Origin of the sequence: Thiothrix eikelboomii (genome assembly GCF_900167255.1) — a bacterium.
Lineage (GTDB): Bacteria > Pseudomonadota > Gammaproteobacteria > Thiotrichales > Thiotrichaceae > Thiolinea > Thiolinea eikelboomii.
The window spans coordinates 1-115343 of record NZ_FUYB01000009.1 but is presented as its reverse complement, the minus strand read 5'-3'; the positions used below and the strand labels follow the sequence as shown (position 1 = coordinate 115343).

At 46.3% G+C, this 115343-nt stretch carries 112 protein-coding genes, 3 tRNA genes, 1 pseudogene and 1 riboswitch (1 of these 117 running past the window's edge); of the genes and pseudogenes, 35 read left to right on the top strand and 81 right to left on the bottom strand.

What is annotated here, in order from left to right:
- The 22 genes from B5D50_RS10925 to B5D50_RS10830 all read right to left on the bottom strand — a co-directional run.
- Positions 1-4856, bottom strand: partial view of a phage tail tape measure C-terminal domain-containing protein gene (locus tag B5D50_RS10925; protein WP_078922683.1) — the 5' portion only. 427 nt of this gene lie to the left of the window's left edge; only the first 4856 of its 5283 coding nucleotides appear in the window; it begins with the start codon at positions 4854-4856; the stop codon falls past the left edge of the window.
- A 26-nt stretch (positions 4857-4882) separates the two neighbouring features.
- Positions 4883-5032 (bottom strand): hypothetical protein, encoded by a 150-nt coding sequence (locus B5D50_RS20350; RefSeq protein WP_159448620.1) that lies wholly within the window; start codon positions 5030-5032, stop codon positions 4883-4885.
- The gene (locus tag B5D50_RS10920) at positions 5001-5570 is read right to left on the bottom strand and encodes a phage tail assembly protein (RefSeq protein WP_078922682.1); all 570 of its coding nucleotides are present in this window, start codon (positions 5568-5570) and stop codon (positions 5001-5003) included. Before B5D50_RS10920 ends, B5D50_RS20350 begins: the two co-directional genes overlap by 32 nt.
- Positions 5571-5694: 124 nt before the next feature.
- Positions 5695-6186 carry a phage major tail tube protein gene (locus tag B5D50_RS10915; RefSeq protein WP_078922681.1) on the bottom strand — a complete coding sequence of 164 codons (492 nt, stop codon included), beginning with the start codon at positions 6184-6186 and terminating at the stop codon, positions 5695-5697.
- An 11-nt stretch (positions 6187-6197) separates the two neighbouring features.
- Complete coding sequence (locus B5D50_RS10910) at positions 6198-7340, bottom strand: phage tail sheath protein (RefSeq protein WP_078922680.1); 1143 nt, start codon at positions 7338-7340, stop codon at positions 6198-6200.
- A gap of 49 nt (positions 7341-7389) precedes the next feature.
- Positions 7390-7887, bottom strand: coding sequence for a hypothetical protein (locus B5D50_RS10905; RefSeq protein WP_078922679.1), 498 nt, complete (start codon positions 7885-7887; stop codon positions 7390-7392).
- Positions 7888-7900: 13 nt separating this feature from the next.
- Positions 7901-8767 (bottom strand): hypothetical protein, encoded by an 867-nt coding sequence (locus tag B5D50_RS10900; RefSeq protein WP_078922678.1) that lies wholly within the window; start codon positions 8765-8767, stop codon positions 7901-7903.
- On the bottom strand, positions 8764-9339 hold the full coding sequence (locus B5D50_RS10895) for a hypothetical protein (protein WP_078922677.1): 576 nt from the start codon (positions 9337-9339) through the stop codon (positions 8764-8766). The genes B5D50_RS10900 and B5D50_RS10895 overlap by 4 nt, the downstream gene beginning before the upstream one ends.
- Positions 9332-10093: a phage tail protein I gene (locus tag B5D50_RS10890; RefSeq protein WP_078922675.1), complete on the bottom strand. Its 762-nt coding sequence runs from the start codon at positions 10091-10093 to the stop codon at positions 9332-9334. The genes B5D50_RS10895 and B5D50_RS10890 overlap by 8 nt, the downstream gene beginning before the upstream one ends.
- Positions 10090-11076, bottom strand: coding sequence for a baseplate assembly protein (locus tag B5D50_RS10885; protein WP_078922673.1), 987 nt, complete (start codon positions 11074-11076; stop codon positions 10090-10092). The genes B5D50_RS10890 and B5D50_RS10885 overlap by 4 nt, the downstream gene beginning before the upstream one ends.
- Positions 11073-11651, bottom strand: coding sequence for a GPW/gp25 family protein (locus B5D50_RS20610; RefSeq protein WP_234975855.1), 579 nt, complete (start codon positions 11649-11651; stop codon positions 11073-11075). The genes B5D50_RS10885 and B5D50_RS20610 overlap by 4 nt, the downstream gene beginning before the upstream one ends.
- 11 nt (positions 11652-11662) lie before the next feature.
- Positions 11663-12124, bottom strand: coding sequence for a hypothetical protein (locus tag B5D50_RS10875; protein WP_078922672.1), 462 nt, complete (start codon positions 12122-12124; stop codon positions 11663-11665).
- Between the two features lie 2 nt (positions 12125-12126).
- Positions 12127-12327, bottom strand: a complete 201-nt coding sequence (locus tag B5D50_RS10870; RefSeq protein ID WP_078922670.1) for a hypothetical protein — start codon at positions 12325-12327, stop codon at positions 12127-12129.
- A complete protein-coding gene (locus tag B5D50_RS10865) occupies positions 12327-12641 on the bottom strand; it encodes a hypothetical protein (RefSeq protein WP_078922668.1) in 315 nt (104 codons plus the stop codon). Before B5D50_RS10865 ends, B5D50_RS10870 begins: the two co-directional genes overlap by 1 nt.
- Complete coding sequence (locus B5D50_RS10860) at positions 12638-13216, bottom strand: WYL domain-containing transcriptional regulator (protein ID WP_078922666.1); 579 nt, start codon at positions 13214-13216, stop codon at positions 12638-12640. The genes B5D50_RS10865 and B5D50_RS10860 overlap by 4 nt, the downstream gene beginning before the upstream one ends.
- A complete protein-coding gene (locus B5D50_RS10855; RefSeq protein ID WP_078922663.1) occupies positions 13210-13614 on the bottom strand; it encodes a phage tail protein in 405 nt (134 codons plus the stop codon). The genes B5D50_RS10860 and B5D50_RS10855 overlap by 7 nt, the downstream gene beginning before the upstream one ends.
- Positions 13614-14090, bottom strand: a complete 477-nt coding sequence (locus tag B5D50_RS10850; RefSeq protein WP_078922660.1) for a head completion/stabilization protein — start codon at positions 14088-14090, stop codon at positions 13614-13616. Before B5D50_RS10850 ends, B5D50_RS10855 begins: the two co-directional genes overlap by 1 nt.
- Positions 14087-14254 (bottom strand): hypothetical protein, encoded by a 168-nt coding sequence (locus B5D50_RS20345; protein WP_159448619.1) that lies wholly within the window; start codon positions 14252-14254, stop codon positions 14087-14089. The genes B5D50_RS10850 and B5D50_RS20345 overlap by 4 nt, the downstream gene beginning before the upstream one ends.
- A gap of 2 nt (positions 14255-14256) precedes the next feature.
- Positions 14257-14523, bottom strand: a complete 267-nt coding sequence (locus B5D50_RS10845; protein ID WP_078922658.1) for a hypothetical protein — start codon at positions 14521-14523, stop codon at positions 14257-14259.
- Between the two features lie 2 nt (positions 14524-14525).
- A complete protein-coding gene (gene gpM / locus B5D50_RS10840) occupies positions 14526-15287 on the bottom strand; it encodes a phage terminase small subunit (protein WP_078922656.1) in 762 nt (253 codons plus the stop codon).
- A 1-nt stretch (position 15288) separates the two neighbouring features.
- Complete coding sequence (locus tag B5D50_RS10835; RefSeq protein ID WP_078922654.1) at positions 15289-16299, bottom strand: phage major capsid protein, P2 family; 1011 nt, start codon at positions 16297-16299, stop codon at positions 15289-15291.
- A 35-nt stretch (positions 16300-16334) separates the two neighbouring features.
- Entirely contained in the window at positions 16335-17198 is an 864-nt protein-coding gene (locus B5D50_RS10830; protein ID WP_078922652.1) for a GPO family capsid scaffolding protein, read from the bottom strand.
- A gap of 375 nt (positions 17199-17573) precedes the next feature.
- On the opposite strand from B5D50_RS10830, the gene B5D50_RS10825 reads away from it, so the two are divergent.
- The 5 genes from B5D50_RS10825 to B5D50_RS10805 all read left to right on the top strand — a co-directional run bounded on the left by B5D50_RS10825 (position 17574) and on the right by B5D50_RS10805 (position 22394).
- A complete protein-coding gene (locus tag B5D50_RS10825; RefSeq protein WP_078922650.1) occupies positions 17574-19373 on the top strand; it encodes a terminase large subunit domain-containing protein in 1800 nt (599 codons plus the stop codon).
- Positions 19374-19391: 18 nt separating this feature from the next.
- A complete protein-coding gene (locus B5D50_RS10820; protein ID WP_143594338.1) occupies positions 19392-20384 on the top strand; it encodes a phage portal protein in 993 nt (330 codons plus the stop codon).
- Between the two features lie 312 nt (positions 20385-20696).
- On the top strand, positions 20697-21074 hold the full coding sequence (locus tag B5D50_RS10815; RefSeq protein WP_078922647.1) for a DUF1353 domain-containing protein: 378 nt from the start codon (positions 20697-20699) through the stop codon (positions 21072-21074).
- A complete protein-coding gene (locus B5D50_RS10810; RefSeq protein WP_078922645.1) occupies positions 21071-21715 on the top strand; it encodes a glycoside hydrolase family 19 protein in 645 nt (214 codons plus the stop codon). The genes B5D50_RS10815 and B5D50_RS10810 overlap by 4 nt, the downstream gene beginning before the upstream one ends.
- Complete coding sequence (locus tag B5D50_RS10805) at positions 21708-22394, top strand: hypothetical protein (RefSeq protein ID WP_078922643.1); 687 nt, start codon at positions 21708-21710, stop codon at positions 22392-22394. Before B5D50_RS10810 ends, B5D50_RS10805 begins: the two co-directional genes overlap by 8 nt.
- Here B5D50_RS10805 and B5D50_RS10800 read toward each other — a convergent pair.
- From B5D50_RS10800 to B5D50_RS10775, 7 genes are all read right to left on the bottom strand, one after another.
- Positions 22382-22756 (bottom strand): PH domain-containing protein, encoded by a 375-nt coding sequence (locus B5D50_RS10800; protein ID WP_078922640.1) that lies wholly within the window; start codon positions 22754-22756, stop codon positions 22382-22384. The two genes, B5D50_RS10805 and B5D50_RS10800, sit on opposite strands and share 13 nt — an antisense overlap.
- Before the next feature lie 17 nt (positions 22757-22773).
- On the bottom strand, positions 22774-22983 hold the full coding sequence (locus B5D50_RS10795; RefSeq protein WP_078922638.1) for a hypothetical protein: 210 nt from the start codon (positions 22981-22983) through the stop codon (positions 22774-22776).
- A gap of 15 nt (positions 22984-22998) precedes the next feature.
- Positions 22999-23484 carry a hypothetical protein gene (locus B5D50_RS20110; RefSeq protein WP_143594336.1) on the bottom strand — a complete coding sequence of 162 codons (486 nt, stop codon included), beginning with the start codon at positions 23482-23484 and terminating at the stop codon, positions 22999-23001.
- A 97-nt stretch (positions 23485-23581) separates the two neighbouring features.
- On the bottom strand, positions 23582-23914 hold the full coding sequence (locus tag B5D50_RS10790; RefSeq protein ID WP_078922636.1) for a hypothetical protein: 333 nt from the start codon (positions 23912-23914) through the stop codon (positions 23582-23584).
- A gap of 26 nt (positions 23915-23940) precedes the next feature.
- On the bottom strand, positions 23941-24486 hold the full coding sequence (locus B5D50_RS10785) for a GNAT family N-acetyltransferase (protein WP_078922634.1): 546 nt from the start codon (positions 24484-24486) through the stop codon (positions 23941-23943).
- Between the two features lie 9 nt (positions 24487-24495).
- Complete coding sequence (locus B5D50_RS10780; protein WP_078922632.1) at positions 24496-25170, bottom strand: hypothetical protein; 675 nt, start codon at positions 25168-25170, stop codon at positions 24496-24498.
- Between the two features lie 360 nt (positions 25171-25530).
- Positions 25531-26103, bottom strand: a complete 573-nt coding sequence (locus tag B5D50_RS10775) for a helix-turn-helix domain-containing protein (RefSeq protein ID WP_143594335.1) — start codon at positions 26101-26103, stop codon at positions 25531-25533.
- A 36-nt stretch (positions 26104-26139) separates the two neighbouring features.
- Between B5D50_RS10775 and B5D50_RS20340 the strand changes: the two genes are divergently transcribed.
- The 11 genes from B5D50_RS20340 to B5D50_RS10725 all read left to right on the top strand — a co-directional run bounded on the left by B5D50_RS20340 (position 26140) and on the right by B5D50_RS10725 (position 33903).
- The gene (locus tag B5D50_RS20340; RefSeq protein ID WP_159448618.1) at positions 26140-26313 is read left to right on the top strand and encodes a hypothetical protein; all 174 of its coding nucleotides are present in this window, start codon (positions 26140-26142) and stop codon (positions 26311-26313) included.
- 179 nt (positions 26314-26492) lie between these two features.
- Positions 26493-26729, top strand: a complete 237-nt coding sequence (locus tag B5D50_RS20105; RefSeq protein ID WP_143594334.1) for a hypothetical protein — start codon at positions 26493-26495, stop codon at positions 26727-26729.
- A 21-nt stretch (positions 26730-26750) separates the two neighbouring features.
- Positions 26751-26960: a hypothetical protein gene (locus B5D50_RS10770; protein WP_078922628.1), complete on the top strand. Its 210-nt coding sequence runs from the start codon at positions 26751-26753 to the stop codon at positions 26958-26960.
- A gap of 127 nt (positions 26961-27087) precedes the next feature.
- Positions 27088-27333 (top strand): hypothetical protein, encoded by a 246-nt coding sequence (locus tag B5D50_RS10765; protein ID WP_078922627.1) that lies wholly within the window; start codon positions 27088-27090, stop codon positions 27331-27333.
- Positions 27330-28043 (top strand): replication protein, encoded by a 714-nt coding sequence (locus B5D50_RS10760; protein ID WP_078922625.1) that lies wholly within the window; start codon positions 27330-27332, stop codon positions 28041-28043. The genes B5D50_RS10765 and B5D50_RS10760 overlap by 4 nt, the downstream gene beginning before the upstream one ends.
- A gap of 20 nt (positions 28044-28063) precedes the next feature.
- On the top strand, positions 28064-28393 hold the full coding sequence (locus B5D50_RS10755; RefSeq protein ID WP_078922623.1) for a hypothetical protein: 330 nt from the start codon (positions 28064-28066) through the stop codon (positions 28391-28393).
- Positions 28390-29997 carry a hypothetical protein gene (locus B5D50_RS10750; protein WP_078922621.1) on the top strand — a complete coding sequence of 536 codons (1608 nt, stop codon included), beginning with the start codon at positions 28390-28392 and terminating at the stop codon, positions 29995-29997. Before B5D50_RS10755 ends, B5D50_RS10750 begins: the two co-directional genes overlap by 4 nt.
- Positions 29998-30279: 282 nt before the next feature.
- Positions 30280-30468, top strand: a complete 189-nt coding sequence (locus B5D50_RS20335; protein ID WP_078922617.1) for a hypothetical protein — start codon at positions 30280-30282, stop codon at positions 30466-30468.
- Between the two features lie 5 nt (positions 30469-30473).
- Complete coding sequence (locus tag B5D50_RS10735) at positions 30474-30866, top strand: hypothetical protein (protein WP_143594333.1); 393 nt, start codon at positions 30474-30476, stop codon at positions 30864-30866.
- 129 nt (positions 30867-30995) lie between these two features.
- The gene (locus B5D50_RS10730) at positions 30996-33668 is read left to right on the top strand and encodes a toprim domain-containing protein (RefSeq protein ID WP_159448617.1); all 2673 of its coding nucleotides are present in this window, start codon (positions 30996-30998) and stop codon (positions 33666-33668) included.
- Positions 33669-33705: 37 nt separating this feature from the next.
- On the top strand, positions 33706-33903 hold the full coding sequence (locus B5D50_RS10725) for a hypothetical protein (protein ID WP_078922612.1): 198 nt from the start codon (positions 33706-33708) through the stop codon (positions 33901-33903).
- 608 nt (positions 33904-34511) lie between these two features.
- Here B5D50_RS10725 and B5D50_RS10720 read toward each other — a convergent pair.
- The 15 genes from B5D50_RS10720 to dnaG all read right to left on the bottom strand — a co-directional run bounded on the left by B5D50_RS10720 (position 34512) and on the right by dnaG (position 48327).
- A tRNA-Pro gene (locus tag B5D50_RS10720) sits at positions 34512-34588 on the bottom strand.
- Between the two features lie 53 nt (positions 34589-34641).
- Entirely contained in the window at positions 34642-35010 is a 369-nt protein-coding gene (locus tag B5D50_RS10715; RefSeq protein ID WP_078922611.1) for a MerR family transcriptional regulator, read from the bottom strand.
- Complete coding sequence (locus B5D50_RS10710; protein ID WP_078922610.1) at positions 34982-35296, bottom strand: integration host factor subunit alpha; 315 nt, start codon at positions 35294-35296, stop codon at positions 34982-34984. Before B5D50_RS10710 ends, B5D50_RS10715 begins: the two co-directional genes overlap by 29 nt.
- A 15-nt stretch (positions 35297-35311) precedes the next feature.
- The gene (gene pheT / locus B5D50_RS10705; RefSeq protein ID WP_078922609.1) at positions 35312-37696 is read right to left on the bottom strand and encodes a phenylalanine--tRNA ligase subunit beta; all 2385 of its coding nucleotides are present in this window, start codon (positions 37694-37696) and stop codon (positions 35312-35314) included.
- 19 nt (positions 37697-37715) lie between these two features.
- The gene (gene pheS, locus B5D50_RS10700; protein ID WP_078922608.1) at positions 37716-38750 is read right to left on the bottom strand and encodes a phenylalanine--tRNA ligase subunit alpha; all 1035 of its coding nucleotides are present in this window, start codon (positions 38748-38750) and stop codon (positions 37716-37718) included.
- A 105-nt stretch (positions 38751-38855) separates the two neighbouring features.
- A complete protein-coding gene (gene rplT, locus B5D50_RS10695) occupies positions 38856-39215 on the bottom strand; it encodes a 50S ribosomal protein L20 (protein ID WP_078922607.1) in 360 nt (119 codons plus the stop codon).
- A gap of 14 nt (positions 39216-39229) precedes the next feature.
- A complete protein-coding gene (rpmI, locus tag B5D50_RS10690; protein WP_078922606.1) occupies positions 39230-39430 on the bottom strand; it encodes a 50S ribosomal protein L35 in 201 nt (66 codons plus the stop codon).
- A gap of 94 nt (positions 39431-39524) precedes the next feature.
- Positions 39525-40016: a translation initiation factor IF-3 gene (gene infC, locus B5D50_RS10685; RefSeq protein ID WP_078922605.1), complete on the bottom strand. Its 492-nt coding sequence runs from the start codon at positions 40014-40016 to the stop codon at positions 39525-39527.
- Positions 40016-40555 carry a translation initiation factor IF-3 gene (gene infC / locus B5D50_RS10680; RefSeq protein ID WP_234975856.1) on the bottom strand — a complete coding sequence of 180 codons (540 nt, stop codon included), beginning with the start codon at positions 40553-40555 and terminating at the stop codon, positions 40016-40018. The genes infC (B5D50_RS10685) and infC (B5D50_RS10680) overlap by 1 nt, the downstream gene beginning before the upstream one ends.
- Positions 40542-42467: a threonine--tRNA ligase gene (gene thrS / locus B5D50_RS10675; protein WP_078922603.1), complete on the bottom strand. Its 1926-nt coding sequence runs from the start codon at positions 42465-42467 to the stop codon at positions 40542-40544. Before thrS ends, infC (B5D50_RS10680) begins: the two co-directional genes overlap by 14 nt.
- A gap of 138 nt (positions 42468-42605) precedes the next feature.
- Positions 42606-43394 (bottom strand): phytanoyl-CoA dioxygenase family protein, encoded by a 789-nt coding sequence (locus B5D50_RS10670; protein WP_078922602.1) that lies wholly within the window; start codon positions 43392-43394, stop codon positions 42606-42608.
- A 287-nt stretch (positions 43395-43681) separates the two neighbouring features.
- Positions 43682-43819, bottom strand: coding sequence for a hypothetical protein (locus tag B5D50_RS20330; RefSeq protein ID WP_159448616.1), 138 nt, complete (start codon positions 43817-43819; stop codon positions 43682-43684).
- Between the two features lie 328 nt (positions 43820-44147).
- Positions 44148-44224: transfer RNA gene (locus B5D50_RS10665), tRNA-Ile, on the bottom strand.
- A gap of 34 nt (positions 44225-44258) precedes the next feature.
- Positions 44259-46139, bottom strand: coding sequence for an RNA polymerase sigma factor RpoD (rpoD, locus tag B5D50_RS10660; protein ID WP_078922601.1), 1881 nt, complete (start codon positions 46137-46139; stop codon positions 44259-44261).
- A gap of 358 nt (positions 46140-46497) precedes the next feature.
- Positions 46498-48327, bottom strand: coding sequence for a DNA primase (gene dnaG, locus B5D50_RS10655; protein WP_078922600.1), 1830 nt, complete (start codon positions 48325-48327; stop codon positions 46498-46500).
- A gap of 171 nt (positions 48328-48498) precedes the next feature.
- On the opposite strand from dnaG, the gene gltB reads away from it, so the two are divergent.
- Both gltB and B5D50_RS10645 read left to right on the top strand, forming a co-directional pair.
- Entirely contained in the window at positions 48499-53091 is a 4593-nt protein-coding gene (gltB, locus tag B5D50_RS10650) for a glutamate synthase large subunit (RefSeq protein ID WP_078922599.1), read from the top strand.
- A 20-nt stretch (positions 53092-53111) separates the two neighbouring features.
- A complete protein-coding gene (locus B5D50_RS10645) occupies positions 53112-54602 on the top strand; it encodes a glutamate synthase subunit beta (RefSeq protein ID WP_078922598.1) in 1491 nt (496 codons plus the stop codon).
- A gap of 68 nt (positions 54603-54670) precedes the next feature.
- Here B5D50_RS10645 and B5D50_RS10640 read toward each other — a convergent pair whose 3' ends face one another.
- Positions 54671-57013 carry a GumC family protein gene (locus B5D50_RS10640; protein ID WP_078922597.1) on the bottom strand — a complete coding sequence of 781 codons (2343 nt, stop codon included), beginning with the start codon at positions 57011-57013 and terminating at the stop codon, positions 54671-54673.
- 220 nt (positions 57014-57233) lie between these two features.
- Between B5D50_RS10640 and B5D50_RS10635 the strand changes: the two genes are divergently transcribed.
- Genes B5D50_RS10635 through asnB form a run of 4 tightly spaced genes read left to right on the top strand, consistent with a single transcriptional unit; the run spans position 57234 to position 62220 of the window.
- Positions 57234-58265, top strand: coding sequence for a GNAT family N-acetyltransferase (locus B5D50_RS10635; protein ID WP_078922596.1), 1032 nt, complete (start codon positions 57234-57236; stop codon positions 58263-58265).
- Positions 58266-58267: 2 nt separating this feature from the next.
- Complete coding sequence (locus tag B5D50_RS10630) at positions 58268-59422, top strand: glycosyltransferase family 4 protein (protein WP_078922595.1); 1155 nt, start codon at positions 58268-58270, stop codon at positions 59420-59422.
- Positions 59419-60222, top strand: coding sequence for a polysaccharide deacetylase family protein (locus B5D50_RS10625; RefSeq protein ID WP_078922594.1), 804 nt, complete (start codon positions 59419-59421; stop codon positions 60220-60222). Before B5D50_RS10630 ends, B5D50_RS10625 begins: the two co-directional genes overlap by 4 nt.
- A 42-nt stretch (positions 60223-60264) precedes the next feature.
- Positions 60265-62220, top strand: a complete 1956-nt coding sequence (gene asnB, locus B5D50_RS10620; RefSeq protein ID WP_078922593.1) for an asparagine synthase (glutamine-hydrolyzing) — start codon at positions 60265-60267, stop codon at positions 62218-62220.
- On the opposite strand, the gene B5D50_RS10615 is transcribed toward asnB, so the two are convergent.
- The 11 genes from B5D50_RS10615 to B5D50_RS10565 all read right to left on the bottom strand — a co-directional run bounded on the left by B5D50_RS10615 (position 62136) and on the right by B5D50_RS10565 (position 77057).
- Positions 62136-63353: a glycosyltransferase gene (locus tag B5D50_RS10615; protein ID WP_078922592.1), complete on the bottom strand. Its 1218-nt coding sequence runs from the start codon at positions 63351-63353 to the stop codon at positions 62136-62138. The genes asnB and B5D50_RS10615 overlap by 85 nt on opposite strands.
- The gene (locus B5D50_RS10610; RefSeq protein ID WP_078922591.1) at positions 63350-64108 is read right to left on the bottom strand and encodes a hypothetical protein; all 759 of its coding nucleotides are present in this window, start codon (positions 64106-64108) and stop codon (positions 63350-63352) included. The genes B5D50_RS10615 and B5D50_RS10610 overlap by 4 nt, the downstream gene beginning before the upstream one ends.
- A complete protein-coding gene (locus B5D50_RS10605) occupies positions 64083-65531 on the bottom strand; it encodes a lipopolysaccharide biosynthesis protein (RefSeq protein WP_159448615.1) in 1449 nt (482 codons plus the stop codon). The genes B5D50_RS10610 and B5D50_RS10605 overlap by 26 nt, the downstream gene beginning before the upstream one ends.
- A 1-nt stretch (position 65532) precedes the next feature.
- The gene (locus tag B5D50_RS10600) at positions 65533-66594 is read right to left on the bottom strand and encodes a glycosyltransferase (RefSeq protein WP_159448614.1); all 1062 of its coding nucleotides are present in this window, start codon (positions 66592-66594) and stop codon (positions 65533-65535) included.
- Positions 66591-67793: an O-antigen ligase family protein gene (locus B5D50_RS10595; protein ID WP_078922588.1), complete on the bottom strand. Its 1203-nt coding sequence runs from the start codon at positions 67791-67793 to the stop codon at positions 66591-66593. The genes B5D50_RS10600 and B5D50_RS10595 overlap by 4 nt, the downstream gene beginning before the upstream one ends.
- Positions 67781-68863: a glycosyltransferase gene (locus tag B5D50_RS10590; protein ID WP_078922587.1), complete on the bottom strand. Its 1083-nt coding sequence runs from the start codon at positions 68861-68863 to the stop codon at positions 67781-67783. The genes B5D50_RS10595 and B5D50_RS10590 overlap by 13 nt, the downstream gene beginning before the upstream one ends.
- Positions 68860-70419, bottom strand: coding sequence for a glucosamine inositolphosphorylceramide transferase family protein (locus B5D50_RS10585; RefSeq protein ID WP_159448613.1), 1560 nt, complete (start codon positions 70417-70419; stop codon positions 68860-68862). The genes B5D50_RS10590 and B5D50_RS10585 overlap by 4 nt, the downstream gene beginning before the upstream one ends.
- 77 nt (positions 70420-70496) lie before the next feature.
- Positions 70497-72041, bottom strand: a complete 1545-nt coding sequence (locus tag B5D50_RS10580) for an EAL domain-containing protein (RefSeq protein WP_078922585.1) — start codon at positions 72039-72041, stop codon at positions 70497-70499.
- A gap of 104 nt (positions 72042-72145) precedes the next feature.
- The gene (locus tag B5D50_RS10575) at positions 72146-73807 is read right to left on the bottom strand and encodes a hypothetical protein (protein WP_078922584.1); all 1662 of its coding nucleotides are present in this window, start codon (positions 73805-73807) and stop codon (positions 72146-72148) included.
- Positions 73808-73899: 92 nt separating this feature from the next.
- Positions 73900-76350: an ABC transporter permease gene (locus B5D50_RS10570; protein ID WP_078922583.1), complete on the bottom strand. Its 2451-nt coding sequence runs from the start codon at positions 76348-76350 to the stop codon at positions 73900-73902.
- Positions 76350-77057, bottom strand: a complete 708-nt coding sequence (locus tag B5D50_RS10565) for an ABC transporter ATP-binding protein (RefSeq protein ID WP_078922582.1) — start codon at positions 77055-77057, stop codon at positions 76350-76352. The genes B5D50_RS10570 and B5D50_RS10565 overlap by 1 nt, the downstream gene beginning before the upstream one ends.
- Positions 77058-77268: 211 nt before the next feature.
- Between B5D50_RS10565 and B5D50_RS10560 the strand changes: the two genes are divergently transcribed.
- On the top strand, positions 77269-77973 hold the full coding sequence (locus B5D50_RS10560; RefSeq protein ID WP_078922581.1) for a GntR family transcriptional regulator: 705 nt from the start codon (positions 77269-77271) through the stop codon (positions 77971-77973).
- A 6-nt stretch (positions 77974-77979) separates the two neighbouring features.
- Here the strand turns inward: B5D50_RS10560 and B5D50_RS10555 are convergent, their stop codons facing one another.
- From B5D50_RS10555 to B5D50_RS10535, 5 genes are all read right to left on the bottom strand, one after another.
- Positions 77980-78555, bottom strand: a complete 576-nt coding sequence (locus B5D50_RS10555; RefSeq protein WP_078922580.1) for a PqiC family protein — start codon at positions 78553-78555, stop codon at positions 77980-77982.
- Positions 78540-80444 carry a PqiB family protein gene (locus B5D50_RS10550; RefSeq protein ID WP_159448612.1) on the bottom strand — a complete coding sequence of 635 codons (1905 nt, stop codon included), beginning with the start codon at positions 80442-80444 and terminating at the stop codon, positions 78540-78542. Before B5D50_RS10550 ends, B5D50_RS10555 begins: the two co-directional genes overlap by 16 nt.
- Positions 80445-80465: 21 nt before the next feature.
- On the bottom strand, positions 80466-81086 hold the full coding sequence (locus B5D50_RS10545; protein WP_078922578.1) for a paraquat-inducible protein A: 621 nt from the start codon (positions 81084-81086) through the stop codon (positions 80466-80468).
- Positions 81086-81718, bottom strand: coding sequence for a paraquat-inducible protein A (locus B5D50_RS10540; RefSeq protein WP_078922577.1), 633 nt, complete (start codon positions 81716-81718; stop codon positions 81086-81088). The genes B5D50_RS10545 and B5D50_RS10540 overlap by 1 nt, the downstream gene beginning before the upstream one ends.
- A 110-nt stretch (positions 81719-81828) precedes the next feature.
- Complete coding sequence (locus tag B5D50_RS10535) at positions 81829-83025, bottom strand: DUF481 domain-containing protein (RefSeq protein WP_143594331.1); 1197 nt, start codon at positions 83023-83025, stop codon at positions 81829-81831.
- 473 nt (positions 83026-83498) lie between these two features.
- Here B5D50_RS10535 and B5D50_RS10530 point away from each other — a divergent pair, with 473 nt between their 5' ends.
- From B5D50_RS10530 to B5D50_RS10520, 3 genes are all read left to right on the top strand, one after another.
- Positions 83499-85865 carry a mechanosensitive ion channel family protein gene (locus B5D50_RS10530; protein WP_078922575.1) on the top strand — a complete coding sequence of 789 codons (2367 nt, stop codon included), beginning with the start codon at positions 83499-83501 and terminating at the stop codon, positions 85863-85865.
- A 22-nt stretch (positions 85866-85887) separates the two neighbouring features.
- Positions 85888-85962: transfer RNA gene (locus B5D50_RS10525), tRNA-Arg, on the top strand.
- Between the two features lie 34 nt (positions 85963-85996).
- On the top strand, positions 85997-87040 hold the full coding sequence (locus B5D50_RS10520) for an aldo/keto reductase (protein WP_200807081.1): 1044 nt from the start codon (positions 85997-85999) through the stop codon (positions 87038-87040).
- Here the strand turns inward: B5D50_RS10520 and B5D50_RS10515 are convergent.
- The 7 genes from B5D50_RS10515 to holA all read right to left on the bottom strand — a co-directional run bounded on the left by B5D50_RS10515 (position 87023) and on the right by holA (position 95407).
- Positions 87023-89470, bottom strand: a complete 2448-nt coding sequence (locus B5D50_RS10515) for a sugar-binding protein (protein ID WP_078922573.1) — start codon at positions 89468-89470, stop codon at positions 87023-87025. The genes B5D50_RS10520 and B5D50_RS10515 overlap by 18 nt on opposite strands.
- Positions 89471-89545: 75 nt before the next feature.
- On the bottom strand, positions 89546-90175 hold the full coding sequence (locus tag B5D50_RS10510) for a lysophospholipid acyltransferase family protein (protein WP_078922572.1): 630 nt from the start codon (positions 90173-90175) through the stop codon (positions 89546-89548).
- Positions 90176-90184: 9 nt separating this feature from the next.
- Entirely contained in the window at positions 90185-91117 is a 933-nt protein-coding gene (locus B5D50_RS10505; RefSeq protein WP_078922571.1) for a phosphatidate cytidylyltransferase, read from the bottom strand.
- A complete protein-coding gene (locus tag B5D50_RS10500) occupies positions 91118-91759 on the bottom strand; it encodes a CDP-alcohol phosphatidyltransferase family protein (RefSeq protein WP_078922570.1) in 642 nt (213 codons plus the stop codon).
- 60 nt (positions 91760-91819) lie between these two features.
- The gene (locus B5D50_RS10495) at positions 91820-92308 is read right to left on the bottom strand and encodes an asparaginase domain-containing protein (protein WP_078922569.1); all 489 of its coding nucleotides are present in this window, start codon (positions 92306-92308) and stop codon (positions 91820-91822) included.
- Between the two features lie 149 nt (positions 92309-92457).
- Positions 92458-94242, bottom strand: coding sequence for a sulfate permease (gene sulP / locus B5D50_RS10490; protein WP_078922568.1), 1785 nt, complete (start codon positions 94240-94242; stop codon positions 92458-92460).
- Positions 94243-94375: 133 nt separating this feature from the next.
- Positions 94376-95407 (bottom strand): DNA polymerase III subunit delta, encoded by a 1032-nt coding sequence (gene holA, locus B5D50_RS10485; RefSeq protein ID WP_078922567.1) that lies wholly within the window; start codon positions 95405-95407, stop codon positions 94376-94378.
- Positions 95408-95484: 77 nt separating this feature from the next.
- On the opposite strand from holA, the gene B5D50_RS10480 reads away from it, so the two are divergent.
- A complete protein-coding gene (locus B5D50_RS10480) occupies positions 95485-96459 on the top strand; it encodes a hydrolase (RefSeq protein ID WP_078922566.1) in 975 nt (324 codons plus the stop codon).
- Positions 96456-97703 (top strand): TIGR03862 family flavoprotein, encoded by a 1248-nt coding sequence (locus B5D50_RS10475; protein ID WP_078922565.1) that lies wholly within the window; start codon positions 96456-96458, stop codon positions 97701-97703. The genes B5D50_RS10480 and B5D50_RS10475 overlap by 4 nt, the downstream gene beginning before the upstream one ends.
- Here B5D50_RS10475 and B5D50_RS10470 read toward each other — a convergent pair.
- The 11 genes from B5D50_RS10470 to B5D50_RS10420 form a co-directional block, all read right to left on the bottom strand.
- The gene (locus B5D50_RS10470) at positions 97690-98298 is read right to left on the bottom strand and encodes an ATP-binding cassette domain-containing protein (RefSeq protein ID WP_078922564.1); all 609 of its coding nucleotides are present in this window, start codon (positions 98296-98298) and stop codon (positions 97690-97692) included. The genes B5D50_RS10475 and B5D50_RS10470 overlap by 14 nt on opposite strands.
- Positions 98299-98301: 3 nt before the next feature.
- Positions 98302-100272, bottom strand: a complete 1971-nt coding sequence (locus B5D50_RS10465) for a beta-propeller domain-containing protein (protein WP_078922563.1) — start codon at positions 100270-100272, stop codon at positions 98302-98304.
- 74 nt (positions 100273-100346) lie between these two features.
- Positions 100347-101906, bottom strand: a complete 1560-nt coding sequence (locus B5D50_RS10460; protein WP_078922562.1) for an ABC transporter permease subunit — start codon at positions 101904-101906, stop codon at positions 100347-100349.
- Positions 101882-102871, bottom strand: coding sequence for a thiamine ABC transporter substrate binding subunit (gene thiB, locus B5D50_RS10455; RefSeq protein ID WP_078922561.1), 990 nt, complete (start codon positions 102869-102871; stop codon positions 101882-101884). Before thiB ends, B5D50_RS10460 begins: the two co-directional genes overlap by 25 nt.
- A 52-nt stretch (positions 102872-102923) precedes the next feature.
- Positions 102924-103024: riboswitch (TPP riboswitch) on the bottom strand.
- Between the two features lie 77 nt (positions 103025-103101).
- Positions 103102-104484, bottom strand: a complete 1383-nt coding sequence (locus B5D50_RS10450) for a hypothetical protein (protein WP_078922560.1) — start codon at positions 104482-104484, stop codon at positions 103102-103104.
- Positions 104484-105056, bottom strand: a complete 573-nt coding sequence (locus tag B5D50_RS10445; protein WP_078922559.1) for a choice-of-anchor X domain-containing protein — start codon at positions 105054-105056, stop codon at positions 104484-104486. Before B5D50_RS10445 ends, B5D50_RS10450 begins: the two co-directional genes overlap by 1 nt.
- A 270-nt stretch (positions 105057-105326) precedes the next feature.
- Positions 105327-106259 (bottom strand): cytochrome-c oxidase, cbb3-type subunit III, encoded by a 933-nt coding sequence (gene ccoP / locus B5D50_RS10440; protein WP_078922558.1) that lies wholly within the window; start codon positions 106257-106259, stop codon positions 105327-105329.
- A 3-nt stretch (positions 106260-106262) separates the two neighbouring features.
- On the bottom strand, positions 106263-106475 hold the full coding sequence (locus B5D50_RS10435) for a cbb3-type cytochrome oxidase subunit 3 (RefSeq protein ID WP_200807080.1): 213 nt from the start codon (positions 106473-106475) through the stop codon (positions 106263-106265).
- A gap of 52 nt (positions 106476-106527) precedes the next feature.
- The gene (gene ccoO, locus B5D50_RS10430; RefSeq protein WP_078922557.1) at positions 106528-107319 is read right to left on the bottom strand and encodes a cytochrome-c oxidase, cbb3-type subunit II; all 792 of its coding nucleotides are present in this window, start codon (positions 107317-107319) and stop codon (positions 106528-106530) included.
- Between the two features lie 12 nt (positions 107320-107331).
- Positions 107332-108777, bottom strand: a complete 1446-nt coding sequence (gene ccoN / locus B5D50_RS10425; protein ID WP_078922556.1) for a cytochrome-c oxidase, cbb3-type subunit I — start codon at positions 108775-108777, stop codon at positions 107332-107334.
- Between the two features lie 158 nt (positions 108778-108935).
- On the bottom strand, positions 108936-109295 hold the full coding sequence (locus B5D50_RS10420; protein ID WP_078922555.1) for a diacylglycerol kinase: 360 nt from the start codon (positions 109293-109295) through the stop codon (positions 108936-108938).
- Positions 109296-109440: 145 nt separating this feature from the next.
- Here B5D50_RS10420 and B5D50_RS10415 point away from each other — a divergent pair, with 145 nt between their 5' ends.
- The 6 genes from B5D50_RS10415 to B5D50_RS10390 all read left to right on the top strand — a co-directional run bounded on the left by B5D50_RS10415 (position 109441) and on the right by B5D50_RS10390 (position 114266).
- Positions 109441-110142 carry a Crp/Fnr family transcriptional regulator gene (locus B5D50_RS10415; RefSeq protein WP_078922554.1) on the top strand — a complete coding sequence of 234 codons (702 nt, stop codon included), beginning with the start codon at positions 109441-109443 and terminating at the stop codon, positions 110140-110142.
- A gap of 15 nt (positions 110143-110157) precedes the next feature.
- On the top strand, positions 110158-110511 hold the full coding sequence (locus tag B5D50_RS10410) for an MGMT family protein (RefSeq protein ID WP_078922553.1): 354 nt from the start codon (positions 110158-110160) through the stop codon (positions 110509-110511).
- Between the two features lie 85 nt (positions 110512-110596).
- Positions 110597-111376, top strand: coding sequence for a DODA-type extradiol aromatic ring-opening family dioxygenase (locus B5D50_RS10405; protein WP_078922552.1), 780 nt, complete (start codon positions 110597-110599; stop codon positions 111374-111376).
- A 131-nt stretch (positions 111377-111507) separates the two neighbouring features.
- Positions 111508-111909, top strand: a complete 402-nt coding sequence (locus tag B5D50_RS10400) for a TerB family tellurite resistance protein (protein ID WP_078922551.1) — start codon at positions 111508-111510, stop codon at positions 111907-111909.
- A 147-nt stretch (positions 111910-112056) separates the two neighbouring features.
- Positions 112057-113067 (top strand): endonuclease, encoded by a 1011-nt coding sequence (locus B5D50_RS10395; RefSeq protein WP_078922550.1) that lies wholly within the window; start codon positions 112057-112059, stop codon positions 113065-113067.
- Between the two features lie 35 nt (positions 113068-113102).
- A complete protein-coding gene (locus tag B5D50_RS10390) occupies positions 113103-114266 on the top strand; it encodes a winged helix-turn-helix domain-containing protein (protein WP_078922549.1) in 1164 nt (387 codons plus the stop codon).
- A 2-nt stretch (positions 114267-114268) separates the two neighbouring features.
- Here B5D50_RS10390 and B5D50_RS10385 read toward each other — a convergent pair whose 3' ends face one another.
- Entirely contained in the window at positions 114269-114715 is a 447-nt protein-coding gene (locus tag B5D50_RS10385) for a YiiD C-terminal domain-containing protein (protein ID WP_078922548.1), read from the bottom strand.
- An 8-nt stretch (positions 114716-114723) separates the two neighbouring features.
- Entirely contained in the window at positions 114724-115020 is a 297-nt protein-coding gene (locus B5D50_RS10380) for a rhomboid family intramembrane serine protease (RefSeq protein ID WP_234975854.1), read from the bottom strand.
- 97 nt (positions 115021-115117) lie between these two features.
- Between B5D50_RS10380 and B5D50_RS10375 the strand changes: the two are divergent.
- Positions 115118-115343 (top strand): annotated as a pseudogene (locus B5D50_RS10375) (hypothetical protein); the annotation flags it as partial.

Sequence of the window (115343 nt, the reverse complement as noted above, 5' to 3'; positions counted from 1 at the left end):
CTAGTAGTACTGGTAGAGGTGGTGCTAGTAGTTGTAGTGGTTGTTGTTTTAGCCGCTGCCGCAGAAATTTCCCCTGCTTTCTTGACCAATACATCAGCCAAGGCTACCACTGCCGTTTTCATGGTACCTAATTGAGTGTTTGCAATTGTCACATTATCACTGACCAGTTTCGACTTAGTGCTCAAGCCCTCCATTGCGGCAGCCGCCAATTTCGAGTTTTTATCAACCGCCGTACCTGCATCATCCAAGGGTTTTTTCACCCCTTGGAACATTTTGATCATGTCTTTGGGCAACTCGCCCATTAACTTATTGACCGTTTTCCCAGAGTCCGCCACCGCATCCATTGATCTAGCCACATTCATCGCGGCGGCATAAGCTTTGCGGCCTTCTTCCGTTTGCAGATCAAGGCTATCCACATATTTTCTAAACTCTGACACAGTATCAATCGACGCTGACCCTGATAAATTCAAACTTTGATTGAACTTGCGCACATCAACAGCTGCTTGTGATAACGCCAGCTGTTCTTTTTCCTTGTCCGAATAAAATTGATCATAATAAAAATTTGCAGACTGGGTGAGCTTGTCCATCCCGCCCATGAGCGAGACCAACGCGGACGAGGCTGCCTGCGCTTTCGGCCCCATGCCTCCAAAGTCAATCCCCAGTTTACGGGTTAAATCCACTACTTCTGCGTGCTGTGCGGCGGCAGCTTTGCCCGCATCCGCGACCGCATCCAACGAGCCAGCAACCGCCATCGCAGAGGCATAGGCTTTGCGCCCCGCTTCGGTGGTCAAGTCGAGTCCCAGGACATACTTTTTAAACTCAGCATGCGTATTAATCGCCGCTGTGCCGCTCAGACCCAGCTCTTTATTAAAATCACGGACAGCACTGGATGACTGCTTCAACGCCGCCGCTTTACGCTCTTCCTCACTAAAAAATTCAGTATAGAAAAAGTCATTCGCGGCTTTAACCTTATCAATCCCACCCATGAGATTCGTCAAGCCCATTGCAGCCGCTAAAGCTGAATCCTGTGTTTTGCCCAGATTCAGCCCCAAGCTCTGAAGGCTCGCAGCCAGTCCTGATTTTGCAACTTCAGACAGCTTAGCAAACTCAGCAATGATCTCCTCCGCCGTGAGCTTGGTCATGTCCCGACCGCTCGCCATTGCCTTTTGTAGCTCTTCGGGTAGAGCAGTAAATACCGTTTGATAGCGCTGTTTGAGCATGTCGGCAGTGGAGAAACCGGAGGTTTCCATCCCCTTCAGCGCAGCTGTAAATTTACCCACATGCTGAGGCAAGGTGTCGGCGATCATCTGATCCAGCGTTTGCATCTGCTGCATCATCGCGTGGAATTTCGGGACAAAATCTTTTTCCCGACCGATTTTATCCGACGCAGCAGTTGCGCCAACTGTACCGAAGGCCGTTTTGTAGTTATGTGCGTTACCCGCATGCCCACCTTGCGCTAGCATAGCTTGCCCATCGGTCGAACCTTGCGTAAACCGCAGTTTAGGATCACTGGGACCACCGAATAGTTTTGCCAGCCCAGCAACTCCCGCTAACGCCCAGCCCCAACCGGGGATTGCACTCACAAATGAACCTATACTGCCCATAATGCCTGATAGACCACTGCTTAGCGTGGAACTTAACCCACCCAATCCAGACAACAGCCCACCACCCGCTTTGCCTCCTCCTAAAATGTTTCCCAAACCTAAACTGCTGGTAATTGAGTTGCCCACACTCCCCATGATATTGCCCAGCATATTCCCGACCGGACTCATCACCGCTTGGATGACGGGTCGTAAAATCATATTGGCGAATTCGGCCTTGATGGAATCTGCAAGACTTTTGAAAGAGAACTTCCCACTCTCTACCGCGCTCATAATGCTATCGGTTAAATGCGTGCCAAGGTTTTTATTCAACGCCCCTTGGCGCTGCACCAACTCGGTGTTTTTCTGGTGCTCCAGCGCGGTCAGTGCCAAGGCTTTGGTATAGCCTTCGGTTTGTAGCTTATATAGCTCAGCCGCTGCAGCGCCTTGAGTCAGCTTAGTTTGCTCATAAGCCAGTTCTTCCGACAGCTTTTTAATCGACTTGGTAGCCTCTTCGCGGGCTTTGATTTCGTTTTCAATCTTAGTTTTACTTTGTTCTAAGGAAACACGCTCAGCCGCTTGTACTTTGTTCAAGCCTTCTAGCTCATATTTTTCCCTGAGCATCGCGGCTTTACCTAGATCACGTTCAACGGTGGCTAAGCGCAATTCATCACGAGCCGTTTTTAAGGTTTCAGTGGCTTTTTCACGCGCTTTGACCTCATCATCAATTTTGGATTTGCTTTGCTCCAAGGAGGCACGCTCAGCCGCTTGTGCTTTAGTGAGGCCTTCCAGCTCATACTTTTCCCTGAGCATGGCGGCTTTGCCTTGGTCACGTTCAATCGTGGCCAGGCGCAATTCATTACGAGCTGTTTTTAAGGTTTCAGTGGCTTTTTCACGCGCTTTAACCTCATCTTCAATTTTGGATTTGCTGTGCTCCAACGAGACGCGCTCAGCTGCTTGTGCTTTAGTAAGGCCTTCCAGCTCATACTTTTCCCTGAGCATCGCCTCCTTACCATGATCACGCTCAACAGTCGCTAAGCGCAGCTCATCTTTGGCTGTTTGTATTGCTTTAGTAGCTTGCTCGCGCTTTTGAATGAGATCAGTGAGCGTTTCTTTGGTTTGTTCTAAAGCAACCCGCTCAGCCACCTCAGAGGCTGTTAAGCCGGTGACCGCAAATTTCTTCTGCAGCATGGCTTCTTGGCCCTGCTGATGGTGGATAGTTAAAAGAGCAACCTCTTCGCGGGCTTTCTGCAGTTCTTCCTTGTTTTTGTTGATTTCACTGGCTAAATCTTTGGCCGCTTTGGCATGTTCATCTGCAGCACCTTTGGCTTTTTTATCAGCCCCTTCTTTTTCTTTAGCAGTGGAGGTGTATTTCTGATTGCTATCTTTGGCTTGATCTAATACAGATTTAAGCGCACTGGTTTTCTCGACTTCACTTTCGATTTCTTTATTGACAGCCCGCTGGGTTTCTTTGCGATCAATATAAGCTTTAGCGTTATCAATAGCCGCTGCCGCTGCCATTTTCGCACCGGAGGCCGCTGCCATGTGTGCCTGTGCGGTTGCCGCACTTTCAGCAGCCGTCGCCCGAAAACTAGCCGATTGTGCTGCAAATGACTGCCCAACGACATCGCCAGAGGCGCGAGCCGTGTTAGCCATAGCCTTAATATTACCCTCGGCGCTACCGATTGCAGCGCCAAAGCTTTCTAAGCCTGGGATTTTAGAGAAAAACCCACCCAAGCTAGACAAGCCACTAACCATATTGGCGAAACGGTCAAGCACGAATCCAACAGCTTTTCCAGCCATCGAAGCGATACCACCGAAGACGCCGCCAGCAATATCCAGTACAGCAGCAAAAGCAGAGGCAGCGGCGCTTTTGACCAAATAAAAAAGCGCCGCTGCACCATGCCCAAACATTTCTCCGTAAGCCTGCGCTGCTGTAAATGCTGCATTGGCACCGACCGGCAAATACGTAAACAGCACCCGCCCCTCGTTCACGATGCCGCCCAAAACGGTACCGACCCCTGTCAATCGAGTCGACTCGGCTAATATACCGCCTGTGCTATCAGACCACACATCGACCAGCAGTCGCATGTCTCCGCGTGCCTCTCTCAACCACGCGGTTACATTGTCTATACCTGACGTCACCAATGGGCCAAACGCAGAAAACATCTCTGCGCCCATCAAACCTGCCTCTTGTGACAGACCGCTAATGGCGGATTTCATATCAACTAATTTCGCATTAGCCTCGCCTAAGATGCGTTCTTCTTCTGGCGTGATGATGATTCCGCGTTTTTGTGCAACCACCTCCAGTTCGCGCAATAATTTGCCGTTATCTTCAAGAAGGGGTAACAACGCGGAGGCGTCATCAGCAATGGATTCGAGCAAGAAGATTTTATCATGCTGACTGACATTACTAACCTCTGTCATCGCTTTGCCAATTCGGAGTAGCGCCTGATCGGGCTGCATATTGATCAGCTCGTTGACATTCAGTCCGAGGCGCTCAACAATATCCACGGCTTCACCACCGCCTGTCGTTGCTAAATCCCCCAATTTGTCCGATACGTCTTTGAATATGTCGCGCATTTTTTCAGCGTCGATCCCCACACGGGCGGCGCCTTCACCCCAGACTTGCAGAGTCTGTGATGACATTCCTAGCTGCCGCTCTGCTGACTCCAACTCTTTGTGCATGGACATCAGCTCCGATGTAGCTCCCGCTATCGCCCCACCTGCACCGACAACGACTGCCGCCGCCGCCGCCATCCCTGTTTTTAAACCCTCATAGAGTGAGCCTGCTCGCTGTGCAATCGCACTGCCCAACTCCATGCGCCGATTTTGCGCTTCAATAGCGTGCTCAGTGCGCTCTGCTTGCCGAGCTAAATCTTCTAATTGCTCGGTCGTATTGCTAGTGCTGAGTCCAACAGCCTCCATTTGCGTGCGCGTATCGGCTAGCCTTTCTTCGGTGCGCTGGAATGCCTGCGTCAATCGTTCGGCGCTGCGCTCAGCCGCCGCCAATCGACTAGCAGCGCCTGACGTAGGGTCATTGGCAAACGCTTGGCGCAACTGGTCGACTTTTGCACGAGCCTCCTCCAATTTTTGGCGTGCTGTGTCAACCTGCTGCGTCCGCATCTCAAAATTTTCAACCAGCTTCTGCTTGCGCTTCAGCTCCGCCAACTCCTGCCCCAGCGCTGTGATTTTTGTTTGAGCGGAGGTAAACGCTGACGTAAACGCCGAATCAAGGCGTGCGCCTATTTCGATAATGAGGCTATTTCCAGACATTTGCTGTCTCCCGACAGTACCACTGCTTATTGCGTGGCATCCACCCACTCCAACAGTTCGGGGATTTCCATGTCACCAATTTCGGCTAGACTCCAACCTGTAAACGAGGCCAATACCACGCAGAGCCGCCGTAAATCAGCAGTATCAACGTTGCTTACGTTTGCGAAAAGAGCCATAGATAGCATCTAACCCTAGCCAATCCGTTTGTAGATCCATCTCCCACAAATCCTCCAATCGATAGCCTGCCAAGCGTGCGATTTTTTCGCCTAACTTTTCTTCTTTGAAATTTAGAGAGTCTTTAGTTTTTGGGCGACGCAGCGTGATTTTCTCCACGATTTTGCCGTTGATAGTGAGTGGAAATTTGAGTGTTAACGTTTCGCCCTCGATTTTTGGCTTATCTTTGAAGCTCTTAAAGACCTTCAATAACTCCATCAAGTCAAGTTCTTCGTCCAACTCTTCGATGACGGCAAGCGGTTGTTCGAGCACACTAGCGAACATGCGGGTCGTCATTTCGTATTGATTACTGTCCTCTGACTGCCACTCTGCCACCTGTTTATCTTTCAGCAGAGGACGCCGCATCCACAACTCAGTGATTTCGCCGTTTTCGCTGGCAATCGGAAACTCTAAACGATAGCGCTTCTTATCCTGCTTAGCCTTCGCATCAGCAAAATCAACAACAACGTCAGGGAATAAAGATGCATCAGTAGCTGGCATAAACGCCTCCATTTATAAAGATTGAACCGTCCTCACGACGGGAATAAATTCGGAAAAAGCGGCTCACCTTTAGATGAGCCGAACTTCAAAGTGGGCGGCATACGCTGTGCCGCCGGTTGCAAACTTAGCCTAAGAATTGGCGGTCACTGTCGTCTTGCACATCCATCACATTGTGCTCAAACACCACCACGCCATTGATCTCATAGCGGAATTTGTGGCAAGTGAAGGTATATTTGCGCTGTGTATCCTCACCCATTTTCACTGAGCCTAAATCGACTTGCTCAAAGAAGCCCACGGCGACAATGTTGTGCTTGCCGCTTGCGCAGTTCGCCATGTTTTTATAAATCTGGCGCAGATTAAGCGTGCGAAAACCGTCGCACTGCTTGGTAAAACCCGCGAGCACCGAAGTGCGTAGTTCGGCGGCGCTAATGGTGATGTCGAGCGGCGCATCTAAACTGCCGGTGGGGAATTTGGCCGGTGCGCCCATACCCGCATACTGCTTCGTTTCGGTTTTGCGCTTGAGCTGCGGTAAGCCAATATCGACCAATCCAATAAATTCTGTACCGTTTTCGTACAGCTTCATGTTTTGTAAAATTTCTGGGATTTGTACTGCCATTTTGATCTCCCTTAGCCCAATACGTTGAGCAAGTAGTCATGGGTGATGCGTAGGACAATGCCCGGCTGCTCATTCGGCGGCGGCACCGTAAAGTCGGCATACAGCCACGTCGCCCCTTCGCGGATTTCATCCACACTGTTTTTGGTCGGATGCTTGATCACACGTGCGCCTTTCAGTAGCCAGCCTTGGCGAACTAGTGTGTCCAGCTCGAATTGGATCATCTCAATCCGATGATCAAGTAATTGCTGACTGATTAGGCCGTCAGTGGCAGCAAATTCATGGCGTTGAATGATTTTTGCGATGTGGTCGGTCATGCGTACCGCCGATTCGTACTGCCACATCAGCTCGTTGGAACAAGTGCGGTTGCCGAAAAAGCGTAGGCCATTTTCGCGCCGCAACGTAGTCACATGCATGGCATTGAGATAATTACCATCGCTATCAGCGCCGAAATAATCCACAGCTTGACTGATGGTCAGCGGCGGCACGGTGGCTACAAAGTCATCGGCGAGCGGCACATTGGAGAGCGTTTTCGCCCGACCGCCGATGGACGCATTGGCATCAATTTTTGAGCGCAAGCCCAAAGCGACCGCGACCGCCTGCACGGTGTTTTCACCGCGTTCAAACTCCGGCCAAATCAACATCATGCGCCGATGATTGTAGAGCTGGCGCACGGCAACGACTTCCGCGCGTGTTGAGCCTTTTGCCCCAACATACGCAAAGCCACCGACCCGATCCGCCAGATTTTGTAGTGCCGTTACTGCGACTGATTCCGCATCCAAGCCAGGAGCACCCAATATTTCGGGCGTGACTTCAAATAGGCTTTGGCTGGCCGTCATCGCCAGCGTACCCGCTGCCACATGTGCCGCCTGCTCAGCAGCATCCGATGAGCTTGGGACACGAACTACGACGATTTGCGGGTTAATGCCTTGATCATAAATCGCGGCCAGTGCACCGCTTAACGTGCCGTTTGTGCCTGCTTTATCCATGCTACTACGGTCACTGAGCAGCACCGGGGTATTTAATGGGTAAAACTGAGCATCAGCATCCTCCGCCGTGGCAATCAATCCAATGGGCGTGGATGCGGGAGTAATCGCGGTTGGCGCGGCATCTTGCGACTGCAAAATACTCGGCCCGTGGTAAAAATTGCTTGGCATAATGCCTCCTTAGTTTGGATAATACCGACTCACGTCGGGTGGTTTTGTATTACTGAGTAAACTGCCGCATAGCAGCCATCGCCTCTTCTTTGGCTAATGCCAATGCCGTATCAATGGCGGTGCTATCCGCTGCGACCTCAATCGCTTTTTCGGCACGACGTTTGATACCTTGCGCAACGCCTATCAATTGCTGCCTCGCCGCGTTTTTCGCCAGTACTTTGGCCGCCCAAATAGGAGGCGTTTCGTCCTTTACCAACATCGCTGCAATCATGGCGTGCTGGCTATCGCTGGCTGTGCCTGCTGTATACGCCAGTGCCGCCTGCAGCTGCACCGGCCACGTGTCGCGCTCCTCCCCTGTCGCATCACCGGATAACTGTTGCAACGCTTGTGCATGTTGCTGTCTGATGCGCTCCAACGCCGCTTGCCGAGCCTGCGTTAACGCCTGCTCCGCAATCTGCTGGACTGGCACCCCCCTCTCTGCCAAATAGGCCGCCGTCCCGCTGACCTCAAACCCGGCATGCACTACTGTTAAAATTTGATTATCCATCGTTGTGTCCTCGTTATGCGACAACCCGAGCTAGCTGAGCACCGGTGTAGTTGGTCAATAAGTGGCTCGCGTTACTCCATTTTTGGCTCAGGATGTACGTATCTGTCGCTAATGATCCGGCATAGTTAAAAATCGTGATCAATGGCTGGTAATGGGTATAAACGATGTTGCCGCCGCCCAACAACTCGAGGCCGTAAAACATCAAGCTGATAGACATCGCTAGCACATAGGGCGATATAAGCGCCATGTTAGATGGGATGATCAATTTTCCATGAGAAAATGCACAAGACAATGAGCTACCCCACCACGGGTATAGAAAACACGAGTGATAACCGACACTAGGTTTATTGTTCAGGGACGGTTTTAACTCCAGCGTAACGGCATAAAAATGGATGTATGCCAATCCCGACGAATGTATGCATAACGTAGGGTAAGCATACCCATCTGACGATTCAAAATGGGGCACAACGATGATCGGTTTTGCAGTGCCGCCCCGGTGTTCGATTCGTACGTTTGGGCTTTTCCAATACAGCCATTTTGTTTGTTGTGCACCGGGGTTAAGCGTATAGGTGTTGTCCCCTCTTAGATAGATGACAGTGGGGCGAGCCGCCGGTACTTTATCAAGTGCCTCATCCAATGATGAGTACGGTGATTGACTCGAGCCATTGCCACCTGCCGCCGCTTTGCCATCCACATAGATCAGCACCTCGCCCAAAGTGGGAGCTACTTTGTCTAACAGTTGCTGGCCTGCCGCCGCCACATCTGTCGCCAATTTTGCTCTGTCAGATTGGATCAATGCTCCTTGTTCTTGGAAGAATGCAGCAGCATCAAGGTGTGTTTGTATACCTTGTTGCAACTGCTGTTGTAGTGTCATCGTCATACACTAACTCCTGTTTTGATCGGTTGTGTTAGCTGCCGAAATTCGTGGATTAGGCGGGTTTGTGTAAGTGAAAATTGCCCGATTGCGTTATGTACATGAGCCACGAGTTGATAATTGAACAACTCCAGTGGCTGATTATGATGCTCAATAGTGATCGAATTCGCCGGAAATGCCGCCAGCAACAAATTAACCGACAGCAACGCATCCGTCACATAAGGAGTTACCGGATAAATCGCTTGGGTCGCACTGCCGTAAATGGCAATGACGTTATGATCGGCATCACACAGCGCAAATTCGGACAAGCGCCATTCATTAGCATTCAAGCCCGCCAAATTGACGGTCATTTGCCACTGATACGGAGTCACTTTATTCGCAGCGGCGACTTCCACATAGCCGATTAAATTTTTGAGTGTGTCGGTCATGGCACGACCGCCGTCGTCAAATTGCAGCGCCTGCAAACCAGACCCCACGGCAATGTACTTGACCTGCAAGGCCATGCCTGCATTGAGGCTCAGTGCGCGTTGCATCCCCGATACGGTCGGGTAAGCAACAATGGACAGTGGATTAGGCAATGGATACCTCCAATTGACAATGCGTAGTGAGTTGCCCACTGGCGGCGAGTGCCAAGCCAGCGGGCACAGAATTTTTGGCAGCGAGTCGCACTGGAGCAGTTTCTAACTGTTGATGAGTTGTCAGCTGACAGCTACTGACTAAGGCAAAGCCCAGCGGCCTTGACGCATGAGCCACGAGTCGCACTGGTGCGGCTTCTAGTTGCTGATGCGTAGTGAGTTGGCCGCTACTCGCCAGCGCCAGGCCCGTCGGCGCAGTGGTTTCCACCAGCAATCTAAAATCAAAATGGATGCTGGCACGCTTGGTATGATTCATCTGGTCGATAATGTCGGCAAGTACCGTTTCGCTAATCAAGATATCAGCGCTTGGATCGAGCACCGTTTGCACGCTCAGCGTCAGGCGCATCGTGCCACGTTCGCCCTGGGGCACTTGCTGCCACCACTCGTCAATAGTGACTTCAACGCCCAAAGCAGCAAGTGCATCTTCGACCCCACCGCGTGTGCCCTTGTGGGTATGTACCGCAATACTATTCGCGACGACCGACCGCTTGGTCGCTTCCGGCCAGCCATCATTCCACGTATCAACAGAGTAGGCATAAGCCAACCAAGGCAGAAATTCCAGTGGACAGGCCCACGGGTCATGCAAGGCTTTAATGATATCGGGCGAAAGGCGGCAATACTTTTGCGCCATTTCCTCTTCAAGTGCTAATTCAACTGTCGTTGGCTGTGGCAGCAGAGTCTTAAATTCGCAGCTCATACTTTGGCCTCTGTCAAAACAAAAGAGTCACAGTAAGGTGCTTGCATGGCACCAACTGCTAAAGGCAGCTCAGCCGGTGATTGAATCGTAGCACGATAAACCCCCGGTTGATGTAAAGCGGCATCAATCGCGGACCGATGCACACCGTGGCCAATCCGTTCGGACTGGCTGCGGTACTTGAGCCATGCGGTTTCGATAGCGATTTTCACTGAAGCGGACGACGGCCCCGGGTAATAAACGACATCAGCAGCGAGGCTGTAATGCAGCACCTCCGCCGATTGAACCGTGACTAAATCCCCTAATACGCGGGTATAGCGGCTGTGGAGGTAGGCTTCAACGGTCGCCAATAGCTCTGGCGTGGCCGTGCCATCGCCCTCTTGGGAGAGGACACTGATCACAATTTCACAGGGATTCGGCGAGATTACCGCCGCATCCTTGACTAGGCCGGAGGCTGACAGGGTATTAAACAAATACCAACCCATGCTGCCACCACGGGCGTAATTTTCAATCGCTAACAGTGTGCGCTTGCGCAAGGCCGCATCAGACTCTAAAACGGCCTTGGTTGTGCTAGTCGCTGGGCTAATCACCAAGCGCGATACGCCATAATTGGCGGCCAAGTGATCTAAATTTGCTCCGGTCGCATAGGCAATCAGCAAGTCTTTGGCAACTTGATTCACGCGATGATGCAGCAATAATTCACGATACGCATCCGCTTCCACCAGTCGGGTCGCGGGGTCGGATGGCAGGTCGAGATAATACAGCCCTGCTTCTTGGTCAAACGGGATTTTCCAATAACTTTCTGTATCGGTTTGGATGAGCGTGGCTTGCTTTAAAACCGGCTGCCCATCGACAAACACCAGCGGATGCAGGCCATTTAGCGTCTGTTTACGCTCATTCAACAGCACATCATAGTTCAATGCTGCCAACACTTCTGGCGGTGGGAGCTGACTTAAATCTTTGTCGTGATACGGTTGGTCGATCATAGTGCGACCCCCACCGCGACATTATAGCCAAGGTAATCGCCCTGCAACTCCAGCACCCACTTACCCTGCAAGCCTTCGGCTTTGCTACGAATAGTGGGTTTGACTTGTTGTAGTTTAAAGCGTGGTTCCCAGCGCCCCAAAGCGTCGGCAACAGCGGCTGTCCATTGCAAAATGGTGCTTGGGTTTAATGGTTTGTCGAGCAACTCAAACAAGCGACTGCCATAGTCTCGGCGCATGACTCTTGAGCCGATGAGGGTACAGAGAATGTCAGCAATCGACTGTTTGAGATGTTCAATCCCGCTCAAAAGACGGCCTGTTTGTGCGTGCATACCATAGCGCTGCGTGCGTAAAATTTGCAACTGTTGAGGCGCATTAGATCCAGTACTCGACTGCACGAGCCGAGTACTGGTGTTTTTTGCGGCCGGTTGGCTACTGATCAATACGTCGAGTTTGTTATTGATCAGCGTGAGCGCTTTGGAGTCACCGCCAGTCACTTGCACGGCATACTCTGACAGATTAGCGGCCATCGCTGCGTATGCCTGTGCCATTGCGGTCACGTCCATCGTTGCGCTCATGCCGTTAGCCCTTAAACGCTACTAGTGCCGTCAGCGTTCGGCAAGCCTGCCGGACGTGTGCGACCTACCCATAAGCGATTAATAAACGCCTGAGCACTTTGCTCATGAGACGCTTTCAATTCGTCACGAGTCGGAAACTCTTGGATCGCCGCTTCAATGTTCGTGACACGCACGCCCAAGGCATCTAAATCGCTGCGCAGGCCGCCGATCAGCAAAGCGTGTTCAGAGCTGGAGGTTTCTAGTGCTAAAACGCGAGCCACTAAAGATTGAAACGCTTGAAAGCCTTCGGTTGTTTCGTCGCCGTCAAGCAACTCATTGACTGCGGAAATTTTAGCAGCCAAGGCGGTCATATCAACGTTGACGACATTCAATCGCCCATCAACGACTGATTCCATCAACGCGATTAAATTTGCGGCTTCGGCTTGTTGTTGGGAGATTAAATTGTCACGCAATTGGGCAGTAGTTAATGCCATTATTATTCACCTTTTTTTAGTTTTTGCAGATTGATCAACTCGCTGTTGAAGCGAGAAAAATCACTGTTTGCGTAGGCTGTCCGCCACTCCTGACCTGTCGTATCGCTCTCAAAGGTCACGGTGTGTGCCGTTGAGCCAACGATTTGTCCGCCATGCAGCTTGATGTAGGCTGCAAGACCTAAATTTTTCACGATGACACGCATTACGCTTGCTTCAGCGCGTCGATACGGCGCTCTAAATGTTCTATGACCAAACGAAATTTCGGATCACGTCCCAAACACACCAACACACCCTGCTCCGGCTTGCCTTGCGGTGCAATCAATAGGCATTTTTCCTCAATCGTGGCTCCCAAAGGCCGATTAATCACTGGCAAGTTAGGTGTCTCAAATGTGCCAGATGCGGCTTGGACTAGTGCAGTGGCACTAGTAGCTGCTACGGTTTTGATCGAGCCAAACCGGTGTGTGGCGTTGACCATGCGGCTGAGATCGGCGAGTGTGTAAAGGCTTTTGGTGTTCATCGGCGCCTTCCTGTGTTTTCGGTGAGTGCGTCCAGCAAAATGCGCTTGATTGATTCAACATCCGCTGCACTGATGCCCAATAATTCACGCGGCACATAACCTGCCCCGTTTTGATATTCACGGGCACGGGTGGCTTTATGCTCGTAAAAGCCCACTTCCTCATTGCCCGCTGACCGCCGCTCCACAAATTTCCAAAATTGCGGAAACATGCGTAGGCTTTTTTTGGTGGGCTTCGCTTCACGCATCCGATCTAAGCGAAAACGGCGAATGCTTTTAGTTTTTTGATCAAAACCTTCAAAATAACGGCCATTTTCACGACCATTGATCACCGTGCGAATGCTGCGCTGCTTCTGTCCATTGGTATAGGCAAAGCGGCGAACGCCTTGCTTCGTAAACGGCAAACGTGCTGCCATCGGCGACCCATCTGGCTCGACGTTGGCTTTAATTCGTTTTTTATTTTCGGCTTGTAAAAACACAGAGGCTTTTTTCAGAGCGCGGCGGCGAGTCACTGGCCCTGCATTGCGGTATAAAAGCGCAAGTGCTTCAGGGAGTTGATTATTGCCTGCCATTAGCATGTGACAATCTCCCCGCCGTTGTTTTTGTTAATTTCAATAATTTCTAGGTCGATCATCAAATCGACGGTTTCGTTATTATTGAGTTCAGCCATGAAGCGCAGTCTTTTTCGCTGCCCTTCGCTGTGTAGCCACCAACCGACTTTGCGGAGTAAATCCGCAACTTCGCCCGCATAACCAGCGACATAAATACTCAACTGATAACTGAGTGTCATATAAAACTGCAGGTCAGGTTCTGCCAATGTGTAGGTGATCGGCTGGGTGCTGTTGTCCTGCACAGACGCCTCGATTTCGTCAAAAGAGCAATCAGCATCCCCGCCCTCAATATCCAAACGAAACTGTTCTGCAGCCAGACCAGTTTCGATTAAAAATTGTTTGAGTCGCTGTAGGCGTACTTGCATCAAATCAACTCCACGGACGAGAAACTACCTTGGGGATAAGCCAACATCAAAATCGCTTCGCGGTATTCGATGAGGTATTGATCCGCCACTTTTTCCTGAGCTTCCGCACGCGGTAGAGCGTGCATCGTGGTATCGGTAGCACGATAGCGATTGCTCATCAGCTCCATCGCCTTGGCAAAGACTGCCGTTTTATAGCTTTCAATTAAAACTTTCTTATCGCCCTGTTCTTCTTGCGGCACATCCTCCAGCGTCGCATAGCCCATGCGTGACCATGCGCAAAACTGCTGGTGCAACTCAGCATTGGTGAGTCGCAGTGCTTGCTCTAAACGTGCCAACCGCTTAGTAGCGTCAAAACTCTCGTCAATGCGATAGGCTTTTTCAAACTCTTGCACGCTTACATCTGGCCAAAAACCGTTATTTATAATCGGGTGCTGTATGATTGCTGGAGTGTTGGCAATAAACGAAGGAAGGCTCATTCGATGTCCTTACCCTGCACAGCGCGAAGCAGCGTTTTCTGGCAAGCCATCCACGCTTTCCATTGTTTCAAAATGATCAGCGCTTCAACAATGCAAATCCCCGCCAAAATACCGACAATCCCTAAGCGTTCGATGCCGTCTGCGGCGGCTACAATGTCTTGCATAATTAGTACACATCAATTTGAGTCAGCACCCGCTGCTCAAAATACTCAATGCAGAAGCGAGCAACGATCTGGCACGCAACCATGACGGCCATCCCCAATCCGCCAAGCACTTGCATTTGCATCATGCCTAAAATACTGCCAATCCCAATCACTGCGAGCACGAAACCATGCCCTAGATAAAACCAGCGGTGGTAGTCGGTGCCACTGGCAAACAGCCACAACGACAACAACATCAATACAAAACAAAGTAAAAAAATGATTGCGGTCATCGTTAGTGCTCCATTAAAACAGCGAGGCTGGGGTCAAACTGCAATGGACGAGGAGGAGTTGTTGTCACATTCACAGTTGCCCCAGCGGCTGCTTGTCCCTGCGAGGTGGGGGACTCGGTGGTTGCCAATTGCTCACGCAAGGCAGTCATACGTTTTTTGATGCGGATATGCGGATCAAGGCGAATGGCCTCTTCAAAATAGTCTAAAGCGGCAGCAGGATGGCTATTAGCTAGCAAGTCCCCGCAAACTCGCTTGAGTTTGGCGCGAACCTCGTCGTGCATATCCATGTGTGCGGTTTGCTCATCGAGCCATAACGCAAAAGGATTCAAAGCCACAGCGTTGGGCGAGGCGGTTGGCGCCTCGATTTGGCGCAGTGTCCACTTCGCTACAGACTCAGCCAGCCAGCTCCCTAAGGGTCGTGCAAACTCGGTCGGCATGGCAATGCCATTGTCCAATGCATAGCGAGCTAGCCGATCAAACACATCCATTTGCTCAGCGTCAAATGCCCAAATCATCACTTGAGTCAATACCTCATCGCCTCGCCCGACGGCCATCATTCCCTCTAAATAAGGCAAGTAGTCGGGCAGTAGTTCTGCTTTGACTTCTGCTTTACGCTGCATGGAGGCAATTTTTTTCAGGCGAGCACGATCAGCGCCGAGCTTATAGCGCATGGCGCGGTCGAGCGGTTGCAAAGCAGGGGCAATAGCCTGTCCCTGCTCTCGCTCAGCTTGCTTGCGTAAGGTATCGCGCTGTATCGGTGTCATGTTAGTTCGCCAACGTGATAGCGCCAGCAGCCACTTGAGCTAGGCAGGTGTAGTCTTCGATGACGTAATCCATGTTCTGGCTCATAAAGTCCTCCACCCGATTTTTCTCAGGGCGCTCACGCATCAGACGACGCACACTGCCCTCTTGAGTATAGATACTCAGGTTATCGAGGCGAGTGACCAAAATGGCATCGGCGGGGAAAAATGGCACAACAACGGCAGGCATACCTGCAACTTGGCGCGTGCTGAATAACATATCCAAGGCCACACGTTCAGTAGCTGCATTGTTGTCATTCATTAGTCCAAGGTATTTATCATGCAACAGCTTGCGCCCTACGATGCACACTAAGTCAGTGTCCTCGCGGTGATGCTCAGCCATTTTCGCTTCGATCAGATCGTAGACTAGTGCATCCAGATTTTTGTAATCGCCTGCAACACCCAATGTCAGCGGGTCGGTTTGGATACGATCAGGAGCAAATTCGGCAATTTTGGCTAACCATCCTTTGGCGATGTCTTGCAACTGAGGATTAGCCACACGATCTGATTTCAGCGCCGCTCGGCCTTCGCCATGCCAGCCGATCATGATCCGATCTCGTCCGATTTGACGTGCTAATTGGCGAGCATAACGCTCCGCAAAGTCAGGATAGACCCGCCATTGATCTAAGGTTGAGTAGCGGATAGCGGTGTCAAAATCGACCTGCTCCACCGCATATTCGTTGGTTTTTTCGAGCGAAACAACTTCGACCGGTTCGCGCTGTTCGGTTGTTCCACTGGTTTTGGTAACACTGGCAACTGTGCTGCCGATGTCCAAACCAATGGTTTCGCCTTTCTGGTTAATGACGGACTGTGAGCCGATTCGGTCTAAAAAGCCTGCCTCTTCGCGGATGATGTCTTCCATTGATTGGGCAATCGGCGGTGCGACCGAAAACATTTCGCGAGCATCTTCGACGCCATTTGACTGGGCGACGGTGCGCCGGTAGTCGCTGTATAAAACTCGTGTTTCATTACGCATTGCAGTACGTCTCCCGACGTTCTAATTATTGTTTTTTAAAACCGGAAGCCGCCGGTCGCAGCTTTCGCATCTTCGTTGCCCGTAAATTTGGGACGAAATTGATAGCCATCAGCCGGAATTTGCTGTTTCAAGCTTTCGATTTCCGCATCTTTGGCAGCGAGCACTCCGGTGTATTCGCTTGTTTTGGCAGACAAAGCATTCGCATATTCACTGTCCTTAGCGGCTAGCTTTGCAGTGAACTCATCTGTTAAACGCTTACATTCTGCTTGCGCTGCATTTCGTTCATCTCGTACTGCGGCTAGCTCTGTCGTAAAGTGCTGCAAGTGAGCCGCAAATTGATCAGGCACATTCGATGCTGGCGTTGTTGGTTCGGTTTTTGGCGGGGTCGCTGGATTGCCAGCAGGGGTATCTATTGACATAGACAAATGCTCCACAGTGTAGTCGGCGTGATCATCCACACGACGCTCAATAAATTGATAACGGATGACGTTGGGCGAGGTTGCGCTGAAATGTGTCCCGAGGCTGGCAGGCGTACTGGTAATTGCCAGACCCGTTAAATACGGTTTGCCTGAGCCTACTAAGTTGCGGTCTAGCTCAATACTGAAAGCGCGTTTCTGCTTTTTGTTTTCCCAAAAGTCGATGACTTCATCCAGCACTTCCATATCAGCCACCAGATAAACTTCGTTGGCCGGGGCTTCTTCCGTGCGTAATGCAGTGACTGTGCCGTACTCCTTAAAAGTGGAGTCAGGCCACATAGCAACGATATGTTCCATATTGATACGCGCAGCATAGGTTTGCTGATCGTAGCTTGCAGCCATTGCAAGCAGCGTTGGCTTAGGGAGTTCGCGGCCATCTATCGTTAGGCCAGATTTGGCGATGCGTTTGGTTACAGTAGCCATAAAAATCCATCAAGTTGGCTCGTCAGCCTGTTGGGATAAAACGTCATCACGACGTGAATGGCTCATAGTGTGCGCATTACTGATTTTTATGAAAGTATGAATATTTTGTTTAGAAATGTTAAAATAAGCGCAACTTTTATATAAAAAACAGGTACTTAATGAACAAAAAACAACAAATTAAGCGCCCATTCAGACGTAAAAAAACAGGGGCGGATTGCCCACAATGCGGAGCGGAAATGCTGATAATAGCCACGAAAGCGGAGCGGCATGTCGACCCGGTCGCGGGCGAAACATTGGTAACACGCTATGTGCGCTGCCCGAATTGTCAGTCCAAGGCCGTTAATACGAGCCACACCAAGATGATTAGATAACAAAATGACAAGTACTCACCGTCGTGAGACGGCGAAACAAAAGTTCCTCGCAGGCGAGCGAATTAGCGACATTGCACGCGCACTGGACGTATCCGCGAATACCATAGCGGCGTGGAAGCGGCGATATGGTTGGGAAGCCTTAGATGCAGCCGGGCGGGTTAAAAACGCGATTGCGGACAAACTGCAATCGTTGCTGGCGAATGATGACAACTCACCGGCACATCAGGCTAAAATCGACCGCTACTTGGGCTATTTGGAGCGGGCTGAACGAATACGCTCTCAACCATTAGAAACCAGCTCGTTACCCGATGCACCCCACTCGACACGCGACGAATCGACTCCCAAGAAGAAGCGCGGACGACCCAAAGCCTCAGAAAAAAACCTTATTGATGCCGATCAAACCCAAGCTTTATTGGATGCGTTTGAAGAGGCGATTTTTGATTACCAGCGCGAATGGTTTGATGTGCGTTTTAAAGACGGGCGGATCATACTCAAATCGCGTCAAATTGGTGCGACGTATTATTTCGCCCTTGAAGCATTAATCATTGCAATTACCACCGGACGCAATCAGATTTTCGTCTCTGCATCAAAAAAGCAAGCCGCACAATTTCGGCGCAATATCATCCGTTTCGTCAAAAAAGCTTTAGACATTGACCTTCAGGGCGACCCGATGCGCCTGATCTTGCCTGACCACGAGGCGGGTGAGGTCTATTTGCATTTTCTGGGTACTCAGGTATCCAGCGTGCAAGGGTATTCGGGGGATTTATATTTGGACGAGTGCGCGTGGGTTAGGAAGTTTGAAGACATCCAAGAAGTGGCGAGCGCAATGGCATTGCAAGCGGTGTATCGGGAAACCTACTTCACCACGCCGTCCACAATGGATCACGATTTTTATAAATTCTGGACAGGCGCTACTTACAATCAAGACCGGGCAAAAGATGAGCAGATCACGATCAATATCAGCCATGCTGCGCTTAAAGAGGGGCAGGATTGCCCTGATGGGTATTGGCGGCAAATCGTGACCATTGAAGATGCCATACGAAAAGGCTGCACTCTGTTTAATTTGGACAAGGTGAAACGTAAGTACTCCCCTGCCCGCTATGCAATGCTGTGCTTGTGCCAGTTTATTGACTACGCAGCTAGTGTATTTAACTTTAAGTTACTCCATGCAGCGCTCGTAGAAATCGCGGAAAAGTGGAAGGATGTCAAGCCTTTAGAGGCTCGACCATTAGCTGAGACCGAATGCTGGCTAGGCTATGACCCTAGCGGTGAGGGGGATGATGCGGCAGCGTTAGTAGTGATCGCTCCACCCAATAGTCAATATAAAAAATACCGAGTGGTGGAAGTGATTCGGATGGATGATGCGGACTACCAGCAGCAGTTTGAGCAAGTCGAATTGCTGCTGAAAAGATACAACATCACGTACATGGGGATTGATCATCAGGGCGAGGGATCAGGGGTTTACCAACAAGTGGTTAGTAAATTATTCCCGACTGCTGAAGGTATACGCTATGACCCTGAAATAAAAACGCAGATGATTATCAAGCTACAAACACTGCTCAAACGCGGACTAATCGAAATTGATAATGTGTATTTGGATGATGTATTGCCTGCACTGCTAGCGATCCAGCGCAGTGGGACAAGGGGGGGACTGCCGACTTACACAGCCAAACGCTCAGCGGATACGGGTCATGCCGATGTGGCGTGGGCGCTACTTCATGCGCTCCAAAATGCCGAGTTTGAAACACTGATTGAATTGGAAACTGAAAGTGGCAGCGATGAAGAATCGCTGTTGTTTTTTTAACTGTCGGGAGACAGCAACGTGAATTTACGATCCCTATTAAGTTTTGGCCGCACTGAATTGAAACCACTGCCGTGGGAAGCTTTTACGTTTGGTGATCCTGCTCCGGTACTAAGTAATCTGGATTTAATCCGGAACTATTTAAAGTCCAGACATAATGGACGCTACTATGAAACACCTTTAGATTTTAGGCATTTATACAATACGCAGTATGCAAACCCGCACCATCTCAGTGCGATGCAGCTTAAGGTTAATTTATTGTGCGCGTTGTTTACCCCCTCCGATTATTTGCCGCTGCCCGAATTTAGAAAATTTGCGCTCAATGCTTTGGTACTGGGTAATGCTTATCTGGAGGAGATACCCAGCAAAAGCCAATTGACACCGAAGGGTTTCATATCTGCGCCAGCAATGTATGTGCGTCGAATGGATGATGCAAAGTACGGAATTATGAGACTGGACTCCTTTGAGTTAAAAGAATTCAACAGTCGCATATATCACTGGCAAGAGGATGATTTAGAGCAGGAGTATTACGGCAAGCCTTACTACTTGGCTGGGCTCCAAGCTGCGTGGCTGAATGAGGAGGCCACACTATTTCGGCGTAAGTATTATCGCAACGGGAATCACGCGGGGTTTATCTTGTATCTATCTGACCCTGCCTACTCACTAGACGATGTTAAAAACCTGAAGCTGGCACTCAAGGAATCTAAAGGCCCTGGGGCGTTTCGCAACCTATTTTTGTATGCGCCCAAGGGAAAGAAGGATGGGATTCAAGTTATACCTGTTGAGTCGGCACAGGCACAGGATAAGTTTTTTGACATCAAGGGCGTGAGCATGGCTGATGTGTGTGCGACTCATCGAGTACCGCCGAACATGATGGCGGTGCAGTCTAGTAATGCGGGAGGGTTTGGCAACATCACTGAGGCACGTGATGCGCTGATACAGAATGAGATCGTGCCGCTGGCCAAGCTGTTCGCGGCGGTGCATCCTGTGCTGCAGTTTGATCTGCCAAAATAAAAAAGTGGACTGGGTTTTGTATTGAGCGGCGACTATCGCCGCTTTTTTTTGCCTGCAGTATTCTTTTGACGCATTACTCTATCACGACTGTTTAAAAACGTGTGCGGGGCGGGGGGCACGCGTTAAAATCCGTTGCACGAAATTCCCCGCACGAATCCCCCTCCAACCCCCACACCACCTAGACTTCACAACTTTCCCCTCTGCACGAATTTGTGCATTTTCGTGCACTACCCGTGCACTTTACTTATTCACGCCAAATTCATCCCACATTAATATAATACCCCAAACAACCTACTGTCGTGAGGACAGCACATGAGCACATTTACCAGCCCAGCTAGCGTCGAGCTACTGGACAACTACCATTTTCGCCTGATTGAACCTTTTTTATTCTACGTCGGCGAAAAAGAAGCCCCTGAAACCATCTACAGCATCCCCGCAGGCTTTGAAACCGACCTTGCCAGCGTCCCACGCCTCCTTTGGTCACTCCTCCCCCCTCACGGGCGCTATGCAAAAGCAGCGATATTGCACGACTGGCTACTCACCCAAGCCCCTGAAATCTCACGACCGCAAGCTGACGAACTCTTCTTGGAAGCCATGCTCATCTTTGGCGTACCGGCTTGGCAGGCAAAACTCATGTACTACGCTGTCCGTACCTACTCAAAATGGACTAACTGGAGGGCGCAACCATGAACCGCAACGCTTTTTTCACAGCTCTACGCGGCAAACTGTTTAAGGGATTCACCCAAGAACAAACCCGCCGCATTGAAGCCATCCTCGACGAAGTCAAAGCTGCCGACTACCACCATCCCTACGGTGTTGCCTACCTCCTCGCCACCGCCCACCACGAAAGCGACAAATTCCGAAGCTACCGCGAATATGGCGACGCAGACTACTTCAAAAAAATGTACGACATCGAAGGCAGCCGTCCAAAAAAAGCCCGTGAACTGGGCAACCTTACACCCGGTGATGGAGCCAAATTTGCAGGCGGTGGCCCAAGCCAACTCACCGGACGCAAAAACTACCAAAAACAAGGCAACAAACTCGGCCTCGACCTTCTCAACAACCCCGAACTCGCCGCCCGTGACGACATCGCCGCCCGCATCTTAGTGCGCGGTATGATCGACGGCGACTTCACCGGCAAAAAACTCAGCCACTACTTCACCGCTGAAACCTACGACTTTTGGGGCGCTCGCCGCATGATTAACGGCACCGACAAAGCAGCCCTGATTGCAGGCTACGCCGAGCACTATTTGCAAGCCCTAATCGCCGCCAGCGAACCCATCAAAACCTTAGCTGCTGCTATCAAGCCCGACGACACGAGCTATGCATAAGCTCCACGCTCGAGCTTATAGTGACTTCACCGAAGACGCTGTGCGGATTGAAGAATCCGCGAGCGTCATCGGCTGCAGCATCACCGACACCCGCGCCACCGATTTAGCCCACCGCGACGCCATCCAACTCATACCCCCCAGCCAAGGCAAACGCATGCAATTTGCCGGTGCGGAACTCTGCAACGTAAAAATTTATGGCAACCGCATTACCTCCAAAGGCAAGCTCCAATGTATTTTTATGAGCGACGGCATCGCCCGTAACCTGCGAATCATTGGCAATACGCTCAGCACCCAAGGCCAGCACTACATTAGTATCGCGGGAATGATCGACGGTTGGATTGAGGGCAACATCAAACCCGACGGCAGCTATGCGCCGATCCTGCTCGATCCGGTGCGGTTAGCAGGGGAGCAAAACGTCTATATCCTGAGCTTTAAAGACCGGAGTTATGCCTACCCTCCCCTATCTGACTTGATTGATGCCGACACACTGGCCGCTGGAGTCGTGCGCGACCGCAGAACCAAAATATTTGACCCTGCTGCCACGTATCTAGGGGATTTTGATTTAAAAAGCTTTAATAAAGCGTTGCTGCGCTTAGAAGTACCGCGCGATAACAGCACACATACCGCAGAGCTTAAACAACTGGCGCTGCAGTTTGGACAACGAGTCTATAGGGTATGATTTCCCAAGATGCTATTCACTTTCGCAACGTCTGTGCCTTTAACGAATTTGAATTCCATCATTCCTAAACCCGATGCCCACACCTTGAATTCTGCATCAAGGTCGAACGTTCCTGCGGTTTCCACCGAATAGGCGCTGATCTTGGAGTAAGGCAAGCTGAAAATCTCCACCTTTTTACCGATTAGACCTTGCACATCAATGTGCATAATCCTTTTACTGGTTAGAACAAGGCAATCCCTGACAGTTTTATATTCAGCAAGAACCGTCTCCCCCTGCAACAAAGCCGCTTCGTAGCGTTTAGCATTAGTGCCGACCACTTGCTCACCCAGAGCGACCAAAACCCTACTTACCGCTGCCGTCATGATTTCACCCTATTGCCTCATTTAAAAAGCTTAAATAAATTTCTGATAAAGACAACAATTCCCGAATTCAAACCCATTTTACGTTTAAATCTTCGCTCTGCATTTTTGGGTGCATTAAGCACCTTCGTAACTTCATAAACACCCAAGCTTTTTTTAATTTGCCTTTTAGCTTTAGTAACGCCCAGCACTGTCTTAAGGCTTGGTTTACGTTTGCGCATCAGCTTCATATGAGGGTGTCCCTATTAACGCCGACGGGGTGATCGGCGGGTATGTGAACGTACATAAGTGCCATTTTTTCTGAAGTACCCACGCACTGAAACAGAACCACCTGTAGAACCTGTGTAAGCACTGGCTGGACTCGCTGTAGTCAGCACAGAATCGCAATAGTAAAAATTATCCGCTTGCGGTTGGCAATTATTAGAACTGACTACGACAGCCGGATCACTGGGTGGGCAACGATAGACTATGAGACTCGGATCAAACAGACACTTCGAGCTTACACCCCCAATATCTGTAGCAGGGTTTTCTAGACTACTAATCGAAGCCTGAGCGGGAACATTATTTCTTTTATCCACACTGGGAGGTAATACAACACCTTGCCCCCCCCGAGAGATGACAGCCTCATTAGGTTTATTGGCTGATGATATTTGGCTGGTGGTATGTGAGGATGGAGTAGCACTGCATCCTACTAATAACGAAATAACAATTGATAGAAATATAGCTTTCATTTCGACCTCTATTCAAAGTAATAAACCTGAATACAAATTAAACAACAAATAACTATAAAAATCAGCCTAAACTAATAACTATTGACCTGCTTATAATTTATTCCGAAATATCCCACAAATCACCCACTCTGGCCACCGCCAAGCGAATAACCTCACCACCCACCAACCGCGCCACTGTCCCCTGCTCCAACCCAACCTGATGCAACGGCTCAATCAGCCTCGGCCAAGTCGGTGACTTCTCTCGCCACCCCAGCAAAAACCACTGATCTTTCTCATAACAGAGCAAATTCACGGCACGAAACATTACAGCCCGAAAATGCGTATCCGCAGGTTGCTCAATCAACCATTCTAGGCTGGTATTGGGTTCAGCATCCGGCTGATCGTGCAAAAGCCAGGCGGCAAACTCGCGCAAGCGGTTATCTGTATCCATACATTAACTCCGCCCCTGTTTTATGATTAAACTGAAACATCACTACGTTTTTTAGTCTGGGCTACAATGGCTAAGACTTCTTTTTTAGGCATGAATAGTTCTAAGTGATTTTTTGACAAACTCGAAAAGCCATGAGCTGAATAAAAACTAGCAGCATTATCATGCTTAGCATGGACGAGTAGCCCTACTGAATTTACTAACTTCCAACTAGCTTCGACAGCCTTTAGTGACTCGATCAATAATAAAATGCCTAACTTTTTTCCATGGTACTTTTTATCCAGAGCCAATCTAGCAAGCAAGGTGGCAGTAAGATTTGCTTTGGCATACGCAGGTAACCTTTTGATAGTTCTTTGATCTAAGTGGTTAATATCTAGAGGAGTAGTTGAAAGACTGAAATAACCTAAAATGACAGATTCGCTATCAACTACTTCACAAAATAAATGCGTCGTACAAACACCACGAGACTCATTTTCTAAAGCATTTTGCAGCAAAAAACGATTCAGCGCTGGCTCATTACAATCAAAGTCATGAGGTAGCGTAAGCTCAGTCAAGCTCTTACAAACATAGGGCATAGTTATACCTCAAGAACACTGATGATAATGTTCTAAGGCACGCTGCATGGCTGGAGTGGGGGGCTTAGGTGGCTTATCAATAGAATCAAGAATAAACCTCAAATCATCGGCATCTAGCTGAATAGGCTGCGTAGTTAAAGCAGCTACCTTTAAAAGCTGATTATGCTGATAAGCCTGATACTCTTTAACAGAGTAATGGCGCAATTGATTAAAACGCAGGAGTGCACGATCAATAGACTTCAACGACTGGTCTAACGACTTATAAGCTTTATCGAACTGGCGACTAATCGACCAAGACCATAAGGATAATTCTTTTACCTGTTTCAACTGATCCTGAATACGTTTATAGGTGTCTCTTATAAAAATCAGGTCAGACTGCGCATTATTCATTAATAGGATTATCTTTAGCTCGGTATCTATATCATCATTAATAGATTTAGCCTTTTTAAGTTGAGTAGCCGTATTTTTATAACTGTTTTCAAGCTTTTTAAGCTTAGAGTGCAACTCAATAAAATAGGATTTAAGAATATCACGAGCTTCAGTAGAAGCTTGCGTAGTTGTTATATAGTCTTGAACTACAGTTTGCGTTTCCAATAGCGTGCGCTGTACAGCACTAGCTAAGACTGCTGCACCTTTAATCACGGAATCAAGAGGGTTTAGCTCCATCGGAATCGCTAATGTCATCAATAAATACCTTCAGTATAGATGATAATACTGGAAAAAAACTTAACAACTGACCACTGGACACCCCAAGTCTCGGTCAACGCAATTCCCAACTCTCGGTAAAAACCCACCCAACTCTCGGTAAACCCACTTACCGAAACTTGGTAACATACATATACAACCGTATTACAGTAATAAACCTACACACAGTCGTGTTGTGTACTTTGTGCAAACATCATGCAAGATGATCAACGTATCGAACTTATCTATCCGCTCAACGTCCAACCCATAACAAAAAAAACCTTGGGCGATATGTGGAGAGACATTTTCAAACAGGGATTAAACGCATTGAATACCGCACAATTGACGTTGAAACAGCGCCTACGGGTTTTTCTTACCCTGCTGCGCCGCTGCCTCCACCATCTCCGCAATTTCGCTGCGAGCCGCTGGAGACAAGGCTTTGAACAACGGACTCATTAAAAAACGATCAAACCAATCTGGCTTTGCCAATGGCTCATGCCCTTGCTCGATCAGCCACGCATTGAACTCAGGATACTGGCGAGCGATCTCCACTTCCAACCAGTTTAGTTCGGCTTTCGTTCGGGTAGATGCGTAATGCTCAATCCACTGGCAAAGCAGCAAACTAGTCTGCGCTCGCGCTTGGGGAGAGTGCTCGCCATCACGAAACATCGAACCTTCACCTGTAACAAACCAACTGAGATTTATTCCCAGATGGTAGTGAAGCCCCAAAAACACCTCAGCACTAGGAACGCTATTTGCTGATGTGTAACGCTGAAAAGTAGACGGTTTCACACCAATAGCGAGAGCCAAATCTTTTGAAGTCAATTTTTTGGTTTTACAAATCTCACTTAATCGTTCAGAAAAAAAAACTTCTGCGTTTGTAATCATTTTTTGTTTTACAAAACCAAAATATTGGTTTATGCTTTGTTCCAATGTACTTTTGTAGACATTAGCACAAGGTTTAATCAGATGAAAGACGAGAAAATCACTTTCAGATGTACTCGTGAGCAACTGCAATACCTGAATGCTGAAGCCATCAAGCGCAGCACACCGGAAAAGCTGTTTAAGCCCATCGACGTACTGAGAGATTTGATAGTAGAGAAGATGCAAGAAAGCCAATCAGAAAATAAGTTGGCTGCATAAAAACGAAGGGGTTAGGACGCTGGAAACGACCTAACCCCCTCTTCCGAGTCAGTGCCAAAACACTGACAAGGCACAGGCAGAGTCGGAAAACACGCCTCACTCTGCCCGAAAAGCATTATAGCTTAACGGGCTTACTTTGCCTGTGTTTCCACACAACTTTATAAAATGGGAACACAACAATGGGAACATCAATCAAACATGACGGCACTCTGTGCAAATCAGAACTCCAGCGCAGCGCACTGCTAACGCCCCGTCACCGCCAATTTTTTGATACTGAAGGGCGCTCGCGCTATATGCCCTCCCCAAAATCAGCCCGCACTCGCACACTGTCAAAACTCCTAGCGTGGGCTACACCCGCCATGCTAGCCGCTAGCCTGAGCGCTAACGCCGAAACCTGCGCACCGATTCAAAACTGATCGTAAACATGGGGAATTAAGATGAAAACCGTTGTTAGAATCAAAAACACACCGCAATACACCACAGTTGTTGGCTGCACAATCACTGTTCAACAGGGCAGCCTAGACCAAATCAATATCACCATTGAAACGGATACGCACACTTACACCTTACCTCTAGAGCCTGCTAATGCTCTCGAACTCGCGGATGCTTTAGAGCATTACGTTCAAATGAACGGAGGTGTACTGTGATTTTACTAGACGGTTACTGCGATTGCTGCGGCGCATGGCTGGGCGTGTTCGACTGGTCAGATAAAATACCTAAAGTCTGCCTAGACTGCCTAGACGGCCAAGAAGAACAAGACGAGGAGGCGGCAGAATGCATCTATACGCAGCACTAGAATCAACAGACCATCGGCTGTTAACAGACAGCATCACTTATGAATGGAGCGAAGCCAGCGACCACTCAGTATTAGCATACTGGATTAAAATTGCACACAGACTGACAGGGAGTGCACGTGCAATCCTGTATTACGAAATCGACACAGTCCTAAACGACCAACTCTATGACGAACTGTATTTTCTAGCAGAAATCGCTAGCATCCGCAGCGAGGCAGCAGCATGAGCCTAGTTCCTCTCCTCGACAAAGCATTAGCCGCCGATCTAAGCAAAAGCGAATGGAGAGCCTTCGCGGCTCTCCTCCGACAAACCGTGGGCTTCAACAAAATCAGCGACGCCCTCACCTTCGGGCGACTCGCCCAACTCACTGGCCTGCGCAAAGACCATCTTAAACCCGCAGTCCAAGGCGTGCTCAAAGCCGGCTTATTCAGCCAAAGCGCGCATCCTGATTATGAATTCATGTACACCGTGGCTCATGCAGAAAGCATCAAACCTAAAGATGTTACCCACACCAATGAAGGTAACAACACAAAGACCGAAATCAACTACCCCAAGGAGATTGACCATGAAACCCAACAAGCCCTCAGCCCTGCCCTTGCCAAATTGCGCAGCTCAGCCGCACAAGATGTCTGCGACCTGCTGGCACTCGCCATCCGCAACCGCAGCATCCAAACCACACCCGTCCGCTTTGGCTTCGCACTTATCAGTGCAGCCAAAAATGGCACGCTGGACAAAACAGCGCTGCGATCCAACCCGCAGCAACCAGCACAAGCGCCAAACCCGCAGCCGAAAGCCGTCAACAAACAAATCGACGACGACTTCTTCTATCGGAACTTAGCCAAAATTCAAGGAAAAACACTGGAAACCATCAAAGCAGAATTTGCGAACGCACATAAAAAAGCCACTGTGCCACCAGTGGCCTTGTCAAACTACTAATGTACGTGGAGTACACGAAAATGTTAAAGGAAAAAGGGTTACCAACACAAGTTTTAATCCCCTCTGAATCGGGGAATAAAAATAATAGCATCGACTGGCACACTGTCTATGTCGTGGTTTCAGCCGTCGTGGTCAGCATTGCCAGCCTCTATGCCAGCTATTCAACCTTTGAAATCGCTCAAAGCTATGGCTTAGCCATCGCCTATACCGCGACATGGCTACACCTACCCCTCACCTACTTCTCTAGTCTCTATGTCATCTGGATGGCGAAACAACATCCAATCATGGCATGGCTGGGTACGGTATCCGCTGTTCTCAATGCTTTATTAGTCGTGGGAGGTGCGGTATGAACTACATGACCCCTGCCCTCGCTCAAAAGCAACGCGAACTCTTAGATCAGCAACTTCAAGACCACCGCGCCAACGACACCCGCGCCAGCAAACTACTCTGGCTGGCGATGCTCATCACATTTTTACTGTACTTGGCGTTCAATCTGCACCTCTACCTAGGCGACCCCCTCACATGGGCAGCCTACTTTGTCGAATGGACAGCCACCATCGGCTTCCTATTTATGCTCGGCCTAGTGGTTTTAATGGCCGCCTTCCTCTCATGGGTCAAACACCATGCCTACCTGCACTTTGGTTTTTATGGCTCTGTGACCTTGGTCGTCGTCACCGTGATTGGCTTCGCACTCTTCGCCGAGTTCTTTTCTAGTTCAGCCAGCCAAGATGCCAAATCAAACGCCATGCTCGAACGCAACTCAGCTTACAAGGCCACCTTGCAAGCACCAACAGCCCCCCCCGTGGACACAGGTCTTGCCCTACAACTCGCCAGCGCTCAACAAAAGCTAGCCCAATGTCAAACCCGCTTGGCGAGCGGTAAAGAAAAGCATTGCAACGGTGATGCCGCCAAAGTGCAAGCCTTAGAGAATGCACAAAGCACGGCCCTTAGCGCTCAAGTACAGATTGCAGCCAATACCACCAAGCTCAACCACGACCGCCAAGACAAACTCAAGGCCGACTCCTACAACCCCGTCATTGTCTTTATGGCGCAACTGCTCGCAGGCAATGGCGATTATACCGACTACATCAAAGCCGCCGTCGTCATCATCATGCTGATCGTCGCCGTCGCCTTTGAAATCCTCCACCACTTCCTCAGCCGCTCCAAAGAGCGCAGCTATGCCGCCATCAAACACCTAGAACTAGAGCTGGCTAAACTGACCGATAGCAGCACTACCCTACCCCAACCAAGCACCAAACAGCCGATAGGTTTCACCCAGAACCCGCGCTCGAACGCGGTTCTAAGCCCAGAACCCCCCGTTCTCAACACCGTTCCAGACGCTCGTTTCAAATACCAAGACGACGAGAAAGCCAAGTTCCCAATGGGCTTTGCCATCCCTAGCCCAACTAAATCCACCGACGCACGCCTAGGCACAGCCGAACATCAACTGAGCATCCCACAAATCAGCAGCTTTGCCAGCGAATTAACTAAGGCAGGTATCCCCTTCCCCCGTGATCCCGTACTCAATAAAACAGCGGATTTAGCGTCTATCAATCGCATCATAGGCAAAGCCCAGAACCCGCGTTCGAACGCCGTTCTAAGCCAAGAACCCCCCGTTCCAGCCCCCGTTCCAGAACGCCAAACAGCAGAAGAAAAGATCAGCAACCCGAGCAACTTTGCACTCTTGCAAAAATACGTCATGCACGAACGTTTTGATGCCGCTTTCATCGCCATTGCCACTGGCAACACCAAATGCAGCCAAAAACAAGCCATGAAAATCCATGCGATTGGCGGCGATATGGCAGGCTGGCTCATGATCATTCTGGAAGCATGGGGCATCATTACCGAACCAAATACGAACCTAGGCAATACCCGCACACTGATTCAAGCCTTGAGCCGTGAACAAGCCCAAGCCGAACTCAACGACGTTAAAACCGAAATATTGGGGAACTAACATGCTAAGTCAAATCATTCGTGACCTAAATCTCACCCTGAAACCCTACGGCCTCAAAGTTGTAGAACTCCTCAAGGAAGAACCCCAGAACCCGCGTTCGAGCGCGGTTCTAAGCTCAGAACCCCCCGTTCCCGAACCCGATCCAGAACCCCAGACAGCAGCGAACCTCAGCAAACGCGAACGACTCATGCGACTGATGAGCAACCGCGCATAATCATCGGCAGCTAAAAACCAAAGGAGGGCGGTTAAACACGCTCTCCAGCTTAAAAACGGGAGATATAGATGTTGGCAAATCCTAAACTAGGACAAAAAGTACAGATCAACTACAAAAATAAAACAATGCCATTGCAAGGCAAAAGAGGTGAGGTACAGATCGTCGGAAAGGGCAAGCCGAGGAATCACGGCATAAAGATAGACGGGACGCTGTATGTAATCCCGTGCGGAAATTTAATCAAACAAACAGAAGGTTAATGGACATGACAACAACCAATCATTTCGCAGAATGGGCTGTAATCGAGCTAATGGGTCATCAAAAAATAGCGGGTTTTGCTAGCTCTCAAAGCATCGGTGATCAATCATTTGTCCGTGTCGATGTACCTGCCACCGCACGTTCCAAGTCATTCACAAAACTGCTAGGAGGAAGCGCTATTTATGCACTGACACTCGTTGACGAAGCACTAGCACGGGAATACTGCGCAGAGTACGCATTTACGCCGATATCACATTATGACTTAGCCAGCGTGTTAAATGAGCGTGCTGAATATAGAGCACGGGAACTGATTAGAGAGCGGGATCAAGAGCGCAGAAGGATAGAACGCGAAGCCATGCGTGATGAATCATCTGAAGATTTTGACGACGACATCCTATAGAAAAAACAAAGCCCACTGATCAGGTGGGCTTTGCCGGACGGTGCACCGTCCTCCGCAGTTTCAGTTTTAATGTGTGACAAAAATTATACCGAAGGTGGCTCATAGATGGAATCTACAAACAGGGGAAGTATGCCAATCGAAGAAATCGCGCCGGAAATCATCCAGCGTTTGATTGCCGATTTTGGCGGGAAGATAGAAGCAGGCGGCAAATATTGGCAGGGGGGACGCTGCCCAGCCTGCAACAAAAAATCATTGTGGACCTTGGTTGAAAAGCCACTCCTACCAGCCTGCAACCACCAAGCCAAGTGCAGCTACGAATTCAAAACCCGAGACCGTTACGCTGATTTATTCGTCAACATTTCTGAGCGCTACCAACCAACCCCCGAAAATCCACAAGCCACCGCCGACGCTTACCTACGAATCATGCGTGGCTTTGATTTGCTCAGCCTGCGCACTTGGTACGAACAAGCGAACTACTGGAACCCTAATGGGGATCGTGGCACGGCCACGGTGCGTTTTTGGATGAATCCCGAAAAAACGATTGGCTGGGAAAAGTTCATCGACAAAGTGAATGTGCGTGATGAAGACGGCACTATTGAAGCACGTGACAGCCGGTTTATTGGTGATTTTAAAGGTTGGTGCTGGACACCACCGCACATGCAGATTGAGGCCGACAAGCCGATTTACTTAGTCGAAGGCATTTTCGATGCCATCGCCCTATACCTCAACGGCTATCACAATGTTGTCGCCCTCATGACCTGCGGAAACTTCCCCGAGCACATCGTCAAAGCCTACCAGCAATCAGGGGCAATCTGGACGCTAGCACTCGACAACGATGATGCTGGACGGAAAAGCACCTTAAAGCACATCAAACGCTGCACAGCGATGGGCTTAAAATGGGATTGCATTCAACCCTCAGAATTCACATCTAAAACCGACTGGAACGACCTGCACATCAAAGGCAAGCTCAGTCGTGAGGATATGAAGCGTTATGCTTACTACGGCCAACTCTTAGTAGCTGATACCGCAGAAAACAAAGCCCTAGCCATGTGGCGCTATAACAACAAATCCTTCTTTGTGCTCGACTTTGAAAGCCAAATGTACATATTCCGCCTAGACATTAACAAATACCAAAAAACGCTCGATGAGTTGCGCAGAAAAGCAGGGCTAGCCGACGATGAAACCACACCGGAAGAACTACGCGATCAAGCCATGCTCGACAGCAAAGCGCTCGAAAAACTAGCTAATTGCCTCGTCGACTTCGTCTACACCGAAAACAACCCCATCGACAACCAACGCTTTTACACCTTCTGCATCCGCTTCGCCGATGGGCGCACCAACGTAGACACCATCACCGGCACCCAAGTCGCAGCGGTCGGCGACTTCCGCAAAAAACTCCTAGACGTGGCTAGCTGGGCCAAATTCAAAGCCGACGCGGACGCATTTGAATGGCTCACTGAGAAATGGGCCAGCCAAGTCCGCCATATTCACACCGTCGCCTATGGCGGCTGGTGTCCAGAGAAGGGCGTGTATATTTACCCCGGCTTTGGCGTGCGTGGTTCACATATTGAGCGCGTCAACACCGAAAACTATGTGCAACTGGGCGACGAGTCGATCAAATCCGCTTACCACGACCTACAAATCACCCCAAACTTTGACCCCTCGGCCTACCGAGACGACTGGATAACCGACCTAGAAACCGCATGGGGGCACAACGGCATCATATTGCTAGCCTATTTCACCGCCAGCTTATTAACCGCCCAGATACGTCAGAAACAAAAGGATTTCATGTTTTTGGAATTGGTCGGCGAACCCGGCACAGGCAAATCCACCTTACTCGAATTCATGTGGAAATTAATGGGGAGGCGAGATGGCAGCTCCAACTATGAAGGCTTTGATCCGTCTGCTTCTAGCGCCTCGTTTATTGGTCGCTCAATGGGATCGGTATCCAACTTGCCCACCGTGTTTATTGAGGCAGATAGAGACGAAGGGAAGAGAGGTCGATTTAAAGCCTTTGATTGGGAAGAACTCAAAAAACTCTACGGGGGCAAATCGCCCTACAACCGAGGGGTAGCCACCAGCGGCAATGAAACCTATGCGCCACCATACCTAGGCAGCCTAGTGGTAGCACAAAACGCGCCGGTGGATGGTAGCGAGGCCGTCTTGACCCGACTCATTAGCATTTACACCCGCCGCGACCAAACCAACCAACAAACCTACGAAGCCGCCCGCCGCATTGAATCGCTACCTTTTGACGCGGTATCGGGCTATATCCTCAAATGCTTGACCCAAGCCGAGCAGCTTTTGGCAGTTTTCCTAGAAAAAACGGGCGAATTTGAGCGTTTGATTAGATCTCGACCCTATGCCCGTACCACCCGAATAAGTTTCAACCACGCCCAGCTCTGCGCCGCCATTGAACTGCTAAAGTTCACGACACCGATAGAATCCGAATCGGTGGACAGTGCGCAACAACATATCATCAATCAGCTAGTCCCTGAACGTGAGCAAGCCATCAAACGCGACCATCCGTATGTTGAGCAACTATTGCGCGTCCTCAATTATCTTGAAGACAATGGGGACCCGATCAATCACTACAAAAATAGGGCAGACAGCCATGTAATAGCCATTCGACTGGGAGACATCTACGAACTAGCCCGCAAACACGGACAAGAGCTAGCGCCTGAGATTGAGCTAGTCAAAATACTCAAAGCCAGCCGCCGCTACATTAAGCACAACTATATGACATGCAGTGCCATTAGCGGGAAATCGGTGCGCTGCTGGTATTTACACGAAAGCCTGTAAGCGGCTACCCGTTACTAATAACGGTGAAGGAATAGCGATGAACCACCCCAAAGATACCCCCGCTGCGGTACGAGTTCGCCAGCAGCGCTACCGAGACCGGCAGGCCAAAGATGGGCTAGTGCAAGTACAAGTGTTCGTACCCACTGCCCAAGTAGAAAAAATCCGAGAGATTGCGGTTCAAATGCAAGACAATCCTCACCTACAATTCGCACCAATACAAAAGATCGGAGACTGATATGGACTGGAGTAAAGGGGAGTATGACCCGTGGATCGCAGCACGCATGACAGTGCCTATGCACTTGCTAGCTTACGCCCGACCCTAATTACTTAGCCACTATCAGCCCACTACTGTGGGCTTTTTTATGCCTACTAAACACCAAACTATGAAAAGTTAGGGTATACCGTGCAAAACTAGTAATTTTAGTAATTTAAGTAATAAGCCTATTTTTATCTTTAAAAATCAATAACATATTAATTACCTTATATAGTAATAAAGTAGTAATAAATTACCTTTTTATAGATGTAATTTCCCTGCCTGATAACTAGCTGATAAATATGGAATTTTTGGAATGGTAGTAATTTAATTACTAACTAATTACCTTTTTTAGTAATCGAAATTAGCTAATTAAAACATGCACTTAGATATGCTTTTTAGGGTCTATTACTAAAATTACTAGTTTTGCAAACCCGAACCCTCAAAACTAACTAATCCCTTACTTTGCCGGTTATCAGCGACCCTTGCTTGTCGTTTGGATGGGCAGCGGAAGAGGGGAGTGAACCGCCAATTTACCGCCACTTTTAGAAAGATAGTTTTTGAAAATTGTTTAAAATCATATACTTAATTGGTCGGAGTGAGAGGATTTGAACCTCCGACCCCCACAACCCCATTGTGGTGCGCTACCAAGCTGCGCCACACTCCGACCGGAAAGGAATGCAAAGATACCCTATACTGGGCTTGATCTCAACTAGAAGTTTAAGATTTAAGGGTAGCTAGCACCTTCTCTAAGCCTTCAATCACCTGAGCGAGCACATCCTCTGCTGGCTTATCAACAACCACAGCTGGCTCATCGTTGTTACCCAATAATTTCTGGCGAGCGCCACTGATCGTATACCCTTCTTCATACAGCAGACCTCGAATCTGCCGAATCATTAAGACATCTTCACGCTGATAATAACGGCGGTTACCCCGACGCTTCATGGGCTTAAGCGAAGGAAACTCTTGTTCCCAATAACGTAAAATATATGCTTTTACACAGCATAAATCGCTAACTTCACCAATGGTGAAGTAGCGTTTAGAAGGAATAACAGGCAACTCACTGTTCGGTATCTGCGTTTCCTGCATACACTTCGACTCGTTGTTTTAGTTTTTGGCCGGGTCTGAAAGTCACTACACGACGCGCATCCACTGGAATATCTTCACCTGTTTTGGGGTTACGCCCTGGGCGCTGAGTTTTATCACGCAACATAAAATTACCAAAACCGGATAATTTTACGTTCTGTCCTTGTCCTAAAGCTAAACGGACTTCCTCAAAAAACATTTCCACCAAGTCCTTGGCCTCACGTTTATTTAGTCCAAGTTTTTCATATAAATGCTCAACCATGTCTGCTTTGGTTAACGTCGTCACCATTGTTATTTCTCCTGATTACCTGAGGCTTGCACCCGTATTTTCCTGTAATGACGCCATAATCTCCCCTATGATCTTCGTAACCTCACTATCTTCAAGGGTGCGTGAAGGTTCTTGTAAAATCAAGCTCAAGGCCACACTTTTTTGATGCTCTGCAATACCTTTGCCCCGATACACATCAAAAATCTCCCAACTGATTAAGCTCGGAGGGGCTACCTTGGCAATCGCCTGATCCAAAGCAATGGCTAACACTGAGCGATCCATTACCAAAGCAAGATCACGGCGAATCATCGGGAACTTACTAATTGCTTGATAAACCGGCAACCGGCGGCCTTGTAAGGCCTTTAAATCAAGCTCAAATAAGAAGATATCTTGCCCAAAACCTAATTTCGCCTCTAAAGCAGGATGCAAAGCCCCCACCCAACCCACCACTGCTTGATCAGTTGCAATCTGGGCGGATTGCCCCGGATGTAAAGCCGGATGAGCTACTGGTACAAAATAAAAGGTCTCTGCACTTGCTTGAGCTAAGATAGCTTCGACATCACCCTTCATATCATAGAAGTCTACCGCACGATTTGCTTGCCCCCATTGCTCAGGAAAAGCCGCCCCGGTCATAATACCCGCAATTTTATCTTGCTGTTGAAGGCCAGTTTCCGTTTTGCTAAACACCGGGCCGACCTCAAATAAGCGTACTCGCGTTTGCTGACGATTTAAGTTGTATTCGACTGCACGTAATAAACCAGACCAGACCGTGCTACGCAGGTGGCTTAACTCTGCTGAAATCGGATTCGCCAAGACAATCGACTCATGGCCCGGTGATAGCAGCCCCTCTATGGTTGGATCAACAAAACTATAAGTAACCGCTTCTTGATAACCATTGGCAAGTAAGGGGGCTCGCAAATCACTGAGTTGAGTTTCTGTTTCCAACCCTAGGGTGAGTTTAGGTGCTCGAGCTTTGAGTGCCGCAGGAATATTGTCATAGCCATACACTCGGGCTAGCTCTTCGATCAAATCCTCTTCAATCGTAATATCAAAACGGCTATGCGGTGGCTTCACGCTCCAGCCCGTTGCTTGAGCAACGAGTTCACAACCTAAGCGCTCTAGAATATCCTCAACCGTGGCATCCTCAATCGTCACCCCCAGCACGCGCGCAATCCGTTCTCGACGTAAAATGACTACAGGGCGAGCTAATAAATGCTCATCAGCACACACATCAACGACTGGCCCGACTGAACCGCCACAGATTTCCACGATTAACTGGGTTGCGCGCTCTAAAGCTTGCACGGGTAAATCCGCCGCGACACCACGCTCAAACCGATAAGAAGCATCGGTCTGCAAACCATAACGACGAGCTTGCCCGCGCAGCTTTTCAGCACGGAAATGTGCACTTTCTAAAAAAATATGCTGAGTCGTCTGACCGACCGCTGTCGCCATCCCGCCTTTAATCCCTGCAAGCGCAACCGCTTGTTCATCATCAGCGATGACTAAGGTATCACTCGTTAGGGTCACTGTTTGGTCATCTAATAACACCAGCTGCTCGCCTTCGGTGGCGTAGCGCGCTTGGATGCCGCCGTGTAGCTTGTCCAAATCAAAGGCATGCATCGGCTGACCTAGCTCGAGCAAGACATAATTGGTCACATCCACCACAGGCGACAAACTCCGCGAACCTAAACGGCGCAATTTTTCCTTCATCCACAGTGGGGTTTTTGCATTCGGATTAATATTGCGAATAATGCGCCCCGCATAACGTGGGCAGCTATCCGCAGCCGGTAAACTAACTTTTAAGGTATCCGTATGATGATTAGCTTGCTCCGGTGTCGTCGGTGGAGTCAGGTGAGTACGAGTCAACACACCGACCTCGCGAGCAACCCCAGCGATGCTCAACCAATCCCCACGATTGGCTGTCACATTCAGCTCAACCACTTTATCCGCTAACTTCAGATAAGCCTGCACGGAAGCACCTAAAGGTGCATCTTCTGGCAACTCCAATAAACCTTCGGACTTCTCAGCCATACCTAGCTCAGAGGCTGAGCACAGCATGCCACAAGATTCAATCCCACGTAGTTTGCCTTTTTTAATTTTCAAAGGCTTACCATCCGGCATCGGCAACTCAGCACCGATCAAAGCAAGGGGCGCTTTTAAGCCTGCGCGTGCATTCGGTGCGCCACAAACGATTTGCAGGATTTCGCCTTGCCCACTATCCACTTTGCACACATTCAGCTTGTCTGCATCAGGGTGCTTAGTGAGTTCGATAATTTGCCCAACGATGACCTGGCTAAAATCGGTGGCAACGCCAGCAACCCCTTCAACCTCGCAACCTGCCATCGTCAATTTATGGTTAATTTCATCCAAGCTCAGCGCAGGATTAACCCATTCACGTAACCATTGTTCACTGATTTTCATGTTTGAATCCTGTTAGCCCTTAGTGAAACTGTCGTAAGAAACGCACATCATTTTCGAATAACACCCGCAAATCATTGATCTGATAGCGCAGCATAGCTAAACGCTCTACCCCCATGCCAAAGGCAAAGCCGGTGTACTGCTCGCTATCTATCCCCACATGCTTTAAAACATTCGGGTGAACCATGCCACAGCCCATCACCTCGAGCCAGCCAGTATTTTTACATACACGGCAACCCGCCCCGTGACAATGCACACAGGTAATGTCCGTTTCTGCTGATGGCTCAGTGAAGGGGAAGAAGCTGGCACGGAAGCGCATTTTGATCCCGTCATCTTCAAAAAAGGCACGGAAAAACTCATCCAAAATACCTTTCAAATCGGCGAAAGTAATATCTTTATCTACCATCAAACCTTCAACTTGATGGAACATCGGGCTATGTGTCATATCCGAATCGCAGCGATAAACGCGCCCCGGCGCAATAATCCGAATTGGTGGCTGCTGCGCTTCCATATAACGAATTTGTACCGAAGAGGTATGCGTTCTTAATAGCAAAGGCTCTTCCGTACCAAAGTTTTCTAAATAAAACGTATCTTGCATCGCGCGAGCAGGATGATTCGCAGGTACATTCAAAGCCGTAAAATTATGAAAATCGTCTTCAATCTGTGGACCTTCCGCTAAAGCAAAGCCGAGTTGCGCGAAAATGGCTTGCATGCGCTGAATCGTCAAAGTGACTGGATGCAAACCACCTGTATCCATACGACGACCGGGCAACGTCACATCCACCGATTCGGCTTCAAGGCGCATCGTTAAGGCTTCGGCCTGCAAGCTATCACGCCGCAGATCAATCGCACTCGCTAAAGCTTGTTTAGCCAAATTAATCTCTTGCCCCACCGCTTTACGCTCTTCAGGCGGCAGTTGACCGAGCTGCTTAAGTTGCTCAGTAATCAAGCCCGTTTTACCCAAATACTGCACACGAATCTGATCAAGGCTGGCCAAATTGCTGGCACTGGAGATTTGCTCGTGAGCAGTGCCCATCAGTTCTAGCAAACTTTGCACAATACTTTCCTTTTACTTACGATTTTCAGAAAAACAAAAAGCGGGAGAGGCAAAAACCTTCCCCGCTTTTTATATGAGTAACAGCCTTGCTTGACAGCAGGATAATTAGGCAGCTAGGGCAGCTTTTGCTTTTTCGGCAAGCTGGCCAAAGGCCGCAATATCATGGACTGCAAGATCAGCCAGCACTTTACGGTCAACCGTAATATTGGCCTTCTTTAAGCCATTCATGAAACGGCTGTAAGACAAACCAGAAATCCGTGCAGCCGCATTAATCCGTACTATCCACAGAGCGCGGAATTGACGTTTTTTCTGACGGCGGTCACGGTAAGCGTATTGACCCGCTTTGATGACTGCTTGATGGGCGACACGATAAGTACGGCTACGGGCACCATAGTAACCTTTTGCCAACTTCATGATCTTTTTGTGACGGGCACTCGCCTGTACACCACGTTTAACTCTTGCCATCTATCCGATCCTCCTTAAGCATACGGCAGCAAACGATTAATCATTGGGGTATCCACCGCTGCAACACGATTTTCACCCACACGTAATTGACGTTTACGCTTAGTTGTTTTCTTAGTGAGGATATGGCGTAAATGGGATTGTTTACGTTTAAACGTACCATTAGCAGCCTTCTTGAAGCGCTTAGCAGCTCCACTGCTGCTTTTCATCTTAGGCATCTTAGTCTCCTTTAACAGAGGATTAAAAAAACACCCAGCAAGAGTGCCTAACCTTGCTTGGATGAGGAAAAACTTAAAGTATAACCTTAAGCTTCTATACTTTTTTCTTCGCTGCCATGACCATGACCATTTGACGGCCTTCGAGCTTAGGAAACTGCTCGACGACACCTAACTCAGTCAAGTCCGTTTCGACACGCTTGAGCACTTCCATACCCAATTCACGGTGAGCCATCTCCCGTCCACGGAAGCGAACAGTGACTTTAGCTTTATCACCTGCCTCTAAAAACTCAGTCAGTTTCTTCAATTTGATTTTGTAATCGCCTTCGTCGGTACCGGGGCGAAACTTAATCTCTTTGACTTGAACCTGCTTTTGTTTTTTACGTGTATCAGCCGCTTTTTTGCTTTCATCGAAACGGAACTTTCCGTAATCCATGATGCGACAAACAGGCGGTTTGCCGTGAGGGTCGATTTCTACTAAATCTAAATCAGCTTCATCCGCTAACGCTTGTGCTGCTGATTTAGACATAACACCTTTATTTACGCCATCTGCACCGATAACGCGCACTAACACTTCTGATTTAGACATTAAACTTTTTTCTTCGGTGCCATGACCATGACCATTTGGCGGCCTTCGAGCTTAGGAAACTGCTCGACGACACCTAACTCAGTCAAGTCCGTTTCGACACGCTTGAGCACTTCCATACCCAATTCACGGTGAGCCATCTCCCGTCCACGGAAGCGAACAGTGACTTTAGCTTTATCACCTTCCTCTAAAAACTCAGTCAGTTTCTTCAGTTTGATTTTGTAATCGCCTTCGTCGGTACCAGGGCGAAATTTAATCTCTTTGACTTGAACCTGCTTTTGTTTTTTACGTGCCACCGCCGCCTTTTTACTTTCATCGAAACGGAATTTACCGTAATCCATGATGCGACAAACAGGCGGTTTGCCATTCGGAACGATCTCTACTAAGTCTAAACCGGCTTCTTGAGCCATAGCTTGAGCTTCAAAGGTAGAAACGACACCTTTATTTTCACCATCTGCATCAATCAGCCGAATTTTTGGGATTCGGATGTCTTCATTAATGCGATGTTCTTTTTCCAGAGCGATAAGTTTATTCCTCCAAATCAATCGTACTGTGATTGGCAATTTCTGTTAGCAATTTTTGCTGAATCGCAGAAACAGGCATGACACCTAAATCTTTACCAGAGCGCGTGCGCACAGCAACTGATTGTGTTTCGACCTCACGATCCCCGATTACTAATAAATAGGGAATCCGTTGCATTGTATGTTCGCGGATTTTAAAGCCAATCTTCTCATTTCTCAAGTCTGCTACAGCGCGGATACCCTGATCACGGAGCTGTTTTTCCACTGTTTTCACGAAATCAGCTTGATTATCAGTGATATTCAGTACAGCCACTTGCACAGGCGCTAGCCAAACTGGGAACTTTCCTTCGTAGTGCTCAATTAAAATACCAATAAAGCGCTCGAAAGAACCAAGGATAGCACGATGTAGCATGACTGGCACTTTCCTTGAGCCATCTTCAGCTACATATTGTGCATCTAACCGCGCTGGCATCGAGAAATCGACTTGGATCGTCCCCAATTGCCAATGGCGACCTAAGCAATCTTTTAAAGTAAACTCAATCTTCGGTCCATAGAAAGCCCCTTCACCGGGTTGTTCTTCCCAAGGCAAACCTTTGGCATCTAAAGCATCCGCTAACGCCTTTTCTGCCTTATCCCACACTTCATCTGAGCCGACACGCTGCTCAGGGCGAGTGGATAATTTATAAATCACATCGCTAAAACCGAAGTCATTATAAACATCATGCAGAAAATCAATAAAGCTCACCACTTCGTTTTGAATCTGCTCTTCGGTACAAAAGATATGGGCATCATCTTGCACAAAGCCACGTACCCGCATCAGACCATGCAGTGCACCCGAAAACTCATTCCGATGACAAGAACCAAACTCCGCTAAGCGCAGTGGTAAATCACGATAGCTTTTTAAGCCTTGATTATAGACTTGAATATGGCAAGGGCAGTTCATCGGCTTCATGGCGAAAGAGCGTTCTTCCACATCGACCACAAACATATTCTCGCGGTATTTACCTGCATGCCCTGAACGCTCCCATAAGGAGAAATCCACCAATTGCGGTGTTTTGATTTCTTTATAAGCTCGAGCACGCAAATTTTTACGCATGTACTGCTCAATTGCTTGGTAAATCGTCCAGCCTTTTTCATGCCAGAATACTTGGCCGGGCGCTTCATCTTGCAAATGGAATAAATCTAATTGACGGCCAATCTTACGATGGTCACGCTTTTCAGCTTCCTCAAGGAAAGTTAAATAAGCTTGCAGGTCTTTTTTATTCGCCCACGCTGTACCATAAACGCGCTGAAGCATGGCATTTTTAGCATCACCCCGCCAATAAGCACCGGCTGCTTTCATCACTTTAACCGCTGGAATTTTCCCAGTGCTCGGCACATGCGGCCCTCGGCACAGATCAATAAAATCGCCCTGACGATATAAGGACAGCACTTCACCAGCAGGAATACTTTCAATGATTTCCGCCTTGTACAGCTCACCCATATTTTTGAAAAAACTCACCGCTGCTTCACGGGACATCGTGCTACGCTCAACCGGAATATCTTGACGAATCAAGTCCTGCATGCGTTCATCAATCGCGGCTAAGTCTTCTGGCGTAAAGGGTTGTGGGCTGGCAAAATCATAATAAAAGCCATTTTCAATCGTCGGCCCAATCGTCACTTGTACCTCAGGAAAGAGTTGCTTCACCGCTTGCGCCATTAAATGCGCTGAAGAATGGCGAATCACATCCACCCCTTCAGGATCTTTAGCTGTAATAATGGCTAAATGACTATCTTGATTGAGTACATAACTCGTATCAACGAGCTGACCATTCACTTTGCCAGCCAGCGCCGCCTTGGCGAGCCCAGCACCAATCGAGGCAGCTACTTCAGCAACAGAAACAGGATGATCGAAGGAGCGCAAACTCCCATCAGGTAGAGTAATGGCAAGCATTATTATTCTCCAGTGGTGATCCATACCAAGGATCACATAGTTTAATTAAAAGCAGGCAGGATACTCAGGTATGCGCTGAGCCGCAAGTTTTATGCCAAATTTTGTGGTACTTCGCTAGCAAACCTCAGACAAGCGCGCTTACTGCTTGAACCAACCTAAGAATCTATCACGCCAATGTTGTTTAGGTTGTTCATAAGGAAGCCATTCAGGCGTGAAATACGCCCGCTGATCTTTACTGTGTCCCGGCCGCCACGGCTTAGCCCCGTCTAGATAATAATGTGTTACTTGTGATTGCCGAGTGAGGGTTTTATTCGTCTGTTTAGAGCCACCGTGCAATAAGTTAGCCGCCCAAACCAAAGCCTGCCCCTTGTTCATAAGACCATAAGCGGGCTGCATTTGCCGATCCTGAACTAATTGCTCTAGGTAAGCTTCATATTGAGGATAATAGGCATAATTAGGTTCTAGCCCCATCGTTTCAAAATTCATTTCTGGTAACTTGTGACTACCGGGATAATACATGAGTGGTCCTTGCTCCATACCAATATCCTCGAAAGCTACCCACACCCCGCACATTAAGCCAAACGGTTCAGAATTAAAATGAATACTATCCGAATGGATCTTTTGCTCAGTCCCTTTGTAAAAATTCAAGGTTTGAAATGGCTTGGGCTTACGCCCATACAATGCTTGCAAAACAGCTAAGATCGGTGGCGCAATAGCAATTGATTTAATATCATTATCGACCCGCCAAGCATCCTGAAGACGATTAAAGTCTGCATAGGGCGCTCCTTCAAATTTTGCACCCTCATGCCCCCAATAAGGCTTAAGCCGTTCGGAAATCGCATCTAAACTACTTTCAGGTAATTGAGTATCAAAAATCAAATAACCGTCTTCATTAAATTTATTAATTTGCTCAACTGATAAACTCATAGATTTTTACTTTACCGTTTTCAAGAAATTGAAGCTTACTAAATGTAAATGCAAGTTTAAGTTAAAACTAGCCAAAAGTTCGGTGATTAAATCACTCAAGCTGGCGATTTTTGCACGGGTTGCTCGGCTAGATCACATGTCCGGCTTTAGTCTTTGAAAATTTATTGTCAGCTATGCATCTAGCCCCAAGACACCCGCTAACTTAGCAAGTACCTCGTCCATGATGCTGTCAGGTACTGTTTCAACCTTCTTGGCTCCCCTACCCTGGGGAAAATCAGGTTTTAAGGTTACTTTGCTTTTCTAAAGCTCAATACCTGACCGCCGACTCTTAAGCTATCTAGGTAGCCTGCCCAAGCTTTTAGCATTTCGCGCCGCTCCTCTAAATACTCAGCTCGGTTATAAGCTGCCCGAATCGGATTCGACATGACAGCTCCTTGCCCTTACCATCCCACCCATAACGATAGTGCCAATAATTGCCTGAGGTGGTGACGTGTAAGCGTAACTTTTCCCCATCTGCATAATCTGCGGGCTTGCTATCAGCTTTTGGTTTGGCATGCTTAACAATTGAATCTTTTAGCTTTTTAGTCATTTTGTGTAGGTCTCTTTTTTGAATCCTGAAAACCTACACACTAACCTACACAATTTGCTGGGATACGGTAGAACACCTTGGAACACCATGAAATAAAAAAGCCCTTGCAGATTGCGGCCTGCAAGGGCTTTTGAGACATCATGGAACACCATGAAACACATCAATGGTGGGTCTGGAGGGACTTGAACCCGCGACCAAGCGATTATGAGTCGCCTGCTCTGACCAACTGAGCTACAGACCCGAAACAATCACTCGATTCACTTACTCAACTCATTTTAAGATAAAGGCAGTGAATCAGTGCCATCAAGGAAGCTGCGTAGCATATCCGAACGGCTCGGATGACGCAATTTTCTTAAGGCTTTCGCTTCGATCTGACGAATCCGCTCACGGGTTACATCGAACTGCTTACCCACTTCTTCCAAAGTATGGTCAGTATTCATGTCAATCCCAAAGCGCATCCGTAGGACTTTCGCTTCACGAGCAGTCAGGCTACTTAAGACTTCACGAGTCACTTCGCATAAGCTACGGGTTGTCGCAGAGTCCAAGGGTGACATAATATTGCCATCCTCAATGAAGTCACCTAAATGTGAGTCTTCATCGTCACCAATCGGCGTTTCCATTGAAATCGGCTCTTTCGCAATTTTCAATACCTTACGGATTTTATCCTCCGGCATATCCATCGCAACGGCCAATTCTTCGGGGGTCGCTTCGCGCCCCATTTCTTGCAATAATTTGCGCGAAATACGATTGAGTTTATTAATCGTCTCAATCATATGTACGGGGATACGAATCGTGCGCGCTTGGTCAGCAATTGAACGGGTAATCGCTTGACGAATCCACCAAGTGGCATAAGTTGAGAACTTATAGCCACGGCGATATTCGAATTTATCAACCGCTTTCATCAAACCAATATTACCTTCTTGAATCAAATCCAAGAATTGCAAACCTCGATTGGTATATTTTTTCGCAATCGAAATGACCAAACGTAAATTGGCTTCTACCATTTCTTTCTTAGCACGCCGTGCTTTCGCCTCACCCACCGACATACTGCGGTTGATGTCTTTGATCTGCGAAATGGTCAAGCTGCATTCACGCTCAATTTCTTGCAATTGCTGCTGAACAGCCAATACATTTTTCTTCACCGCCTGTAATTGTGCTGCCGCCCCTTGATCCGCTACATAACGATCCAACCAAGTTAAATCGGTTTCATTTTGGGGGAAGCTATCCACAAAGACCTGACGTGACATGCCGCCTTTTTGCACACAAAGTTTCATAATTTGCCGCTCATGTGCACGGATACGATTAACGATTCCATTCAGTTGGTTCGTTAAGGTATCAATCACCGGCTGAGCTAAGCGGAATTCCATGAATTTTGCAGCTAAGGCATCACGTGCGACGGTATAGGCTGGGCCACCCTTCTCACGTAAAGCGGCGGCTTCATCATATAAAGCACTTAATTCAGCGAATTTTTGGGCAGCCTCTTCTGGATCAGGCCCTAAATCGACGGGGTTTTCCTCGACTTCTTCCTCGTCTTCCTCACCCACGACTACTTCAGGAACCTCATCCTCACCCGCTGCTAAAGCTTCTTCTTCTTCAGTACGGGCTTGGAATTGCTGCAAAGGGCTTTCATCCACTGCATTTGGATCAACGAAACCGTTAACAATATCGGTTAAACGAGTTTCTTCTGATTCGATCTGTTTAGACAGATCTAATAACACTTCGGTAGAAGCGGGGTATTGTGCTAAAGCACGTAAAATTTCATTTAAGCCTTCTTCAATACGGATGGCGATTTGAATTTCGCCTTCTCGCGTTAATAGCTCGACCGTACCCATTTCACGCATATACATCCGCACTGGGTCGGTGGTACGCCCGAAATCACTATCAACGCTCGCTAAGGCAGCAGCGGCTTCTTCTGCGGCTTCATCATCGGCCTGTACGGCCTCATCGTTCAATAATAGAGCATCGGCATCGGGTGCATTTTCATACACCGTAATGCCCATGTCATTAATCATAGCAACGATGTCTTCAATCTGTTCCGGTTCTACGATAGTATCTGGTAAATGGTCATTCACCTCGGCGTAGGTCAGATAGCCCTGTTCCTTACCACGCGCGATTAACTCTCTAAGACTGGATTGTTGCTGCTCTTCTTGACTCATGCCCGAATAGACCTCGACAAAATGGACGCGGGATTATATCACAAATCCTGAAAATACCAGCCCCGTTTGTAAAAAACCTACCCTCAAGTCCCCTAGCTTATGACTAAACTTGCCCAAAGATAGCATTTTCACGCCTAGCTGTTATTTCAGTGAGAGTGCCGATGGCACTACCCTTCACTGCTCTATATGGGGTAGCTGCCTAGTTGTTTCAACTCTAACCTGTCAAGTAATTGACAAACTTGAAGATGACAGGTTCAAGCCTTCACGATAAACGTGCAGAGAATACAGATAATGCCTACTCACTAAGTGTAGAAAGATTTTCTGAGCTTAGCCTGAATAACTGACATTAATGGGGAATTTATAATGATTTAGCACTTCGCTCATTCAACAGCGAAAACAAATCATGCTTTTCTGACTCGGTTAAACCTTGAGTCTGCTCTTTAGCTAATAAACGCTCAATCGCTTTAGCCGTAGCTTGTGCTTTCATTCGTTGTAGGCAGTCTTGAAATTCGCGCTTCAGTAGGGCTTCATCTGTCGATTGCGGCTGCCATAACATGAGTTTTAATAAAGTTTTTTCATGTACGGTGTCTCGAAAACGCTCGAGTATTGCAGCGGCTGATAAGCCATGACTGTTCTCAATCGCAGCGACTAATTGCACAAGCAGCTCTACACCCGGTAGCTCCCATTCTAGAAGTTTCTCTGGATTCTCAATTTCTGTCACTAATTCAGGGGAATGCACCAATAAAGTGATGGCATAACGTACTGGGGTTTTGCGAACTTCGAAATCTTTAGCCGTTTTAGCACGAACACCCTCCGGTTTAGCTTCAAGATACTTTGCTTTGAATTTAGTAAATTTCGTGGGCTGCATTGAAACCGACTCAGGATTAACCGACAGGTCAGCGGTTCCTAATGCTAAACCACTCAAGCGCTGTATCTCCTGGCGCAAGGGCTGTTTGATCAAAATATCAGGCATTAACTCCAGTAAGCGCTTAGCTTCATTCGCAAAACGGGCGCTATCTTCGCTCACATGCAAGGTTGCCTCTGCGGTAAAACCCAAGTTTGCTTTTAAACCTAGGATAAAAAACTTCGACAACGGTAAAGCCTTAGTGACGGCCTCCTCAAAGGCTAAACGCCCTATTTTACGTATCTGCGTATCTGGGTCTTCCCCACTGGGCAAAAATAAAAACCGCACCTCACGCCCATCACGCAATTCAGGCAAGGCGGTTTCTAGCGCACGCCATGCGGCTTCCTTACCAGCACGATCCCCATCAAAGCAGAACACCACTTCCGGTACTTGGCGGAACAGCAAATTGATATGTTGCTCAGTAGTTGCCGTGCCTAAGGTAGCAACCACATAAGGCAAACCAAATTGTGCGAGGGCAATCACATCCATATAACCTTCGACCACCAACAAACGCTCTAGGCTGCGGGTATATTGACGGGCTTCAAACAGACCATATAGCTCTGCACCTTTATGGAAGACTTCTGTTTCTGGTGAGTTAAGATATTTCGGTGTACCTGTGCCTAAGACACGCCCTCCAAAACCAATCACCTGCCCTTTACGATTGCGAATCGGAAACATTAAACGCCCCCGAAACCGATCATAAATTTTGCCCGTTTCATTTTTTAGCTGTAAACCACTCGCTAGCAGTTGGCCTTGCCCATACTGTGCCGCAAACTGCCGACTGGTGGTATGCCAGTCATCTGGTGCAAAGCCTAAACCATATTGCTGCACCACTTCTGCACTTAAACCGCGCTGCTGTAAATAAGCTTGTGCGTCCGGTGCTTGACTCAAACAATGAGCATAGTGCTTAGCGGCCTCACCCAATAAACTATACAAATCCGTCAGTTTAGCCTTCTTAGCCACAGGCATGGATTTTGCATCATTTTCACGCGGGACTTCGAGGCCTAAAGCACGCGCTAAAGCCTCAATCGCCTCGGTATAATCAAGATGCTCGTATTCCATCAGGAAGCTAATGGCCGAGCCATGTACGCCGCACCCAAAACAATGATAGAACTGCTTAGTCGGGCTGACTGTAAAGGAAGGCGTTTTCTCCCCATGAAACGGGCAGCAAGCCATATACTCGCGTCCCGCTTTTTTCAGCGGAATACGGGCTTGAATCACATCAACAATGTTGATACGAGTGAGCAGTTGATCAATAAAGTCTTTGGGAATGCGTCCGGTCATGGATCAGCCGTAAAAGGTTTTGCGTGAGTACGTTAATAAGATTAAAATGGAGTAACTGCCTGTATTATCAAGCGACGTCCGCCTGCATCTTGATCCTGATTATATCAGGATACTGGCATATACCCTGTGAATTATCCATAATAGTACCCCTTTTGTTGCCCGAAGGTTCCGATGAAATACACTGAACTCCCCCCGGCGCAGGGCTTGTATGACCCTGCCAACGAACATGATGCCTGTGGCATGGGCTTTGTTGCTCATTTAAAAGGCGTTAAATCTGCCAAGATCGTTCAGCAAGCGCTAAAAGTATTAACGCATATGGAGCATCGTGGGGCTTGTGGTTGCGAAGAAAATACCGGCGATGGTGCGGGTATTATGCTGCAAATTCCACATAAGTTCATGGTGAAGGAATGCGCTAAGTTAGGTATTAACCTACCTGCGGTCGGTGATTATGCGGTGGGCTTTGTCTATTTGCCGCAAGATGAAGCCGCGCGGGCGGATGCCATTGCTACCACCAACCGCATGATTCAAGCAGAAGGCCAAACTTTATTGGGTTGGCGTGATATTCCGGTCAATCCAGCACCGATTGGCAAATCCGCGATTCGCAGTATGCCTGCCATGAAAATGGTCTTTATCGCCCGCTCGGCGGAGGTAGAGCCGGGGATCGACTTCGAGCGCAAACTGTATGTGATTCGTAAGCGGACTAGTGGTGATTTACTCTATCGCCAAGAGCCGGGCTATATTTATTTTGCCAGCCTTTCAGCGCGTACCATTATCTATAAAGGCATGCTCACCACCGAGCAGGTCGCACAATACTATCCAGACTTAACTGATCCTGACATGGAATCAGCCATTGCTCTGGTGCATTCGCGCTTTTCAACGAATACCTTCCCAAGTTGGGAACGAGCGCATCCGAACCGCTATATGATTCATAATGGTGAGATCAACACCATGCGCGGTAATCAGAATTGGATGAATGCGCGTGAGGCGATGATTAAGACGGAAGTCTTCAAAACCGATCTGAAAAATCTGACCCCGATAGTACGTCCCGATGGCAGCGACTCCGCACGCATGGATAATACTCTAGAATTTTTGTATCTAGCGGGTTATTCCCTGCCCCATGCGATGATGATGATGGTACCTGAGCCTTGGGCCAATCATGAAAGCATGAGCCCTGAAAAGCGCGCTTTCTATGAATATCATAGCTGTTTAATGGAACCCTGGGATGGCCCTGCAGCGTTGGGCTTTACGGACGGTACCTTAGTCGGTGCCACCTTAGACCGGAATGGTTTGCGGCCCTCACGTTATTATCTGACCGATGATGATTTAATCATTCTCGCTTCCGAAGTAGGGGTCTTGGATGATCTCCCAATTGAACGGGTTATTTCCAAGCAACGTTTACAACCAGGGCGGATGTTATTAGTCGATACCGCTGCCGGACGCATTGTTTCTGACGAAGAAATCAAAGCAGACATGGCGGCGGCCAAACCCTATCAAGCTTGGCTAGATAAGCATCTAACCAAACTAGAAGACTTGCCAACCGCCCCAGAGTCACCTTTGCCTGACCATGATACCTTGATTCAGCGCCAGAAAGCTTTTGGTTATACCTATGAAGATGTACGCAAAGTCATTGTACCGATGGCCTTGGATGGTATCGACCCCTTAGGTGCGATGGGCTGTGATTCCCCCTTAGCAGTCTTATCGGATAAGCCACAACCACTGTTTAACTATTTTAAGCAGTTATTTGCCCAAGTCACTAATCCGCCTTTAGATGCGATTCGTGAAGAAATTGTTACCTCTTCTCTAACCACTTTAGGTTCAGAAGGCGACATCACGCATCCGACTGAAGAAAGCTGCCACCATATTTTGCTGCAATCGCCTGTTTTACATAACGACGAATTCGCTAAACTGAAATATGTGCAGAAATCAGGCTTTAAATCGGTGACGCTACCGATTTTATTTAAAGCCGATCATACGCCCGGTACTTTAGAAAAAGCCTTGGATGAGCTATTTGGAGCTGCGGATAATGCCATTGATAACGGCGTGAATTTATTGATCCTGTCAGATCGGGGTGTGGATAAAGAGTTTGCGCCCATTCCGTCTTTATTGGCGGTGGCTGGCTTGCATCATCATTTAATTCGTGATGGCAAACGGACGCGGGTGAGCTTGATTCTAGAATCCGGTGAACCCCGTGAAGTGCATCATTTTGCCGCCCTGTTAGGTTATGGCGCACAAGCGATTAACCCTTATACAGCGTTTGAATCCATTGATGACCTGATTCGTGAAGGTATCATGAAAGATACCACGCATGATAAGGCCGTGGCTAAATACATAAAAGCGGCGACTAAAGGCGTGATTAAAGTCATGTCGAAGATTGGTATTTCTACCGTTCAATCTTATCGGGGTGCACAAATTTTCGAAGCACTTGGTATTGATAGAAGTGTAGTGGATCGCTATTTCACCGCGACCGCTTCCCGTATCGGTGGGATTGATCTCGACACGATTGCCAAAGAAACCTTAATGCGTCACAAGCATGCTTATGGTCATCACGACAGTAGCTTACGCACCTTGAATTCAGGGGGTGTCTTCCAATGGCGCAGTGGTGAAGATGAGCATCAGTACAATCCGCAAACCATTTATATGGCGCAAAAAGCGGTGCGTACCAATGACTACAAACTGTTCAAGCAATATACCGAACTCCTGAATAATGATCCCGAAGTACGCTTTAATTTGCGTAATTTATTGGATTTCCATTATGCGGATCAGCCCCTGCCTTTAAGTGAGGTAGAGCCTGCTTCAGAAATTTTGAAGCGCTTCAAAACGGGTGCAATGTCGCTAGGCTCAATCAGCCCAGAAGCGCATGAAGCCTTAGCGATTGCAATGAATCGGATTGGCGGTAAATCCAATTCAGGCGAAGGTGGCGAAGACCCTGCACGTTATATTCCAGAGCCGAATGGTGATTCACGTTGTAGTGCGATTAAGCAAGCCGCTTCGGGCCGGTTTGGGGTCAATAGTCATTATTTGACCAATGCCCAAGAGTTGCAAATTAAGCTAGCACAAGGCGCAAAACCGGGTGAAGGTGGTCAGTTACCGGGTAAAAAGGTTTATCCTTATATCGCTAAAAATCGGGGAACAACACCCGGTGTAGGCTTAATTTCTCCGCCCCCACATCATGATATTTATTCAATCGAAGATCTAGCTCAGCTGATTCATGACCTGAAAAATGCTAATCGTGCGGCTCGGATTAATGTCAAGCTGGTGTCAGGCTCAGGTGTAGGGACGATTGCAGCCGGGGTCGTTAAAGGTAAAGCCGATGTGGTGTTAGTCTCTGGCTATGACGGAGGAACGGGTGCTTCGCCCAAAACGAGTTTGCAACATGCGGGCTTGCCTTGGGAGTTAGGGTTAGCCGAAACTCATCAAACCCTACTGTTGAATAATTTACGTAGCCGTGTGCGCGTCGAAACCGATGGCAAATTAATGACCGGACGGGATGTGATCGTTGCCGCGCTGTTAGGGGCTGAAGAATATGGTTTCGCTACTTTGCCTTTAGTCGCTTTAGGCTGCGTGATGATGCGAGTCTGCCATTTGGATACTTGCCCCGTGGGTATTGCCACTCAAAACCCTGAACTACGCAAAAAATACAGCGGTGATCCACAATATGTGATTAATCTGCTGAATTTTATTGCCGAAGATATGCGCGAATATATGGCGAAACTCGGCTTCCGTAGCATTGATGAAATGGTTGGTCGGGTGGATCGTTTATATGCCAAGACGCTGGATCACTGGAAAGCGGGCAAAGTGGATTTAAGCGCCCTACTCTATCAACCTGAGTTAGAAGAGTGTGATGGGGTTCGTTGTAATCGTGCTCAAGATCATGGTATCGCTCAATCTATGGATATGCGCCTCTTGTTAGCGACTTGCCAACCTGCCATTGATCAGGGTACGCCCGTGAAAGCTGAATTCCACGTCAGAAATATTGATCGTGTAGTTGGCACCATTACCGGGAATGAAATCACCAAACGCTATGGTGCGGCTGGCTTGCCGGATGACACGATTCAACTGAAGTTCAATGGTTCAGCTGGGCAAAGTTTTGGGGCTTTCATACCACGTGGCATGACCCTAGAACTAGAAGGTGATTCTAACGACTACATTGGCAAAGGCTTATCCGGCGGGAAAATCATTGTTTACCCACCAAAAGAAGCGCGCTATGTGGCGGAAGAAAATATCCTAATCGGTAATGTTGCCTTCTTTGGCGCAACTGGTGGTGAGGCTTATATTCGCGGGATTGCAGGTGAGCGCTTCTGCGTGCGTAACTCTGGCGTCAAGGTCATTGTTGAAGGGACTGGCGATCATGGCTGTGAATATATGACGGGAGGTCAGGTCATTGTGCTCGGTGATGTTGGTCGAAACTTTGCAGCCGGTATGTCAGGGGGTATAGCTTATGTATACGATCCGAAGGGCATCCTAGCCATTAGCGGTAATCGGGAAATGGTAAGCTACGAGCCATTAACGGAAGCCGAAGACCTTGCTCAAGTGAAAGGCATGATTGAACAGCATATTCTGTACACCGATAGCCCCCGTGCTAAGGCAATTTTGTCGAATTGGGAGCAAAGTGTTCAGTACTTTGTGCGCGTGATGCCTCATGATTATCAGCGTGTCTTAGAGACGGTGAAAAAATTTGAAGCGCAAGGTATGACGGGCGAGGAAGCTTTAATGGCGGCCTTTAAAGCAAACAATCAAGATGTTACTCGTGCCAGCGGCAACTAAGCAGGGAGATTGCAAAAAGAATGGGTAAACCAACTGGATTTATCGAATACGAGCGTGAACTGCCAGCTGATCGTTCGCCTTTGGAACGGATTAAAGATTGGGGTGAATTTCATCTCCATTTCCATAGCGAAGCTGAAAGTCAACGTCAAGGGGCGCGCTGCATGGAATGCGGCATCCCCTTTTGCCAAACTGGAAAAATATTACCGGGGGGAGCGAGTGGCTGCCCTGTAAATAATCTGATTCCTGAATGGAATGACATGATTTATCGCGGCTTATGGCGTGAAGCCTATGAGCGGCTACGCATGACCAATAATTTCCCAGAGTTCACAGGTCGGGTCTGCCCTGCGCCTTGTGAAGGTGCCTGCACTTTAGGCCTCAATGAAAACCCTGTTACGATCAAACTCAATGAAGTCAGTATCATTGATAAAGCCTTTGCTGAAGGCTGGGTACAAGTCGAGCCACCCACTGAGCGGACAGGTAAAAAAGTGGCCGTGGTCGGCTCTGGCCCTGCCGGCCTAGCCTGTGCAGATCAACTCAATAAAGTCGGACATGAAGTGACCGTTTATGAGCGTGCCGATCGGATTGGCGGTTTACTCATGTACGGCATTCCCAATATGAAGTTGGACAAAACAGAAGTCGTTCAGCGGCGTGTTGATTTGATGGCGGCTGAAGGCATTCAATTTGTCACGGGCGTGCAGATTGGCAAAGATATTTCTGCCGCTGAGTTACGCAAGAACTTTGATGCGGTGGTACTCTGCGCAGGGGCAACTCAAGCACGGGATTTACCGGTACCTGGGCGTGAGTTAAAAGGCGTCCATTTTGCTATGGAATTTCTAACCGCGAACACCAAAAGCTTATTAGATTCCAAGCATGCGGATGGTAATTATATTTCCGCTAAAGATAAGCATGTCATCGTCATCGGTGGCGGCGATACGGGTACTGACTGTGTAGGCACCTCCTTGCGCCACGGCTGCAAATCGGTGACTCAGCTAGAGATTATGCCGCGTGCGCCTGATCAACGTGCACCTAGCAATCCTTGGCCCGAGTGGCCATTAATTTTCAGAGTCGATTATGGTCAAGAAGAGGCCGCTGCTTTATTCGGTGCAGACCCACGTCATTATCTAGTCTCGACTAAAAAATTCGTAGGCGATGCTGAGGGTAAAGTTCAGGAAATTCACACTATCGGCGTGCAATGGGAAAAAACTGCTGATGGCCGGATGAATTTAGTAGAAATACCCGGTAGTGAGCGAGTTTTACCCGCACAACTAATCCTGCTAGCAATGGGCTTTACAGGTCCTGAAAAAGCTTTGATTGAGAGTAGCCAAGTTGCTACTGACCCACGGGGTAATGTGCAAGCGGCTTATGGTCAGTATGCGACTAGTGTTCCTGGCATTTTTGCAGCGGGTGACATGCGCCGTGGGCAAAGTTTAGTCGTTTGGGCAATCAATGAAGGTCGTCAAGCAGCACGTGAATGTGATCGTTTCTTAATGGGTGAAACCACGCTGCCTTAGTTTAAAACCCTCACCCCTAAACTAAATATGTTTAGGGGTGTTTAGGGTGCTAGCCAGTTTAAGTGTACTTACGCGGCTTTTTCCTTAGTTAAATTCAAACCACCCGTGCCAGTTGACGGGTCATAAGTCGGGGCATGGGTGATTCCTTGATTGTAACGATCATAATAACGTGCATCGGTTACGCCGTGCCTTGCATTGACGACTAAGAATCCGCCCATACTAGGCTTGACACGTTGTAATTGCTGAATCGCGCTCAAGACTTGCTTGCGATCCATATTTTTTTCATCAGTGACTAATAAAGTATTATCTGCTTGCGCAGCCAGTATTAAGGCATCAGCGAAACCCGTGACAGGTGGCCCATCAATAATAGTAATATCAAAATGGTTGCGAGCCATCTCTAATAATTGACGCATTTTCGTACTTGCCAATACACTGCTTGGATCAACACGAAACGGCCCTGCGGTAATCACATACGCATTTTTCATATTCGGTATTTGCTGGGTCACTTGAACCAATTCAGCCCGGCCCTCCACATAATCACTTAAACCACGGGTATTATTTATTCCCATTTTCAAATGCACAGTTGGACGGCGTAAATCAGCATCAATCAGCAAAACTTTTGCCCCCATTTGTGCATGACTTAAAGCTAAATTCACCGATGAGGTCGACTTACCTTCTGAAGGGTTAACACTCGTCAATACAATAATACTAGGCTTGCCCGCTTGTAAGGCAAAACGAATATTGGTTGCAGCAATCCGATAGGCTTCAGCGGCGGGTGAATGAGGATTACGCATTGTAACCATTGCCAGATCTTGCTCACTCATCCGGCGGACATGCGGGATCGTCCCCAGCACAGGCAAACCGCTTACCATTTGTAACTCATCACCAGAGGTTAGCGAGCGACGCAAGGTTTCGCGCAGTAATGCCAAGCCAGTCGCCAAAATCAAACCCGTGATTAACCCCACTATTAAATTGATCGCTTTATTCGGTCTAAACGGCTCAGCCGGTGGTTTAGCTGCATCAATAATCCGAATATTAGTGGCTTTATTTGCACCTGCAGCGACATTCACTTCACTCATACGCTTTAAAAGATCGTCATAAAGCTTACGACTGGTTTCTACTTCGCGCTTTAGGGCATTGTATTCAACACTACGATCACGCAAATTTACTAACTCGCCTTTATAATTAGCCAGCTCAGAACGTACCTGCCCTTCAAGGCGCTTAGACGCTGTGAATTCAGCCTCTAAAGATTGTTTTAAATTAGCCACTTCAGTGGCTAATTTAGCTTTAACCGCCGTAATTTGCTGAGCCAACTGCTGCATTTCTGGATAGGCTGGCTTGAAAACTTTAGATTGATTTTGATACTGTCCTTCTAAATCAACGATTTGTCGCTTTAGAGACTCGACGACTGGATTTGTTAAAACGCCTACCACATTACCATGCTTGCGGGCTTGGCCTAATTGGCTTTCCGCCTCAATCCGACGCCGCTCGGCAGTCGCTAAAGCACTATTCAACTCATTCAGCTTTTGCTCTTGAGTCGCTTGGCTATTGTTGACTTCCAGAATTTGATTATCCCGCGCATAGCTGACCAATTCATTCTCACTATTAGTCAAGCGCTCACGTGCTTTTTCTAACTCTCGATCTAAGAAAGCTTGTGCATAAATATCAGTTTGGCTACTAGTACTGATCGAATTTTTGATATACAAATCAATTAATTTATTAACAATTTCTGCAGATAATACTGGATCAGGGCTTTCATAATAAACTTTAACTAAATGAGCCTTTTCAATCGGTTCGACATAAAGATTTTTCAGAAAAGCATCTATATTGTCACCTTGAATTGCTGGCGAACTTGGCTTTGCAGGTTTTAAGTTGGCTGGTAACAGGTTAGTTAGTTGATCTTTAAGGTCAACTAGGGTTTTTTTGGCATCGGCTACTATTTCAGAAAAAGGTGTAGGCTGCTCTTTAAGTTCAAATAAGCGCGGATCTAAGTCTAATTCATTAATCACTTGCTCAGCGAGCTGGCGGCTTTTCAGCTGTTCATATTGGGTACGAAAGAACATATCACCTTCACCCATGTCTGGGCTAACTTGTCTTACACTCCCAAAATCAACCACTTGCGCACCTTGCTTATCAATTTGAAGCGTCGCACTCGCCCGATATTCAGGCTTGATCATAGCCGTAATGAGCATAGTCGCTAAGAGCACTAAGCCTAAAATGGTTAGAAACAACCATTTTTGCCGCCATAACCGCCGCCATAACTGCTCTAAACTGAGTAGGCCGGTGGCAGCAGCCTGCTGCTTAGTCCCTAGCGCAGACATAAACTCTGGGGAGGGCAGGATCACAGGAATGCTCGGGCTTGCGACAGCTGGAACTTGCTCAGAGACGGTCAACATAATCTTATCAGCCATTAGGTAAAATATCTGATGCTATCCTCGTATAACATTTTTCTATATGCAAAAGCCTAACTGCATACCGCAACGTTTTTTTAGATAAGCGGCTAGTCGATAGTCAAGTCGCGCTTATTCCTTTTGCCTAAAAACTTTGCCCTCTTATCCAGTCAGCACAGGCTAAACACCCGTAACTGATCAATACTCTAGCGAACTAACTAGCAAATCGAGTACCCCGCCGATGGCTATCCGAATTAAAGAATTAAATAACTCAGCAGAACCAAGCTCAGACTTAGGCTTAAATGAATTAAATGAAAAAGTATTTACACGTCCAGCCTTCAGATTAGCCTTAGCCAGAGAGTACAAACTGCAAGCTATTGATCTTGAATTAGCGTTTCACGATCAAATGATTAGCATTCCTGCTTTTCTGAAAAATACTGCACTCGGCTTAGGTGCTAATACCCTGATTATAGGTGCTGGCTTTGATAAAACCGGTGAAATCAATACGCCAACGGGTCTTGAATACTCAGCTTTAGTCAGCGAACTCTTAGCGCAATTACCCGCATTAAACCTTAAGGCACAACGCCTAGACTGGCGAACAACACAGAGCCTTCCTTGTGCAATTGATCATTCTGATAAAGTCGAATTGATTGTTGACCTCAGTAAAACCTGTGATCAACGTTTAAAAGATTTTTCTAAATCAACTCGACGTAATATTCGGCTGGCTTTTAAGCAAGGTTTTCATTTCAGAATTGGGAATGATTTAGAACTACTCCAAGCCTTTTATGCGCTCTACCTCAAACAGATGCATGAAGTAGGCAGCCTACCGCACAGCTGGCGTTTCTTTGCTGAGCTTCACCATCACTATCAAGCTTCAATGTCTTTATTTGTAGGCTATTTTGCTGAGACCCCAGTAGTCGCGGCTCTCGCCTTTAGCTCTAAAGACGAGCTGTATGGAGCTTGGATGGGGTTAGACCCCGCTTATAAAAAAGAAAATGTGTTTTTGACGATGCTCTGGTCAATTATTGAATACTGTGAGCAAACGGGTAAGCCTTATTACAATTTAGGGCGTTCATCCGTCGCTAGCCATGCCTATGATTTCAAGCTGCGTTTAGCCGATTACACCCGGCCGATTCATTATTATGAATTACCGATTCCTAAAGCGAAATCCTCACGCTCACCTGTTTATAGCAGTGCATCTTGGCTTATTCGTAACAGCCCGCCTTTTGTTATGAATACCCTTTCCCGTCATTTACTACATAAGTTTTACTAAAAATGGTCAAAATACTCGAAGTCTGCACCGCCAGTAGTCCGGCTTATGCCTTAGTGTTTAAACGTGCGCAAGTTTTAAATGAGCGTTACCCCCAGCAACTAAAAATTGATATTTTATGTAGTGCGGGTAAAGAAGTTGAACTCATGCGTCAGCAAGGCATGAAAGTGGTTATTACTGATTTGCACCGCAGTCTCAAACCTTGGCGCTTATTACAATCCTTACTTAATTTAAAAACCGTTTTAGCCCAAACTGATTATGATGTTGTGCACCTCCATTTTGGTGTACCGAGTTTGATTGGCCGTTGTTTAGCGGTATTTATGCGCAAACCGATCTGGATTTATCAAAGTCATGGTTATAGTTTGTCTCATAATACCAGCACTTTAGGTAAATACACTTATCTGGCCATTGAGCGCTTATTAAAAAGGACGGTTCACCTTGCCTTATTTCAAGGCCATGAAGATATGCAACTGGCGCGCCGCTATCGCTTGCTTGATGAAGCACAAATGGTCTATTTAGGGAATGGCATTGATACCGACTATTTTCAAGTACAACCCCGTCTTGGGTCGGAGCATACAACCATTTTTGGTATGGTGGCACGCTTTGAACCGATCAAAAATCATCAATTGCTGTTAGATGCAGTTAAACATCTGCGTCTGCTGAATCCTAATTTCAAAGTTTTGTTGATTGGTCAGGGCGAGCTGCAAACCGAACTCTCGGCCAAAATTGCTGCACATCAACTGCAAGCATGGATCGAAATGCGTGCCTATAGCACGGATATGGCGAGTTTTTATCAAGAGCTTGATGTAGGTCTACTCACGTCATTAGGTGAAGGCTTACCCCGTGCACTACTAGAACCAATGGCTTGTGCTAAACCGGTGATTTGTACCGATGTTAAAGGCAGCCGAGAAGCGGTTAAAGATCAACAGACGGGCTTTATTGTCCCCTTGGCCGCACCCCAAATTTTAGCGGCTAAAATGCAATGGCTCATGGAGCATCCCCACGAGCGGATACAAATGGGGTTGGCTGCCCGTGAACATGTGCTGGCGAACTTTACCGCCCAGCAAGTTTTGGAACGTTTAGCGAATATTTATTTAGCGTGTCATGCACAGCGTCAAGGCTTAGCCACATTTGAAACTAGTTGGGAAATTTCACGATGATTTTCAGTGCTGATATTGAGGATTGGCAACAGTCGGTGTTGGATTTTGACCGACCCATTTCTCAACGGGTACTCAACAATACCTTGCAGCTCTTAGCTATTTTGGCTGAGCATCAAGTCCAAGCAACCTTCTTTGTACAAGGCATGGTAGCAGAGCGCTTTCCCGAATTAATCACTGCCATTGCCGCACAAGGCCATGAATTAGCCAGTCATGCTTATAGTCATCGACCGCTGTATACCCTGACACCCGCACAATTTAAAGATGAACTGGAGCGCTCAGTTTATAAGCTAGAAGATTTAACAGGGCAAAAAGTATTAGGTTTCCGCGCACCCACTTTTTCAGTACGCACTGAAATCTTGCCTTGGTATTGCGACACTTTACAAGCCTTTGGACTACGTTATGACTCGTCGATTATGTTAGCGCAAGTCCGCAAAGTTTATGGTTTTGCTGATGATTCAATCTTAGCGCAAATTCGTGCACGAGGCTTAGATACCTATCCCCTCTCAACTTGCACAGTATTAGGCAAATCCTTACCCGTGATGGGTGGCGGTTATTTTCGTATTTATCCTTATGCCTTAAATCGCTGGCTCGCACGTCAACTTAATAAAACCTCAGGTGTATTTTATATGCATCCCTATGAGCTAGATATCCAAGAGTATCAGGAGGTTGCCAAACCCGCCGGTATTTCTAAAGCTTGGGCGGTGCATCAGTTTGCCGGACGTTCGGGGATGGTCAATAAATTGCATAAACTATTGACTGATTATCCATTTACTTCGTTTCAAGCTCAGTATTACCACTAAACTACAACTACCTATAACTAAAACTATCAATGAGGTCAAAACATGTGTGGCATTGCGGGATTTTTGGGATTTACTCATTTAAACCAACCCGCACAAACCCTCGAGCACATGACAGCAGCTCTCCAACATCGGGGTCCTGATGCCCAAGGTTTATGGCTAGATGCTGAGGCGCAAATAGCTTTAGGTCATCGACGTTTAGCCATTGTTGATTTATCCACCGCCGGACAACAACCCATGCGTTCTGCTGATGGCCGCTATCTTTGTGTATTTAATGGTGAAATTTATAATCACCACGCCTTACGTAAAAAGCTAGAGCGCAGTGGCGTTAGCCCACAATGGCGGGGACATTCGGATACTGAAACCCTCTTGGCTGGTTTCGCTCACTGGGGTATCGAAGCGACTCTCCAAAAAACCGTGGGGATGTTTGCCATTGCCTTATGGGACAAGCATGAACGCCTGCTCACCCTCATGCGGGATCGTATGGGCGAAAAGCCCTTATATTATGGTTGGATCGGCGCACAATTTGCCTTTGCTTCTGAGCTGAAAGCTTTACGCCAGCTTCCCACCTTCGAGGCAGAACTTGATCGCACGGTTTTAGCTAGCTATTTGCAATGCGCCTATGTCACCAGCCCAGCCAGTATTTATCAGGGCATTTATAAGCTAGAAGCGGGCTGCTTATTAGAGTTAAAGCTTCAACACCTACCTCAAAAACAGGCTCAAGCCAAAGCTTGGTGGTCAAGCTTCGAAATGGCTTTACAAAGCCAGCAACAACTGATTACCGATCAGCCAACAGCCTTAGCTTGTCTTGAACAACAGCTGCAACAAGCGGTTCAATTACAAGCTCAAGCTGATGTACCTTTAGGTGCTTTTCTCTCCGGCGGGATTGACTCCTCTTTAATTGTTAGCCTGATGCAGGCTCAACATAGTCAAGCTATTCGTACTTTTACGGTGGCTTTTGAACAAGCAGGTTTTAATGAAGCCCAACACGCTCGCGCCGTTGCTGAACACCTAGGCACTGCCCATACCGAGTTTACCGTCGGCGCACAAGAAGCTTTAGCTGTGATTCCCCTCCTGCCACAACTTTACGATGAGCCTTTTGCAGATACCTCACAAATTCCCACCTTTATCATTAGCCGTTGTGCTCGCCAACAAGTGAGCGTTGCTTTATCCGGTGATGCAGGCGATGAATTATTTGGCGGTTATCGTAGCTATTTATTTGCACAAAAGATTTGGTCTAAACTCGCTTGGCTACCGTCAGAGCTTCGCCAGCGCCTCAGCCAGCTGTTGCTGAAGATACCAACCCCAATTTTAAACAAACTGTTACTGCAATCCGATGAGCAACTCGGTGCTCAGCTGCATAAAATTGCAGCGGCATTGGCGGCGAGTGCCTCCGTTTACGATTTATTTCCACGCTTATCTCAAGCTTGGCAACATCCTGAAGCCTTAGTCATCGGCACAACCACTACACTCGCAACTCCTTGGCCTTTAAATAAACTAGCACCCCATTTCCATGAGGCTGAATCAGCGATGATGATGTTTGATACTTTAAACATCCTTCCCGATAATATGCTCTGCAAAATAGATCGCGCTGCGATGGGCGCTAGCTTAGAAACCCGAGTACCGTTTTTAGATCATCGGGTCGTTGAATTGGCTTGGCGGCTACCCCTTCAGTTTAAAATTAACCAAGGGCAAGGCAAATGGTTAGTCCGGCAATTGCTGTATAAATATGTACCTGCCCACATCGTCAATCGCCCCAAGCAAGGTTTTAATGTGCCGCTAGCCGATTGGCTAAGGGGGGAATTGCGTGACTGGGCCGAAGAGCTATTAGATGCGAAACGCATGCAACAACAGGGCTATCTGCAAACCAAACTTGTCCAACACGAATGGCAGCAGTTCTTAAAAGGTGCTGCCAATCAACAACGCTTATGGTGCATTCTCATGTTCCAAGCTTGGTTAGCCTCACAAGCGGCTATCACCTCCGTGAATACTGCTAAATGATGTTGTTGCATTCGCTCTAAACTAAAATTAGCGTGAATATGTTGCCAAGCGGCCTGCACATGGGCCTGCTTTTCTGTTTCACTCCAAGCTAAGACTTGCAACCAAGCAGCCGCTAGACTGTTGCTATCATTCACTGGTACTAACAGACCCTTATCGCCCAAAATTAAAGCAATGTCACCGACATCAGTAGCTACACAAGGCGTCCCCAAAGCCATTGCCTCAACTAAGAACAGCGGAAAAGCTTCAGAGCGTGAAGATAAGCTAGCAAGATCAAACGCACGAATTAAATCTTGTGCATCATGACGAATACCTAAAGTATGCACTCGATCTTGCAAACCTAAATTAGTAATTTGTGCTTGTAACTCAGCATTATGCTGATCGACCCCTTCACCGGCTAAGACTAAATGTGTATTTTGGCTTGGGCTTAATTGAGCAAAAGCGTCGAGCATCACGGGCAAAGCCTTCTCAGGCACTGCCCGAGTCAGGCTACCAATTAATACCGCATCTAAGTCTAATCCTAATTCCGCACGTAGCGCTTGCCGAGCTAGACGGATAGGTTCAGTTTGCAAATTAGTGACCGCGACACCATTAGGGATCAGCTCCATACGACTTGCCGGATAGCCCACTTCAAGATAACGCTGCCGACTACGCTCAGAAACCAAAATAATCTTGTAAGGAATAGAGGATAAGCGTACCCCCAGCCAAAATAAAGCACGATGCTGCCAACGAGTGTAGAGCTTTTTTAAAGGTGTATCATGTAACCCCCAAATGACTGCTGGCCTAGGCTTGGAGCTAACCGCTGCTAGCAACACGGCAAATAAATTAGCATGATGCAAAAAGCTATAAAGTATTTTAATGTGGTGCTCGGTAAGTATCCGCTTAAGCTCAACTATTTTTTTAAAAATTAACTGTGGTTTTTCTAATTCTAAATAAAAAACCTCGACACCTAGCTTGGTAAATGCTGGTTGTAAACCTTCAGTTTTCAATAAGCTAATCACTAAAGGTGGTTTAGTAGTGGCTGGCGTATTCGCTAATAAACCCAATAAAACTTTTTGTGCTCCACCCATCGCTAGTGAAGTGATTATATAAGCCACTTGCTCTAAAGGAGCAGTCTGATTTAAGGATTGGCTCATAGTTTTTTCATTAGATAGCGCATAGCTAACCAACCTTTGAGGGTTTTAGGCGTAAAATTTATATACTCTTTAAGCTCATCACCGCCAAAACCGCGTTTAAAATGATTAATATTTTCTAGTTGTGGATCATTACCTAAAGCCAGCCCACCTAAATCATATAGTCTATAATTTAATTTTTTAAATTGATTGATTTCAAACCAATGTAACGATCGGTGAATTTTACTAATCCCTCTACGTTCAGTTGCACTATCAGCCTGTGTGCGAAAATTTGAAATGGAGTGCAATAATCGTGCACGCTCATCATTACTAATAAATGCATGCAGGCAAACTAATTCATTAGTATAAACACAACGAACATTAGTCAAAATTAAAGATTTTTTGCCGGCAAAAAACCTTAGCTTACCTTGATTACAAATTGGTAAATTTTTTTCATTAGCAAAAGCATCATAATACTTACAAAAAGTTTGTATGTCCTCTGCACAAGGCTCAGTAATAAAACGATAAGATAAATCACTTGACTCTAGGCTTGCTTGAACTCCTCGTCGATGGCTAGAGCGAAAATTTGCTAAAATCACCTCAGGATCTTTTGTTAAATCAATCACTGAAGTCAGAGCCGGTGTTGTATGTTTGCCTTGATTTGGAACACAGAAATCTACTTTTAAATCATAATTGGGTTGATGCCCCACTCCAGAAGAAAAATAAATCTCTTGAATACTAATACCATACTTTTTACGATTGATAGTGAGTGCTTTCATTTCGTTTATTCACAGTTTTCAAAAAATCATCTAAAACCAATCTGACTTTGCTTATATTTAATAACCAAATCATAGCCAAGTACAGGATCACACCAATTAAAATACGGACCAATCCCTCTAGCAATCCAGTCCCTATCGGTAAATTTTTTAGCGCAATCAACATTAGACTAGCTGCAATGACAAGTTTCCCTAATTCCAACCATAGAATCGGCATTTTAAAAAAATTTGCACTTAGCCTATATCCGTAGATGACACAAATTAGATAAGAAATTAAAGAAGCAAGAATAGCTCCATTAATTTGATAAAAGGGAATAAGTATCAGATTAAGGATAAGGTTTAATAAAGCGGCCAACCCCACTACCCAGACTGTTTTATGTGTTTGTTTAGCAATTTGGAATGCTAAAGAAATATAAAACAAATAAATTGCATTGATAATCAATAAAAAACCAATGAGGGGCAATAACCGCAAAGACTCACCTAAATAATCAGCACCGATTAATAAAGGCATAAAATCACGACTAACCGCAATCAAGCCGAAATAACTAGGCAATAATAAACCAAGCAAAATTAATAAATAATCAGCTAATTTAGCTTTGGCAGCTTCCTCACCCTGCTGCTCTAAGACTTGCAAAATCAATGGGTAAGCTGCCATATTGATGGCACTAGCAACCAGAATAAGTAATTGAAACGGCAAACTAAAAGCTACCGCATATTGACCTGCTGCCTCAAAACCCACTAACCAACTTAATAAAATACGATCAGTTGCATGAATCAGCTCAAGCAGCATAAAAGTCAAACTCAAAGGCCAACCATATTTTAGCAATTTCAATAGTTTGCGATAATTGAGAGACTTTGGATAATGCCAAAATAGCTGCCAAAAATGCGGTGAAACCAAAGGTATTAAGAGAAAACCTAAGCTGGTTGCCAACAAAATTCCATACCAAGAATAACCAGTCAACACTAAACCGACTGCTAATAAAGTAGTAAAAACTACACGTACCAACTCAATAAATAAATAACGTTCGGCTTGCAGACTAATCGAATTAATACGTTGATAGCCCATATAAATTGCATTGCTAATCATTAAAATAGCAATTGTCGCTGCAATTAAGGCATCCCGAGTAAATAAAAAATAGACTGTAGCTACGCCTATAATCAATACACTACCGGTAACTAACACCACGCCGACTAAGCTGGTTAGCTCATCTTCCTGAAACTCACTCGTATTCCAGTAGCGCATTAGCGCAACATAGACCCAGTTAAATAAAATAATATTGGCACTATTAGCCATCACCAGTAGCGTACTATACAGACCATAGGCTTCTGGACTCAGCCAGCGTGTGTATAGAGCCAGCGTAAAAAAGGCCGCAAGCGCCGGAATACCATGAGCCAGTAGATAGAAAAGACTATGGCGGAGCTGCATCTTAGACCGCCAACCAAGTATCAGCGACGGTGCGAATATCATTCGCGTGCACAGAACTCGGTGCTTGTCGTGACAAACGCTCACGTAATTGACTATCAGTACACAACCGCTGCATACCAGCGGCTAAAGCTTGCTCGGTGAGAGCAACTAATAAACCATTCACACCTTCACGAATAATTTCCCTTGGACCACTTGGGCAATCGGTACTTAAAACCGGACAACCTAAACTGAGTGCTTCAATCAATACCACAGGATAAGCCTCAGTATCACTACTCATCACCAAATACTCAGCCCTGGTCATGTATTTATAGGGATTAGCTTCATAGCCCAACAGCAAAATTCGCTCCTGCAAACCATAATCCCTAATTTGCTGCTCTAAATTTTTACGTAGCTCACCCTCACCTAAAATAATTAAGCGGCAATTTTCAGCTATATTAGCTTGTGCATAAGCAGCAATTAGCCGATCAAATCGCTTCAGAGCATTTAAACGTCCAACCGCTAAAACAAAAGGTGTATTAATAGCAATACTTTCTTTAGCACGTTGATGTACTAAATTTGTCATGACTGGGTTATAAATTCGCACTACATTATTAAGCTGTAAATAGGTTTCTAATTTAGTTTGCATACTATTGGTTAAAGCAATAACTGCACGCGCACGCTTAAATGCAAATTTAATAATCTTTTTTTGCCGTTCTGTCCATTCATCTGGATCAATATGAACTGATACGAGTGTCAAGGGGCTCGCTAAAGCACAAGGTATGTTAGCAGACTCTAAGAATGAAAAAATATGAGTAAATTGCTCACGCTGGAAAACCTGTCGAAAAGTCCAAACTCGCTGAGCCAATAACTTTAACTGACTTATAATACTACCTGCACGTGAAGGCATAGATATATGCAGATGTTTAGCTGGCGTTTGCAAATAGCCGGATTTATTTTTTTCCTCAAAGGTAATAACGGTCACATCATAACCTCGTTGATGGAACTCAGTTGCTAAATCAGCTGCAACTTTTTCTGCTCCACCTGGCATGCCTAAATCACCAATTACAATTGCAATTTTTTTCACGCTGTTCTCCATTGATGAGCCATTGTTAAATTTATTGATGGAACTTCCAGCAGACTAGCCTTCAAAACTACAAATAAATAAGCAAACCAAATAAACATTTTTTCATTCAGTGTCAAAGTAAACTGCCCTGCAACTGCAATCAATAATAAAGAAATCATTAATAATCGTTGCTCAGCAGGAATACGTAAGCTTTGCAATAACACCACGACAATCACTGCCAGATAAAGCAACAAACCAACAATACCCTGCTCTACCATAATCGAGATATAACTATTATGTGCAGTGTAATCAATATTATACTTATTAATTACTCGTCTAAATGAACTCAGTCCATTACCAACAAATGGAGCTTCATTAATTTCTAACCATGCCCGAGACCAAGTAATACTCCGTGAACTTAAAGTACCTTGGCTCAATTCAGTGCCAGAGGAAAACAAACGCTCTAAAGTTTTTTCTGGAACAAAATTTGTCACACCAACCACTGCAGCAATAAAAAACCCAAGTACCGCTATTTTCCAAATAAAACGAGCACGCCATAGCCAAGGAAGCACACCCATAAAACCTAACAAAGCGGTAATAAAACCAGTTCTCGAGCCAGTAATAAAAATCCCAAATAAGGCTAATGGTATATAGATAAGACTCAAGCTACGCAATAACCATGATTTAGTCGTTAACAATAAATACCAAGCCATCGGTAAACCTAAAGCCAGTTGAAGTGAAGTTTCATTAGCATCAAAACCTTTAATTTCATGGCGAACTGTAGTACTAGTTGGGTCATAACCACTAACTAGAAAATAAATCAAGCCAATTGCTCCTAATAAGTAAGCTGCCAAGGCAAAATTTAAGTCTTGCTCGGTACGAATGACTTGAAAAGCAAGCAATACCAACATAAATAAATACAAATGACCTTTAATAGATTGTTGGCTATTAATCGCCAAGCTGGTTTCATAATTAACTGGCATCCAAGTCCAAAGATAGCTAAATAGCATCCAACAAATATAAGCCGTCACCGCAATTAAAAACCAAGGTGAGCCTCGCAACCCATCCCCACTGATTAGCAGTAAAGCCACCATGCCAAATAATAGCAAACCCGAAATTTTAACTAACGACAGTCCCGCAATCGACCATAAACCATCAGTAGGCACTGCAAAAATCAAGATTAATAAGCAAACTAAAGCTAGCTTTCTTATCCCCTCCATGCTAATGCCTCCCAATTTGCTGCGATTGCATCAATTGATAAATGTGCGACCGAAGCTGCTGCATTAATACTTAGATATTGATGCAAAGCTTTATTAAAATACAGCTCATCTAAAGCATCGCGTAAAGCAAGAGTATTCTCTACAGGTACTAACAAGCCATTATGACCATGCTGAATAATTTCATTGGGTCCTGTAGCACAATCTGTTGAAATCACTGGCTTGCCAATCGCTAAAGCCTCAATCAATACCATAGGAAAACCTTCATGATCACTCGATAAGGCTAAAAATTCAGCACCTGCGATATTTGGATGTGGATTCTCAATATTACCGGGCATCAACACTTGCTCTAATAAATTTAGATTTTTAATTTGCTCTTGTAATTTATTACGTAAACTACCTTCACCTAAAATCAATAATTTAGCTTCATATTTTAATTTACTATCTGCATAAGCTTGGATTAGACGATCTAGGCGCTTTTGCTGCTCTAAACGGCCAACAGCGATAATATATTTACCTTCCAGTTTAATTTTTGCTGTTTGTTTTGCATAAAAATTTAAGCGCTCGAAATCCACTGGATTATAAATCGTTATTAAACCAATCGAATTAGTTAGTTTATTTTTAAATGCTTGCATAGCAACTTGTGAAACACAAACCACTTTTTTAGTCTTAGGAAATAAATAACTTGCAATTTTCCATTCTGCTTTAGAAAAATATAAATCAGGATTACAATGATTAGAAGCAACCGTTTGGTGATTTGCCAAAATAGAAGGGAAACTTGCTGTTTCCATAACGGCGATGATTAAATCAAATTTATTTTTCTGATAAACTTTCTTTAGCTGCCAAGCACGCCTAAGTAAGATCAAACCACGCTCAATAAAACCAAACCCAGAAGGTAGATTTAAATTAATTAACCTTCCAGCAATCGGATAGCCAATTTCATTATCAAAAACTATTATAGTTAGTTCATAGCCTTTTTTCTGCCAATAAATAGACAGCTCAGAAACTACCTTTTCAGCTCCACCACGCCCAAGGGAGTGAATGACGAAGGCAATTTTTTTGTTAGTCATCATGCTTTCCGCCAACGTTTACGAGTGTAGATGCCATCACTAATAATCGTATTACCCAAACAAGAAATGGAGTGCATGCCCTCTAATGAAGCTCTGCCGCTCGGAATACACTGGGCTACCGATATTTCTTTATACGTTTGCTCATTCCACTCGATAATGGCATTCAGGTTCAAGCCACGCCCGTAAGAACCTGCACAATTTTGAGACGGTCGGTAGATCACCCCATCCTTTTCAAATAAAGCACCCGCTGAACGTGCTTTATCAGCATGATTAATAATAGGATTAGCGGGATGAGCCCGCCATTGATCAGCCAATAAACTGTCGGCTGAAAACAGATAAAGCAATTCATTGGGTGAACTACTGAGATGCGGACGAATATTGACAAAAATCCACCAACGCCCAGCATATTGATGCAAAGTAGCATCATAAGCATCAACATCAGTGAGTAAAGATTTAACAAACTCCCATTGATCTGGAAATTGAGTACAACGATATAAATCTAAGCTACGATTTTCAGCTGACTCTGGGACTAAATACCAAGTATCTGCATCTTTAAATACAAAAGGATAAGATAGATGATAATCTCTCTCTAATACAGGAATAGGTTCGACTTTGTTTCCTAAGCTTTCTAAATCAACTAGCTTTGCACAAACAATACGTCCGCGCTTTTTATTTTCTAAATACTCTTCAAAAAATACATACTGCTCACCCTTTTCCTCAACTAAGCACGGATCTGCCGCAAAACCTTTAGTGGGTGCATAAAGTAATTTTGATTGATCTGTCTTACTAAAATGATCAATCGGATTTTTTTCGGTTTTTAATAATACCCATTGTTTATGTACAGTAAGTTTATTAATTAAGCGTTTTAAATGTGTAGCTAAAAAACCTAATAGTAATATTAAGAAATTTTCCGTCACTAAAGCACAATAACAAATACTATCTATATAAATTAATTTATCAACTAAAGTTGCTAAATGCCTATGTTGAATAAATTTTTTTCCTGTTTCATAGTCACTTGCTTGCTGACATAAAACCGAAATAAATTCAAGCATTTTCCATAATAGGTTATCATGAGTTTTGCTTAATAAACATTGCTTACTGGTATAAGAAATCCATAAATAACGATCTTGCTTGAAATAAGCACTTTTGACCATCACACCACTGACAATCCCATTTTGATTTAAGTTAAACTCTTGTATCCCAGCCCAACGCGAAGAACGCTCTAGATGGCTATTATAAAAATAATACCAAACTCCATATTGAGTATTTGCAATTAAATACTCCGGCAACTTATCTTTGGCTGTTAGATTAATTACTAAATTAATTGATTTATTAAAGTACTCTACTTTAGCAATGGCTGAATTTAATTTAACAAAACTACTATCTAATAAACCACTGATATTGACTAACTGGTCAGCAGGATGAGTCGTCTCTAACAACTTGACTTCTAATTCACGTATTTTTTTAAAAAATCTAAACTTAACTGGATTTAAAGACCAAGTTCTTGACTGTTCTGCTAATAACACTAATTTAATCTGAATATAGGTTTGAGCACTCAATCGCCTTAACAGAGCAGCCTGCCATGCAGGCAAATGAATATCCTCGACAATCAGAGCTATATTAAGTGGATAAGCTGTCATAAGTGGGTTTGACCATTATTTTGACCGTTGAACTTATTCAAAATATCACCCTGCAGATAAGTTGCCGAGGTGAGGCATAATAAATTTAGGGAGTTTATATCCCTTACCCCATCAATAATCACTAATAAATTAGCCTGAGCGAAGGTTTGAATCAGATGATGCAAGGGCTGCGAAACCGTTTGTTGCCCAACGATGGCCTGTGCCAATTCAGGTGCTAAACGGATAAAATCCAGCTTAAGTTGCTTGATTTGTGCCAATAAGGTGGCATTGACTGTATTGACTTGATCTAAGGCTAAGCGCACACCACTACGCTTTAAAGTCGGGAATAGTTGACGCGCTAAGACAGAATAAGTCAGGCAAGCCTCCATCGGTATAGCTAAAATTAATTGACTGGCTAAGCGCTGATTACTATTGAGTAATTTGACCAGAGCCTTAAATTGACTAGCCTGCTTAAAAATCCAATCACCCACACTAATTAAGATCAAATGCTCGCTCCTATGCTGAGACTGCAACAGTGGATGTAATAAAGCATTGCGCAGAGTCCACCAGTCCAGCTTGAAGCGTCCCCCTTGCTTGGCACTAGCCAGTAAATTTCGATAAGAGATACTGGTTCCGCTTGCAGTCAGTAAGTTGGGTTCAGCAATTAATAAACTAGGTTGCGTATGGGTTTGTAGATTTAAAGTCTCTTGGAAATGAGCTTGTAACTGCTGGCTAGCCCTCGTCTGCTTAGCCTGCGAAGCGACCGGTTGATCCCAAGGATTAGCTAAAGCGGGCGGCGTGGATTCGACTAAGGCATGGACATGTAACTGCACACAACGTTGCCCTCGGAAAACCGAAGGAATAAAACGAGTTTCAGCCCGAAAAGGTTTTTTATCGAAACGTTTGAGGGTTAACAATAGACGGTTGGAAGGACAAGCACTGCGCTCTGCATTAGCACATAAAGTGCTAAAGACTTGACGCTCATCCGTAGAAATCAAACTTAATAAGGGTGTGGCTAAAGCCTCGGATTCCGAACTAAACCCAAACAAAGATAGATAGGCTACATTAGCATGTAGATGTTTACCTCGTGCTACAAAAGCCACTGGCTCACGCGCATAGTCAACTAACCATTGGCAGCGTAATTCAGCAATACTCAGTAAATGTTTGCACTGGCGGAAGCGGGTTTTTAACGTGCTGTAATTCAAAAGATAATTGATCTGTTGCTGTAATAAATCAGCATCACCGACTGAGATTGCGCACAACTCAACCGCTAAGACGCGAGTTGTTAGCGGCTCCCAATGACGCTGAGCAACTTTGACACAAATTGAATCAGGCGAGCGCTGCTGGATGAGTTCTAATAACCGCCCTTCCCGCTGTTGCATTAAATCACTGGGGCAAAAAACTAAGGCTGGGGCAGTTGCTAAACTCGTTTCTAGTTCCGCCCAAGTCTTGGCATAGGTCAATTGAATCTCAAAACCTGTTTGGCGTAAAGCAACCTCCAGGATTTGGCTAAGCGCGGGGTTCTGATGAACGATGACACAAGCGACAGTATGTTGACTCATACTGTGAAAGATACCAAGTTATCGGCTTGGCAAAAGTCAGAAGGCTGTTTTTCCCGACCATCGTATCCAGTGACTTGACGGGCTGATTATGGTATCAATTTTATCTATAGATCTGACCATAAGCTGTCGAAATCATCATCAGTCTTCTGTTTTTCGTCTTCCGTGATGATTTTGTAGCGGAAATAAGCAAACGCACCTAAGCACTCATCTAAGGCTGATAATAACACTCGCTCCTGACGCCCTTGTAAATCAATCGAAATTTTATCTCCCGACTGGAAAACATAAGCAGGTAGAATTAATACTGGCTCAGCTCTTAGACCTTCTATGCTCGGTAACATTAAGCCTTGCTGGGGGAATTTATGCGTGACTTCACGATTTAACACCTGATCCGCCGTTAGGGCTTGTACTTTAGCCGATAATAATTCAACACCACAAAATAAGCCTTGTTTATTAATATACTCCATCCATTTTACAACTCCGACTACCCAGCTATTTTGCTCATTGGAAATATCACGTAGGCCGATTAACTCCCCTACCCGTACTGCTGAGCTTTCTTTATGTGTCCAACGCAGACCATAACCACCAATGCTGCTATTGATCATATCCCAAATTTGCATCTTACTCGTCGTTTCAGCCAAACTCTTTTGACTCGCAGTGGCTAAGCCCGCCTCACCATAGAGCATATTGTCAAATAATAAATCCTCCTCACGCTTTTGGTCTGGACTCCCGCCCTGATAGGCAAGATTTACCGCCTCCAATACACTTTGCATACCTAAAACAACGGCGACCTTTTCTGTTTTAGGGAAGCGATTAAATTGGCGATTACGAACCGTCGTTAGATGAAAAACCATCCGTTTAAGCAAATTACGGCTCATGCCATTTTTCAGAACTAGACCTGAGTTTTGCTCTCGAGAAAGCTCCTGTATTTGTCGGTCTAAATCGACAATCACTGCAGATAAATTAAACACCCTAACTGTCGGGGAATGCGGTAAATCCCGATACGGCATAATCACCGCTGGCTCATCATTATTTAAAACCGCCGCATGCACAAAGTCCTGATTAGCATCAAGTTGCAAAGTATCATTAGCAATTTTTATCGAATCGGTGACTGACTCGATATAGCGAACAATTCGCGCTACCTCTTCTTGGCGCAGACTATAGGGCTTAAATAGCGGCAGCACATTCATCTGAATATAGCGCTCTTCAATGCTCTTCGCCCCTTCACGCCCTTGATTGATCTTCATTTTATCGAGGCCACGCTCAGCCGCGAGTAAATACATATGATGAATATCATGCCAAATTGACTCACGAGTACGCACATAGACTGTATAGGTACTAATAAGATATAAACCTAAATAATCCAACACTCGATAAATAGCTGCCTGCAGAGCGCGCTTATTCACTTCATTTCGGGTGATCATATCTAAGGCAGCTAACTGGTATAAACCAGAAAACTCTAACAACAAGGATTGGTTTAGATCAAAAATCCGCTGGCCGCGCTCAGACAAAGGAAAAGCCCGACAGCTTAAATGGCGGCTCAGATTGGTCAGCATTAAATCAAAGGTTGGACGCAAGCGTTCACCGATGCGAATCCGCACGACGGGTGATAGAGAACGACGATTCAGATCGGCTAAACCATGATAGACCCGCTTAGTGGTATCACCAAAATCGGTGATAGATAAAGAATTGATCCAATCCTTAGCTTTGGACTCACTTAAAGGAATCGTGTAACGCGAAATATCCTGACGCTCTGCTGTCGTGTCCATCGCTACCTCACTCAGATCTGGGGCTTATTTTTATAATGACTCCTGATTATAGCTAATCTTCGCCAGATAAACGCCGTCAAACCGATAAACTGCTAAGTTTTTAGCAGCACCATCGGTACAACCTGCAGTAAACTGCGCAAATTTAACCATGCGGCGGTTGCCACTAAGCCAGCACCCGCTAAAGCACCTAAAATCACCAACCAAGGATTCAGACTCAGCCCTAGGTCAAACAGATAAAATCCAAGCAGATTAGCAGCCAGCAAGGTTAATAATCCCGCTAAACCTCCGGCTAAGCCCCCTAACCATAAAAACTCCAACCAAATACGCCGACGCAAGCTTCGCGAATTAGCCCCTAGTGATTTCAGCACCGCAATTTCACGCTGGCGCTCTGGCTTTTGTGCTTGTAAGGCTGACCATAGAACCAATAAACCGGTCACTAAGGTAAAGGCAAACACACCCTGCACGGCTAAAGTGGCTTGCTCTACCAACGAGCGAACTTGCCCTAGAACCGCGCTGGTATCAATTGCAGTGATACTGGGGAATTGCCGAATCATGGTCGGAATTAATTCCGGTTGATTCGGGGCTAGATGCAAACTGGTGATTAAAGTATACGGTTTATCCAATAAACTACCGGGGGCTGCAACCACAAAAAAATTGGGCTGCATACTGTCCCAACGCACCTCGCGCACACTGGTAATGGTTTCGGTAAAACGCTGTCCCGCAATATCGAAGCTTAAACGATCCCCTAAATTAAAACCTAAGGTCTCTCCAATGCCCTTTTCGATAGAAAAACCTTGCGTATTAGCATCAAACCACTGACCTGCTAGCAAAGTATTACTCTCTGGAAAAACAGCGAACGATGATAAATTAAACTCGCGCTCTAACATGCGCTTAGCCTCTGGCTTAGGATAATCATCAGCAGTGACCGGTTGACCATTAATTTCAACTAAACGCCCCCGAATCATGGGATATAAATTTGCTTGAATATTCTGCTGCTTGAGGAAGTTTTCTAAATTAGCCTGATCCGTGGCTTGAATATTGATTAGGAAATAATTAGGTGCATCTGCTGGCACACTGGCCTGCCACCGCCCAATTAAATCGGTTCGCAACGCCGTCAGTAATAACAGCGTGAATAGCCCCATCGCAAACACCACGACTAACAGCAGTGAACGGCGACCATGCCGCAGTAAGGCCAACCCCTGCCAGCCTTGGCGGGTACTTAAGCGCGCCATCCCATTCAAACTCAGCTTAGCCAACCACCAAAACAAGACCACTGCAACCAATAAGCCTAAAAACACCCACAGGGTTAAGCTTAGTTCACGAGCCTGTATCCACATCAATAGAAAAATTGCCGGTAAAATGCTGAGCATGAACACGCCGACTAAGGCGGTTGGTGCCTGCAAACTCCCTTGCAAAATTTGCATGGGGGAGGTATCCAATAGACGCAAAAGCGCAGGCAAAGCAAATCCGGTAACCATCACTAGAGCAGTGACGATACTCACCCAAGCCGAAGTCCAACTCGCAGGTGGCAACTCGATCGCTACGACTTGAACTAACCAATGGGCGAGGAGTGTTTGCAAAAAGAAACCGACTAAAGCACCTAGGATGCCAGCGACTAAAGCCAAGAACCATAAATTACCTAAATAGTCGACTAAGATCCGGCGACGAGCCAAACCAAACGCCTTGAGCACAGCGACTGCAGCAGTCTCATGCCGGACTAAACTGGCGGCAGTGAGTACAATCGCAGCGCCCGCTAAGACCACACTTAACAGTGCCGCCAGACCTAAAAAACGCCCAGCCCGCTGCAAAGCCTGTTGAACATTTTGGGCACCTTCTTGTAGGGTACGCACTCGTTCAGTCGGGGCTAGCTTGGCTTGTAAACTGGCTTTTAATTCACGTATCACGCGCTCTGAGCCTGTAAACAATAAGGAAAACTCCGCACGACTAGCGGGCGACAATAAGCCCGTCGCGGGTAAATCAGCCAAGGGCATCATCACTTGTGGGGCAAGCTGGAAAAAATTAACCCCTTGGGCGGGGTCTTTAGTAACCACGCTACTCAAAATAAACTCACTGCGTCCTAACTTAACCGTTGCACCCACTGGAGCTGGCAGAGCATGAAATAAACGCGGCTCTGCCCCTAATTCCCCACTAGCCGGTAGCTGAGCTTTTACCCCAGCAGCCGTTAAGTTGTTGGCTGCCTGCAATTCACCTATCAAGGGATAATTCGTGGACACCGCCTTCACTTGCACTAATTGGGCGGTTTCGCCCACAGACAGCATACTGCGAAAACTAACCACTTCAGCCATCTTAGCCCCGAGTCGAGTCGCTAATTGCCGATACTCATCCGGTAAAGGCCGCGACGAGCTAAGGACTAGATCCCCACCTAAGACCTGACTCGCCTGACGTTCCATCGCCGACTCAACCCGATCCGTAAAAAAACCCACTGCGGCTACAGCCAGCGCAGAAATCCAAAGCGCCAAAAATAGCAGACGCATTTCTGACAAACGCCAACGCCTTACCCACTGCTGCCAATAGCTTGCCATTACACGGACTCCTGTCGGTGCAAACGCCCATCCGCTAGTCGGTACCAATGATTACATTGTGCGGCTAAGGACTCGTCATGCGTTACCAAAATCAAGGTTGTTTGATAATCATGTTGTAAACGAAATAGTAAAGCAGCCACTTCTTGTCCGGTATGTCGATCTAAATTTCCGGTGGGCTCATCCGCAAATAAGAGTTCAGGCTGAGTGACAAAAGCACGCGCTAAAGCCACTCTTTGCTGCTCTCCACCCGATAACTTCGTGACGAACTGCTGAGCACGTGCAGCCAGCCCCACTTGATCTAAAGCTGTTAAGGCGCGCTGTTTGAGATCACCTTTGACCTGAGCTAATTCCAAGGGCAGCAAAACATTCTCAACGGCGGTTAAATGCTCTAACAAATGAAAAGACTGGAAAACGAAACCCACTTTACCTAAACGTAAAGCGGCGCGCTGATCTTCTGATAACTGCGTGAGTTCCTGCCCAAATAACTGCAAACTCCCCGCAGTCGGCACATCTAAACCCGCTAATAAACCCAATAGGGTACTTTTGCCCGAGCCAGAAGCGCCGGTAATCGCCACGGATACCCCCGCAGCAACCTGCAAATTAATCTCCGTCAGAATACTTAAAATCTCACTCGCATTATTGGCTGCAGGTGCGATGACCTGCTTTTGTAAGCCACTAGCAACAATTACCCTATTATTTTCACTCATATTCCAACACTGTCGGGAAAAATAAAGCACTGACTATACAACTCTAGGCATAGATTCACATTTGCGCCCTCTGCTTTCGTGGTTATTTACTATTTTTGATCAAGATAAAATTGTCGACAATCCTATCTGTATTCTTTAAAAAACAGTCTTATTGCTCTATGATCGTCAACATAAAAATACAGAACACGTAAATCGACCCGAGACCGTTAGCATGCCATTTCACCCTGCCTGTCATTCATACGAACCTGTCACGATTGCTGATCGTCTGTTCTTGGATTTGCGTCGTGCCATCCTTGAAGGCGAATTGCCGGCAGGGAAAAAAATCAGCGAGCCTGAACTGGCTAGTATTTATGGCGTCAGCCGTGGTTCGTTGCGCGAAGCGATTAGTAAACTCGAAAATTGTAATTTAGTGACTCGTCGCCCTAATATTGGGGCGCGTATTGTCAACTTTTCGATTGATCAATTAATGGAGATCTATCAGATTCGCGAAGCGATGGAAGGGATGGCCGCTCGTCTTGCTGCCAAAAACATGACCGAACCGGAACTCTCTCACCTCAAAACCTTAGTCGCACGGCACAAAGACAGCATGGCCAACCTCGAACGCCCTGCTAAAAACGACTATAGCCAAGATGCTGATCTTGATTTCCATTTTTGTATTATTCAAGGCAGTAAAAATCAGCGACTCCTGACGATGCTCTGCCAAGACCTCTATGATTTAGTGCGCTTTTATCGCATGCGCTTAAGCCCTGCTTTTTCTAGTACCGCGATGCAAGAGCATGAATTAATTGTCCAAGCTTTAGAGCGGCGCGATGGTGAAATGGCTGAATTATTAATGCGTTATCATGTGCGCGCCTCGCGTGATCGCGCCAAGCAGCGTTTAGAGGCGATGACCCCAGAAGAACTCGGTAATCATTAAGGCAAGCTAAGGCAAGGCGGCTATCACTTGGCGTACTAAATCCCCCATTAATTCATTTTGCGCCTGAACGACATCCTTCACATCTTTCCCCTGAACGGGTCGCGTAAAATTCATCGTGCCTGCTTTGATTAAACGATTCGATGAACCTTGCAATAATTGCCAGCTTCCCCGTAGACCTGCTTGTGCCTGAGGCGCACCCTCAAAAGCCAAGACTGTCACCACCAAATAATAGTCGGGGGTTTGCTCTAAAGTCCAAGGAGCAACTTGTAGGCGCGTCTGCGGTAAGCCAGCTTGCAAGCCTGAGACTAAACTCTCATTAAACTCCTCGCGCAAAACTCCCGCCCATTGATATTGCTCAGACACTTCGACACTAAATTTATCTTGACGTAAGACCATCCCCTTGCGGTCTAATAAACTCGGTAAACGAATCCGCGCAACGCCAAGGCTTTTGATGGAGGATGGGCGGCTGGCAATGGAGCTTAACTCCGGCGTTCCTAGGGTGTAATACTGTGGTTTTACGCTGCTACAGGCAGTCAAGCCGAACAAACTCATTAAACCTAATAGAATTAAGGTTCTTCCCACTCTTTTTTTCCTCGAATTAACGCTTCTGGTTGGCGCTGTAAGGTTTCAGTCAAGGCACGTACCGACCGCGACATCGCCGTGACCTCATCCAGCATTTCAGTGATTTGATATTGAGTCGGCGAGTTTTGGGCTAATAAACGATCTAGATGGGTCAATGAAGTCTGTAGGCGCTGCAAGGTTTGATCAAACTCCACCGAACTACGTTTGAAATCCGTACCCGCCTGCTTCGCGGTCTGTGTCATGCTGGTCACTGATTGATTTAAAGTATTCGATAGCTGATCGAAATCTGTTGTCACGGCAGTTAGTGACCCCTCAAACTGCATCGCTAATTGGTCGATCTGGGTACTCACTTGGGCTAAAGCCGTCACCAAACTAGCACTGACCTTATCCAAATTCTGGCTCGCCCCCGGCAAGGTCTTATTCTGCAACTGATCAAGCACTGCCTGCGCCTTGGTGAGAGCTTGTTTAGCCTCAGTCATTGTGGTTTCGGTAGTTAATAGCAGTTTATTAGCATTCTCGACCGTTTTATCGAGCTGCCCAGTTTCTATAAACTGACGCACACCGCCTAAGCTCGATTTTAAATCATCGGCAATTTTGGCCGCCATTTTGGAGAGCTCTTCAACCGGAGTGGGCGAGGTAGGGAAAACATCATAAAATTGCCCCTTAGCGATCAGGTCGGGCTTAGCTTTTTCATCAAAACTTAAGCCGATAAAACGTTGCCCGGTTAAAAGATTACCATTCTCTAATTTAGCGCGCATCCCACGCTCCACAAGGCTGGCCATTAACTTGGGTGCCTCGGCTAAGCTTAGCTCTTCAGAAAAGCGCTGTGGCTCAATCGAAATCAGCACGGGAATGCGAATATCCAAAGACTTGGGGTCTAAATGCAGTTTAATTTTTTCGACTTGTCCAACCCGAATCCCCTGAAATTCAACCGGTGCTTTTTCAGCTAAGCCACGTAAAGAACCATTAAAATACACAGTATAATACAGACGATCTTGGTATTGTTTTTCACGACTGCTGGCCTGATCAGGATAAAGCTTAAAAACGGTATTGGATGGGCTAATGGGCAGGCCTTGATTCTGCTCAGGCGAGGTTTCAAAAGCAATACCACCAATTAATAAGGAAGTCAGAGACTCCATACGGACTTCTGCACCCACGGAATCGACACGCACATCAATCCCACTGACATCCCAAAAGCGCGAGTTCTTATTAATTAAGCGGTAATACGGCTCGTCAATAAAGACATCCAGCTCCACCTGACCGCTATCGGCAGAAAGCCGATAATTAATAATTTCACCCACCTGCAATTGTTTATAAAAAATCGGCGTACCAATATCTAACGACCCCATTGAATCGGTCATCAGTTTAAACTCCCGCCCTGGGCGATTCGGTTTAGTGGCAGGCGGCTCTTCTAAAGCCTGATAGCAGATGGTACTTTCATTTTCTGCTAACTCTCCTTCTGCTCGTTGTGGGAGCATGCCAATATAAGTACCTGAAAATAAAGTGGTAATCCCCGAAATTTCCGCACCTCGAATGCGTGGCCGTACCACCCAAAACTGTGCACTACAATCTAAGACATCACTCATCTCACGATTCAGGGCGAGTGTGACCAGTGGATTCATATTCGCGTCAAACTTGACACTTTTGACTTTGCCGACATTCACCGCTTTGTAGCGAACTTGGGTATTTCCAGGATCAATCCCCTCAGCACTCGGGAAATGCACGGTAATAATTTCGCCTTGCTCTAACCAGTTTTGTAATAATAGCCAAAGACTGATCAAAGCAGCGGCTAAGGGTAATAACCACACGGGTGAAGGCCAACGCTGACGACGTATTTGTACCGCCGGTAGCTCGGCTTGGTGAGGAAGCGGATCAATGCCCGAATTCAAAATACTGCGTATCCTCAATAATCATGCGTTATTTTTATCAACGGCTGCCCAAATTAAACGCTCATCCAAGCTTGCCGCTGCTAACATGGTTAACACGACGACCGCTGCAAAGCAGAAGGTACCTGCATTGGCTTCGATATGCGCTAAATTGCCAAATTGTACCAGCCCTGAGAGGATCGCGACTACAAATACATCCACCATCGACCAGCGCCCAATGTACTCGGTCAAGTAAAACAAGCGCATCCGCTCATGCGGACGCTGTGAGTCCCCACGCTGAATAGAGATGAGTAAATAAGAGAGGGTAATTAATTTCAACAACGGCACGACCAGACTAGCGACAAAAATCAACAGTGCTAACGGCCACTGTCCGGCTTGTAGTAAATGGATCACGCCCCCTACAATCGTGTCTGGTTGCCCTTTACCTAATAAATAGACGCTCATCACTGGCATTAAATTAGCGGGCAGATACAAAACAGCCGCCGCTAGCAATAAAGCCCAAGTCATTTGTAAATTAGGCCGCCGTAGGGAGAGATGATGGCCACAACGTGGGCAGTGCAACACCTCATATTTATTCAGCACTGCGGGCTGCTCCGCGACACAAGCACAAATATTACAATGAACGAGTTTGGCTGCACTATTCATCAAGATCCTGAGCCAGCGGTGTTTGCACGGCAAGGCTTAAGCAGTTGCCAAAGCGTAAAGCGGTCTAGATAAGCTGTCGTGGCGGCCATCGTGAGTACTAAAAAGATAAACGACCAAAAAGCGGGGCCGACGACCAGTACGGCAATATCCCCTAATTTAACCACTGCCACGAGTAAACCGAGCATAAATACCTCCAACATGCCCCAAGGTTTCAGCTCACTCAGCCAACGGAAAATTTGAATAGCCCCATGCGGCTGCCATGCTAAACGAATCGTTAAGAGTACCCAGAATAATCCCAATAATTCAAATAAGGGTAAAACGATCAGATTCAAAGCCAAGAGTGCTGATAACCAATAATAATCTTGTGCCCAAAAGGCAGAGGTCGCTTTCCAAATACTGAGTTCTTGAGTAATACCTTGCGCACGCAAACCAATCAAAGGGAAAGCATTGGTGATAACAAACAAAATCAAGCCGGTCATAATCAAAGCTAAGGACGTATCAATCAGCTGCTGACGTTGCCGATACAGCACCGAGAAACAACGTGAGCAATAAGCTGTCTCACCCTTGGCTAGGGGTTGGTAATCATGTAATTGTCCGCAATGGATGCAAGCAAATTTATAGGTTATTGGCATGCGACTAAAGCCCTAGAAGCCTCACTAGGCTAAACTCAAGTTAGCATATTTACAGAGAAAAAAAAGGAGAGTCCATGACTCTCCTTGAAATTTATCGCAAAAAATAGCGATTAACGTAAGCGATAACGCACACCCATTGTCAAAGCACGGTCAGTACCATCAGCAGAAGCGCTGTCAATTGAGCTACTACCACTGACATTAGTCAGACTGGCTGTGGTCGTGAAGTCTAAGGAGTTGGCGATTTCATAAGCAAAAGTCGAGCTTAACTTGTTAGTGGTTACATCATCACCATTGTTACTGTTTTTCGCATAATTCAAGTTCCATACATTTTCCCAATCAATCCGATCATCAATTTCATGGGTCACAGACAGGTTATTATTAAAGTTATAACCATTGTCACCATCGTTTAAGATCGCATTGAAGACTGCCTCATCAGAGAACTGCGTTTGGTTGCTCAAAGGCACATGGTATTCACCGCCTAGCTCCAGACCGGGCTTATTGGTCAAACCATCAAAGTTAGTACCGATATAGCTCAAGCCCGCCCGAACTTTCCAACCAATACGGCGAGTAGAGATATTTTCATCAATCAATACATCACGTGCTTTCAGCGTGCCTACTGCTCCGAAATTATTGGCTACACCACTTCTTTGAATCACAGCTTCGATGTCAGAAATCCATTTGATTTCATAGTCTTTATAGCCGTAGCGAGATTGATACTCATCTTGCTTAGCAATAATCCGTGCGACATCTTGATACACACCGACACTCGGTTTGGCACGCAGCACATTGCGACGTACTAACTCATCAATCACACGCATGGCTTTTGCCATTGGAGTAACATTAGTCACACGCCCATAACCAACACCGATGGTTGCTTTCGTGAAGGTATCATCTTCAAAGAAATCTTCAGGCGAGCCGATTTTTTGGGCATAGGCAGAACCGTACCAAAAACCGCCATTGCTACCGGGTACAAAATAGTTATCGACGGTGATACCCGCATCAAAGGTGTAAGCATCTTTACTTTTATCACCTTTAGCACCACCACGACTCACCGTGCCTAATAAACCAGCACCGTAACTAATATCACGGTCTGGTGTACTGATGGTCCGGTCATAACTGGCATCTAAATTTAAAGAATAGGCATTTTGAGCATCACCACGATTTTTGTGGAAATCTAAACTACCCGCAACATAAGCGTCCTCATAAGCGCTAGTCCCTTCTTTGTAATCATATAAAGTCACTTCAGCCTGTGCCGCGCCCATACCGAGGAAAAGACCTATTGTTGAAGCTAATATTGTCTTTTTCATTCTTCAATCTCCTGATAATAAAATAATCAATGCTAATTAGATCTTATGATTTGTAAGATGACTGTAGCATTAAAACAACAAAGTGTACCGCATGTAAATATACTAAGCTTAGCAGTCCTTTGTGAAAAATTGCCAAAGTTTGCAAGGTGGCTTGCCATTAATGACCCTTAAAAAGAGAAAATAGCCGCCTTACCCTAGAGGGTAGGAAGAGTTAAACCCGTAGCGCGTACAAGAGCGCTTCATTCAAACCCTAATAAGTATAGATGATAGTCTAAAATGGCTTGAGATTACCCTTATTAATCGTAATGGTATAAGTATCACCCACGGTATCCTGCTAACTTATGCCCCGATTGTACTAGGAGGCCAAGCAAGCTTGCACCTTGCAGATCTGCTGCAAGCCGATATGATAATCAGCGCTGAGCTAGAACCGAAAATTCAACCAGAAACTGAGCCTGCGTTAAACGATTCCACCCATGAATAAACTAAAACTCATACCCACCTGCCTTTTTATTGTGCTGTGTTCTCTGCCCTTAAGCCTGTGGAGTGCAGAAGAATCCACCCCTGCTAGCACAGAGCCAGCACTTAACCTTGAAGATCATACCAAGACGCTAGAGGCGGCGGAGAAGCGCCTCGCCATTAAAACCTCTACGACTGAGCTACTTGATCCTATTGCTTTAGAAGCCTTAGCGGCGGGTCAATTTGCAGCAACCTGTATCAGCCAACAAGAAGCTGAGCAAGCTAAAGTCAAACAAGGCTTAGACAGTATTGGTACAGCAGCAGGCACTGCCACCACCCAAGAAGATAAAGAACTCCAAACCAAGCGCAAAGACTTAGATCAGCAAAAGAAAGAAGTAGAAACTCAACTCGCTCAATGCCGTTTATTAGCCTTAAAGGCAACGCAAATTCAAGAGCAAGTGAGTGCAAACAAACAGGCGATTGTCAAAGAGCGCTTGTTTGCTAGAAGTCCCTCTGCCGTAAGCTTTATCCTGCAAACACTCCAAGAACCGAGTTTATGGGCGACGGAAATCCAGCAAATTATCTCGACCCTAGTGGCTTTGCCGATTAATTATCGCAACCTTAGCATCGCTTTAATGTATGGCCTTGCAGGCTTATTAGTGGGCTTAGTCTGGAGCTTTTATAAACAACATACCCACTCCCAACAAGAGATTACCGAACTGGTCAAAACCAGCCCGACCTTAGCCTCGGTCTGGCGCAGTATTATCAACTTTATGCCGTGGATTTTGGGCTTTGGCTTAACGAGTTTAGCCTTACATTATAATCATCCGGGCGTAACGGCGATTAACGAGCTGGCTTCCACTCTGTTTTTATTTATGATCAGTTACGTGATCATCAGCGCGATGCTAAGACCTGCCACCAAAAGCAAGGACTTCACACCGGTCATCCCTGCAACCAGCAAAAAGCTGTATTACTGGGCGCGTATCTTTCTACTAACGATTTTATTGGGTTTACTCTTTCACTCCACCTTGTTTGATACAGACCCACCAAGTAGCTTAGTGGGCTTAATTCGGGTGGTACTAGGTACTTTTGCTAGCCTAGCCCTCATTCGTTTATTGTGGTTATTACGGCGATCTGTGCCTTGGTTGCAACAGTATCGACTCTATATCCTAGGGGCAGTCGCCTTAGTGAGTGCCATTGTGGCTTTATGGTTAGGCTATCGGAATTTCTTTGTTTTTCTGTTTAATGGCACCTTCGGAACTTTATTTATTACCTTAGTCGCTTGGTTGCTATTAAGAATTCCCACCGAAATGTTCGATGGCCTCGATGAAGGTTTAGCTCAATGGCAACAACGCTTACGCAAACGCCTAGGCATTGAAAATGGCCAACGTGTACCGGGATTGATTTGGCTACGCTTAGCGCATGCTATGGCTATTTTTGCCTTAATGAGTTTAGCCCTACTGCGACTTTGGGGTATGTCCGAGCAATCCATGCAAGTGATGCTCACCAAAGTGATGGATGGCATCCAAATTGGTAGTTTCACCCTAGAGCCGATGCGGATTTTGATAGGTCTGTTGTCGTTAGCCATTTTAATTAGCCTGACCCATTTGATTAAAAATAGCCTCAGCAATCACTGGCTCAATCGCACCAATATGACGCGAGGTGCAAAAGAGACAACCGTGACGATTGCTGGCTATCTAGGTATTATTCTCGCTATTTTAATAGGTCTATCCATTGCTGGCATTGAGTTTACTAATTTGGCGATTATTGCAGGTGCACTCTCCGTTGGGATTGGTTTTGGCCTCCAAAATATTGTTAACAACTTTGTCTCTGGCCTGATATTGCTATTTGAGCGTCCTATTCGCAAAGGTGACTGGATTCGGGTTGGTGTCACAGAAGGCTATGTCAAAGACATTAATATTCGCTCCACCGTGATTCAAACCTTTGATCGCTCTGACATTATTGTGCCTAACTCAGAATTAATTGCCAACCAAGTCACTAATATGATGCTCAGTAACCAATATGGTCGAGTGATTATCCCCGTTGGAGTTGCTTATGGCTCAGATCCAGAGCAAGTCTTATTTTTATTACGCAGTGTCGGTGAAGCCAATCCTGCGGTCTTGCGGGAGTATGGCGAATTAAAAGTCCAAGTATTTTTCCGAGGTTTTGCTGAAAGCTCTTTGAACTTTGAGTTGCGCTGTTTGATTAAAGATGTGGAAAAACAAATGATGGTGACCAGTGAGTTAAATATTGCTATCGAGAAGGCCTTCCGTATCGCTAAAATCGACATGCCCTATCCTCAACGCACAATTCATATTGCCTCAGACTCTGCCCCCTTGAAAACCGTGCAAAAGCCTACTACTAAGACTGAGGATTTAAGTTAGAATAGAGCGGCTTTATGAACGCGGCCTCATAGTTCAATGGATAAAACGATCCCCTCCTAAGGGATAGCTACAGGTTCGATTCCTGTTGGGGCCGCCATTTTCACTTAGCCTCCTATCCAAGTATTTACTAGGTGAGTCAGTTTCCTGATATGCATACTCGAACCCTTGGTCCTTTTCAAGTTTCAGCTCTCGGCTTAGGTTGTATGAGCTTTTCTATGGGCTATGGCCCTGCGGACGATGCAGAGTCAGCCCGTGTGCTACAAGCGGCCTTAGATGCAGGTTATAGTTTTCTCGATACTGCCTCGATGTATGGCGGTGGGCATAATGAAAGCTTGATTGGAGCAACCCTAAAGCAGCGGCGACATGAATTTGTACTCGCCAGTAAATGCGGTTTAAGTAAAGATGAAACCGGCAAACCGGTGGTGAATGGCCGCCCCGAAGTCCTTAAAAAACAATGCGAAGACAGTCTTAAGCGCTTACAAACTGAGGTGATTGATCTTTACTATCTACATCGTTTAGACCCGAAGGTTCCTGTAGAAGAAAGCGTCGGTGGGCTAGCCGATCTGATTCATGCGGGTAAAATTCGCAGCCTTGGTTTATCTGAAATCTCCACCGCTAGCTTACGCCGTGCACAAGCAGAGCATCCGGTGACTGCGGTACAATCCGAGTACTCCTTATGGTCACGCACGCCTGAAACCAGTTTATTAGCCGCCTGTGCTGAATTAGGCGTCAGCTTTATCCCCTTCTCACCACTAGGCCGGGGGTTCTTCACGGGGAAAGCCCAAGATGTGACTCATTTAACTAAAGACGATGTACGCTGCACCAATGCCCGCCCCCGCTTTGAACCTGAAGCTTTTGCGGCCAATAGCCAATTACTGCAACCCTTTGCAGAGCTTGCTAAACAACAAGGCTGCACCCTAGCACAGCTGGCCTTAGCTTGGTTATTAGCACAAAAAAATGCCGAGGGCGAACCGACTTTAATCCCGATTCCGGGTACAAAACATCTCGATTATTTATTAGAAAATGCCGGAGCAGCTGATCTACAACTGCCACCTGCCACGGTCACTGCTCTCAATGAATTGATTAATGAAAGCACTATCCAAGGTCAGCGCTACACTGCCGCCCTGATGGCGAGTATGGATGCTGAGCGTGATCGCTTAGCGCCCACTGATTAACACCACACCCAATAAGCGTGGATCATTCATGGCCTTATCTTCGCGGGCAAGCCATGAGATTTTCTGCTCGCGGCTGCCACCATCATCATCATCATTGACTTGCACTTCGATACCCACCCGACTTTTCACACCGATCCTCACGCCCAGCATGCTCCACGGGATTTTTGCTTCCAGCACATAACCATCCGCCGTTGTTTTAAATTCATAGCTTAAATCAGGTGAAATCGTCTGGGGTGACTTCGGATCGAGTATCACTTGCTTACGCCCCCAAGCAAAGATCATCCGATAGTCATTCACCCCATCATAACTGGCTTGACGACTATTATCCGCATCAATATAAAACTCGACCGAATCATCGTCTTCAGGATTGTCGGAATCTGCTTTGATCGACTCGTCATACACACGCACCGCTAAGTACAGATAATTTTCATCCCATTTCCCCTCCCATTTGCCAAATAAATCGCGTTTCGCCCATTCTTGACCTGCGATTAAAGTATCTAAAGTGCGCGGATTTTCGAGGAAAAAATAGCGTTCTGGATCTTTAGCCGGGCGAAAAACAATCAATGGATCACCGGGTTTATGCGGCTTTTTTTCAGCAGATAGATCGGCTACCCTCGCAGCAGCTTGCTGCACTGGGACAGCTTGCTTCCCAGTATCAGTCGCCAGCCAATCCCGATGTGCTTCGATAAAACTCAGCACAGCTTGGTATTTATACGCACTATCCGGTGGTTGACGGATATGTTCTTTTAAGCCCCAACAACCGAACCATTGGCAAGTACGCGGTGAGGAAAAAGCCATAAATAACTCCCCGCCTGCTTCTTTCCAACCCGTTAGCATCTGTGTATAGAGTTCACCCATCCGTGGGTCACGATTCGCTGCAAAAAATAATGGATTGGGATGTTGTGTCGGCTCGCGGGTCACCCAATCAACCAAACCTTGCCCACCCTCATACGCAATCAGCTTTAAACCATAATGATGCGCAATCTCGGCCTGCTCACGCACATGTTCCAAGACTTGCGGCAAAGAGCGAAATGAATCTTTAGCGGTGGTTAACTCGAAAATTTGATCAACCGTGGTCGACTCTCGATAACCTTTAGTATTGCCACCAAAATACGGGGCAATCGCCATTGCATCGGCAATCTGTGCGCCCCCATAGTCCCCTAAAAACTTTTTAGAAATATCCGGGCGCGTATCCCATGAGCCAAGCACTCGAGTGAAGCGCTCGCGCCCACCAAACACTTGTTCCCAAATCGCAAAAACCTCGCCGGCTCGTTGAATATAATACTGATAACCCGCCTCTACCGAGTTAATACTAAAGCCCGCTTCAATGCCTTTTTTCTGGGTATACTCACTATGCGAAAACGAGGTATTCCAAACCTCATTGGTGTATTCAACATAAATCCGTGCAGTGGGTGCTAAGTGATCACGTACATAAGTCGCAAACTGCCGAATATAATCATCATCAGCGGCATGCGGTAAATTAAACCAAGCATCGGCTTGCATCCGATTCGCTAAATCGACTTGAATCTCTAAAGGTGCTCCTCGTGCACCATAACCGCCGCCCCAAGTCGCTTCTTGCAGATTTGGCCGCTCCGACCAATGGCTTTCGGGGTTACGAGTAATGCCCGACATCGCCATAAAACGAATCGTGCTGAAATCTTTCAGGTAATTCAGATATTCCGGTGTAAAACGAATACTAGGATAATATTGCTCAAAGGGGAGATAGGCAGCCCCGGAAGCACAGTCGGTTTGTGCAAATACACGCTGATAGGGATTATCTTGGCAAATACCCCCGGGTGGTAAAATACGAATATGCTTAATAGGATCAGCCTCATCCATGCTTTCAATCACTAAGCTGGCATTGATTTCACCATCCTCGCCTTGATGCAAGCGAATCAGATCTCGATTCGGCGACTGGCTCACCGTCTCAACCCCATGCCCATAACTGAGGATACCAGTACCATCATACAGCACCACATAATCCCCTTCGACTAAAGCCCCAGCTGGCATTTTACCAATAAATTTAGTGGCAATTTTTGCTCCATGCAAACGCAAGGGCCAGCCTTGGGCATCGTACTCAACTTGTTCGGCAGCTGGCATTTCTAAGACATTATCTTTGAAGGGTGCCGATTGGCGAAACAAATCCACAAACGGAAAGCTCGCATCTTCATAATGCAATTCATTCACATTCACGCCAATCAGTGGGCGCACTTGTGCGGGTGGAATCAACGGAATTTCAGCCGTTAAGGGGGCAGGTGCTTGGCGTCGACCCATCTTAATTTGGGTTGGAGGCGCGGGAATAGGGGAAACTTCGGGCGTTAATTGGGTACTTACTGTTGGCTTAAACTGCGAGTAGTAAAACACAACCAAGGTGACGGTTAGCGTAACCAGCACGACTAACAGCAACACCCACTGTCCTATTGTTTTCATTAAGTTTACATAATTGAGGTGAGTTAGACCAAGCTTAGCGAAGAATCGAGCTTTTGCAAACTCCACTTAGCCCCTTTAAGCAACCCCTTGACCTAAACAACGCTGGCTTAAGGTTTGAAAGGTATGACGAATCAAGGTAATAAATGCATTTGCATCACTAGATAAAGCCAGCGGCTCGCCAATGATGACATCACAATTAAACGGTACGAATAAAGCCTCGCCCCTTGGCAAAGCCTTACCTAATCCACGCATAAATACGGGTGTGATCGGTACATGCGGATGACGCTGCATCAAATAAAACAAGCCTTTTTTAATCTGCCCCAACTGCTCGGGCTGCCCACGGCTACCTTCAGGGAATAGAATTAAAATCTGCCCTGACTCTAATACTTGGTGGCAAGCTGCCAATACCGTGTCTACTGACTGCCCTGAACGTTGAATCGGGATAATGTCAATGCATTGGGTGGCAATCCAAGCCCAAAGCTTATTTTGAAAAAAATAATCTGCCGCTGCTACAGGGCGTACATATTTCAAACGGCGCAATGGATAGAGACTCATTAAGACCAAAACATCTAAATGACTATTATGATTCGCCGCCACTACAGCAGGTCCTTTGAGCGGCAACTGCTTATAACCTTGCAAGTTCAAACCTAAGACAATAAAAACAATCGGCTTAATCAAGAGTGCAAAAAACAAGATCTTAATCATGGCAGCGACTCAATAGGCAAGATAATAGCAATAGTGAAAAAACAAAGGAGCCGTATACATCAGGCTATCAAGGCGGTCGAGAATCCCACCATGCCCCGGAATTAAAGTTCCACTATCTTTGATCGCTAAATCACGCTTCACAGAAGAAATGACCACATCACCAATAAAACCTGCACAGCTAATCAGCACTCCTGCCCCCAGACCTTGCCAAGCATTCAATGGCGTTAGCCAAGGTGCAACCAAGGTCGATAGTAAACTAATCGTCAACAAACCACCGATAAATCCCTCCCAAGTTTTATTCGGGCTAACTTTCGGGATAATCTTATGCTTACCGAATAATTTACCGGCAATATATTGGCTAATATCATTCAACTCAGTCATGAATAAAATGAAAATGACCAAACCCACGCCTCCTGCTTGGGGATTTTTCACAGGTAAGATCAACAAATAGGCCACATGGCTAATACAATACACGGTGAGCATACTCGCCCAATGAATGATACCCGCTGACTGAATAAAACCTTTAGTTTCTCCAATCAATACCATCCGCATCGGCAGAAGCAGAAACACATAGACTGGAATAAAAATAATAAACATCCCATACCAGCCAATCCCCACCCAATAGTATTGCAGTGGAATCGCCAGATAGGCCAAAAACACCACTCGTCGATCATGCAAGCGCAGCGGTACTATTGAAAAAAATTCTTTTAACGCTAAGAAGCTAATAAAAGCAAACAAAATTAAGGCAGTGGTCGTACTGATGGCTAGGCAGATAAAGAGTATGCCAATCATCCACCACCACGAACTAATACGTTTTTTTAGTTCTGTATAATCACGCTCGGGGTGTCGATATTGCAAAAGATAGCTAACTATCGACGCTAGCCCCAGCAAACTCAAGACCCAACCCATCGCATAGCCAGCATGACTAGGAAGATTAAGCATTTAACGCGCCTCCAAATACCGATAAGCCGCTAGAGTACGCCTGATGCTAGTCCAAATCGAACCGAGAACAATCAAAATTAACGCACAAAATAACAGCCAATGCTCATGCCAAAACCAAGTTTCAAACACACTAATCACGGCAGCAAGCGTGATCAACGCCATTCGCTGTTGTTTTGCCATTGGTCCTCGAAAATCGGCGGGGGCACCGATACTTACCGCTAAGCTCCGCAGATAAGCGGTAAACACGGCAAGCAAACCGGCTACCCAACCTAACTCCATGCCCCCAGTCAATTGCGTGGCATAGCCTGCACTGACTAAAATTAACGGGTCAGCGATACGATCTGGAATCTCATTAAATAGCTCACCCGATTGAGTCGTCTTACCTCCCTCAATCGCTACCATGCCATCCAATAAATTACAGACTAGACGTAGCTGGATGCACAAGGCTACACCCCAAAACCAAAACACCGAACCACCCGCTGCCAGCAGCCAGAAACAAGCTGCTGCCGCTGTTGCAAATACGAGGCTCAACAATGAAATTTGATTCGGTGTAATCGTTGTTTTACTGAGTTGCTGTGCCAACTGCTGGAAAGCGCCTAAACTGCGGACTTTTAAAGGGCGGCGCTGGTTATTATGCTGCATAAGCCCTCGTTAGTTTGACTAGTTAACACAAAGTTAAACGATTAAGCACTGAACTAAGCGTTAATGCAAAGCTTCAAACACACCTAAAGCACGATTTTTTGTGACTTGCGCACCATTAAACACCCGCCCATTCATAGCGATATAGACACCAACAGGCATACATTGAGCCGCCATCAGGGCAGCACCTAAATTGAATAAACCATCTGAGCCATTCACACTGAGTGGAATCATGGCTCCAGTAAGGATAATTGTTTTATTAGGAGAGGCCGCAATCAAATAACGCGCCGTCTCTGCCATCGTATCCGTACCATGCGTGATGACAATTTGTGAATGCGGACTATGCTGACAAGCGGCTAAGATTTGCGCCCGATCCTCTTCGGTCATTTCCAGACTATCTTTCAAAAATAGCTGTTGAACCTCCAGACTCACCCCACAACGACCTTGTTCAAACGCTGCCGGAATATGGGTTTGAGCAAAGCCTAACTCACCTTTGAACGGGTTATAGAGTTTATCAATCGTACCGCCGGTTAAAATCACTTGAATACGCATCGTCAGTCCTCTTACTGATCATGATTAGGCCTCAAGCATAGCCTGCTGACTAAAGACTGTCGAAAGAAATTGTATAGCCCTTGAGGACTTTAATGATGCGAAAGACTCAAAGCCTCAGTTTGCTGCTCTCTATCATCAGGCCGCAGGTTTTAATCTTTCATCTTAGAGACATCAGGTTCGGTTAACGGCGGTTGATGGCATTCTTGAAATACCCGAAAAGCACAGCGCTGACAGATCGTATGATCTAAAATCGTCGTGGTGATCTGCTGAATCGCCTCACGCTTCGAGTCAAAGAAATACGCACTACCAATATGCTCATCAAAATGACCTTTATGAATAAACGTACTCACCTTACGCTTAAGACCTGCAAAATATAAACCACCCCCACTCGCTTTCAAACGGGCTGATTCTTGTTCAAGCATTTCTGCACCCGTTAAGTCAATAAAATTAATTCCTGCTCCAATCACTAAAATTCGCTTATAACCCTGTTGCTTAGTCATATAATGCAGGCGATTTTGGATATGATTGGCTGAACCAAAATACACAGACATATCAATACGCACCACTTTTAATTGCGGGCATTCTGGTAGTCTATTATCGCCGTATTTATTCACCAAAATACTTTTCCCCGTAGCTGGTTCGGTGGTAGGAACTAAGCTGACTACATCAGGAATCGAAGTACGTGCCAAAAATAAAATTAGTGAAAGTAACACACCTAAGTAAATTGCGAACTCTAACTCTAAAAATAAAGTCGCAAAAAAGGTTGTGAGTAAAATACTGGTTTCAGCACGGCTGGTTGTAAAAATCTTCTTAATATGGCCAAAATCCACTAGATTCCAAGCCACCAACATAATCACCCCAGCCATCGCTGGAATCGGCAAATAAGCGGTTAGTGGAGCAACTAATAAAATAATGACTGCCAATAATACAGCAGCAAAAATTGCTGATAAGGGTGTTTGCGCCCCTGAAGTATAATTCAAGCCTGAGCGAGTGAATGAACCTGAGCCAGCATAACTCGAGAAGAAGCTACCAACTATATTCGATAAACCTTGACCAAAAAACTCTTGATTACCGTCAATCCGTTGGTGTGATTTGGAAGCGATCGCTCGACTAATCGAGACGGCTTCAATCAAACCTAATAAAGCCACTGCAAATGCCTGAGGTGCTAACATTTTAATGGTTGCTAAAGAAAAATCTGGCATTGACAAAGGTGGTAAATGAGCAGGAATTTCAGCGACTAATTTAATACCGACTGCTTCACCGCCTAATAAATAGGCCAGCACACTACCCGCGACTAAAGCTAATAATAAATTGGGGAGGCGCTTCACCCAAAGCTTAAATACTAGTGCAACACTTAAGGTAAAGATCGCCACGATAAACACATAAGTATTCATCTGTGGTAGCTGATGAAAAATATCTATCCAAGTTAATAAAAACGATTCACCACGCGGTATTTCAACACCAAATACTTGATTCATTTGGCTGGTAGCAATCAATATCGCCGCTCCTGCGGTAAAACCAATTACCACTGTATGCGAAACAAAATTCACCAAAACCCCTAAGCGTGCTAAGGCAAAGGCTAACTGATAGACCCCCGCTAAAAAGGTTAAGGTGAGAGTATATTGGATAAAACTTGCACTTCCCGGCTCTGCATGACCACTAATGGCAGAAAATACTACAATCGAAATCGCAGTGGTCGGTCCCGAAATTAAATGCCAAGAAGAGCCAAACAACGCAGCAATGATCGGGGTGACCATCGCGGTATACAAACCGTACTCTGGCGGCAAACCTGCAATCGTTGCAAAAGCCACACCTTGCGGCAGTACAATGACCGCACCGGTTAGACCTGCAATGAAATCGGCTTTTAAAGTCTCACGATTGACCCGAGGCAACCAGAGAAGGAAAGGAAACAGAAATTGAGTCAGGAGTTGCATTTTTATTAATATCACAGAGCATTTGAGAATGCTGCGTTAGTCTACGCTTATTTGCTTAAACTTAAAGTGAACTTATCTACCCCTAAAGAGCTAGGTTAGGCTAGACCCTTCACTCACTTAAAATAATAACGAATCAAACTGCAAACAAGCGCTTACCCATCAGCGCCAAAGCCATATCAAACACGTCATCCCATAAGCGCTCTGGGTGACGTGACACATCAGTACCGACACCTTTGCTATGCTGATCAAGCACGGCTAAACGCTTAAATAAACTCGGCCAATTAGCACGCTCCATGCGTTTAACCGCTGCTTGAAAAGGCCCTTGACGATTTTTTGGCAAGCGCATGATGAGTGCTTGATTCGAGCGCTGATGGCGTTGATTTTCACCCGCTTCATACAGCTGCCGCAGTAAATCACCCAAAGCCCAAACTAATAAAGGTAAAGCCGTGTCCTCATCTTTAAGTACCTGCAGAATATGCTGTAAGCGCTTAAGGTCCTGAGCCAAAATAGCATCCGCTAAATCAAACACAGTAAAACGTGAACTATCTGAAATAGCGGCGGCCATTTGCTCAAGACTGAGTACTTCATTTGGATAGAGCAGTTTTAGTTTATTAATTTCCTGCACGGCTGCCAGCAAATTACCTTCCACATGCTCCGCTAAATACCGCACGGCTGCCTCAGTGGGTTTTAAATCAGCTTCGCGCATCCGTTTAGCCAGCCAAGCCAAAGCCTGCGGAGGCGACAAATTCCAGACTTGCACTAACACCCCATGCTGCTCAATCGCCTTGACCCAAGCCGCTGCTCGACAGGCTTTATCTAAACGCCCCGCTTGAATTAAGAGCAGCTTATCCGTGGGTGGATGTGCTAAATACTGTTGCAGGGCTTTGCTGCCCGCTGCACCAATCTTGCAAGAATGGAGGCGCATATCGAGGAGTTTTTGTTGGGAAAATAAAGATAAAGCCTCACTGGCGGCCAACAGCAGACTCCAATCAAACTGCGGATCGACATTAAGAAGGTCGCGCTCACTAAAACCTTGCTGCTTAGCTGTTGCACGCACGGCATCGGCGACTTCCATGACTTGTAGTGGTTCGTCGCCACTAATTAAATACACAGGTTTTAGACCTAAGCCTAGCTGCTCCTTGATTTGTTCAGCGCGAACCTGCATGTGAATAACCTTCATAGAGGATTTAAACAAGCTACATGGTATCATGCAGCGCTTATTTTTAGTCAGATCCAGCTATAATGGGCCAACAAATTCACAGCAGTTATCAAGCACCGTGGTGGCTAAAATCGCCCCATTTACAAACTATTTTGCCTACTCTGCTACGCAAGCGCCCGTCATTAGCTTGGGTATGGGAACGTCTTGAATTAAACGATGGCGATTTTATTGATCTGGCATGGTATCCACGCCCACAAGCGCCCTTAGTGTTGATGATGCATGGTTTGGAAGGTTCATTGAACTCACACTATGCCGCGACCTTAGTGCAAGCACTCCACACCGCAGGCTTTGCAGTTGTCTTCATGCTGTTACGCGGACGTGGGCGTGAGCCGAATCGTTTAGCTAAGAGCTATCATTCAGGGGCAAGCGCTGATCTTGCGGAAGTCCTCGCCCAGCTACAAGCACGCGGCCAATTGCCCGCAGCGGCGGTAGGTATTTCTTTGAGTGCAAATCTCTTACTGAAATATTTAGGTGAAACCGCCGCCACCTCTCCCTTAAAAGCGGCCGTGGCAATTTCTGCACCTTTTCAGTTAGCCGTTTGTGCTAAAAAGCTAGAACGTGGATTTGCACGCATTTATGGCCAATACTTGCTCAAGCAACTGAAAGCCTCCTACCGTAAAAAATTTAAACAGCTCGCAGCGCCTACCCCAGTTGACCTGAGCGCGATTCAAACTATTTACGAATTTGATGATCAAATCACCGCACCCTTTAATCACTTTGTGAATGCGACTGACTATTATCAACGCTCGAGTAGTGCACAGTTTTTGGGGAAAATTCAAACCCCAACTTTAATTCTGCATGCCCTTGATGACCCGTTTATGCGCCCAAGTATTGTGCCTAGTCCTGAGCAACTTAGCCCTAGCGTGAGTTTAGAACTCACTAAACATGGCGGGCATGTTGGCTTTATGACAGGTCGTGTACCGTGGAAACTTGGCTATTGGCTCGATGAGCGTGTACCCGCTTGGCTCAAAGCACAAATCTTGGATTCAACCCGATGAACAACCGCCCCGTATTGGCTACTGTGATCGGTGGAGGCCCCGCAGGTTTGATGGCCGCTGAGCAACTGACTCAAGCGGGTTATCTGGTCGATCTCTATGATGCGATGCCCTCTGTCGGGCGTAAATTTTTACTCGCTGGGATTGGTGGCTTAAATATCACCCATGCCGAACCTTTTTCTGAGTTTAGTCACCGCTATGCCGAACGCACTACCCAGCTACAAGCTTATCTCGAGGCCTTCAATCCAAGCGCTTTACGTGCATGGTGTGCAAACCTAGGGATTGAAACTTTTGTCGGTAGCTCGGGGCGGGTCTTTCCTAAGGAAATGAAAGCCGCACCCCTATTACGCGCTTGGCTAAGTCGCTTAAAAACCCAAGGTTTAACGATTTATCCTCGCCATCGTTGTTTAGGTTTAAATGCGGCTAATGAATGGTGTTTGCAAACCCCCAGTGGGATGCTGCATAAAAAATATGCCGTCAGTGTCTTAGCCTTAGGGGGGGCTAGCTGGAAAAAACTCGGCAGTGATGGGGCTTGGGTTGAATGGTTACAAGCGCGTGAAATCCCAATGGCCCCTTTACGTCCTGCAAATAATGGTTTTCTCTGTGCTTGGAGCGAGTATCTTAAGCAGCTAGCGGGTTCACCCGTGAAAGCAGTCAGCTTGAGCTTCACGGATCACCACGGCATCACTACGACTCGTCAAGGTGAATTTATTCTGACCGAAGGTGGTGTAGAAGGCAGCTTAATCTATGCTTTTGCAGCCAAGCTACGCGATAGTTTAGCTCAGCAAGGTTCTGCACACTTTTATTTAGATCTCTGCCCCCATCAAAGCCCAGCGCAATTAGCCGCTTTGCTCGCCAAACGTCCTGCTAAGAAAAGTTTAGGTAAGTTTCTAAAAAACCAATTCAAGTTCGATGCAGTCAAAACCGCTTTAGTCTTTGAAAATTTTGATAAAAGCCAAGCATCAAACCCCGCTTATTGGGGGCAACACCTGAAAAAATTACCGATCACCGTTATCGGTATGACACCCTTGGATGAAGCAATTAGTACCGCCGGAGGGATTGGCTTTGAAGCCCTCACTCAAGATTTAATGCTTAAACAATTGCCGGGGGTGTTTTGTGCGGGCGAAATGTTGGATTGGGAAGCACCCACTGGCGGCTATCTTCTGACGGCTTGCTTGGCAACTGGCAAACAAGCGGGTGAAGGAGCCCTGCGCTATTTACAAGCAGCTGGGATCACTCAAATATAACATTATGATCCGCTAAGCGTTCCACATCTTCATTTTGATGTGTCACCAACAAGACTGTTTTATGGGCTGCCTTAGCCGTTGCTCGCACCCACTGAGCCGCAATTTCACGGGTATAGGCATCCAACTCAGCGAAGGGTTCATCGAGTAAAATAATCGGCTCAGGGCGCAAAATAGTCCGTAATAAAGCCACACGCTGACGCTGCCCACCGGATAATTCCTGCGGCATTTTGCGTAAATAGGCGGTGATTTCTAAAGCCTCGGCAGCCTGCTGCAGCGCAGTTTGCTGGGTGGCCTCTGAGGCAAATTTCAGGCCGAGTTTTAAGTTTTGTGCAACGCTTAAATGCTCGAATAAATTATGCTCTTGAAACAACATGCTGACTGGGCGTTGTTCAATCGGCAGGCTAAGTAGCGATTGCCCTTGCCATTGAATATCGCCCGCAGCGACCGGCTCAAAACCTGCAATCGCCGCTAACAAAGCAGACTTCCCTGCCCCACTGCGACCTTGAATCGTCATAATAGCCGCCGACTCCGCTTGCAAATCATAGCGCCGCTGCCAAGAGCCACGGCGCAAGACTAAGTTCTGGATCACTAACATCGGTTATTTTTCAGCCCAAGCGGTCTTATAGAAATTGCCATTGTGAAAATAATACAGATAGTTATCGATCAAAATACTGCGATCATTATCATCCCAAAACCAACCCTGTGCAGAGCTTACAGAAAAACCACCTAAATGCTTAAGCTTACGCTGAGCATGCGTCACCTCAAAACGATGCAGGCCATTTTTGGCCATGCCTGTGTTTGGATCATGCACGTTCACCGGTAAAGCCACGCGGGTTAAGGTATTGTTATTAATAGCTAAGGACGTAATCGCATGATGATTCCGATTGGCCGGGCTATCTGAACCTGCCCCCCCTAACTGCACCTGATCAATTTCTTGCGGGCGACTAGGGTTGCTAATATCAAACAGCGACAGCTTCCAGCCTTGCTGTACGCCACCTGCTTGAGCATCAGCGGCTTTACCCACACCGAGCAACAAGGTTGAGGTGACTGGATGTAAGTAGTCCGAAAACCCCGGAATAACTAACTCGCCCGTGACTTTTGGGTCAAGTGGATTGCGCAAATCCACCACATACAATGGATCCGTATTGCGGAAGGTTACAAAATAAGCGTAGTCATTGAATAAACGTGCACCGTATAAACGTTCACCCGGCTTGCCTAAGGGTTGTGGATATTTGGCGTTGGGTAAGCGGGCAACGGTCACGAGTTGTTGGTAGGTGGGATGCTCCGCTAACACAGATAAAATCACGGGCGAGCGAGTAATCGGATCAGGGTGTTTGGTCGTTTGCGCACCATTATAAGTCACCACCCGTAAATTACCGCGCTGGTCTTCATCAAATTGGAAACTGCTTAATTCATTCCAATTTAAGCTTCCAAAGAAAGCACCTGAACCACGATAACTCAAGCCTTGACCGCTCAGCGCAAATTTATGCACAATATTACCCTGCATACTGCTAATAGGTGGCTTAGCCGCTGCATCATAGGGAGAAACTAAATAGGCAGCTTGGTTCGACATATAAAAATCACCTACTGAACCTAAATAAGCTAAGGCTTGAGGGGCTTGCAGTGGACGATCTAAATCTAGCGTGATCATTGAAGCTAAATTATAAATAGCCTCAGGCTTTTGACTCGGAGCATACAAAGTACTCCCTTTAAATAAAGACTGTGGCTCTTTATTAGTGCTTGTACGATAACTAGGTAAGGAGTCCGTTAGTTTCCAAGCCTCGATTTCAGCACTGAGCTTTTGCTTCTCAAGCTCTTTTTGTGCCTCAGTTAACGGCAGCTTAGATTCAATACTTTTATAGGAGCTTGGAAATTGACTGGCATGATGATTCAAAAATAAATAAAGGCGATTATTAACTCGCCTCGTTTGAAAGAAACCACCTGTAATCTCTAATTGCTGGATCAATTGTGGTTTAGCCGCATTCGCAACATCAAAAATTAATACATAGACTAGTCCTGAGCCAGACTCATATCGAAGCGCTCGCCGCCCATGATACCTAGGCTGCATAGCACTTGCTAAAACGATCAATTGTTTCTTATTGGGTACTAAATAGAAACCTTGTAACTGAGTGTTTTTGGGCACACCGACTGTAGCAATCTGCTTCAGCATAGAACCTGATACTGCTTGCGTATCAAAAATCCTAACCCCACCACCTTGCTGATTAGCGCCATACAGATAGCGCCCATCCGTTTTGACTTTATCCGCTTCATCCACGCCCTGTTCTTGTAAATTCGTTCCTGACACTTGACCTGCTGAACTGGGTGCAGCCCTTGCTGCCCTGGGGCGAGCACGCACCACACCACGTGGATTAGCTTGAGTCTGGGCATTAGGTTGATAGGGCCGATAATCAGTAATCGTAATCTGAGACTTAAGCTGCTCTTTGAGTTGCTTTTCAAGCTGCTCAATAGATATAGGCTTGAGAAAACCCGCTTTATCATTCAAGTCTTGAGCGAATAAAGCGGTTGGTATGAATAAAATACAAAAAATAATACGCCAAAATCCTTGCATCGCTTTAACCTATTTTTAACCGAGTTGTTAACCTATCAGAGTAGACGCTAGTGGCAAATAAGAGTTCAACCTAATTAATGATTTTTTATTCGTTCTAACCAAACCACTAATCCACCACAAATCAATAAAAATAGCAAGGATAAAACTGAAGCCTCAGGGATTCGATAACTACTCGCATAGGTATAAATTAACCAAGGTAAACTACTCCACTCATCCTTTGCAAAAATAGAAAAGATGGCAACATCACCCATTGCTAACAAAAGAGTCAAGACCAAAGCAGCTTGTAAATCACGCTTTAACCACGGTAATAAGACTTGCCAATAAGTACACGAGTTGAGCTTTAATTGTTGAGTTAAACGTTGATACTGATCATCGAATTGAAATAAGCGTGGCTTTAATTGCTGGAGAGCAAAGGGTACTAAAATCAATGTATTAATCAATACGATAAAAAACCACCCCCAACGCTCTAGCCGCCCTTGGGTTAATAGCCAAACATATAAGCCCACAGAAACCACCATAGCCGGTAAGATCAAACTATGGTTAGCGAGCGTCTCTAACAGCCATTGTTGTTTATCTTGACCTGCTAAGCGTGCCAGCCGAATCGGCGTTAATATCATTAAGGCCAACAAAACTGCTAAACCAGCGGCAACCACCCCCAAGGTTAAGCTAGTCAGAACGGGCTTAAGTATAGCTAGCTCAGCCAAACGCTCGACTTGAATCTGCCATAAATTAGGCAACAATGCCAAGAGTGGAGCTAATAAAACCAGCCAAGCTAAGCCATAAATCCATTGATGAATTAGCCGAGAATAAGCGGTAAGACGGGGCAGAAACTGAGTGCGTGCTGTATCAGCAGATAGCCATGCGCTCGCACTAAAGCGCGTCATCAACAAAAACAAGCTGCCTGTAATCAATAGTTGCAGCCAAGCTAAGCTCAAGGCTTCTGGGATATTAAAATCATATTTAAGGGCTTGATAGATAGCGACTTCTAGCGTGGTGGCTTGTGGTCCACCGCCTAAGGATAGAACCACTGCGAAACTATTAAAACAGAGCACAAACACAAAAGCCCACACAGTCAGCAAACGTCCCCGCAATTGCGGCCACTCTAATAAAGCCCAATGTTGCCAAGTTTTGAGTTTTAACTGCCGTGCCAACTGCCAAGAACTGGCTGGAATTGACTGCAATTGTAAGTAAAAAGCTCGAATCGCAAAGGGCATATTTAAAAATAAATGGGCAAGTAAGATACCTTGCAAGCCATATAAATTCCAAGACTCTCCCAGATAAGGGGTGAGCCAGCCAGCCTGCCCTAATAAAGCCACTAAGCCAGTAATAAGAATCAGGGTCGGCAAAACAAAACAGAGTAAGCAAAAGGCTAAGAACAGCTGCTTACCGACCAGTTTAGGCAAATAATACAGCGCCCTTGCCACCGGCAAAGCCAGCACGACTGCGCCTGTCGCACTCAAGGCCGCTTGCTTCAAGGAAAAAAGCAAGAGGCTATGAATATAAGGATCGGTAAATACCGCCACTGATAAGCCATCCTCTCCGACACGACTGAGGCCATAAAAAGCCCAAGTCGTGATGAGTAATAAGCTAATCAGTGCTAAATAGCCAATTACTTGGCTGCTGCGCTGCGCCACTCTTTAATCCAATCCGCACGTTTTTCGGCAATTTCGTTGGGCGCAAAACCAATCCGTTGGGGTTGAATTAATTGACTAAAAATGGGGGGTAGTTCGACACCCTCAATCACAGGTAACATCCAATTAGTCACCGGAATCAGGGCTTGAGCCTCAGGAGTGATCAGAAAGCTTAAAAATTGCTTGCCTAACTCAGGCTGAGTGCTGGTTTTAAGCAAAGCGGCTAATTCAATTTGTGCCACATGCCCTTCACTAAACGCAGCGGCTTGATACTGATCTTTTTTATCTGAAATCACATGATAAGCAGGCGAGGTGTTATAGCTGAGCACATAATCAGCGCCACCCTCTAAAAACATACTGTAAGCTTCCCACCAACCTTTAGTCACCGTGACGGTATGTTTAGCCAACTGCTGCCAAGCCTCTGCAGCTTGGTCACCATAAACGGATTTCACCCACAGCATTAAACCCTGCCCCGGCGTGCTAGTACGTGGGTCTTGATAGATGATTTTAGCGTCAGATTCGACCAGTTCTTTTAAGGAGCTAGCCGGCTTAGCCAGCTTGTTACGGTCATAGATAAAAGCAAAATAGCCGTAGTCATAAGGTAAAAAGCTTTTGTCCTCCCACTGTAAATGGCTGGAGAGTTTATCTACCGCTTGACCATGTTCAGCGATTAACTGCGTTGCCCGCGCTTCTTCCATCAAGCCATCATCAATCCCCAAAATCAGATCAGCTTTCGTTTTATCCGCTTCAATTTTCAACCGATTGAGAATACTGACCCCATCTTCCACAGCGACAAACTTGAGATCACAGTGACAGTTTTTTTCAAAGGCTGCTTCCAGCTTAGGGCCTGAACCCCATTCAGCCACAAAAGAATCATAGGTATAGACGGTGAGCACAGGTTTATCTGCTGCATGAACAGGGTTAACCGCCAGAAAAACAGAGAGGGATAAAAAAAGTGAGAGTTTCATGTTGAGTACCTTCAGTGATTAACCAAGGAACACAACGGCACAGGGGGTATGGTAGAAGGCAAGTTCTCTTCCCTACGCCGGTATGAGCCGGATCAGGTTCTACGGGTTTGCTGGATAGCATCTCAGTCCAGAAGGACACCCCGAGAGCGCGGAAAGAGTGTAGCAATATGTAGGTATAAGAGCAATGTAGCCCATTGTATTGAATGGGCTACAAGATAGTTAGATTATGCTTAGTGAGACATTTTGAAATTAGCCGCTTTTGGTGGTAATAAACCTGCGGAAACTGTACCCACCAACTCACAAGAGGTACTTAAAATACTTGCCATCGCAGCCTGCCGAGCTGCAAGATCATTAAAATCGGAGACCAATGCCGAACCTGCCGGATCACTCACAGAGAATAATGCTGCTGAAATATAAGGATTTGCTGGATCATTTAGCGTCGTAACCACATTTTTACCTGTCAAAAACCTTGACAAAGCCGACTCTCCACCCGGCAAACGAGCTTCTATATGTACGAACTTTGTATCGGTTTCACCCGTGTGGCAGGCATTGCAAGTATTCAAAGAAAACTTTTGTCTCATTGAAGGATCTAATGCAGAACTAGGATAATCCCAATGTGTAATACTTACTGGCGAAGCAGCCCCTCTGAAAGGAACTCCTAGATAAGCTAATGGAACTGTACCCTCGTCAGGGCTACCCGGTACAGACCACGCACTGTTTACAAAGTTGGCAAGAAAACTGGTATTATCAAAACTGACATCTGGGGTATTTTTAACAGTGTCTGGCAACAAACTGCCATCAAAACTAACCACACCATCGGCCTTGTTTAACAAGACAAATTCTCTTAACTCCCACAAAGGATCTAAAGCATTTTCATTAGTGCGCAGTTGAGATAGAAGACTTTGATTAGGCTCTTGTGCTGGATTAGAACCAAAATTAGTAAAAGCGGTTGTTATCAGCTCCAACTTTTCATTATATTCTGGAGAGCCTAGTGCATACCCATCTAATGCTTTCCACTGTGTTTGCCATTCCTGCACTGAAGGACAATCAGTTGTCGGTGTGTTATATTCAAAAATCACATTAAATGGCATAGCTTCACAACCCTGCTCTTTATCATAACCACCTAATTTATCAGTATTACCTAATAACGCAAAAGTAAAGCGTGCTTCACCGCGCTTTTCATCTCCACCATAACCACCATTTCCACCTAAATCGGGTCGATTAGTAATAGCTAAAAGCCTAGCTGGGAAATAATTGATGTCAAAGTCCTGCCCACTACCCGCAAGCGAGGCCTGATTCCAAAAATTGATGAATAGCTCCATATTAGGCCTAGCAGGAACATCAAAGGTATTTAGATTGTAAGTGTGCAACCAATTTTTTAGCCAAATTAAAGCATAATCCTCTGGAGTAAAACTAGTTCCTTTCGCTAATTCCTTTATAAGATAAGCAAATGTCCATGTACCACCCGGATTACCCTTACCTGTACATACATCAAAAGTTCTTTTGGGATCATCGACCACATCAGGATGAGTAATCATTAACGAACTACTAGGATCAATAGAAGCGGGACTGATAGAGCTAAATGCACTTAGGCTTACACCTAAAACACTCACTATAGTATCCATCTGAAATCGGGGCGAACTTCTAGAAGAGGCGTACTTTTAGTATCAATACCCAATTTAGCCACCAATTCAGCGTTTGATATTTTCCCTAAACTACCTTGCATCGCCTTTAGATTATTTGCAACTTTTAGAAGTCGCTCGTCCCTTAGTGTATTCTCTAAGCTACTAATCTGCTCCTTATCACTAATAACACTACGATTTTTGAATAGTGGAAATGATAATACTGCTTTTAATGAATCAGCTGCTGACTGACTGCCAGCTACTTGATCTGCTAAGACTTGGCCAAGGTTCAATGATACAAGTGCAGAATAGATACCATCCCCTGCTCTCATATCACCATTTTGTCCATCATCCTGAAATACAGTTGCCTTACCATTAATAGGAAGCTGAGGATTTTCTTTTACTTTGGAGTTTAAGCGCAGCTCAAGACGTGAAATATCACCTTTATGTAACCAAGCTGTTAGACTTTGAATATTTGTTGAATCAACGTCAGCATTAACCGAATAGCTAGATAACATACAAGCAGACAATGCAGTTAGACAAAACAATTTCCTGCCTTTCATAGCAAACTCCTCCCTCGATTGATTAATAGATCAGCAATCACGCTACTCTAAATAGAATAATTTTTGTACAAAATTTATTTTATAGTATTGATAAAGAAATAAACTAATTATAAAAATCAATTACTTACTTAGAAAAATGTAAATAATTCACAAAAATTTTTATAAAGTAGATTATGGAGTTCAGAATTGAATTTAAAGACGGGGAGAAAATAGAGTTATTTAATTAAAAAAAATCCTCCTCTACTCATAGCAGAGGAGGATAAAAATAGTTTATTGCTGTTGAGTACCTGACATTTGCTTTAAGTAAGCGACCAAAACCTTGATTTCAGTTTCATTCAATTGCTTACCAAAGACAGGCATTTGGCGTTGAATACCATTTGTGATGACGTTTTTCACTAAGGCTAAGCGCTCAGCTGGAGTCTCTTCTGCAGTGGTATCCGCAACCGTCCAGATTTGATCGGTTAAATTAGCCGAACCTTGTGAATACAAACCTTTGCCTTCTGTAGTATGACATTGATAGCAACCACCTGCATAACCGTTAAAAATCTTCTGACCTTTAGCAGCTGCTTCAGCATTGTGCTCAATCCCTGACATACTCAGGACATAGTTAGCAACCTCATCCACTTGTGTCGCATCTAAAGTGGTATTATAAGCCGGCATATAACCATTACGACCATTCACGATGGTTTGATGGATTTGCTCTACATCGCCACCCCATAACCAATCATCATCGACGAGAGTCGGGAATAAGCCCGCCACACCTTGACCACCCGCCTGATGGCAAGCAGCACATTTATCGCCGAAAATACCATTACCATACGAACGCACGAAGGCACTCATATCAGGGTCTTGGGCAATCTGCTCATAGGACGCAGCGGATACTTTTTCCAGATACGCTTTTTGCTTCAGCGCTTGCTCACCGGTTTGCATATCCTTAGCTAATAAAGCACGCATATTCCAGTGAGTGGTTTTCTCTTCGCCGGCATCCGTTTTGTAGGTAATCGTACCTAAGCCCTTTAAATACGAGCCACCAATCGGCCAAGACGGATAAATCGTCCAATAAACGATTGCAAATATAATGGTTCCATAGAAAGTCCATAGCCACCAACGTGGTAATGGATTGTTAAACTCTTGTAAGGTTTCATCCCACACATGCCCGGTGGTTTCCGCCCCAGTTAGTGGGTCTTTTACAGGATTTGCCATAATTTATTTCTCACCTTGCTTTGGTGATACCTCTTGTGGTTTATACTCATCATCATCCAAAAATGGCACATAGCGATACGATTCTAAGCGCTCGCTACGTGCTTTGTTTGAATAGACATAGAGCACAATACCCACAAATGTGGTGAAGAAAATCACTAAGGCCACCATTTTGCTATTACCTAGATCGGTAATCCACATCCAAAACTCTGCTAGCACTGTTATTCTCCTAACCAATCAGTCAGTATCAACACAATCTCTATGGACCAGATCAACGGAACTGGATGAAGTAGTCTTCGTCAAACTTGCTGAAGTCAACCATTGTCCCCAATACTTGGAGATAGGCAACTAAAGCATCCATTTCGCTGATCGAAGAAGGATCGCCGTCATAGTTACCTGCTTTGGCTTGAGCCAGCAAACTATCCTCAGCACGGTTAATATCTAAAGTATTAGCCACTTGTTCACCAAAGCGCTCGAGAGTACCTGGGTGTTTTTGGCCTTTATCATCAGTCCAACCGGCATACTCGTCTTTAGTCAGTGTATAGGGTACACCGACTTTCTTCAGTGCGATCATCCGATCAGCGACATCCGAATAATCCAAGTTCGTTGTCATCAGCCAAGGGTAATTAGGCATGATCGACTCAGGCACGACCGAACGGGGTGCCATCAAATGCTGGGTATGCCATGCATTTGAATACTTAGCACCGACACGGGCTAAATCTGGACCAGTACGCTTCGACCCCCATTGGAACGGGTGATCGTATTTTGATTCCGCTGCCAATGAATAATGACCATAACGCAGATCCTCATCACGGAAAGGACGAATCATTTGTGAGTGGCAAGTATAACAACCCTCACGAATATAAATGTCCCTACCGCGCAACTCCAAGGGTGAATAAGGACGAACCATTTCTAACCCAGTTTGCGGATCTTTTACGTCTTCAATCGTACTATCAATATAATGCAAAGGTACGATTTCAACCAAACCACCAATCCCAATCGCAATCAAAGTCAAAACGATCAATAGGCCCGAATTGGTCTCAATACTTTCGTGTTTTAACATCCTTCCCTCTCCTTAGGCCTGAGCTGCAGCAATGACGGGGGTTTTCTCTTCTTGCTTAGCACGGGCAATCGTCATATAGACGTTATACGCCATCACAAACATACCTGACAGGAAGAACATACCGCCAATGGCACGTGCCACCAGAGGACCATGCATAAAGACCACTGTTTCAACGAAGGTATAGGCTAAATTGCCGTACTCATCAAAGGCACGCAACATTAAGCCTTGACCAATCCCAGATACCCACAAAGCGGTGATATAGAGAATGACGCCGATTGTCGCTAAGAAGAAATGTGTATAAATCAACTTAGTGCTGTAAATGGTTGTATTCCAAATACGTGGAATCATGTGATAGAACGAACCGATGGATACCATCGCTACCCAACCTAAGGCACCTGAGTGCACGTGACCCACTGTCCAGTCGGTGTAATGTGATAAGGCATTCACACTCTTTAAGGACATCATCGGCCCTTCAAAAGTAGACATACCATAGAAAGACAAGGACGTGATCAGGAACATCATGATCGGGTCAGTGCGTAGTTTGTCCCAAGCCCCAGATAAAGTCATGATACCGTTGATCATCCCACCCCAAGATGGCATCAACAGTAGAATCGAAAACACGGCTGCTAACGAGGAAGTCCAATCAGGAATCGCTGTCCAGTGTAAGTGGTGAGTACCTACCCACATATACATAAAGCTTAATGCCCAAAAGTGCACAATTGATAAGCGATAAGAATAAACCGGACGCCCTGCTTGCTTAGGAACGAAATAATACATCATGCCCAAGAAAGCTGCCGTCAAGAAGAAGCCGACAGCATTGTGGCCATACCACCATTGAGTCATCGCATCTTGAACGCCTGAGAACAAGCTATACGATTTAGCACCCAACAAACTAACCGGCATGGTCAGATTATTGAAAATATGCAGTAAAGCTGTTGCCAAAATAAAGGACATGAAGAACCAGTTTGCAACATAAATATGGGGCTGGTTACGACGCACTAAAGTTACTGTATAGATCAGGAAATAAACAACCCAAACAACCGCAATAGCAATATCCACATACCATTCTGGCTCAGCATACTCACGGCCTTGACTAATTCCGAAGGTATAACCGATCCCTGCCACAATTAAGGCTAAGTTCCAGCCCCAGAAGGTAAAGTTCGGCCAAAAGGTTCCGCCTGCTAATCGAACCTGACAGGTACGTTGTACAATGTAATAGGACGTTGCAAACAAAGCATTACCACCGAAGCCGAAGATAACACCACTTGTATGCACCGGCCGCAACCGTCCGAAGGTGATCTGAGCGATATCGAAGTTCAAAAATGGCCAAGCCAATTCTGACGCAATATACACCCCGGTTGTCATACCGGCGATACCCCAGACAATAGCGGCAATCGCAAATTTCTTCACGATTTCATAGTTATATTGCTCCGAAGAGACTACTGCACTATGAGCCATCACTTGCCCTCAACACTAAATTTAAAAAAACCAAAACCCACAAAACTGTTACTAAGCGCATAAGAATATACCATGCACCTATTTTAAGAAAATCGTAATATGCCACTGGGAGTGTGTGCCAGAATGCACTTTTCAGAAACCTCTCAACATGATGTTTATCAAAAAAGCATAACTAGCCAGAGCACAAGTGCATTTATTGTGGCGACAAAGACAGCCGCTGACCCCATATCCTTAGCTCGACCTGCTAACTCATGACGCTCAGACCCCATCCGATCAACCACTGCCTCAATTGCTGAGTTTAGTAACTCTACCATTAAGAGTAAGAGGATACTCCCAATCAGCAAAGCCGTTTCTAAACGATTCTCTCCAAGCCACAAAGCCAGCGGAATTGCGATGAGCAAAACCCAAATTTCTTGGCGGAATGCCTCTTCATGCTGATAGGCAGCATAAAACCCTTGCCATGAATACTGCCCAGCTTTGATAATTCGCTTAATTCCGGTGTTGCCACTGGAGGCCATTCCCTGCAATCCCTAGGTTAATTTGCGATATTGTGCCTCTTTTTGTTGGTTGCAGCAATTCAAATGCGCAGTAAATTGGTGCAATGCAAGCAGAGCCAGACTTAGCCTATATCACCTGTACTTAACTGCCCTTGTAGGAACTTGTATGTCTAGCATTAAAGGTAAAGGTCATTGTCTCACTTGCCCGATTCGCCATTTAAGTATTTTTGGAGAGTTACCCGTTGAACGCTTAGAGCAAATTCAACACTTTCAACCTGCGGTCATACAGTATCAAACCGGTGAAACCATTTATCATCAAGGGGCGCAAGCTCAATCAGCTTATACCTTACGCAAAGGTATGGTGAAGCTCACTAAAAGCTTAGCTAATGGGCGAACACAAATTATTCGTGTATTAGGGGCTGGCGAACTATTTGGTTTTGATGGCTTTGCCGATGAAACTTACAGTCACAGTGCCACCCCCTTATCGACCATTGAAATTTGCCGCTTACCGTTTGCCGACTTAGCCAGCTTGAAAAAACAATATATTGAAATTGATAGCGCCATGACTCAACGCTGGCTGCACTATCTACGTGCAGCAGAAAATCAAATGCTTGCTTTAGGCGTCATGAAAGCCCCGGAACGCTTAGCTTCGTTTTTAATCAATTGGTATAATAGCGGCCTAGTCACTCAAGAGGGTGTTGCCCTGCCCTTAGCCCGTGGTGAAATCGGTGAATTGTTGGGCTTAACCCTTGAAACAGTCAGTCGTTTTATGTCTGAATGGAAACGTCAAGGTTATCTCAGTGAAACCAAAGGCTATCTTAAATTACTCGACCACTCTGCACTCTTGAAAGCCGCCTGCTCCGAATAAGGATTGGATTAAGCGATGGCTAAACTCAGCAAAACCGCCCGGATTTATGCCGTCGTACAACAGATTCCTGTAAGTTGTGTCGCGACCTATGGCGATATTGCTAAGCTAGCGGGTTTGCCACGCCATGCGCGCCTCGTCGGCTATGCCTTGCATGCACTCCCCGCAAACAGTGAGCTACCGTGGTATCGAGTGGTCAATAGTCAAGGGCAATTAAGTCTCGGTAAACTGTCCCCAGCAGGGGCTGCTGAACAATACGAACGCCTCACCAGCGAAGGAGTCACCTTTACCTCACAAGGGCGGGTGCCATTAAAACATTATCGTTGGCAACCTCATCCACTCGCTTGGGAAGCTTTTATTCTTAACTTATAGCTAAGAAATGCTTAAATTTAACGAGGTTCTTTCAAAATAGAGTTAAGTTTAGACTGGCGTTACTAATTATTTTGAGGATCTGAACATGCCAATGCCGATCTTATTTGTCTCGCATGGATCTCCTGATATTGCCCTACAAACCCAAGCACCGACTTTGGCTTGTTGGCAACAATTAGGTGAATACTTAGAGCGCCCTAAAGCTATTTTAGTAGTCTCAGCTCATTGGGAAACCTCAACGCCCACCTTCAGCACTACACCCCAACCAAAGACTATTTATGATTTTGGCGGTTTTCCAGCGCCTTTATATCGTTTGAGCTACCCAGCAGCGGGCGCACCTGAATTAGCCAGTCAACTACAAACCGCCTTCACACAAGCGAACCTACCCCTAAAAACCGATACACAACGAGGGCTAGATCATGGTGCTTGGATACCGCTGCTATCTTTATTCCCAGCAGCAGATATTCCGGTCGCACAATTATCTATTCAAACCCAAGCAGGGCCTGCATGGCATCTAAAATTGGGGCAAGCGCTGCAAAGCTTACGCACAGCGGGGGTTTTGATTCTTGCTTCGGGTGCAGTCACCCATAATTTTGCTTGGTTATCACCTACCGCTGAGCCTTGGCCAGCGGCGCTCGAATTCAGCAATTGGTTAGCCGACAAACTACAAGCCCGCGCTCAGGAGGAGCTCATCACCTATCGCACCACTGCCCCTTATGGCTCTGCCGCCCACCCGACAGAAGAGCATATTCTGCCTTTGTTTGTCGCCTTCGGTGCTAGTATCCGCACAGACCGGCTCAAACGTTTTACACCAGAGGTGACTTATAGCGCCTTAGTCATGGATGCTTATCTATGGGAAACCGAATGATTAATATTTATTATCCAAATCATTTTATTTGCTTGTTTTATTAAGAGCTGAGTATAATTTTACTTAATAGAAGCATCGTTTCTTGAGCCAAGCTCATTAGCTTAATCAATAACCATAACAAGAGTCGAGAGATGAAAAAATCCACACTAAAGCAGCAAGAACAACAACAAGCTCAACAAATCCAGAATGAAGCCCTCGTGCGCCTCATGTTGCTAGCACGTTATCAAGATAAAAAGCTGTCCCTCAATGAGCAGGATGCTTTTCATCGTAACTTACATAAACTAGCTTGGCATTCAGTGACCGATGTTAACATGTTTACTATGCGTGAAATCGCGGCGGTGCGTAAAGTCTTAGAAACGCCCGACCGGACTGAAGCCTTTATTAATCAACAATGCAGTTTCTTGAAAACAGAAGCCGCTAAAAATGAATGCTTAAGCATCCTCCGGCAAATCGCGGCAGCGGATAAAACCGACCCGCGTGAACATCAATTCCTGCAGCAAGTGGAGGCTGCCTTAGGGATGGTGAGCGCTTAATTCAGTCAATAGACATCAGAGGTGCTCATTCAGCACCTCACAGCCTCTTAAGCTTGGCAGCTTTTAGCCTAGCACCTCGTATTACCTCAGATTGCATCCCTAGGCTATTCGGCTTAAGGTGTAGGCTTTCAATTAGCTAGTTTTTTTATGCCACGCTATTTTGCCCTGCTTTGTTGCCTTGCTATACCCAACGCGCTTGCTGAAACTACCGATTATACGGGCGACTTACCCGATGAAGATATTGCAAGTTTAGAAGCTCCCGCTTTAACCGCACGCAGCCTTGATTACTCGTTTAGCCAATCAAAATGGGTCTTGGCACAAAAAGTATATAAAGATCATCGGCTCGCCTTTTATAGCGGCTGTCAATTTCGAGCACAGCAAAAACTACTAGCCCCCGACTGGAAAAGCTGCGGTTATCAAGCCCGTAAAAACCCTGAGCGTGCCAAGCGGATTGAGTGGGAGCATGTAGTACCCGCTTGGGTATTTGGCCACCAACTCAAATGCTGGCAACAAGGTGGGCGAGCACATTGCCGTGACACTAACGCTCAATTTCGGCAAATGGAAGCTGATATGCACAATCTCGTGCCTGCCATTGGTGAGCTGAATGGTGATCGTAGTAATCTACCCTATGGCATGGTGAAGGGTGAGCCACGAGCTTATGGGGCCAAGGTAAATATGGAAATTGACTTCAAAACCCGCACTGCCGAACCCCCTGATCAAGTCTATGGTGATATAGCTCGAATTAACTTCTATATGCGGGAACGCTATCACCTCAGTTTAAGCAGTCAACAACTACAACTATTTACTGCTTGGAATAATCTCGATCCTGTTGATGCTTGGGAACAACAACGGAATGAATTAATTCGCCAAGCCCAAGGCAATGACAATCCTTATGTGACCCATTATCAGCGCCTAGATACTAAAAATCTTGAACCCGTGCAACGCGACTGGGTGGATGAATTATACCTGATTATTTTTAATCAACGTGCCAATCTTCCCTATTTCGTGTTTGCTTTCGCAACCCTAGGGTATTTAGTTTATTTACAATACCGTCGCTCACGAGTGAAGAAGCAAAAGACTGCAACGAGCACTGCAACCACCACGCCAACTCAGCGCAAAAAACCCCGTAGTACATCTAAAACTGACAAGCCCCAATAACCAAACTACGCCTCAACCCTTTGAAAACTGATTTGATGCCTATACCAAGCCTAGTCCTCTCCAACACCGAAGCACGCCAACTGACTCTAAGCAGTCAGCGCTTAAATACACCTCATGCCCCTGCAGAAGCACTCACCCTGACTCAACAAGTGATTGAGCATTTGGGCTATATTCAAATTGATACGATTTCGGTGATTGAGCGCGCTCATCATCATACGCTTTGGACCCGCCATCCTAATTATCAAGCTCAGCATCTTGAGCAATTACTTGAACAAAAACAGATTTTCGAATACTGGTCACATGCAGCTGCTTATCTACCGATGCGTGATTATCGTTTCAGTCTTTGGCGAAAACAGGCGTTTATCAAGGGTCAGCTGGAACATTGGTATCAACGTGATACCAAACTTATTTCTGAAGTACTCGCCCGCATTCGTGCCGAAGGACCTTTAATGGCTAAAGACTTTGATCGTGACCAGCCAACTGCTGAATGGCAAAGTAAACCCAGTAAACGCGCCTTAGAATATTTATTCATGCAAGGCGATTTAATGATTCCCTACCGTCGGCAGTTTCATAAGGTTTATGATCTCACTGAACGGGTTTTACCGAGTACGATTGACACTCGCCCACCCACTGAAGAGGAGTATTTAAACTACTTGATCCTCAATTATTTAAGAGCGCAAGGTCTAGCGCAAGAACGGGATTTTGGGCATTTAATCAAAGGCATCAAACCCGCCATTAAGCAGGCTATTCGACGTTTATTAAGTGAAGGGCAGTTAATCGAAGTTCAGTTTAATCAACAAACTTGGCTCAGTACGCCCGACAAGCTCCAGCAACTTAATCAACCGCTGCACAACCACCTCAAGATACTCTCCCCCTTCGATAATTTAGTGATTCAACGAGAACGCCTGCGTCGGCTCTTTAATTTCGACTATCAAATCGAGTGCTATTTGCCTGCCGCTAAGCGCCATTATGGTTATTTTAGTTTGCCGATTCTCTGGAATGGCGAATTAGTCGCACGAATAGATTGTAAAGCCGAACGCAAGACCCAAACTTTAACCATTAATAAACTTTGGCTTGAGCTGGGCTTGACAGCAATAGCGGACTTTGAGGCACAGCTGACGACGGCTTTACTGGATTTTGCCCAATTTAACCATTGTCAGCAGCTGAGCTTTAATCATGCTAACAACCTGCCTATATAGGCTTAACCGGCCAGCTTGGCAACAAATTCACCCTGAAACCGCCCAGTGATTTGCCCTTGATATTCTAAGACACAAAGCACAGGTAGCTTTGCCTTACCGCGCTGCTTGAGTAGCTCTACCGCTTGCCCCCATTGCTCTGGGACTGCTAAACGGGCAATTGCTTTAAAATCCCCAGCAATCGGCTGCTCATAATCCAGAGTACTGCGCCTAATCACCAAATGATTGGCAATACCTTCAAGCTCTAACCGCGTATACAATAAGCACCAAGCTGCTAGGGTCGCCAACGTCACCACACTACCGCCGAAAGCCGTCTGGTGTGGATTGATATTCGGCGCAAGCGGTGCTTGCAAAATCAATTGATCCGGCTCAACGCTCAGCACTGTAACCTGCATAGCCTGAGTGAGCGGAATATGCCGATGTAAATAAAGCTCTAGTTCTTGAGTTTGCATAAGAAAGATTAACGCCGCCGCTCACTACGCCCAAATAATAACATTAGCAAGAAACCAACTACACCGCCCCCGACATGGGCAAAATGTGCGACATTGCTACCAAAGATAGAAAAGCCTGTTACCCCAGATAATAAATCGAGCAAAATAATTGCGGGAACAAAATATTTAGCTGCCACCGGTACGGGGATAAAGATAAAGGCTAATTGAGCATTCGGGAAACAAAAGGCATAGGCAACTAAGACCCCATAAATAGCTCCCGAAGCCCCCACGGTTGGGCTGATATAAAAAATCTCTGTACACGACAAAACATTTAACCCATTGATTTAGTGAGTTGACTACCTATAAAGATGAAAGTCCATCGCCCCTATGTTTTACTCTCTAGTTACCACACAGGAGAGCGAAATGGATCTGAGCGATGGACTGAGAGACAGTTTAAAAGCCTATTTAGGTTGGGGCAAGCCCCGTCTGGATTGTTTTGTATCAATGCTGCTGGCGCTGCTGAATGCGCGTCAAATGAATCTGAGCTTGTTGGCCGTGCATATAGACAGCGATACAGAAATTGCCTCTCGCTATCGACGGATGCAACGTTTTTTTAGCCAAGTGTTCTTTGACTACAATGATATTGCCC

Excerpts from the sequence above, each read along its gene's own strand:
- B5D50_RS20350 (WP_159448620.1), bottom strand. The coding sequence starts at position 5,032 with ATGGCTCTTTTCGCAAACGTAAGCAACGTTGATACTGCTGATTTACGG.
- B5D50_RS10920 (WP_078922682.1), bottom strand. The coding sequence starts at position 5,570 with ATGCCAGCTACTGATGCATCTTTATTCCCTGACGTTGTTGTTGATTTT.
- B5D50_RS10915 (WP_078922681.1), bottom strand. The coding sequence starts at position 6,186 with ATGGCAGTACAAATCCCAGAAATTTTACAAAACATGAAGCTGTACGAA.
- B5D50_RS10910 (WP_078922680.1), bottom strand. The coding sequence starts at position 7,340 with ATGCCAAGCAATTTTTACCACGGGCCGAGTATTTTGCAGTCGCAAGAT.
- B5D50_RS10905 (WP_078922679.1), bottom strand. The coding sequence starts at position 7,887 with ATGGATAATCAAATTTTAACAGTAGTGCATGCCGGGTTTGAGGTCAGC.
- B5D50_RS10900 (WP_078922678.1), bottom strand. The coding sequence starts at position 8,767 with ATGACGATGACACTACAACAGCAGTTGCAACAAGGTATACAAACACAC.
- B5D50_RS10890 (WP_078922675.1), bottom strand. The coding sequence starts at position 10,093 with ATGAGCTGCGAATTTAAGACTCTGCTGCCACAGCCAACGACAGTTGAA.
- B5D50_RS10885 (WP_078922673.1), bottom strand. The coding sequence starts at position 11,076 with ATGATCGACCAACCGTATCACGACAAAGATTTAAGTCAGCTCCCACCG.
- B5D50_RS20610 (WP_234975855.1), bottom strand. The coding sequence starts at position 11,651 with ATGAGCGCAACGATGGACGTGACCGCAATGGCACAGGCATACGCAGCG.
- B5D50_RS10875 (WP_078922672.1), bottom strand. The coding sequence starts at position 12,124 with ATGGCATTAACTACTGCCCAATTGCGTGACAATTTAATCTCCCAACAA.
- B5D50_RS10870 (WP_078922670.1), bottom strand. The coding sequence starts at position 12,327 with ATGCGTGTCATCGTGAAAAATTTAGGTCTTGCAGCCTACATCAAGCTG.
- B5D50_RS10865 (WP_078922668.1), bottom strand. The coding sequence starts at position 12,641 with ATGAACACCAAAAGCCTTTACACACTCGCCGATCTCAGCCGCATGGTC.
- B5D50_RS10860 (WP_078922666.1), bottom strand. The coding sequence starts at position 13,216 with ATGCTAATGGCAGGCAATAATCAACTCCCTGAAGCACTTGCGCTTTTA.
- B5D50_RS10855 (WP_078922663.1), bottom strand. The coding sequence starts at position 13,614 with ATGCAAGTACGCCTACAGCGACTCAAACAATTTTTAATCGAAACTGGT.
- B5D50_RS10850 (WP_078922660.1), bottom strand. The coding sequence starts at position 14,090 with ATGAGCCTTCCTTCGTTTATTGCCAACACTCCAGCAATCATACAGCAC.
- B5D50_RS20345 (WP_159448619.1), bottom strand. The coding sequence starts at position 14,254 with ATGCAAGACATTGTAGCCGCCGCAGACGGCATCGAACGCTTAGGGATT.
- B5D50_RS10845 (WP_078922658.1), bottom strand. The coding sequence starts at position 14,523 with ATGACCGCAATCATTTTTTTACTTTGTTTTGTATTGATGTTGTTGTCG.
- gpM (WP_078922656.1), bottom strand. The coding sequence starts at position 15,287 with ATGACACCGATACAGCGCGATACCTTACGCAAGCAAGCTGAGCGAGAG.
- B5D50_RS10835 (WP_078922654.1), bottom strand. The coding sequence starts at position 16,299 with ATGCGTAATGAAACACGAGTTTTATACAGCGACTACCGGCGCACCGTC.
- B5D50_RS10830 (WP_078922652.1), bottom strand. The coding sequence starts at position 17,198 with ATGGCTACTGTAACCAAACGCATCGCCAAATCTGGCCTAACGATAGAT.
- B5D50_RS10825 (WP_078922650.1), top strand. The coding sequence starts at position 17,574 with ATGACAAGTACTCACCGTCGTGAGACGGCGAAACAAAAGTTCCTCGCA.
- B5D50_RS10815 (WP_078922647.1), top strand. The coding sequence starts at position 20,697 with ATGAGCACATTTACCAGCCCAGCTAGCGTCGAGCTACTGGACAACTAC.
- B5D50_RS10810 (WP_078922645.1), top strand. The coding sequence starts at position 21,071 with ATGAACCGCAACGCTTTTTTCACAGCTCTACGCGGCAAACTGTTTAAG.
- B5D50_RS10805 (WP_078922643.1), top strand. The coding sequence starts at position 21,708 with ATGCATAAGCTCCACGCTCGAGCTTATAGTGACTTCACCGAAGACGCT.
- B5D50_RS10800 (WP_078922640.1), bottom strand. The coding sequence starts at position 22,756 with ATGACGGCAGCGGTAAGTAGGGTTTTGGTCGCTCTGGGTGAGCAAGTG.
- B5D50_RS10795 (WP_078922638.1), bottom strand. The coding sequence starts at position 22,983 with ATGAAGCTGATGCGCAAACGTAAACCAAGCCTTAAGACAGTGCTGGGC.
- B5D50_RS20110 (WP_143594336.1), bottom strand. The coding sequence starts at position 23,484 with ATGAAAGCTATATTTCTATCAATTGTTATTTCGTTATTAGTAGGATGC.
- B5D50_RS10790 (WP_078922636.1), bottom strand. The coding sequence starts at position 23,914 with ATGGATACAGATAACCGCTTGCGCGAGTTTGCCGCCTGGCTTTTGCAC.
- B5D50_RS10785 (WP_078922634.1), bottom strand. The coding sequence starts at position 24,486 with ATGCCCTATGTTTGTAAGAGCTTGACTGAGCTTACGCTACCTCATGAC.
- B5D50_RS10780 (WP_078922632.1), bottom strand. The coding sequence starts at position 25,170 with ATGACATTAGCGATTCCGATGGAGCTAAACCCTCTTGATTCCGTGATT.
- B5D50_RS20340 (WP_159448618.1), top strand. The coding sequence starts at position 26,140 with ATGAAAGACGAGAAAATCACTTTCAGATGTACTCGTGAGCAACTGCAA.
- B5D50_RS20105 (WP_143594334.1), top strand. The coding sequence starts at position 26,493 with ATGGGAACATCAATCAAACATGACGGCACTCTGTGCAAATCAGAACTC.
- B5D50_RS10770 (WP_078922628.1), top strand. The coding sequence starts at position 26,751 with ATGAAAACCGTTGTTAGAATCAAAAACACACCGCAATACACCACAGTT.
- B5D50_RS10765 (WP_078922627.1), top strand. The coding sequence starts at position 27,088 with ATGCATCTATACGCAGCACTAGAATCAACAGACCATCGGCTGTTAACA.
- B5D50_RS10760 (WP_078922625.1), top strand. The coding sequence starts at position 27,330 with ATGAGCCTAGTTCCTCTCCTCGACAAAGCATTAGCCGCCGATCTAAGC.
- B5D50_RS10755 (WP_078922623.1), top strand. The coding sequence starts at position 28,064 with ATGTTAAAGGAAAAAGGGTTACCAACACAAGTTTTAATCCCCTCTGAA.
- B5D50_RS10750 (WP_078922621.1), top strand. The coding sequence starts at position 28,390 with ATGAACTACATGACCCCTGCCCTCGCTCAAAAGCAACGCGAACTCTTA.
- B5D50_RS20335 (WP_078922617.1), top strand. The coding sequence starts at position 30,280 with ATGTTGGCAAATCCTAAACTAGGACAAAAAGTACAGATCAACTACAAA.
- B5D50_RS10735 (WP_143594333.1), top strand. The coding sequence starts at position 30,474 with ATGACAACAACCAATCATTTCGCAGAATGGGCTGTAATCGAGCTAATG.
- B5D50_RS10730 (WP_159448617.1), top strand. The coding sequence starts at position 30,996 with ATGCCAATCGAAGAAATCGCGCCGGAAATCATCCAGCGTTTGATTGCC.
- B5D50_RS10725 (WP_078922612.1), top strand. The coding sequence starts at position 33,706 with ATGAACCACCCCAAAGATACCCCCGCTGCGGTACGAGTTCGCCAGCAG.
- B5D50_RS10715 (WP_078922611.1), bottom strand. The coding sequence starts at position 35,010 with ATGCAGGAAACGCAGATACCGAACAGTGAGTTGCCTGTTATTCCTTCT.
- B5D50_RS10710 (WP_078922610.1), bottom strand. The coding sequence starts at position 35,296 with ATGGTGACGACGTTAACCAAAGCAGACATGGTTGAGCATTTATATGAA.
- pheT (WP_078922609.1), bottom strand. The coding sequence starts at position 37,696 with ATGAAAATCAGTGAACAATGGTTACGTGAATGGGTTAATCCTGCGCTG.
- rplT (WP_078922607.1), bottom strand. The coding sequence starts at position 39,215 with ATGGCAAGAGTTAAACGTGGTGTACAGGCGAGTGCCCGTCACAAAAAG.
- rpmI (WP_078922606.1), bottom strand. The coding sequence starts at position 39,430 with ATGCCTAAGATGAAAAGCAGCAGTGGAGCTGCTAAGCGCTTCAAGAAG.
- infC (WP_078922605.1), bottom strand. The coding sequence starts at position 40,016 with ATGTCTAAATCAGAAGTGTTAGTGCGCGTTATCGGTGCAGATGGCGTA.
- thrS (WP_078922603.1), bottom strand. The coding sequence starts at position 42,467 with ATGCTTGCCATTACTCTACCTGATGGGAGTTTGCGCTCCTTCGATCAT.
- B5D50_RS10670 (WP_078922602.1), bottom strand. The coding sequence starts at position 43,394 with ATGAGTTTATCAGTTGAGCAAATTAATAAATTTAATGAAGACGGTTAT.
- B5D50_RS20330 (WP_159448616.1), bottom strand. The coding sequence starts at position 43,819 with ATGTCGAATCCGATTCGGGCAGCTTATAACCGAGCTGAGTATTTAGAG.
- rpoD (WP_078922601.1), bottom strand. The coding sequence starts at position 46,139 with ATGAGTCAAGAAGAGCAGCAACAATCCAGTCTTAGAGAGTTAATCGCG.
- dnaG (WP_078922600.1), bottom strand. The coding sequence starts at position 48,327 with ATGACCGGACGCATTCCCAAAGACTTTATTGATCAACTGCTCACTCGT.
- gltB (WP_078922599.1), top strand. The coding sequence starts at position 48,499 with ATGAAATACACTGAACTCCCCCCGGCGCAGGGCTTGTATGACCCTGCC.
- B5D50_RS10645 (WP_078922598.1), top strand. The coding sequence starts at position 53,112 with ATGGGTAAACCAACTGGATTTATCGAATACGAGCGTGAACTGCCAGCT.
- B5D50_RS10640 (WP_078922597.1), bottom strand. The coding sequence starts at position 57,013 with ATGGCTGATAAGATTATGTTGACCGTCTCTGAGCAAGTTCCAGCTGTC.
- B5D50_RS10635 (WP_078922596.1), top strand. The coding sequence starts at position 57,234 with ATGGCTATCCGAATTAAAGAATTAAATAACTCAGCAGAACCAAGCTCA.
- B5D50_RS10630 (WP_078922595.1), top strand. The coding sequence starts at position 58,268 with ATGGTCAAAATACTCGAAGTCTGCACCGCCAGTAGTCCGGCTTATGCC.
- B5D50_RS10625 (WP_078922594.1), top strand. The coding sequence starts at position 59,419 with ATGATTTTCAGTGCTGATATTGAGGATTGGCAACAGTCGGTGTTGGAT.
- asnB (WP_078922593.1), top strand. The coding sequence starts at position 60,265 with ATGTGTGGCATTGCGGGATTTTTGGGATTTACTCATTTAAACCAACCC.
- B5D50_RS10615 (WP_078922592.1), bottom strand. The coding sequence starts at position 63,353 with ATGAGCCAATCCTTAAATCAGACTGCTCCTTTAGAGCAAGTGGCTTAT.
- B5D50_RS10610 (WP_078922591.1), bottom strand. The coding sequence starts at position 64,108 with ATGAAAGCACTCACTATCAATCGTAAAAAGTATGGTATTAGTATTCAA.
- B5D50_RS10605 (WP_159448615.1), bottom strand. The coding sequence starts at position 65,531 with ATGCAGCTCCGCCATAGTCTTTTCTATCTACTGGCTCATGGTATTCCG.
- B5D50_RS10595 (WP_078922588.1), bottom strand. The coding sequence starts at position 67,793 with ATGGAGGGGATAAGAAAGCTAGCTTTAGTTTGCTTATTAATCTTGATT.
- B5D50_RS10590 (WP_078922587.1), bottom strand. The coding sequence starts at position 68,863 with ATGATGACTAACAAAAAAATTGCCTTCGTCATTCACTCCCTTGGGCGT.
- B5D50_RS10580 (WP_078922585.1), bottom strand. The coding sequence starts at position 72,041 with ATGAGTCAACATACTGTCGCTTGTGTCATCGTTCATCAGAACCCCGCG.
- B5D50_RS10575 (WP_078922584.1), bottom strand. The coding sequence starts at position 73,807 with ATGGACACGACAGCAGAGCGTCAGGATATTTCGCGTTACACGATTCCT.
- B5D50_RS10570 (WP_078922583.1), bottom strand. The coding sequence starts at position 76,350 with ATGGCAAGCTATTGGCAGCAGTGGGTAAGGCGTTGGCGTTTGTCAGAA.
- B5D50_RS10565 (WP_078922582.1), bottom strand. The coding sequence starts at position 77,057 with ATGAGTGAAAATAATAGGGTAATTGTTGCTAGTGGCTTACAAAAGCAG.
- B5D50_RS10560 (WP_078922581.1), top strand. The coding sequence starts at position 77,269 with ATGCCATTTCACCCTGCCTGTCATTCATACGAACCTGTCACGATTGCT.
- B5D50_RS10545 (WP_078922578.1), bottom strand. The coding sequence starts at position 81,086 with ATGAATAGTGCAGCCAAACTCGTTCATTGTAATATTTGTGCTTGTGTC.
- B5D50_RS10540 (WP_078922577.1), bottom strand. The coding sequence starts at position 81,718 with ATGCCAATAACCTATAAATTTGCTTGCATCCATTGCGGACAATTACAT.
- B5D50_RS10535 (WP_143594331.1), bottom strand. The coding sequence starts at position 83,025 with ATGAAAAAGACAATATTAGCTTCAACAATAGGTCTTTTCCTCGGTATG.
- B5D50_RS10530 (WP_078922575.1), top strand. The coding sequence starts at position 83,499 with ATGAATAAACTAAAACTCATACCCACCTGCCTTTTTATTGTGCTGTGT.
- B5D50_RS10515 (WP_078922573.1), bottom strand. The coding sequence starts at position 89,470 with ATGAAAACAATAGGACAGTGGGTGTTGCTGTTAGTCGTGCTGGTTACG.
- B5D50_RS10510 (WP_078922572.1), bottom strand. The coding sequence starts at position 90,175 with ATGATTAAGATCTTGTTTTTTGCACTCTTGATTAAGCCGATTGTTTTT.
- B5D50_RS10505 (WP_078922571.1), bottom strand. The coding sequence starts at position 91,117 with ATGCTTAATCTTCCTAGTCATGCTGGCTATGCGATGGGTTGGGTCTTG.
- B5D50_RS10500 (WP_078922570.1), bottom strand. The coding sequence starts at position 91,759 with ATGCAGCATAATAACCAGCGCCGCCCTTTAAAAGTCCGCAGTTTAGGC.
- B5D50_RS10495 (WP_078922569.1), bottom strand. The coding sequence starts at position 92,308 with ATGCGTATTCAAGTGATTTTAACCGGCGGTACGATTGATAAACTCTAT.
- sulP (WP_078922568.1), bottom strand. The coding sequence starts at position 94,242 with ATGCAACTCCTGACTCAATTTCTGTTTCCTTTCCTTCTCTGGTTGCCT.
- holA (WP_078922567.1), bottom strand. The coding sequence starts at position 95,407 with ATGCAGGTTCGCGCTGAACAAATCAAGGAGCAGCTAGGCTTAGGTCTA.
- B5D50_RS10480 (WP_078922566.1), top strand. The coding sequence starts at position 95,485 with ATGGGCCAACAAATTCACAGCAGTTATCAAGCACCGTGGTGGCTAAAA.
- B5D50_RS10475 (WP_078922565.1), top strand. The coding sequence starts at position 96,456 with ATGAACAACCGCCCCGTATTGGCTACTGTGATCGGTGGAGGCCCCGCA.
- B5D50_RS10470 (WP_078922564.1), bottom strand. The coding sequence starts at position 98,298 with ATGTTAGTGATCCAGAACTTAGTCTTGCGCCGTGGCTCTTGGCAGCGG.
- B5D50_RS10465 (WP_078922563.1), bottom strand. The coding sequence starts at position 100,272 with ATGCAAGGATTTTGGCGTATTATTTTTTGTATTTTATTCATACCAACC.
- thiB (WP_078922561.1), bottom strand. The coding sequence starts at position 102,871 with ATGAAACTCTCACTTTTTTTATCCCTCTCTGTTTTTCTGGCGGTTAAC.
- B5D50_RS10445 (WP_078922559.1), bottom strand. The coding sequence starts at position 105,056 with ATGAAAGGCAGGAAATTGTTTTGTCTAACTGCATTGTCTGCTTGTATG.
- ccoP (WP_078922558.1), bottom strand. The coding sequence starts at position 106,259 with ATGGCAAATCCTGTAAAAGACCCACTAACTGGGGCGGAAACCACCGGG.
- ccoO (WP_078922557.1), bottom strand. The coding sequence starts at position 107,319 with ATGTTAAAACACGAAAGTATTGAGACCAATTCGGGCCTATTGATCGTT.
- ccoN (WP_078922556.1), bottom strand. The coding sequence starts at position 108,777 with ATGGCTCATAGTGCAGTAGTCTCTTCGGAGCAATATAACTATGAAATC.
- B5D50_RS10420 (WP_078922555.1), bottom strand. The coding sequence starts at position 109,295 with ATGGCCTCCAGTGGCAACACCGGAATTAAGCGAATTATCAAAGCTGGG.
- B5D50_RS10415 (WP_078922554.1), top strand. The coding sequence starts at position 109,441 with ATGTCTAGCATTAAAGGTAAAGGTCATTGTCTCACTTGCCCGATTCGC.
- B5D50_RS10410 (WP_078922553.1), top strand. The coding sequence starts at position 110,158 with ATGGCTAAACTCAGCAAAACCGCCCGGATTTATGCCGTCGTACAACAG.
- B5D50_RS10405 (WP_078922552.1), top strand. The coding sequence starts at position 110,597 with ATGCCAATGCCGATCTTATTTGTCTCGCATGGATCTCCTGATATTGCC.
- B5D50_RS10400 (WP_078922551.1), top strand. The coding sequence starts at position 111,508 with ATGAAAAAATCCACACTAAAGCAGCAAGAACAACAACAAGCTCAACAA.
- B5D50_RS10395 (WP_078922550.1), top strand. The coding sequence starts at position 112,057 with ATGCCACGCTATTTTGCCCTGCTTTGTTGCCTTGCTATACCCAACGCG.
- B5D50_RS10390 (WP_078922549.1), top strand. The coding sequence starts at position 113,103 with ATGCCTATACCAAGCCTAGTCCTCTCCAACACCGAAGCACGCCAACTG.
- B5D50_RS10385 (WP_078922548.1), bottom strand. The coding sequence starts at position 114,715 with ATGCAAACTCAAGAACTAGAGCTTTATTTACATCGGCATATTCCGCTC.